107 protein-coding genes, 1 pseudogene and 1 riboswitch (2 of these 109 only partly in view) are annotated in these 114,129 nt (G+C 63.3%); of the genes and pseudogenes, 56 read left to right on the top strand and 52 right to left on the bottom strand.

Annotated elements, in window-relative coordinates:
- From AB8841_RS02825 to AB8841_RS02875, 11 genes are all read left to right on the top strand, one after another.
- Positions 1-141, top strand: the end of a protein-coding gene (locus tag AB8841_RS02825) for an SDR family oxidoreductase (RefSeq protein ID WP_370434348.1). The gene continues 921 nt to the left of window position 1, outside the view; only the last 141 of its 1,062 coding nucleotides appear in the window; its start codon lies beyond the left edge, outside the window; its stop codon occupies positions 139-141.
- A gap of 540 nt (positions 142-681) precedes the next feature.
- Complete coding sequence (locus tag AB8841_RS02830) at positions 682-1,224, top strand: ureidoglycolate lyase (protein ID WP_370434349.1); 543 nt, start codon at positions 682-684, stop codon at positions 1,222-1,224.
- Between the two features lie 524 nt (positions 1,225-1,748).
- On the top strand, positions 1,749-3,377 hold the full coding sequence (locus tag AB8841_RS02835) for an ABC transporter substrate-binding protein (RefSeq protein ID WP_370434350.1): 1,629 nt from the start codon (positions 1,749-1,751) through the stop codon (positions 3,375-3,377).
- A gap of 107 nt (positions 3,378-3,484) precedes the next feature.
- Positions 3,485-4,483 carry an ABC transporter ATP-binding protein gene (locus AB8841_RS02840; protein WP_370434351.1) on the top strand — a complete coding sequence of 333 codons (999 nt, stop codon included), beginning with the start codon at positions 3,485-3,487 and terminating at the stop codon, positions 4,481-4,483.
- Positions 4,480-5,463 carry an ABC transporter ATP-binding protein gene (locus tag AB8841_RS02845; protein ID WP_370434352.1) on the top strand — a complete coding sequence of 328 codons (984 nt, stop codon included), beginning with the start codon at positions 4,480-4,482 and terminating at the stop codon, positions 5,461-5,463. The genes AB8841_RS02840 and AB8841_RS02845 overlap by 4 nt, the downstream gene beginning before the upstream one ends.
- 23 nt (positions 5,464-5,486) lie before the next feature.
- Positions 5,487-6,416, top strand: a complete 930-nt coding sequence (locus AB8841_RS02850) for an ABC transporter permease (RefSeq protein WP_370434353.1) — start codon at positions 5,487-5,489, stop codon at positions 6,414-6,416.
- A gap of 39 nt (positions 6,417-6,455) precedes the next feature.
- Positions 6,456-7,304 (top strand): ABC transporter permease, encoded by an 849-nt coding sequence (locus tag AB8841_RS02855; protein WP_370435514.1) that lies wholly within the window; start codon positions 6,456-6,458, stop codon positions 7,302-7,304.
- Positions 7,305-7,349: 45 nt separating this feature from the next.
- Positions 7,350-8,096, top strand: coding sequence for a glycerophosphodiester phosphodiesterase family protein (locus AB8841_RS02860; protein ID WP_370434354.1), 747 nt, complete (start codon positions 7,350-7,352; stop codon positions 8,094-8,096).
- Between the two features lie 298 nt (positions 8,097-8,394).
- Entirely contained in the window at positions 8,395-9,312 is a 918-nt protein-coding gene (locus AB8841_RS02865; protein ID WP_370434355.1) for a sugar phosphate isomerase/epimerase family protein, read from the top strand.
- A 410-nt stretch (positions 9,313-9,722) separates the two neighbouring features.
- Entirely contained in the window at positions 9,723-11,900 is a 2,178-nt protein-coding gene (locus tag AB8841_RS02870) for a malate synthase G (RefSeq protein ID WP_370434356.1), read from the top strand.
- Between the two features lie 280 nt (positions 11,901-12,180).
- On the top strand, positions 12,181-13,119 hold the full coding sequence (locus AB8841_RS02875; protein WP_370435515.1) for a LysR family transcriptional regulator: 939 nt from the start codon (positions 12,181-12,183) through the stop codon (positions 13,117-13,119).
- A gap of 215 nt (positions 13,120-13,334) precedes the next feature.
- On the opposite strand, the gene guaD is transcribed toward AB8841_RS02875, so the two are convergent.
- Positions 13,335-14,717, bottom strand: coding sequence for a guanine deaminase (gene guaD / locus AB8841_RS02880; RefSeq protein WP_370434357.1), 1,383 nt, complete (start codon positions 14,715-14,717; stop codon positions 13,335-13,337).
- 212 nt (positions 14,718-14,929) lie between these two features.
- Positions 14,930-15,820, bottom strand: a complete 891-nt coding sequence (locus tag AB8841_RS02885) for a LysR family transcriptional regulator ArgP (protein WP_370434358.1) — start codon at positions 15,818-15,820, stop codon at positions 14,930-14,932.
- 92 nt (positions 15,821-15,912) lie between these two features.
- Between AB8841_RS02885 and AB8841_RS02890 the strand changes: the two genes are divergently transcribed.
- Positions 15,913-16,527 carry a LysE/ArgO family amino acid transporter gene (locus AB8841_RS02890; protein WP_370434359.1) on the top strand — a complete coding sequence of 205 codons (615 nt, stop codon included), beginning with the start codon at positions 15,913-15,915 and terminating at the stop codon, positions 16,525-16,527.
- 22 nt (positions 16,528-16,549) lie between these two features.
- Here the strand turns inward: AB8841_RS02890 and AB8841_RS02895 are convergent, their stop codons facing one another.
- The 5 genes from AB8841_RS02895 to AB8841_RS02915 all read right to left on the bottom strand — a co-directional run bounded on the left by AB8841_RS02895 (position 16,550) and on the right by AB8841_RS02915 (position 21,961).
- Positions 16,550-17,545, bottom strand: coding sequence for an ABC transporter ATP-binding protein (locus tag AB8841_RS02895; protein ID WP_370434360.1), 996 nt, complete (start codon positions 17,543-17,545; stop codon positions 16,550-16,552).
- Positions 17,524-18,522, bottom strand: a complete 999-nt coding sequence (locus AB8841_RS02900) for an ABC transporter ATP-binding protein (RefSeq protein WP_370434361.1) — start codon at positions 18,520-18,522, stop codon at positions 17,524-17,526. Before AB8841_RS02900 ends, AB8841_RS02895 begins: the two co-directional genes overlap by 22 nt.
- Positions 18,523-18,524: 2 nt before the next feature.
- A complete protein-coding gene (locus AB8841_RS02905) occupies positions 18,525-19,373 on the bottom strand; it encodes an ABC transporter permease (protein WP_370434362.1) in 849 nt (282 codons plus the stop codon).
- Between the two features lie 2 nt (positions 19,374-19,375).
- On the bottom strand, positions 19,376-20,317 hold the full coding sequence (locus AB8841_RS02910; RefSeq protein ID WP_370434363.1) for an ABC transporter permease: 942 nt from the start codon (positions 20,315-20,317) through the stop codon (positions 19,376-19,378).
- A gap of 78 nt (positions 20,318-20,395) precedes the next feature.
- Positions 20,396-21,961 (bottom strand): ABC transporter substrate-binding protein, encoded by a 1,566-nt coding sequence (locus AB8841_RS02915; RefSeq protein WP_370434364.1) that lies wholly within the window; start codon positions 21,959-21,961, stop codon positions 20,396-20,398.
- A 218-nt stretch (positions 21,962-22,179) separates the two neighbouring features.
- Here AB8841_RS02915 and AB8841_RS02920 point away from each other — a divergent pair, with 218 nt between their 5' ends.
- Complete coding sequence (locus tag AB8841_RS02920) at positions 22,180-22,350, top strand: hypothetical protein (protein ID WP_370434365.1); 171 nt, start codon at positions 22,180-22,182, stop codon at positions 22,348-22,350.
- 69 nt (positions 22,351-22,419) lie between these two features.
- Here the strand turns inward: AB8841_RS02920 and AB8841_RS02925 are convergent, their stop codons facing one another.
- Positions 22,420-23,313 (bottom strand): LysR family transcriptional regulator, encoded by an 894-nt coding sequence (locus AB8841_RS02925; protein ID WP_370434366.1) that lies wholly within the window; start codon positions 23,311-23,313, stop codon positions 22,420-22,422.
- 127 nt (positions 23,314-23,440) lie between these two features.
- Between AB8841_RS02925 and AB8841_RS02930 the strand changes: the two genes are divergently transcribed.
- The 4 genes from AB8841_RS02930 (at position 23,441) to AB8841_RS02945 (ending at position 26,842) form a co-directional block, all read left to right on the top strand.
- On the top strand, positions 23,441-23,839 hold the full coding sequence (locus AB8841_RS02930; RefSeq protein WP_370434367.1) for a cupin domain-containing protein: 399 nt from the start codon (positions 23,441-23,443) through the stop codon (positions 23,837-23,839).
- Between the two features lie 31 nt (positions 23,840-23,870).
- Positions 23,871-24,860: an aldo/keto reductase gene (locus tag AB8841_RS02935; RefSeq protein WP_370434368.1), complete on the top strand. Its 990-nt coding sequence runs from the start codon at positions 23,871-23,873 to the stop codon at positions 24,858-24,860.
- Positions 24,861-24,959: 99 nt separating this feature from the next.
- Positions 24,960-26,021, top strand: a complete 1,062-nt coding sequence (locus tag AB8841_RS02940) for an NAD(P)-dependent alcohol dehydrogenase (protein ID WP_370434369.1) — start codon at positions 24,960-24,962, stop codon at positions 26,019-26,021.
- Positions 26,022-26,104: 83 nt separating this feature from the next.
- A complete protein-coding gene (locus AB8841_RS02945; protein ID WP_370434370.1) occupies positions 26,105-26,842 on the top strand; it encodes an SDR family oxidoreductase in 738 nt (245 codons plus the stop codon).
- A gap of 615 nt (positions 26,843-27,457) precedes the next feature.
- On the opposite strand, the gene AB8841_RS02950 is transcribed toward AB8841_RS02945, so the two are convergent.
- The gene (locus AB8841_RS02950) at positions 27,458-27,646 is read right to left on the bottom strand and encodes a hypothetical protein (RefSeq protein WP_370434371.1); all 189 of its coding nucleotides are present in this window, start codon (positions 27,644-27,646) and stop codon (positions 27,458-27,460) included.
- Between the two features lie 486 nt (positions 27,647-28,132).
- On the opposite strand from AB8841_RS02950, the gene AB8841_RS02955 reads away from it, so the two are divergent.
- The 10 genes from AB8841_RS02955 (at position 28,133) to AB8841_RS03000 (ending at position 37,844) form a co-directional block, all read left to right on the top strand.
- A complete protein-coding gene (locus tag AB8841_RS02955) occupies positions 28,133-28,687 on the top strand; it encodes a heme NO-binding domain-containing protein (RefSeq protein ID WP_370434372.1) in 555 nt (184 codons plus the stop codon).
- Positions 28,684-30,396: a response regulator gene (locus tag AB8841_RS02960; RefSeq protein ID WP_370434373.1), complete on the top strand. Its 1,713-nt coding sequence runs from the start codon at positions 28,684-28,686 to the stop codon at positions 30,394-30,396. Before AB8841_RS02955 ends, AB8841_RS02960 begins: the two co-directional genes overlap by 4 nt.
- Before the next feature lie 150 nt (positions 30,397-30,546).
- A complete protein-coding gene (locus tag AB8841_RS02965) occupies positions 30,547-30,921 on the top strand; it encodes a response regulator (protein ID WP_370434374.1) in 375 nt (124 codons plus the stop codon).
- A gap of 212 nt (positions 30,922-31,133) precedes the next feature.
- Positions 31,134-32,552, top strand: a complete 1,419-nt coding sequence (locus AB8841_RS02970) for an adenylate/guanylate cyclase domain-containing protein (RefSeq protein WP_370434375.1) — start codon at positions 31,134-31,136, stop codon at positions 32,550-32,552.
- Between the two features lie 323 nt (positions 32,553-32,875).
- Positions 32,876-34,171 (top strand): epoxide hydrolase family protein, encoded by a 1,296-nt coding sequence (locus AB8841_RS02975; RefSeq protein WP_370434376.1) that lies wholly within the window; start codon positions 32,876-32,878, stop codon positions 34,169-34,171.
- 291 nt (positions 34,172-34,462) lie between these two features.
- A complete protein-coding gene (locus AB8841_RS02980; protein ID WP_370434377.1) occupies positions 34,463-35,032 on the top strand; it encodes a DUF1269 domain-containing protein in 570 nt (189 codons plus the stop codon).
- A 26-nt stretch (positions 35,033-35,058) separates the two neighbouring features.
- Positions 35,059-35,361: a hypothetical protein gene (locus AB8841_RS02985; protein WP_370434378.1), complete on the top strand. Its 303-nt coding sequence runs from the start codon at positions 35,059-35,061 to the stop codon at positions 35,359-35,361.
- A gap of 26 nt (positions 35,362-35,387) precedes the next feature.
- Positions 35,388-35,606 (top strand): hypothetical protein, encoded by a 219-nt coding sequence (locus tag AB8841_RS02990; protein WP_370434379.1) that lies wholly within the window; start codon positions 35,388-35,390, stop codon positions 35,604-35,606.
- Positions 35,607-35,677: 71 nt separating this feature from the next.
- Positions 35,678-36,307, top strand: coding sequence for an HdeD family acid-resistance protein (locus AB8841_RS02995; RefSeq protein ID WP_370434380.1), 630 nt, complete (start codon positions 35,678-35,680; stop codon positions 36,305-36,307).
- A 73-nt stretch (positions 36,308-36,380) separates the two neighbouring features.
- Positions 36,381-37,844 carry an amidohydrolase family protein gene (locus AB8841_RS03000; RefSeq protein ID WP_370434381.1) on the top strand — a complete coding sequence of 488 codons (1,464 nt, stop codon included), beginning with the start codon at positions 36,381-36,383 and terminating at the stop codon, positions 37,842-37,844.
- 166 nt (positions 37,845-38,010) lie between these two features.
- On the opposite strand, the gene AB8841_RS03005 is transcribed toward AB8841_RS03000, so the two are convergent.
- The 3 genes and pseudogenes from AB8841_RS03005 to AB8841_RS03015 form a co-directional block, all read right to left on the bottom strand.
- Positions 38,011-39,501: an alpha/beta hydrolase gene (locus AB8841_RS03005; protein ID WP_370434382.1), complete on the bottom strand. Its 1,491-nt coding sequence runs from the start codon at positions 39,499-39,501 to the stop codon at positions 38,011-38,013.
- A 186-nt stretch (positions 39,502-39,687) separates the two neighbouring features.
- Complete coding sequence (locus tag AB8841_RS03010) at positions 39,688-40,803, bottom strand: AI-2E family transporter (protein WP_370434383.1); 1,116 nt, start codon at positions 40,801-40,803, stop codon at positions 39,688-39,690.
- A gap of 104 nt (positions 40,804-40,907) precedes the next feature.
- Positions 40,908-40,982, bottom strand: a pseudogene (locus tag AB8841_RS03015) (arginine deiminase); the annotation flags it as partial.
- 850 nt (positions 40,983-41,832) lie between these two features.
- On the opposite strand from AB8841_RS03015, the gene AB8841_RS03020 reads away from it, so the two are divergent.
- On the top strand, positions 41,833-42,759 hold the full coding sequence (locus AB8841_RS03020; RefSeq protein WP_370434384.1) for a DMT family transporter: 927 nt from the start codon (positions 41,833-41,835) through the stop codon (positions 42,757-42,759).
- Between the two features lie 3 nt (positions 42,760-42,762).
- Here AB8841_RS03020 and AB8841_RS03025 read toward each other — a convergent pair whose 3' ends face one another.
- The gene (locus AB8841_RS03025; RefSeq protein ID WP_370434385.1) at positions 42,763-43,653 is read right to left on the bottom strand and encodes a LysR substrate-binding domain-containing protein; all 891 of its coding nucleotides are present in this window, start codon (positions 43,651-43,653) and stop codon (positions 42,763-42,765) included.
- Between the two features lie 270 nt (positions 43,654-43,923).
- On the opposite strand from AB8841_RS03025, the gene AB8841_RS03030 reads away from it, so the two are divergent.
- Positions 43,924-44,226, top strand: a complete 303-nt coding sequence (locus tag AB8841_RS03030) for a DUF1127 domain-containing protein (protein ID WP_370434386.1) — start codon at positions 43,924-43,926, stop codon at positions 44,224-44,226.
- Between the two features lie 5 nt (positions 44,227-44,231).
- Here the strand turns inward: AB8841_RS03030 and AB8841_RS03035 are convergent, their stop codons facing one another.
- The 3 genes from AB8841_RS03035 to AB8841_RS03045 are packed head-to-tail and all read right to left on the bottom strand — an operon-like array spanning position 44,232 to position 48,233.
- Complete coding sequence (locus AB8841_RS03035) at positions 44,232-44,966, bottom strand: DUF937 domain-containing protein (RefSeq protein ID WP_370434387.1); 735 nt, start codon at positions 44,964-44,966, stop codon at positions 44,232-44,234.
- A gap of 37 nt (positions 44,967-45,003) precedes the next feature.
- Positions 45,004-46,383, bottom strand: coding sequence for an MATE family efflux transporter (locus tag AB8841_RS03040; RefSeq protein WP_370434388.1), 1,380 nt, complete (start codon positions 46,381-46,383; stop codon positions 45,004-45,006).
- Complete coding sequence (locus tag AB8841_RS03045) at positions 46,383-48,233, bottom strand: monovalent cation:proton antiporter-2 (CPA2) family protein (protein ID WP_370434389.1); 1,851 nt, start codon at positions 48,231-48,233, stop codon at positions 46,383-46,385. The genes AB8841_RS03040 and AB8841_RS03045 overlap by 1 nt, the downstream gene beginning before the upstream one ends.
- Positions 48,234-48,376: 143 nt before the next feature.
- Between AB8841_RS03045 and ispH the strand changes: the two genes are divergently transcribed.
- Genes ispH through rnhA form a run of 3 tightly spaced genes read left to right on the top strand, consistent with a single transcriptional unit; the run spans position 48,377 to position 50,757 of the window.
- Positions 48,377-49,336, top strand: a complete 960-nt coding sequence (gene ispH, locus AB8841_RS03050; protein WP_370434390.1) for a 4-hydroxy-3-methylbut-2-enyl diphosphate reductase — start codon at positions 48,377-48,379, stop codon at positions 49,334-49,336.
- A gap of 3 nt (positions 49,337-49,339) precedes the next feature.
- Positions 49,340-50,305, top strand: a complete 966-nt coding sequence (locus AB8841_RS03055) for a homoserine kinase (protein ID WP_370434391.1) — start codon at positions 49,340-49,342, stop codon at positions 50,303-50,305.
- Positions 50,302-50,757 carry a ribonuclease HI gene (rnhA, locus tag AB8841_RS03060; RefSeq protein ID WP_370434392.1) on the top strand — a complete coding sequence of 152 codons (456 nt, stop codon included), beginning with the start codon at positions 50,302-50,304 and terminating at the stop codon, positions 50,755-50,757. Before AB8841_RS03055 ends, rnhA begins: the two co-directional genes overlap by 4 nt.
- A gap of 61 nt (positions 50,758-50,818) precedes the next feature.
- Here the strand turns inward: rnhA and AB8841_RS03065 are convergent, their stop codons facing one another.
- Together AB8841_RS03065 and AB8841_RS03070 are read right to left on the bottom strand one after the other, a co-directional pair.
- Positions 50,819-51,301 carry a peroxiredoxin gene (locus tag AB8841_RS03065; protein WP_370434393.1) on the bottom strand — a complete coding sequence of 161 codons (483 nt, stop codon included), beginning with the start codon at positions 51,299-51,301 and terminating at the stop codon, positions 50,819-50,821.
- 112 nt (positions 51,302-51,413) lie between these two features.
- Positions 51,414-52,241, bottom strand: coding sequence for a protein-disulfide reductase DsbD domain-containing protein (locus tag AB8841_RS03070; RefSeq protein ID WP_370434394.1), 828 nt, complete (start codon positions 52,239-52,241; stop codon positions 51,414-51,416).
- A 105-nt stretch (positions 52,242-52,346) separates the two neighbouring features.
- Here AB8841_RS03070 and AB8841_RS03075 point away from each other — a divergent pair, with 105 nt between their 5' ends.
- The gene (locus AB8841_RS03075; protein WP_370434395.1) at positions 52,347-52,958 is read left to right on the top strand and encodes a YqgE/AlgH family protein; all 612 of its coding nucleotides are present in this window, start codon (positions 52,347-52,349) and stop codon (positions 52,956-52,958) included.
- A 5-nt stretch (positions 52,959-52,963) separates the two neighbouring features.
- Here the strand turns inward: AB8841_RS03075 and AB8841_RS03080 are convergent, their stop codons facing one another.
- The 11 genes from AB8841_RS03080 to coxB all read right to left on the bottom strand — a co-directional run bounded on the left by AB8841_RS03080 (position 52,964) and on the right by coxB (position 65,349).
- Positions 52,964-55,741, bottom strand: a complete 2,778-nt coding sequence (locus AB8841_RS03080; protein ID WP_370435516.1) for an EAL domain-containing protein — start codon at positions 55,739-55,741, stop codon at positions 52,964-52,966.
- Between the two features lie 305 nt (positions 55,742-56,046).
- Positions 56,047-57,330 carry a M16 family metallopeptidase gene (locus tag AB8841_RS03085; RefSeq protein ID WP_370434396.1) on the bottom strand — a complete coding sequence of 428 codons (1,284 nt, stop codon included), beginning with the start codon at positions 57,328-57,330 and terminating at the stop codon, positions 56,047-56,049.
- Positions 57,327-58,742, bottom strand: a complete 1,416-nt coding sequence (gene thrC, locus AB8841_RS03090; protein WP_370434397.1) for a threonine synthase — start codon at positions 58,740-58,742, stop codon at positions 57,327-57,329. Before thrC ends, AB8841_RS03085 begins: the two co-directional genes overlap by 4 nt.
- 116 nt (positions 58,743-58,858) lie before the next feature.
- The gene (locus tag AB8841_RS03095; protein ID WP_370434398.1) at positions 58,859-59,605 is read right to left on the bottom strand and encodes an SURF1 family protein; all 747 of its coding nucleotides are present in this window, start codon (positions 59,603-59,605) and stop codon (positions 58,859-58,861) included.
- Positions 59,602-59,976, bottom strand: a complete 375-nt coding sequence (locus AB8841_RS03100) for a DUF983 domain-containing protein (RefSeq protein WP_370435517.1) — start codon at positions 59,974-59,976, stop codon at positions 59,602-59,604. The genes AB8841_RS03095 and AB8841_RS03100 overlap by 4 nt, the downstream gene beginning before the upstream one ends.
- Positions 59,977-60,073: 97 nt before the next feature.
- Positions 60,074-60,919 carry a cytochrome c oxidase subunit 3 gene (locus AB8841_RS03105; RefSeq protein WP_370434399.1) on the bottom strand — a complete coding sequence of 282 codons (846 nt, stop codon included), beginning with the start codon at positions 60,917-60,919 and terminating at the stop codon, positions 60,074-60,076.
- Between the two features lie 68 nt (positions 60,920-60,987).
- The gene (locus AB8841_RS03110; protein WP_370434400.1) at positions 60,988-61,578 is read right to left on the bottom strand and encodes a cytochrome c oxidase assembly protein; all 591 of its coding nucleotides are present in this window, start codon (positions 61,576-61,578) and stop codon (positions 60,988-60,990) included.
- A gap of 7 nt (positions 61,579-61,585) precedes the next feature.
- On the bottom strand, positions 61,586-61,747 hold the full coding sequence (locus AB8841_RS03115) for a hypothetical protein (RefSeq protein ID WP_370434401.1): 162 nt from the start codon (positions 61,745-61,747) through the stop codon (positions 61,586-61,588).
- A gap of 5 nt (positions 61,748-61,752) precedes the next feature.
- Positions 61,753-62,709: a heme o synthase gene (locus AB8841_RS03120; protein ID WP_370434402.1), complete on the bottom strand. Its 957-nt coding sequence runs from the start codon at positions 62,707-62,709 to the stop codon at positions 61,753-61,755.
- Positions 62,710-62,845: 136 nt separating this feature from the next.
- Positions 62,846-64,462, bottom strand: coding sequence for a cytochrome c oxidase subunit I (gene ctaD, locus AB8841_RS03125; RefSeq protein WP_370434403.1), 1,617 nt, complete (start codon positions 64,460-64,462; stop codon positions 62,846-62,848).
- 32 nt (positions 64,463-64,494) lie between these two features.
- A complete protein-coding gene (coxB, locus tag AB8841_RS03130) occupies positions 64,495-65,349 on the bottom strand; it encodes a cytochrome c oxidase subunit II (RefSeq protein WP_370434404.1) in 855 nt (284 codons plus the stop codon).
- Positions 65,350-65,665: 316 nt separating this feature from the next.
- Between coxB and AB8841_RS03135 the strand changes: the two genes are divergently transcribed.
- Positions 65,666-66,178 (top strand): invasion associated locus B family protein, encoded by a 513-nt coding sequence (locus AB8841_RS03135; RefSeq protein ID WP_370434405.1) that lies wholly within the window; start codon positions 65,666-65,668, stop codon positions 66,176-66,178.
- A 37-nt stretch (positions 66,179-66,215) separates the two neighbouring features.
- Positions 66,216-66,776 carry a hypothetical protein gene (locus AB8841_RS03140; RefSeq protein ID WP_370434406.1) on the top strand — a complete coding sequence of 187 codons (561 nt, stop codon included), beginning with the start codon at positions 66,216-66,218 and terminating at the stop codon, positions 66,774-66,776.
- 217 nt (positions 66,777-66,993) lie between these two features.
- Here AB8841_RS03140 and AB8841_RS03145 read toward each other — a convergent pair whose 3' ends face one another.
- The gene (locus tag AB8841_RS03145) at positions 66,994-68,298 is read right to left on the bottom strand and encodes a hemolysin family protein (protein WP_370434407.1); all 1,305 of its coding nucleotides are present in this window, start codon (positions 68,296-68,298) and stop codon (positions 66,994-66,996) included.
- Between the two features lie 168 nt (positions 68,299-68,466).
- Positions 68,467-68,559, top strand: a riboswitch (glycine riboswitch).
- 159 nt (positions 68,560-68,718) lie between these two features.
- Here AB8841_RS03145 and gcvT point away from each other — a divergent pair.
- The 5 genes from gcvT to gcvPB are packed head-to-tail and all read left to right on the top strand — an operon-like array spanning position 68,719 to position 73,678.
- Positions 68,719-69,867, top strand: coding sequence for a glycine cleavage system aminomethyltransferase GcvT (gene gcvT, locus AB8841_RS03150; RefSeq protein WP_370434408.1), 1,149 nt, complete (start codon positions 68,719-68,721; stop codon positions 69,865-69,867).
- Between the two features lie 18 nt (positions 69,868-69,885).
- Positions 69,886-70,260 carry a glycine cleavage system protein GcvH gene (gene gcvH / locus AB8841_RS03155; RefSeq protein ID WP_370434409.1) on the top strand — a complete coding sequence of 125 codons (375 nt, stop codon included), beginning with the start codon at positions 69,886-69,888 and terminating at the stop codon, positions 70,258-70,260.
- 16 nt (positions 70,261-70,276) lie between these two features.
- Positions 70,277-70,753 carry an OsmC family protein gene (locus tag AB8841_RS03160; RefSeq protein WP_370434410.1) on the top strand — a complete coding sequence of 159 codons (477 nt, stop codon included), beginning with the start codon at positions 70,277-70,279 and terminating at the stop codon, positions 70,751-70,753.
- A gap of 16 nt (positions 70,754-70,769) precedes the next feature.
- Positions 70,770-72,110, top strand: a complete 1,341-nt coding sequence (gene gcvPA / locus AB8841_RS03165) for an aminomethyl-transferring glycine dehydrogenase subunit GcvPA (protein ID WP_370434411.1) — start codon at positions 70,770-70,772, stop codon at positions 72,108-72,110.
- On the top strand, positions 72,110-73,678 hold the full coding sequence (gene gcvPB, locus AB8841_RS03170; RefSeq protein WP_370434412.1) for an aminomethyl-transferring glycine dehydrogenase subunit GcvPB: 1,569 nt from the start codon (positions 72,110-72,112) through the stop codon (positions 73,676-73,678). Before gcvPA ends, gcvPB begins: the two co-directional genes overlap by 1 nt.
- Positions 73,679-73,841: 163 nt before the next feature.
- Here the strand turns inward: gcvPB and AB8841_RS03175 are convergent, their stop codons facing one another.
- Positions 73,842-74,492, bottom strand: a complete 651-nt coding sequence (locus tag AB8841_RS03175; RefSeq protein WP_370434413.1) for an HAD family hydrolase — start codon at positions 74,490-74,492, stop codon at positions 73,842-73,844.
- A gap of 311 nt (positions 74,493-74,803) precedes the next feature.
- On the opposite strand from AB8841_RS03175, the gene AB8841_RS03180 reads away from it, so the two are divergent.
- The gene (locus AB8841_RS03180; RefSeq protein ID WP_370434414.1) at positions 74,804-75,457 is read left to right on the top strand and encodes a flavin reductase family protein; all 654 of its coding nucleotides are present in this window, start codon (positions 74,804-74,806) and stop codon (positions 75,455-75,457) included.
- Positions 75,458-75,499: 42 nt separating this feature from the next.
- Here the strand turns inward: AB8841_RS03180 and AB8841_RS03185 are convergent, their stop codons facing one another.
- Complete coding sequence (locus tag AB8841_RS03185; RefSeq protein ID WP_370434415.1) at positions 75,500-76,444, bottom strand: LysR family transcriptional regulator; 945 nt, start codon at positions 76,442-76,444, stop codon at positions 75,500-75,502.
- Positions 76,445-76,640: 196 nt separating this feature from the next.
- Between AB8841_RS03185 and AB8841_RS03190 the strand changes: the two genes are divergently transcribed.
- The 8 genes from AB8841_RS03190 (at position 76,641) to AB8841_RS03225 (ending at position 84,018) form a co-directional block, all read left to right on the top strand.
- Positions 76,641-77,468, top strand: coding sequence for an ABC transporter ATP-binding protein (locus AB8841_RS03190; protein WP_370434416.1), 828 nt, complete (start codon positions 76,641-76,643; stop codon positions 77,466-77,468).
- A 22-nt stretch (positions 77,469-77,490) separates the two neighbouring features.
- Positions 77,491-78,453 (top strand): ABC transporter substrate-binding protein, encoded by a 963-nt coding sequence (locus AB8841_RS03195; RefSeq protein ID WP_370434417.1) that lies wholly within the window; start codon positions 77,491-77,493, stop codon positions 78,451-78,453.
- A complete protein-coding gene (locus tag AB8841_RS03200) occupies positions 78,443-79,195 on the top strand; it encodes an ABC transporter permease (protein ID WP_370434418.1) in 753 nt (250 codons plus the stop codon). Before AB8841_RS03195 ends, AB8841_RS03200 begins: the two co-directional genes overlap by 11 nt.
- Entirely contained in the window at positions 79,177-79,965 is a 789-nt protein-coding gene (locus tag AB8841_RS03205) for an ABC transporter permease (RefSeq protein ID WP_370434419.1), read from the top strand. The genes AB8841_RS03200 and AB8841_RS03205 overlap by 19 nt, the downstream gene beginning before the upstream one ends.
- Positions 79,966-80,080: 115 nt before the next feature.
- On the top strand, positions 80,081-81,313 hold the full coding sequence (locus tag AB8841_RS03210) for a CaiB/BaiF CoA transferase family protein (RefSeq protein ID WP_370434420.1): 1,233 nt from the start codon (positions 80,081-80,083) through the stop codon (positions 81,311-81,313).
- A gap of 32 nt (positions 81,314-81,345) precedes the next feature.
- Positions 81,346-82,167 carry a p-hydroxycinnamoyl CoA hydratase/lyase gene (locus tag AB8841_RS03215; protein ID WP_370435518.1) on the top strand — a complete coding sequence of 274 codons (822 nt, stop codon included), beginning with the start codon at positions 81,346-81,348 and terminating at the stop codon, positions 82,165-82,167.
- A gap of 61 nt (positions 82,168-82,228) precedes the next feature.
- Entirely contained in the window at positions 82,229-83,074 is an 846-nt protein-coding gene (locus tag AB8841_RS03220) for an MBL fold metallo-hydrolase (RefSeq protein ID WP_370434421.1), read from the top strand.
- 143 nt (positions 83,075-83,217) lie between these two features.
- Positions 83,218-84,018 (top strand): TIGR03084 family metal-binding protein, encoded by an 801-nt coding sequence (locus AB8841_RS03225; protein WP_370434422.1) that lies wholly within the window; start codon positions 83,218-83,220, stop codon positions 84,016-84,018.
- A 235-nt stretch (positions 84,019-84,253) separates the two neighbouring features.
- Here the strand turns inward: AB8841_RS03225 and AB8841_RS03230 are convergent, their stop codons facing one another.
- From AB8841_RS03230 to AB8841_RS03265, 8 genes are all read right to left on the bottom strand, one after another.
- Positions 84,254-84,736 carry an ATP F0F1 synthase subunit B gene (locus AB8841_RS03230; RefSeq protein WP_370435519.1) on the bottom strand — a complete coding sequence of 161 codons (483 nt, stop codon included), beginning with the start codon at positions 84,734-84,736 and terminating at the stop codon, positions 84,254-84,256.
- 16 nt (positions 84,737-84,752) lie between these two features.
- Positions 84,753-85,307: a F0F1 ATP synthase subunit B' gene (locus AB8841_RS03235; RefSeq protein WP_370434423.1), complete on the bottom strand. Its 555-nt coding sequence runs from the start codon at positions 85,305-85,307 to the stop codon at positions 84,753-84,755.
- A 218-nt stretch (positions 85,308-85,525) separates the two neighbouring features.
- Positions 85,526-85,750: a F0F1 ATP synthase subunit C gene (locus AB8841_RS03240; protein ID WP_134494401.1), complete on the bottom strand. Its 225-nt coding sequence runs from the start codon at positions 85,748-85,750 to the stop codon at positions 85,526-85,528.
- Positions 85,751-85,813: 63 nt separating this feature from the next.
- Complete coding sequence (locus AB8841_RS03245) at positions 85,814-86,542, bottom strand: F0F1 ATP synthase subunit A (protein WP_370434424.1); 729 nt, start codon at positions 86,540-86,542, stop codon at positions 85,814-85,816.
- 62 nt (positions 86,543-86,604) lie between these two features.
- Positions 86,605-86,976, bottom strand: a complete 372-nt coding sequence (locus tag AB8841_RS03250; protein ID WP_370434425.1) for an AtpZ/AtpI family protein — start codon at positions 86,974-86,976, stop codon at positions 86,605-86,607.
- 206 nt (positions 86,977-87,182) lie between these two features.
- Complete coding sequence (gene smc / locus AB8841_RS03255) at positions 87,183-90,641, bottom strand: chromosome segregation protein SMC (RefSeq protein WP_370434426.1); 3,459 nt, start codon at positions 90,639-90,641, stop codon at positions 87,183-87,185.
- A 45-nt stretch (positions 90,642-90,686) separates the two neighbouring features.
- Positions 90,687-91,325 (bottom strand): DsbA family protein, encoded by a 639-nt coding sequence (locus tag AB8841_RS03260; RefSeq protein WP_370434427.1) that lies wholly within the window; start codon positions 91,323-91,325, stop codon positions 90,687-90,689.
- 72 nt (positions 91,326-91,397) lie between these two features.
- A complete protein-coding gene (locus AB8841_RS03265; RefSeq protein WP_370434428.1) occupies positions 91,398-91,907 on the bottom strand; it encodes a DUF721 domain-containing protein in 510 nt (169 codons plus the stop codon).
- Positions 91,908-91,964: 57 nt separating this feature from the next.
- Here AB8841_RS03265 and mutY point away from each other — a divergent pair, with 57 nt between their 5' ends.
- Positions 91,965-93,068: an A/G-specific adenine glycosylase gene (gene mutY, locus AB8841_RS03270; protein WP_370434429.1), complete on the top strand. Its 1,104-nt coding sequence runs from the start codon at positions 91,965-91,967 to the stop codon at positions 93,066-93,068.
- A 287-nt stretch (positions 93,069-93,355) separates the two neighbouring features.
- Complete coding sequence (locus tag AB8841_RS03275) at positions 93,356-94,174, top strand: SPFH domain-containing protein (protein WP_370435520.1); 819 nt, start codon at positions 93,356-93,358, stop codon at positions 94,172-94,174.
- An 11-nt stretch (positions 94,175-94,185) separates the two neighbouring features.
- Here the strand turns inward: AB8841_RS03275 and AB8841_RS03280 are convergent, their stop codons facing one another.
- From AB8841_RS03280 to AB8841_RS03300, 5 genes are all read right to left on the bottom strand, one after another.
- Positions 94,186-95,154 carry a LysR family transcriptional regulator gene (locus tag AB8841_RS03280; RefSeq protein ID WP_370434430.1) on the bottom strand — a complete coding sequence of 323 codons (969 nt, stop codon included), beginning with the start codon at positions 95,152-95,154 and terminating at the stop codon, positions 94,186-94,188.
- Positions 95,155-95,221: 67 nt separating this feature from the next.
- Positions 95,222-97,033: an ABC transporter permease gene (locus AB8841_RS03285; protein ID WP_370434431.1), complete on the bottom strand. Its 1,812-nt coding sequence runs from the start codon at positions 97,031-97,033 to the stop codon at positions 95,222-95,224.
- A complete protein-coding gene (locus tag AB8841_RS03290; protein ID WP_370435521.1) occupies positions 97,030-98,004 on the bottom strand; it encodes an extracellular solute-binding protein in 975 nt (324 codons plus the stop codon). Before AB8841_RS03290 ends, AB8841_RS03285 begins: the two co-directional genes overlap by 4 nt.
- A 147-nt stretch (positions 98,005-98,151) precedes the next feature.
- Positions 98,152-99,348, bottom strand: a complete 1,197-nt coding sequence (locus AB8841_RS03295) for a site-specific DNA-methyltransferase (protein WP_370434432.1) — start codon at positions 99,346-99,348, stop codon at positions 98,152-98,154.
- A 159-nt stretch (positions 99,349-99,507) separates the two neighbouring features.
- A complete protein-coding gene (locus AB8841_RS03300; protein ID WP_370435522.1) occupies positions 99,508-100,176 on the bottom strand; it encodes a ribonuclease HII in 669 nt (222 codons plus the stop codon).
- A 163-nt stretch (positions 100,177-100,339) separates the two neighbouring features.
- Between AB8841_RS03300 and AB8841_RS03305 the strand changes: the two genes are divergently transcribed.
- Positions 100,340-101,470, top strand: a complete 1,131-nt coding sequence (locus AB8841_RS03305; RefSeq protein ID WP_370434433.1) for a VWA domain-containing protein — start codon at positions 100,340-100,342, stop codon at positions 101,468-101,470.
- Positions 101,471-101,676: 206 nt separating this feature from the next.
- Here AB8841_RS03305 and AB8841_RS03310 read toward each other — a convergent pair whose 3' ends face one another.
- Positions 101,677-102,849: a PA0069 family radical SAM protein gene (locus AB8841_RS03310; RefSeq protein ID WP_370434434.1), complete on the bottom strand. Its 1,173-nt coding sequence runs from the start codon at positions 102,847-102,849 to the stop codon at positions 101,677-101,679.
- Positions 102,850-102,974: 125 nt separating this feature from the next.
- Here AB8841_RS03310 and AB8841_RS03315 point away from each other — a divergent pair, with 125 nt between their 5' ends.
- On the top strand, positions 102,975-103,466 hold the full coding sequence (locus tag AB8841_RS03315; protein WP_370434435.1) for a hypothetical protein: 492 nt from the start codon (positions 102,975-102,977) through the stop codon (positions 103,464-103,466).
- Here the strand turns inward: AB8841_RS03315 and moaB are convergent, their stop codons facing one another.
- From moaB to AB8841_RS03335, 4 genes are all read right to left on the bottom strand, one after another.
- Complete coding sequence (gene moaB, locus AB8841_RS03320) at positions 103,467-104,021, bottom strand: molybdenum cofactor biosynthesis protein B (protein ID WP_370434436.1); 555 nt, start codon at positions 104,019-104,021, stop codon at positions 103,467-103,469.
- 578 nt (positions 104,022-104,599) lie between these two features.
- Positions 104,600-105,466 (bottom strand): neutral zinc metallopeptidase, encoded by an 867-nt coding sequence (locus AB8841_RS03325; RefSeq protein ID WP_370434437.1) that lies wholly within the window; start codon positions 105,464-105,466, stop codon positions 104,600-104,602.
- 89 nt (positions 105,467-105,555) lie between these two features.
- Complete coding sequence (locus AB8841_RS03330) at positions 105,556-106,407, bottom strand: uracil-DNA glycosylase family protein (RefSeq protein ID WP_370434438.1); 852 nt, start codon at positions 106,405-106,407, stop codon at positions 105,556-105,558.
- Between the two features lie 170 nt (positions 106,408-106,577).
- The gene (locus AB8841_RS03335) at positions 106,578-107,144 is read right to left on the bottom strand and encodes a methylated-DNA--[protein]-cysteine S-methyltransferase (protein WP_370434439.1); all 567 of its coding nucleotides are present in this window, start codon (positions 107,142-107,144) and stop codon (positions 106,578-106,580) included.
- 242 nt (positions 107,145-107,386) lie between these two features.
- Here AB8841_RS03335 and AB8841_RS03340 point away from each other — a divergent pair, with 242 nt between their 5' ends.
- The 3 genes from AB8841_RS03340 (at position 107,387) to AB8841_RS03350 (ending at position 112,289) form a co-directional block, all read left to right on the top strand.
- Complete coding sequence (locus AB8841_RS03340; RefSeq protein ID WP_370434440.1) at positions 107,387-109,051, top strand: electron transfer flavoprotein-ubiquinone oxidoreductase; 1,665 nt, start codon at positions 107,387-107,389, stop codon at positions 109,049-109,051.
- A 309-nt stretch (positions 109,052-109,360) separates the two neighbouring features.
- Positions 109,361-111,151 carry a tetratricopeptide repeat protein gene (locus tag AB8841_RS03345; RefSeq protein WP_370434441.1) on the top strand — a complete coding sequence of 597 codons (1,791 nt, stop codon included), beginning with the start codon at positions 109,361-109,363 and terminating at the stop codon, positions 111,149-111,151.
- Between the two features lie 265 nt (positions 111,152-111,416).
- Positions 111,417-112,289: a 4-(cytidine 5'-diphospho)-2-C-methyl-D-erythritol kinase gene (locus AB8841_RS03350; RefSeq protein WP_370434442.1), complete on the top strand. Its 873-nt coding sequence runs from the start codon at positions 111,417-111,419 to the stop codon at positions 112,287-112,289.
- 124 nt (positions 112,290-112,413) lie between these two features.
- Here the strand turns inward: AB8841_RS03350 and AB8841_RS03355 are convergent, their stop codons facing one another.
- Together AB8841_RS03355 and AB8841_RS03360 are read right to left on the bottom strand one after the other, a co-directional pair.
- Entirely contained in the window at positions 112,414-113,223 is an 810-nt protein-coding gene (locus AB8841_RS03355) for a MetQ/NlpA family ABC transporter substrate-binding protein (protein WP_370434443.1), read from the bottom strand.
- A 356-nt stretch (positions 113,224-113,579) separates the two neighbouring features.
- Positions 113,580-114,129, bottom strand: the 3' portion of a protein-coding gene (locus AB8841_RS03360) for a polyprenyl synthetase family protein (RefSeq protein ID WP_370434444.1). The gene runs 470 nt beyond the window's last position; 550 of the gene's 1,020 nt are visible here — the last part of the coding sequence; its start codon lies beyond the right edge, outside the window — the gene reads right to left on this strand; its stop codon occupies positions 113,580-113,582.

A 114,129-nucleotide genomic window follows, 5' to 3' on the forward strand; every position in this document is an offset into this window, starting at 1 on the left:
TCCCGTGCCAAGACGCGCCTGATCGATGCCGATCCGGCCCATCTGCATGCGGGACTCGCACTCGCAGCCGTAGGGCTCACAGCCGCCTTGTTTCTGTTCGGCGCCCGCTCGGTCGGAAGACGTCTGGAGCGCGCAGCCTGATGAGACCGGGGATCACCCTCGACGCGATTTGTCTTTCCCGGAGCGTGTCAACGTCGGTCGCGAACACCGGAACCGGAGTTGCAAAGGCTCACTCAATCCTCCGGTATTCTTGCATCTGAGGGAGGTAAGCGGGCTTATCCGGATCGTCGCATTTTCAGGAGCTGTCTGAATTGTCATCATGCCAGAGCAATTTTTCGGGGAAGTGGATCCAGTTCATCATAGAGAATGCGGCCGAGCCAAAGAAAAGAGCTGGTTTCACATCAGTGGAACCAGCTCTAGCTTTGATTTCAAGCGCCTATCTGACCCACCCCCGGTTCTCGACGCATCGTTCGTCGCGTTCGTGCGAGCGCGTCGCGGTGGGTCGCGGCCAAGGCGATAGAAGACCGTTCGTGGATAAACCCGGTCGCTCTTGACGATCAGAGCAATCCACATCCGTGTGGAACCAACTCTGTTCGTCGCTGCGCCTCATTTGGGGGGCGACTCATTGGACCCATCCTGCTATACCCGTCGCCGAATTCTCTGGATACAGCTGAGGGGGACATGAGCATCATGCCAGGCAATGTCACGGTCAGGTCACAGGTTCTCGATCCGACTGCGGTTGCACCGTATGGCTGGATGCTCGGCAAGCCATATCCAGGTGAAACTGCGGCGGCCGCATACCGGAATCCAATGAGTGCCTTCTGGCAAGAGCATCTGTTCGATCCGGGGTCGGATGGTGAAGTCGAGATCCTTTGGGTCACCTATCGCGACAGCAATCAAGCCGTTGATCGGCTGGAGGCCCATCACCGGACCCAGCAAGCCATCGTACCACTGACTGGGGAAATCGTTCAGATCGTTGCGTTGAGCGACGAGCAAGGCGCTCCCGACCTTTCTACGGTCCGGGCGTTTCACTTGTCCCCTGGGGTCGGAATGTGCATGCGTCCCGGCGTTTGGCATTCGACCCGTATTGTTGGGGCAGAAGCCATGTGCCTGATGTTGACCCGTCGCTCGACAACGCGAGATCTTGTCGACCACCTTGCCAGTGGCGCTCCAGCGAAAGAGACGAGCCTCAGAGACGTCCAACACATCCAACTAATTCGGTAGGCCTGGGAAAGAGGTTGAGAGGAGCTCTCGCAGCCAATGCTATGAACCGGCACATTGGCTGAGGACATAAGCGCATCGTGCGGAAAAGTGGACCCGGTTTTCCGCTCGCAACGATGCGCTTCTCTAGGAGTGGAGCATCGGATTGGATCCCAAAAGTGGATTCCACTTTTGGGTCCGATGCTCTAAGACGAGATGACCAGATTTGGCATTTCTCGGGCCGAGCCTGGACTTCCCCTCTAAACCTGCTTTCGGCACGAGGTGGAGTGAACTCCGTTCATGTTCCTGCATATGCGGCAGAGGCGCGCGACAGGATCCACGAAATCGCAGCGGAATATCATACGCCGACTGTGGATCGCGCCTGTCATCGAACCATCACTAAAATATCATCCAACCTTTGCATACCCTCACTAGGACAAGGTCCGTCGCGCTTGGGCCGCGTTTCGCGCACCATCAGCCGCCATTCGAGCCAGGTCGGAGGCATTCAGCCGGCTCGCGTATGACCGCCTAGTCAAGGGATGAATTGAATGTTGAAGATGAATCGCCGACAGGCGCTTGGACTTCTCGGTGCAACCGGCGGAACCCTGATGCTGCCTCGCTTCGCCATCGGGCAGAGCGCACGCCCTTCGATCACGATCGCGGTGCAGAAGATCACCATCAACGGCACGCTCGATGTATGGTACGAACAGTCCAACGTGGGTGAGCGTGTGTTCTTCCCGAATTTATGGGAGGGGCTGATCCTGCGGAACTGGATGGGCAATCAGGGCCCGGTTCCCGGCCTCGCCACGGAATGGAGGCGCCTCGACGACAAGACCGTCGAGCTCAAGTTGCGTCAGGGTGTGAAGTTCCACAACGGCGACGAGATGACCGCAGACGATGTGGTGTTCTCGTTCTCGCCGGAGCGCATGTTCGCGGACACGCAGCCCGACGGCGGCAAGACGATCTATGAGGACAGCTACAGGCCCAAGACGGATAAGGAGCTTCCTGCTTCCGTTCCTGGGGTCGCCCGGCGCATATGGCCGGCTCTGCGTGGGGTTGAAGCCGTCGATCGGTACACGGTCCGGTTCCACAACGCCTCTCCTGATGTCACCCTCGAAGGACGCCTGTTCGCGTTCGGCAGCCAGATCACCAGCCGACGCGCGTGGAACGACGCCAAGTCCTATACGGAATGGGCACGTAAGCCCATCACCACCGGCCCCTACAAGGTCGTCGAGTATAGGCCGGACGTCTCCCTCGTGCTGGAGGCGCACGACGATTACTGGGGTGGACGTCCGCCACTGCAGCAGATCCGATTCATCGAGGTGCCGGAGGTGTCCTCGCGCGTCAATGGCCTGCTCTCGGGCGAGTATGATTTCGCCTGTGACCTTCCGCCGGACCAGGTCGGCGCCGTGGAGAAGACCAAGGGCTTTGAAGTGCAGGGCTCTCCCATCCTGAACCACCGCATCTCGACCTTCAACAAGTATCACCCGGTCCTTGAGAATCCGCTGGTTCGCCGCGCCATGACCCACGCGATCGACCGCCAGGCGATCGTCCAGGCGTTGTGGGCCGGAAAGACCAACGTGCCGAAAGGCCTTCAGTTCGAGTTCTACGGGGATATGTTCATCAATGGCTGGGACGTGCCGGCCTATGATCCGAAGCTCGCGCAGACCCTGTTGAAAGAGGCCGGCTACAAGGGCGATCCCATCCCCTTCCGCGTACTCAACAACTACTACACCAACCAGGTTCCCAATGCGCAGATCATGGTCGAGACGTGGAAGCAGGTCGGCCTGAACGTCGAGATCCAGATGAAGGAGAACTGGGCCCAGATCCACGACGCCTCCGCGCCCCGTGGCGTGCGGGACTGGTCGGCAGGCGGAGCCTTCAACGACCCCGTCGCAACGATCGTCAACCAGTTCGGGCCGAACGGTGAGGTGCAGCAGAAGAAGGACTGGACCAACGAAGAAGCCAACAGAATGGCCGACATCATTCAGAAATCGACCGATCGCGCGGCCCGGAAGAAGGCTTTCGCCCGGATGCTGGAGATCTGCGAACGTGAGGATCCTGCTTACCAGATCATACACCAGAATGCGGTGTTTACAGGGATGAAATCGTCCCTGAAGTGGAAGGCTGCTCCGGCCTTCGCCATGGATTTCCGCAAGGAGAATTGGTCCTTCTGACAGTCGAGGCCCCGGCGGCGCGCCGCCGGGGCCTGATCTCATGTCGTCATACGGTATGAAACGTGAGCCGAAAGATCCGATGCGGCTCGTCAAACGGGAGACCTGTCATGTCCCTCATCGCGGTACGTGATCTGCGCGTTGCCTTCGATGGCACTCAGGTCCTCCACGGCATCGACCTTGATGTCGCGAAGGGGGAGGCCGTCGGGCTGGTCGGGGAATCAGGATGCGGAAAATCCGTGACATGGCTCGCGGCCCTTGGCTTGCTGCCGGCCAAGGCCCGTGTCACGGGCTCGGTAACGATTGACGGGCAGGAGCTGTGCGGAGCGTCCCGGTCGATCTTGGAAGGGGTTCGGGGAAGGCGCATCGCGATGATCTTCCAGGATCCCTCCTCCGCGTTGAACCCCGTCGTCCGCGTGGGGCGTCAGATCGCCGAGGCACTTCGCATTCATCGCGGACTCGAAGGCGGTGCCGCCCGCAGCGAAGCCATCCGGCTGATGGATATGGTGGGCATTCCCGATGCCCGAGGTCGGTTCGACATCTATCCGCATGAGTTCTCGGGAGGGCAATGCCAGCGCCTGATGATCGCGATGGCGCTTGCCGGAGAGCCGGATCTGCTGATCGCCGACGAGCCGACCACAGCGCTGGACGCCACCATTCAGGCCCAGATTCTCGACCTCCTGAGCACGGTCCGAGCCGAAACCGGCATGGCCATGGTGTTCATTTCCCATGATCTCGGCGCCGTCAGTCAAGTGTGCGAGCGGATCTGCGTCATGTATGCCGGCCGCATCGTCGAGGAGGGGGCCATCGGTGCTCTGTTCGAGCAGCCGCGTCATCCCTATACGCGCGGGCTGTTCGATGCCATTCCGCGCCTCGACGGCGGGCGCGAGAAGCTCGTCCCCATCGCCGGCACCGTGCCGGACCCGAGACGCCTGCCGCAGGGATGCGCCTTTTCTCCCCGTTGTCCCCGGGCAACGGGTCTCTGTCGTGACAGCCAGCCCATCCTGCGGCCTCAGCAGGACGGCCGCCGGCTATCCTGCTTTCACCCGGGAGCAGGAAAGGATCAGCGTCTGCAGGCTTCCGGTCAGCACGAGAGCGTTGCGGCATGACCGCTCTTCTACAGGCGGAGGATCTCGTGCGGGTTTATGAATCCCGCCACGGTCTTTGGACAAAGCCCGCTTCCGTGCGGGCCGTCGACCGCGTGAGCCTAACGGTATCGGCAGGCGAAACGCTGGGGATCGTCGGAGAAAGCGGCTCGGGAAAGTCGACCCTCGGCCGAATGCTCCTGGGCATCGACCCTGCGAGCGAAGGGCAGGTGCTGTTCGACGGAAAACCGATGCCGGCTCCGGGAACACCGGCTTGGCGCAAGCTCAGGGCGCAGATGCAGCTGGTGTTTCAGGATCCTCTCGCCGCCCTCGATCGCCGCCTTCCGATTGCCGAACAAATCGGCGAGCCTCTGGTGATCCACGGTCTCGTCTCCCCAGCCGACGTGAAGGATCGAGCACTCGAACTGATGGCGGCCGTGGGCCTCCGTCGCGATCAGGGAGGGCGCTATCCCCATGAGCTGTCCGGCGGCCAGCGCCAGCGCGTCGTCATTGCCCGCGCCCTCGCCACGGAGCCGAGACTGCTGGTGTGCGACGAGCCCGTATCGGCTCTTGACGTTTCGATCCAGGCTCAGGTGGTGAACCTGCTGCGCGAACTGCAGGAGAGGCATGGCATCGCCATGGTGTTCATCAGCCACGACCTGAAGGTCGTGCGCAACATCGCAGACCGCGTGGCGGTGATGTATCTGGGCCGGATCGTCGAGGAGGCCTCCTCCGATGACATCTTCACCAAGCCCCTGCATCCCTATACGCGAGCCCTGGTGTCCTCGGTGCCGATCCCTGGACGTAAGCTCGAGAGCCGCATCATCCTGCAGGGAGAACCGCCGAATCCCGCCAAGCGGCCGACAGGATGCGCATTCCATCCGCGCTGTTCCATGGCTCAGGCATTGTGCACAAGCTCCGATCCCGCGCTCAAGGCGCCTGAAGGCGGGCGCGTGACGGCCTGTCATTTTCCCGATCCTTCGAAGGTTCCCCTTGTGGCGTAAGCTCCGCCTGAGGAATTTGTCCCATGTCATCGTTCATTCTATCGCGGCTGGCGCGCGCTTCGATCACCGTGCTGCTGGTCATGACCTTCGCCTTCTGCGTACTGCGCCTTTCCGGAGATCCTGCCCAGATACTGCTCGGGCCGGATGCTCCTCAGGAAGCCATCGATGCCTTTCGTGAGCGTTGGGGGCTGAACGATCCCATTTTCGTACAGTACTGGGCCTATCTGAAATCCCTCCTGTCTCTCGATTTCGGCGTGTCAATGCGGGACAGGTCGCCCGCCCTGCAACTGGTCTTGGAGCGTATTCCCACGACGCTGCAGCTGACGATCCCGGCCCTGATCCTGAAGATCGGCATCGGCATTCCGGCCGGTGTCTATGCGGCGCTTCACCGGGAAAGCATTGCCGATCGGGGTGTGATCATGCTGGCCGTTTTCGGCTTCACCCTGCCGTCATTCGTGATCGGGTTGCTTCTCGTGCTGGTCTTCTCGGTGACGCTCGGATGGCTGCCCTCTGGCGGTCAGGGCACCTGGATTCATGGAATCCTGCCGACTTTGACCATGAGCATCGGCGGCATTGGTATTCTGGCGAGGTTCTCCCGCTCCGCCATGATCGAGGTCCTGGGCCAGCCATATATCCGGACCGCTTCCGCGAAGGGCGTCAACTGGCGCGACGTGGTCTGGAAACATGCTCTTCCCAACGCTTCCGTCCCGATCGTCACCATCGTTGGTTTCATGATCGGATCGTTGATTGCAGGCGCGGTCGTCGTCGAGACGATCTTCGCCTGGCCCGGCATCGGCCGTCTGCTCGTCGTGTCGGTCTCCAACCGGGACCTCGCGGTGGTGCAATGCCTGCTTCTCTTGATCGCCGGCACGATGGTGCTGGCCAATCTCACGGTTGATATTCTGTATGGCTGGCTGGACCCGCGTCTGCGGAGCAAGTCAGGAGCACATTAGGGAGATGCGAGCATGACCGATCTCGTCGCGAAGGGAGCAATGGAGGCTCCACGCTCAAGGCTGCTGCAGCGCGCCCGGCGCAGAATGCCCTTCCTCGTCGCGTGCGGCTTTCTTTGGCTCGCTCTGATGATCCTCGTCGCACTCTTGACCGACGTAATCCGTCCTTACGCCATTACGAAGATGGATCTTTCCGCCCGCCTGGCTGCCCCGGCTACGCGAGGGCATTGGTTGGGAACGGATGAGCTGGGACGGGATGTTCTGTCGCGACTGCTGCAATCCATCCGCGTTTCGCTCGTGATCGCGTTCGGAGCCACGCTGCTGTCGGCGGTGTTCGGGACGGTTCTGGGATTCCTGGCTTCCCGGTACCGGGGAATCGTCGAACATGTGGTCCTGACGCTGGCGGACTGTCAAGCTGCGCTGCCATTCATGATCCTGTCCCTGTCCGTTCTGGCCTTCTTCGGATCGTCGATGACGCTTCTGGTCTGCCTGATGGGCTTCTATGGGTGGGAACGTTACGCCCGCATTGCGCGCGGTCTTGCCATTTCCGCGAGTGCCCAGGGCTATGCCTCTGCGGTCATGCAGCTCGGTGCGACGCCCACGCGCGTCTACCTCAGGCACATCCTGCCGAACGTCGCCTCGACGCTGATCGTCTCCATGACCCTGACGTTTCCGGAGATTATCCTGATGGAAAGCGGCCTTTCGTTCCTTGGGCTCGGGGTGCAGCCTCCCGAGACATCGCTGGGCAACATGGTCGGCTTCGGCCGCGAGTATCTCACGCGGGCTCCATGGATCATGCTGGCGCCGGCACTCGTCATCATGGTGACGACGCTCTCGATCTCGCTGGTGGGGGACTGGCTGCGCGACCGGCTCGATCCGACCGTGCGCTGAGCCGACTTTCGCGACAATCCGATCCTGCAGAAGGAAGACCAGATCATGACGACGATTATCGGCCATCGCGGCGCACGCAATATTTGGGCGGAGAATTCTCTGACCGGTTTCCGCAATGTGCTGGAACTTGGTGTGACGGCCGTGGAACTCGATCTTCACCTCAGTGACGCGGGCGAGATTCTGGTGATCCACGATGCTGCTCTGGACCGGACGACCGATCGAAGCGGCCCTGTCGGAAACTTGAGTGCCGATGAGCGCAGGGCGGTGCGGCTTAGAGGCCCTGAGGGTCTGACGGAGGATCGGGTTCCCGTTCTCGAAGAGGTGCTCGACGTCCTGGTTCCCCACCAGGGAGTGCTGCTGCATGTGGAGATCAAGCATGATGGGAATGGGCAGCCATATCCCGGCCTCGTCGAGAAGGCTGTGTCGATGCTGCGCCGCTATGGGCTCACGAATCGTGCCTGGTTGACCTGCTTCGACATGAGCGTTCTGGAAGTCTGCCGCCAGGAAGCTCCCGAGATCAGGCGGCTCGTGTCGGCCAATGCCGATTGGGCCGATAGGGCAGGCGGGATGGAGTCCTTCCTCACGCAGGCGAAGCCGCTGGTCGACATCATCGCCGTCCATCACGAGCTGATGGCAGCCGAATGGAGCCGGATCATTGCCGCCCATCCTAAGGAGAAGCTATGCGTCTGGACCGTCAACGATGAGCAAGGGTTGCGGCATTGGCTCGGCAAAGGTCTCGGTTATCTGACCTCGGATAGCCCCGATCTGGCTCTTCGATTGCAGGGTGTCTAGGCGTCTGGAATAACGAGGTGATAACGGCCACCTCAGTGCAAAGGCCGGTCCGCACCCTGCGCCGCAGTGTTTCAGGGCGGGTAGAGACGGCCTGCGATCCCGCCAGCTGTGGTGGATGCACCGGTTCGCTCGTCATGCCAACGTTGCGCGGGCTTCATGCTGCCGTCATGCACGGCTCTTAGGCCAGTATGGCAATGACCAAAGGCGCAGGCGCCAGGAAAGCACTCAAGCTCGAACCGTTTTGTCGCAGGCGTTTCGAATCATTGCCTCAGCCCACGCTCCAAAGGATTTCATCTCGATGACACAGCATGTACTTGGCACCGGCATCTCGGCGAAGCCCGGCAAGCCGGACCTCAGCGAGTTTGCCCGGAACCTCGATCGCGCTCAGGCTTTCGGTGTCGATACGGTCGAGCTGCCGATCTTCGACCTCGATCTTGTCGTCGGCGGCCGGATCCGCAGGGACCAGCTCGAGGCTCTCAAGGCGATCTGTGCCGGACGCGACGTGATCTATACCGTCCATGGTCCACTGGCCATCAACTTCTTCGATGCACCGTTCCGCAGCCAACGCCATTTCGAGATACTGCAGGCTTCGCTCGAAGTATCCGGGGAACTGGGAGCCGTTCACTACGTCATGCATTCCGGCCTTGTCGGAGTGACCCAGCACGACGGGGTCGAGGAAGCCTATGCCAGGCAGCGCGAATGGTTGGCTCGTGCCGGGGACATCGCGAAGCGCCATGATATCATCCTGTGCGTCGAGAATCTCTTCGGGGGCTATGAGGGCAAGGTCCATACCGCAAGTCCTTCGCGTCTCGCACGTGAACTCGCGGCAGTCGGGCACAGCCATGTCATGGCAACGCTGGATTTCAGCCATGCCTACCTGAACCTCTCCTTTACCGGGGGAGACCTCGTGTCGGAATGCGCGGCGCTCGCGCCTTTCGCCAAGCATCTGCACGTGCATGATTCCTTCGGCCGTCAGGACGACATCTGGATGTTCACGCAGGGCGAGCGGCTGGCCTATGGCCATGGCGACCTTCATCTGCCGGTCGGATGGGGTGACATTCCCTGGGAGGCGCTGATGACATCCTGCATCTTCCCGAGCGGAGTCGTGTTCAATATCGAACTGCAGGATCGGTACTGGCATGTGGGTCAGGAATGCGTCGACGCGACCAGGGCACTGGCCGCGAAGGCCCGGACGGCTCTCGCCGCCGCTGCCTGACTTTTCGAGGCGCATGAAGGCGATCAACTCGAGTTGATCGCCTTCATCGAAGCCCTGGCGCATGGCAAGCATAGGGCACGACGAGCTGCAGGCGGTCGCCGCGAGGTTCGCGGTATGGCGCTCGTGCTTCACTTGGAGACTGAAGAGCTTATCTTTTTTGGGGCCATGCTCAGCGAAGGAAAATCCCGTTTCTTGGGCGTGGCGTCAGGCTCCCGGCCGCCGACCTTCGGGACCGGCGAAGGGGCAGTCTTTCAGATCGATTCTTTCCATTTTGGCAAAAGTCTTGGCCTATTTAGGTCCTTATTGTTGAGAGCGCATCTTGCTATGACAGGAGTGAGCGCCTCTTTCGCCTGCCTACGCTGGCGAGTGGCTGGTTCTGGCATGACTTTCAAACGTCCAAGGGAAGACAGATGAATCGCGTTCAGACGCATGGGCTGTCGGTAGCGGAGGCTCTTCACGATTTTGTGGTGCGGGAGGCGCTTCCCGGCACGGGGATCGCGGCGGATGCGTTCTTTGCCGGCCTGGCCGGGCTGGTGCGCGATTTCGCGCCGCGCAACCGGGCCCTGCTGGCCACCCGCGACAGCCTCCAGGCCGCGATCGACGCCTTCTACCGCGCCCGCGCCGGCCAGCCGCTCGACCCGGCCGCCGCCGAGCGCTTCCTGCGCGAGATCGGCTACATCGTGCCCGCGCCCGAGGCGGTGAGCGTGACGACCGCCCACGTCGATGACGAGATCGCCCGCATCGCCGGTCCGCAGCTCGTGGTGCCGGTCTCCAATGCCCGCTACGCGCTCAATGCCGCCAATGCCCGCTGGGGCAGCCTCTACGATGCCCTCTACGGCACCGATGCGATCCCCGATGACGGCGCCACCGCCCGCTCGGACGGCTACAACACGGCGCGCGGCGCCGCGGTGGTGGCCCGCGCCCGCGCGCTGCTCGACGAGGCCGTGCCGCTGGCCCAGGGCAGCCACGCCGCCGCCGCCGGCTATGCCGTCCGGGCCGGGGCGCTGGTGGTCCGGCTTCAGGACGGGCGCGAGACCGGCCTGGCCGACCCGGCCCAGTGCGTCGGCTACCAGGGCGCGGCGGAGAGCCCCTCTGCGGTGCTGCTCGGCCACCACAACCTGCATCTCGAGCTCCGGATCGACCGCTCGCATCCGATCGGGGCCGCCGATCCGGCCGGCGTGGCCGATCTCGTGCTCGAGGCGGCGGTGTCGACGATCATGGACCTGGAGGACTCGGTCGCGGCGGTGGATGCCGCCGACAAGGTCGCGGTCTACCGCACCTGGCTCGGCCTGATGAAGGGCGATCTCGTCGAGACCTTCGCCAAGGGCGGGCAGACCGTCACGCGCCGGCTCAACCCGGACCGGGTCTACACCGCGCCCGGAGGCGGCGCGGTGCGGCTGCCGGGCCGCAGCCTGATGCTGGTGCGCAATGTCGGCCATCACATGCTCACCGATGCGGTGCTCGACGAAGCCGGGCAGGAGATCCCCGAGACGATCCTCGATGCGGCGGTCACGGCGCTGATCGCGCTGCACGATCTCAAAGGCACCGGGCCGCTGCGCAACAGCCGCACCGGATCGGTCTACATCGTCAAGCCGAAGATGCACGGGCCGGACGAGGTGGCGTTCGCCGACGCGCTGTTTGGCGCGGTCGAGGACCTGCTCGGGCTGTCCCGCGACACGCTCAAGATGGGCATCATGGACGAAGAGCGGCGCACCACGGTCAACCTCCAGGCCTGCCTCGCGGCGGCGGCCCGGCGGGTGTTTTTCATCAACACCGGCTTTCTCGACCGCACCGGCGACGAGATCCACACGGGCATGGAGGCCGGCCCGATGCTGCGCAAGGCCGACATGAAGGCGAGCGTGTGGATCCAGGCATACGAGGACCACAACGTGGATGTGGGGCTGGCCTGCGGGCTGCCGGGCCATGCCCAGATCGGCAAGGGCATGTGGGCGGCGCCCGACCGGATGGCCGCGATGCTGGCCCAGAAGATCGCCCATCCGGAGGCCGGCGCCAGCACCGCCTGGGTGCCGTCGCCGACCGCCGCGACGCTGCATGCGCTGCACTATCATGCGGTCGACGTGGGGGCGCGCCAGGCGGCGCTGCGCCAGCGCGCGCCGGCGCCGCTGGCCGCGCTCCTGACGGTGCCGGTGGCGCAGTCGAACTGGGCGCCGGCGGCAGTGCAGGAGGAGCTCGACAACAACTGCCAGGGCATTCTCGGCTATGTCGTGCGCTGGGTCGACCAGGGGGTAGGCTGCTCGAAGGTGCCGGACATCCACGAGGTCGGGCTGATGGAGGACCGGGCGACGCTGCGGATTTCGAGCCAGCATATCGCGAACTGGCTGCGGCACGGGATCGTGACGCGCGCGCAGGTGGAGGAGAGCCTGCGGCGCATGGCGGCGGTGGTCGACCGGCAGAATGCGGGCGACCCGCTCTACCGGGCGATGGCGCCCGGCTTTGACGGCCCGGCCTTCCAGGCCGCCTGCGATCTGGTGTTCGAGGGCGCCGCCCAGCCCAACGGCTACACCGAGTGGATCCTCCATAAACACCGAAAAACCGCCAAGGCCATCGGTGCGGCTGATGCTGTTTAGCCCAGGACGGGTTGCATAACGGCCCCTGCGTCGAGCCGTGATCCCCATGGGGGCACGGCCCGGCTAGCGCATCGTGCGAAAAAGTGGCATCGGTTTTTCGCGAGAACGATGCGCTGTTCTATCGTGGGAGCATCGAATTGATCCCAAAAGTGGATTCCACTTTTGGGTCCGATGCTCTCGCAGCCCGGTTCGTTGCTGCAGCACTCGATTGTGCTTCAAGCTTTGCAGTGTGCTCTTTAGCCAGTATGGTCCCTGCGAGGGACGTTCGCTGGTGGGCACATTGGATCATCTCCGTGATCTTGAGATCTTCGCGCAAGTCGTTGCAACCGGAGGCATGTCGACCGCGGCGCGGAATCTCGGTCTCTCGCCAGCCGTTGTCTCGAAGCGGATCCGCAGGCTCGAAGAGCGTCTCGGCGCGAGACTTTTGCAAAGGACAACCCGACAGCTCGCTCTGACTGAGATCGGCCAAGGCTTCTATGAGCGGGTCGTCCTAATCCTCGCGAGCATTGAAAATGCAGAGATGTGGGTTGCGCACGGAAGCGCCACGGTCCGGGGCTTGCTGCGGGTTTCCGCTCCGACATCGTTCGGGCGGATGCACATCGCTCCTCATTTGAAAGGGGTTCTCGACCTCTACCCGGCCTTGACCGTCGACCTCGTGCTTTCCGACGATTTCGTCGACATCATTCGTGACGGCTTCGACCTTGCAATCCGCATCGCGGATCTGGAAAACTCAAGTCTTATAGCGCGCCGGCTCGCGCCAAATCACCGCATTCTCTGTGCGTCCCCCGCCTATCTGGCGCGTCATGGGACACCTGAGTGCATCGATGACTTGAGCGGCCATGTGCTGCTTTCCCATATGGCGGCGGAGTGGCAACTCGAAGGGCCTGAAGGGTCGAGGCATGTTCGGGTGGACAGCCGTCTGAAGACCAACTCGAGCGAGGTTGTGAGAGAGGCGGTCATTGCGGGCATCGGGATTGCCTTAAGATCCACCTGGGATGTCGGGCCAGAGGTGAAAAGCGGTTCTCTTGTCCAAATTCTTCCCGAATACACGGGATCAAAGCGCGTCATCATCCAGGCCGTCTATCCGAGCCGACGGCATCTCGAACAAAAGGTTCGCGCGTTCATCGACTATTTCCAAGCCCTGTATGGAGACACGCCCTATTGGGACAAAGGTCTTAACGTACTGTCCTCCAACCAGGGTGGTTTCTCAACCGTGTGAAAGCTGGGGCGGGTCGGAAGGGGCAGACCAGGATCGATGGAGACCGCCTCAGTCCTATGCCGTCGCAGTCATTGAGAGCGTCGAACGCCGAAGTGGGCACCGGCTCTGCAGGAAACGATGCTCAATAACATGGACCTAACGCATCGGATGTGGGTTCGATTTCAGGTCCGATGCTGTCGAGGAGAAGGACGTCTCCTGTTTTCCCATGACTGAGCCTACCCACTCTTACGCGGAGTGAACGGGCTGCGCGCCACGATTTCTCCGTTGACCCAGGTCATCGCAATGTTGCTGCGCGTCGCGTTCAAGACGAGCTTTTGAAAGAGATCCTCGATCGTGTCCAGATCCGGCGACCAACCGACATTTGAGCCAGGAGCGTGGAGGTCGATGACGAGCGCATCAAACTTGCAGCCGAGAGCGAACTTTCCGACAGGCAGTCCCAGAGCCTCGCCGCCTCCGGCCGTCGCCAGCCAGAAGGCTTCGGAAACCGAGATGGCCGAGCCTGTTACGCCGCGCTCCTCCGCGGACAGGCACGGATCGACGCCACTCTGGCGTGCACGGGATGCCAGCAAGGCATGACGGCATCCGTCCAGCATCGATGGGCTATGTCCGGCAGAGATATCGCTTCCCAGTCCGACATGCACGCATTTGTCCAGTGCCGCCCGCAACGGGAACACGGCATTTGCAAAGTAGAAGTTGGAAAGTGGGCAATGTGCGACGGCTGCTCCCGTCTGTTGGATCAGTGTCAAATCGTCATCGGTGACAAAGTTGGAATGAGCCAGGATAGTGTTCTGACGCAACAATCCGAAACGAGCCAGAACTTCCGCGTCGCTCGCTCCAAATCGCTCCCGAACGAAGCCGCTTTCCCAATCGCTTTCCGAACAATGTGTCTGGACCGGGCAATCCAATTCCTCAGCAAGCTTTCCGAGGCCCTCGAGCAGGGCGTCAGTGCAGCTCGGAATGAACCGTGGCGTGATGATAGGGCGGACAAGTGCATCCTCGTCATTGGCAAGCTCCCGGACGCGTTGGACGAAGGCGCGGGTCTCCCTCACCGCCGTAGAGGCATCCGCATCGCGATAGAAGTCCGGACATTGATGGGGATCATCCATCGCGACCCTGCCTACGAAGGCTCTCTGCCCCTTCGCGAGACAGATCTCCGCAAGCGCAAGGGAGGCTTCAAGGTGAATGGTCGCAAAGTACACCGCCGTGGTCGTGCCATTGGCGAGCAGAGCTTCGACGAGAGAAGAGTAGACCTCACGGGCAAATGAGAGATCGGAGAAACGTGCTTCGAGAGGAAACGTATATTTCTGCAGCCATACCTCGAGCGGGGCATCCAAAGCCTTTCCCAGCTGCGGCCACTGCGGGGCGTGGATGTGCAGATCGACAAGGCCCGGCAGGAGAAACTGGCCGTCCTGAAGCTCGATCAGGCTGCATTGGCGCTCGGCCCGGGTCCTGATCTCGGCGGAGCGCGGATGGTCCTTGGGGAGGATCTCGGAAATCGTGCCAGCAGCGTCTATCAGGATCAGGATGTTTTCCAGAATTTCCAGGCGTCCGCGCGTGGGCGTATGAAACGCCGTGCCTGCAATAACCCTGTCCGGCATCCGATCATCCTTCCTCATTGGTCGAGAGAACGTCATACGGTGCCGCCGCAGGCTGGCAAGGGATTCCTTGGGCGCTGTCATGACCGCAGATTACCGGTGTTCCGTCGAGAGCGGGGCTGCCGTATGCCTACGTTGGCGAGATCGCGCGGACAAAATCCTGAAAAATCAAAGCCTTATGGCGGCCTCCGCTCCTGCAGGGAACTGGATGACGTCTATGCTTCGAGTTCGCGACAGAAGTGCCTGGCTTCGCGCATGACCGCGCGGGTCAAAGGGGCCAGCACAGAGCTCACGATCCGGCTCGGCTGCCAGAATAAGGGAACATCCAAAGGTTGATCCGGCCTGAGCGCAACCAGCCTCCCGGTGCGAAGGTGGTCTACCACGAGCGGTTCCGGGTTCATGCCCCAGCCGATTCCGGCCAGGGCCGCGTCCACGAAGGCCTGGGAGGAGGGAAGCCAGTGAAGCGGGGGATGAAGGTCGGTTCCGAACACCTGCCGCAGCCATTCTGCCTGGAGCCGGTCCTTCTGATTGAAGGTCAAACAAGGGGCGCGTGCAGCCGCGAGTTCACTGACTCCATCGGCAAACCACCGGGAGCAATAGCCTGGGCTCGCGGTCGCAATATAGCGCAGGGCTCCGAGGGGATGACAGTCGCAGCCCTGGACGGGCGTGCTGTGGGCCGTCACGGCCGCCGCCACCTCGCCGCGTCGCAGCCATTCCGCACTATGGTCCTGATCATCCAATACGAGATCGAACAGGTATCCCTCTGTCCTTGCCATCGCTGGGATGAACCAGGTCGCGAGACTGTCGGCATTGACGGCAATCCGCAGGGTTACCGGCCGGCTTGCGCCTCCAAGGCCTGGGAGGCTCTCGTGCAGGGAACTCTCAAGCATCGCGACCTGCTCGACATGCTGGCACAGGCGCTGGCCGACCTCGGTCGCCGTGCAGGGCTGACCCCGGACCACGAGCACGACCCCGAGCCGCTCCTCAAGCAGTTTGACCCTCTGCGAGATGGCTGAGGGCGTGACATTGAGGTGGTGCGCGGCCCGCTCGAAGCTCCCGGTCCGGAGGACCGCCGCGAGGGCGGAGAGATGCGCATAATCGAGCATGAATTAGTATCTCTAATGCGGTATGAGTAAATTTAACTATCCTAATTCTGAAGCCTGACTTAGCTGATGTCGACCCATAATCGGAGTTCGGCATGACGATTCCTTTCTTCGCAGGTTTTATGCTGGGTTTGAGCCTGATCCTCGTCATTGGGGCGCAGAACGCTTTCGTTCTGCGTCTGGGCCTAAAGGGCGAGCATGTCCTTCCGGTCGTCCTGACTTGCGCCCTGTCCGATGCCGCGCTGATCCTGGTCGGGGTTGCCGGATTTGCTCATCTGAACGCCATCATGCCCTGGGTCGAGCCAGTCATGCGATATGCAGGCGCGGCTTTTCTCATCGTGTACGGTGTTCGTAGTTTCAGATCTGCGTTCTCCACCACGGCGGGCCTGAAGGTTTCAGGAACAACCTCGATGACCCTTCAAGGCGCTCTGCTCACCTGTTTGGCGCTCACCTGGCTCAACCCACACGTCTACCTTGATACGGTCGTGCTGATCGGAACGATCTCGACGCAGTTCGACGAGGGGCGGGGGCTGTTCGCGCTCGGGGCCATGCTTGCATCCGTCACTTTCTTCTTCTCGCTTGGCTACGGTGCACGCCTGCTACGCCCTTTCTTCGCTCGACCCGGGACGTGGCGGGTTCTCGATGCGGGCATCGGTCTCGTGATGTGGGCCACCGCGGCAAGGGTGCTGCTGCCTTCAGGGCCGGGATAGACACCAAGCGGAACGACAGCCTTTATGCCGCACCGGGCCTTTCATCATTTGCAAGGTCATAATGGCAGGCAAATTCATGGCCGCCTCCTGCCTGACGCAAGTTCGGCCGAACGCGCGCGCACTCCTCGGTCGCCATCGGGCATCTGGTGCGGAACACGCAGCCGGAGGGGGGATCCATCGGAGACGGAATATCGCCTCTGAGCACCCCGCGGATCTTCGGTGCGTCCCGATCGGCCTTCGGCGAAGCGGCGAGCAGCGCGCGCGTATAGGGATGGCGCGGTCGCATAGACACGTCCGCCGCGGACCCGATCTCCATGATGCGCCCGAGATACAGCACCGCGATGCGGTCGCACATCAACTCGACAACATCCAGGTCATGGGAAATGAACAGCATCGCCAGGTCGAAACGCTGCCGCAGGTCCTGCATCAGATTGATCACCTGAGCCTGAACGGACACGTCGAGCGCGGAAACCGGCTCGTCAGCCACGATCAGCTTCGGCTCCACGGCCAAAGCACGGGCAATTCCGATACGTTGGCGTTGCCCTCCCGAGAACTCATGCGGGAAACGCGACATGTGTGCTGCGGGCAGGCCGACGATCTCCAAAAGCTCTCCAATCCGCTCGGTGCGTCGAACGCCGGTGGCAAGGCGGTGGGCATCAATGGCCTCGCCGATGATGTCACGGACGCGCAATCGCGGGTTCAGGCTCGCATAAGGGTCCTGGAAGACCATCTGGGCGTTGCGGCGCAGCGATCTCAGTTGCCGTTCGGGATAGGTGGAGATGTCCTCGCCCCTGAACTTGATTGCGCCCGACGTCGGGTCGATAAGCCTTAGGACCAGGCGGCCGATCGTGCTCTTGCCCGAACCGGACTCGCCGACCAGGCCTAGCACTTCGCCTGGAGCCACATGGAAGCTGACATCCTCGACCGCGCGGACGAGATGAGGGGCTCGCCCGAAATGTTTCGTCAGGCCCTCGACGGCCAGAAGCGGCGACCCACTCACGCGGCGATCTCCCGCCATCTCAGACAGCGCACGCTGCGATCCATCTCGGTTTCCAGCGCGACCGCACCCAGGCGGCACGGGCCAACCGCCCGGTCGCAGCGTGGCGCGAAGGCGCAGCCGTCCTGAACTCTCCCGATCGAACCGGGGATCGACTGCACCAGGCGTCGTCCATCTGCTCCGCGCCGGGCGCGGGCGGGCAGGCAGTTCAACAATGCGCTCGTGTAGGGATGGCGTGGTGTGCGGAAGATCTCCCCGACCGTGCCGGTCTCGACGACCTGGCCGGCATACATGACAGTCACCCGATCTGCGATCTCGGCGACGACACCGAGATTGTGGGTGATGAACAGCACGCCCATGCCGACCTCCCGCTGAAGGCGTTGAATGAGCGCAAGGATCTGAGCCTGAATGGTCACATCGAGGGCCGTGGTCGGCTCATCCGCGATGAGCAGCGAAGGATTGCAGGACATGGCCAGCGCGATCATCACTCTCTGACGCATCCCGCCCGACATCTGATGCGGGTATTCGCGGACACGCCGTCTGGCGTCCGGGATCTCCACAAGATCGAGCATCTCTTCCGCCCGCTTGAGGGCCGCAGCGTGGCCGAGCCCCATATGCAAGCGAATGGGTTCGGCGATCTGTTCACCGATAGTCAGGACCGGGTTGAGGCTCGTCATCGGCTCTTGGAAGACCATCGCGATCTCCGCGCCGCGCAGCTTGCGCAACTCGGGCAGCGGCAGGGCCGAAAGGTCGGCAATTGTTCCGGACCGTTGGCGGAACAGAATCCTTCCCCCGGAAACGCGCCCGGTGAAACGCGGCAGCAAACCCATGATGGCGAGGCTCGTCACGGATTTTCCTGAGCCCGATTCGCCCACGAGAGCGACGGTTTCTCCCGGAGCGACGGAAAGCGTCACCCCGCGCACGGGTGTGACGTCTCCGTCCTCGGTGCGAAAGCTGACCTCAAGATCCTGAATCGATAGGAGTGAAGGCATATGCATGCTCACAGCGCCTTCCGGAGTTTGGGGTCGAGCATGTCTCGCAGTCCATCGCCGACGATCTGAAGCGAGAGGGCAGCCGACACGATGGCGATGCCTGGAAAGAGTACGACCCAGAAGGCCTGGTCCGCATATTGCTGCCCGGAAGCGATCATGGTCCCCCAGGTCGGCAGTTCCGGGGGCACGCCCGCGCCCAGGAAGGAGAGGGCGGCCTCGGCCAAGACGGCATAGGCGTAGATGAAGGTCGCCTGCACCAGAACCGGCGAGGCGACATTCAGGAAGATATGAACGGACAGAATCCGCCGTGTCGAGACACCCAATGCGCGAGCGGCCTCGACGAACGGCAATTCGCGGATCACCAGGGTCGAGGCACGCACGACACGGATGACCCGCGGCGTGTAGACGATGGACAGTGCGAGTACGACATTGAAAGCAGACGCTCCAAGGACGGCGACCAGAAAAATCGCCAGCAGAATATCGGGAAGCGCCATTGACGCGTCGACAGCCCGCATGATGGCACCATCGAGAGACCGGAAGTATCCGGCAAGGAGGCCGAACAGCGTACCGAACGTCATCGAGACGAGTACCACGGCGAACCCGATACCAAGCGAAGCGCGGGCGCCATAGATGATCCGCGACAGAATATCCCGTCCGAACTCGTCGGTACCCAGCCAGTTCAGCTCGCTTGGCGGCTTGAGACGGCGAATGACCTTGATGGCCGTCGGTTCGTAGGGAGCGACCCAAGGAGCAAGGAGCGCCATCAGCATGATGACGCACAGCACGATGAAGGCGAAGAAAACGAGTCTCCGCCGGAACATGAGACGGAGAAACAGGAGGAAGGGGGATCGTGCCATGATCAATACCGCACGCGAGGATCGACAAAGGTGTAAATGATGTCGATCAGCAGGTTGATCAGCACGTAGATCCCGGCCACGACGATGAGCGCACCCTGGATGACAGGGTAGTCCCGGCGCAGCACGGCCGAAACCACGAGATTTCCAATGCCCGGAAGCCCGAATACGGTTTCGGTGACGATCGCGCCGCCAACCAGCAGGGCGGCCGTGAGACCGACAACGGTGATGATCGGAACGAGGGCATTGCGGAAGGCGTGATGCAGAATCACGCGTGCTTCGGATAGCCCCTTCGAACGTGCGGTACGGACATAATCGTCATTGAGCACGTCGAGCATGCTGGCTCGTGTGAAGCGGACGATCAGAGCGGAATTGGCGATTCCGAGAACGGTCGCGGGCAGTGCCAGATGAAGGATGCGTTCCATGAATGCGGCGCCCGGCTCGCCGTATCCGGCGACAGGAAACCAACCGAGCCGGACAGCGAAGAGCTGAATGAAGATCAGACCGAGCCAGAAACTCGGGATATTCGCTGCCAGCATGGCGAGACCGCTGACGGTCTGATCCACAAGACGACCACGCCACACGGCGGAGACGATGCCGGCCGGAATGCCGACCAGCGCGGCAATGAGAACAGCCAAGAGCGCCAGGAAAAAGGTGGGTTCTGCCCGTTCCGCGATCGCCTGGATCACAGGACGCTGCAGGAAGATCGACTGGCCGAGATTTCCCGTCGAGATCTCCTTGAGCCACAGCGCGAATTGAACGAGGATCGGCTTGTCGAGCCCGTAGACCTCCCGTAGCCGAGCGATATCCTCAGGAGTTGCCTGGTCCCCCAACATGAGAGCTGCCGGATCCCCCGGCGCCAACCGGGTGAGAAAGAAGACCATCGTGGCGACCAAAAACATCACGATGATGAGGCTGCCGAGACGCCGGATGAGCTTGAGCCACATTGCTTCCTGCTCCGAGACAAGGAGGCGGAGGCGACAATCTCGCCTCCACTGTTGTTCTTTTAAGCAAAGGTCGTCTGCTTACTTGGCGAGCTCGACGTTCCAGAATGCTGGCCATGGCATCGGCGTGTAGCCCTTCATCTTCGCCGATACGCCGCTCAGCGCCGCGAAGTTGCCGACGCGGATATACGGAACTTCGTCATAGACGACCTGCTGGACCTTGCCCCAGAGAGCACCGCGCTTTGCCGGGTCCGGCTCGCTGTTGAAGGCTGCAAGGGCGGCCTCCTTGGCGGGCGTCTGCCACCATCCCGGCGCGCCGTCGCCGAGCTGCGGCGGCGACAGCATGGGTTCCGGCAGGAATGCGGAGTGGGTAATATAAACGTCCCAGAGTGCAGGGTCGCCGCGTCGCTGGATCAGGGTCGCCCAATCGACCACGTCAAGCGAGACGTTGAAGCCGGCCGCCTTCAACTCCTCGGCCAGCACCAGCGCAATGCGATTATGGAAGTCGTACTGCTTGGAGTTGAGGATCCGAATGGGAGTGCCGTCGTATTTGGCTTCCGCCAACAGCTTCTTGGCGCTCTCGGCATCGCCTTTGTTGTATTTGTCGGTGCCGCCTGTGGAGTAGAAGGGAGATCCTTTCGGGAAGTGCTCTCCGGCAACCTGATAGAATTTCGGATCACCGAAGCCCGCGAGCAGAAGCTCCTCCGCATTCAATGCCATCTGGAACGCCTGACGGATCTTCGGATCCGCCATCGGTCCCTGCTTGGTGTTCACCGGAACATAGGGGAAGCCATACGGCATGGTCACCACGGCTGTCACACCTGAGGCCGAGGATACCCTTTTGTTGCTCTCGACGGGGAGCTGATCGGCGAACTGATACTGGCCTGCGACGACGCCCTCGACACGCGTGTTGGCGTTCGGGACGGGAATGAAGCGCAATTCATCGATCTTCGCTTCGCGTTTGCCCGCATAGCCGCTCGCGGGCTCGGTCCGAGGCGTATAGCCGTCGTGTTTCACCATGACGACATACTGATCAGGCTTGCGCTCACGGAACTTGTAGGGGCCGGTGCCGATGAACTCGATGAGAGGGTTGGCAATGGACTCCTTCGCCATGATGGCGGCGAAACCGGACGGGAGTGCGAGATGGGCCAGCAGCGCCGGCTGGACCTCCGAGAGAGCGATCTCGACCGTCAGCGGTCCTTTCGCGGAAATCGAGGCAATGCTCTTGGCAAGCCCCTTGCCGCGCGGAGTCATCTCGACCCACCGCTTGAGGGAGGCGACGACGTCCTCGGCATCAAGGGCGCGTCCGTTGTGGAGCTTCACGTCCTTGCGGATCTCGATGGTGTAGGTTTTCCCGTCGGCCGATATCTTTGGCATCTCGGCAGCCAGCATCGGCTGGACTGCCCATTGAGCATCGAAGGTAAACAGCGGCTCGTAGACATGTTGCATGATAAGGCCGACGAGATCGGCCGTGGATGCCATCGGATCCAGAGATTGTGGCTCGCCGACCATGGCCAGATTGGCACTGGTCGCCGCCTGTGCCCAAACCGGGTTCGGCGCGAACAAGGCGGCTGCAGCCATTCCGGTTGCAACAAGACCAAGTCCGCGCCTCGTGAGCGCGCCTGTGCGATCCTGACGATCTTTCATGCAGTCCTCCATCGATCCGCCCACCACGTTCCCTTATATCTCGATAGGCGATGATGAAAATTTATTGAGTTGCTTCGCAGACTGTCAATTCCCTCGGTCAAAAAGTCGTCGAAACTAGCCATAATACTGAGGGGGCAGCGAAGCTGCTTGTAACAAGATTAGCATATTTATGGAATTTACTTTCATAGATGGGGATCGGGTCAAAGGGGATCTTTGAGATGAGCTTTGATCTCGTCCTGCCATATCGGCGCGTGATCGACCCATCCCACGCGGTCAGCCTCGATACGACGACGCTTCTGCCGCTCTTGTCCACCACGCCATCCTTTCCGGGCGACGTCTGGTTCTTGGCCTGTTCTGATACGAGCTTGGTTATTGCGAAGGCGATTTGATGATGATCCGCAAGGATCCGGGAAATCACAGCCTCACTTCGCTCATCCGTCGACTGTCGCCATGCGTTGTCAGTCTCGATAGCGCAGCGCATCCACCAGCAATGCGAAAGCCGGCGCGTGCTGCCGGCGGCTCGGGTAATAGAGATGGTAACCCGAAAACGGCGGACACCAGTCGCTGAGAACGTGAACAAGCCGACCGTTGTCGAGATGTGCCTGAACGTGGTCCTCCATCAAGTAGGCCAATCCGAGCCCGGACAGCGCCGCTTTGAGGGCCATGGTCGTCGTGTTGAACACGAGCCGCCCCTCGACCCGCACCTTAAGCTCTCGCCCATCCTGCTCGAACTCCCAAGCGTAGAGCCCCCCAGCGGTCCGCATGCGCAGGTTGATGCAGGCATGATCGACGAGGTCTTGCGGCTTTGTCGGTCGGGGGTGTCCCGCGAAGTAGGATGGCGCCCCGACGACAGCCATCCGCAGCTCCGGCCCAATCCGCACCGCGATCATGTCCTGCGCGAGATGCTCGCCAAGCCGCACGCCGGCATCGTACCGCTCGGCGACGATGTCGGTGAGGCCATTGTCGATATCCAGTTCCACCTTGATGTCGGGGTATTCCGGCAGCAGCCGATCCAGGACAGGCCAGAGAATCGTCTCGGCCGCATGCTCGCCCGTGTTGATGCGAATGGTACCGGCAGGTTTCTGGCGGAGTTCGCTGAGCGCCGCCAGCTCGGAATCGATCGTTCCGAAGGCGGGGGCGAGGGTTCGCAGGAGGCGCTCGCCCGCCTCGGTCGGTACGACGCTCCGGGTCGTGCGGGACAGGAGACGGATTCCGAGCCTCTCCTCAAGGCGTCGCATCGCGTAGCTGAGCGCTGACTGGGAGGTGCCGAGCTTGGCCGCGGCTTTCGTGAAGCTGCGCTCCTCGGCCACCGCGAGAAACGTCATCAGGTCAGCCAGTTCGTCGCGCTGCATTCATGAATCTCCGATATAAGATCATGCTGATTTCTTGATCTAATCGCCGAAACCCTTGAGCGCTAGATCTGCGCCTGTCCGTCTTGGCCCCGTCCAGATGGAAACCTGAAAGCGCAGGAGACAAACGATGGAGATCAAGCGAAGCGGTTCGCAACCCTCCGGAAAAGGCCCGTCGGAATGGTTCACCGCAACGGTGCGGATCGATCCCTTATTCAGTCCGCCCGCCCCGGCTCGGGTTGCAGGCGCCCTCGTGACGTTCGAGCCCGGGGCGCGCACGGCCTGGCACACTCATCCCTTGGGCCAGACCCTGATCGTCACGTCCGGCTTGGGCTGGGTGCAGCGCGAAGGCGGCCCCATCGAAGAGATCCGGCCCGGCGATGTCGTTTGGTTCGAGCCCGGCGAGAAGCATTGGCATGGTGCCACGCCCACTACGGCCATGAGCCACATCGCCATTCAGGAAAAGCTCGACGGCTCGCCTGTCGACTGGATGGAGCACGTCACCCAGGAGCAGTACCTCGGCGGCTGATCGACCGACGTCCCATCGAAGGAGAATGCACATGCACAAGCGGAAACTCGGCAAGAGCGATTTGGAGGTGTCGGCCATCGGGCTCGGTTGCATGGGCCTAAGCTATGGCTATGGCCCCGCCACGGATACGCAGGAAGCGATCGCTCTGATCCGAACGGCTTTCGAACGGGGTGTCACCTTCTTCGACACTGCCGAGGCCTATGGTCCTTACAGGAACGAAGAGCTTCTGGGAGAGGCTCTGGCTCCTATCCGCGACCAGGTGGTGATCGCCACCAAGTTCGGCTTCGAGTTCAATGAGGAAGGCGACCAGAGCGGCATGAACAGCCGCCCCGCACACATCCGTGAGGTCGCCGAGGCCGCGCTCAAGCGACTGAGGACCGACCGCATCGATCTCTTCTATCAGCACCGTGTCGATCCGGACGTGCCGATCGAGGATGTGGCGGGAACCGTGAAGGACCTGATCCGAGAAGGCAAGGTCAAGCATTTCGGCCTCTCGGAAGCAGGAGGGCAGACGATCCGCCGCGCCCATGCGGTGCAGCCGGTTTCAGCGCTCCAGAGCGAGTATTCCCTGTGGTGGCGCGAGCCCGAGCAGGAGATCCTACCGACCCTGGAGGAGCTCGGCATCGGGTTCGTTCCCTTCAGCCCGCTGGGCAAGGGCTTTCTGACGGGCGCGATCAACGAGAGCACGAGCTTCGGTCCCAAGGACTTCCGCAATGTGGTTCCGCGCTTTTCCTCTGAGGCACGAAAGGCGAACCAGGCTCTTGTCGACCTGCTCAGGCAGATCGCGGCCCGCAAGCAGCTAACCTCCGCTCAGGTCGCTCTCGCCTGGCTGCTGGCGCAGAAGCCTTGGATCGTGCCGATCCCCGGGACCACGAAGCTGCATCGCCTGGAGGAGAACATCGGAGCGGCGGATGTCACACTGACGCCGGATGATCTGCGTGACATCGAGAATGCGCTCTCTCACATCACAGTCCAAGGCGATCGATATCCCGCACACCTCCAGGCGAGGATCAACCGCTGACGCAAACCCGCGTCCGCAGACAACCATCCGACATCCTGGTCGATGCCGGACGGCTCGAGTGACGTTCAACAGACCAACGAAGCCAATCGAAAGTACACAATGGCAAGCTTCCGCTACAAAACCTTTGGCTACGCGGCTCCGTCTGCCGGAGCCCGTCTTCAACCCTTCTCCTTCGAGCGCCGTGCCATGCGCCCGAACGACGTCGCGATGGAAATCCTCTACTCCGGCGTCTGCCACTCGGACCTGCACTGGGCTCGTAACGATTGGGGCTGGTCCAACTATCCGGTCGTGCCCGGCCATGAGATCGTCGGCCGCGTGATCGAGGTCGGCTCCGAGGTTACCCGCTTCAGGGCCGGCGATCATGTGGCGGTCGGCTGCATGGTCGATAGCTGCCAGCATTGCGACCAGTGCCGCAGAGGCGAGGAGCAGCTCTGCCGCGAAGGCAATACCGGCACTTATGGCGGCTTCGACCGCATTACGCAGGAGATGACCCATGGAGGCTATTCCAAGCACATCGTGGTGCGCCAGGAGTTCGTCCTGCGCGTGCCCGACGGGCTCGACCTCTCTCGGGCGGCCCCACTGCTGTGCGCGGGCATCACGACCTACTCGCCCCTGCGCACATGGAATGCGGGCCCGGGCAGCCGCGTCGGTGTAATCGGCCTCGGGGGGCTCGGCCACATGGCCGTGAAGCTCGCAGCGGGTCTCGGGGCTCATGTGACGGTCATGAGCCGCACGCCCGACAAGCGGGCCGATGCGCTGGCGCTCGGGGCCGACCGCTTGCTCGTCTCCACCGATCCGGACGCGATGGCGCAGGCGGCCAGCAGTTTCGATCTCATCATCGACACCGTTCCCAACAAGCACGATCTTAATCCGTATCTACCGCTGCTGGATATCGACGGCACGTTGGTGATCGTCGGCCAGATCGGCCCGCTCGACGAAATGTCAACCGTACCGCTCCTGCTGGGGCGGCGGCGGGTTGCCGGTTCTCCGATCGGTGGCATCCGTGAAACCCAGGAAATGCTCGACTTCTGCGCCCGTAAGAACATCCTGCCCGAGACCGAGACGATCCGGATGGACGAGATCAACGAGGCCTATGAGCGCATGGAGCGGTCCGACGTGCGTTATCGTTTCGTGATCGATATGGCCTCGCTCACGACCTGATCGTCATAACCCCGATGCGCTGCCAAATCCTCAAGAAGCAGCGGCGCACCGGCTTCCTGAATTGCAACCGCAAGGAGAGCCACATGGCCCAAGGGATCAAGGACAAGGTCGTCGTCATTACAGGCGCCAGCAGCGGTTTGGGCGAAGCCGCTGCGCGCCGTCTGGCGCAGGACGGAGCCAAACTGGTGCTCGGGGCACGGCGCCTGGATCGACTCCAGATCCTCGCCGAGGAGCTTTCGCTGGGCCAAGACGCCGCCGTGCGGACCGACGTCACGCAGGTTGATCAGATCAAGCGGCTGGTGGACCATGCTGTCGAATGCCATGGCCGCATCGATGTGCTTCTCAACAATGCCGGCCTGATGCCGCACTCGCCGCTCGAACGCGGCAAGGTGGAGGATTGGGACCGCATGATCGATGTGAACATCAAAGGCGTCCTCTACGGCATCGGCGCGGCACTGCCGTACATGAAGGAGCAGAGAAGCGGCCACATCATCAACGTGTCGTCGGTGGCGGGCCACAAGGTGCGGGCGGGCGGCGCGGTCTACTCCGCGACCAAGCACGCGGTGCGCATTATCTCCGAGGGTCTGCGACAGGAGGTGAAGCCCTACAACATCCGCACCACCATCATATCGCCCGGCATGGTGGCAACGGAACTCCCGGACAGTATCACCGAGTCCGACATCGCTGAGGCCATGCGCAAGGCCTATGAGCGCGCGATCCCGGCGGAATCTTTCGCCAGCATGGTGGCTTTCGCCATGAGCCAGCCGGACGATGTCGACGTGAACGAGATCCTCTTTAGGCCGACCAGCCAGGAGTACTGAGCCAAGGGCGGAACGGCAGCCCCCAACGCTCTCCCGATCATGAGCGAGAGCGTTGGGGGCCGAGCTTGGGCGCGGGAGGCCGCAGGCCGCAGGCTTACAACTCGATCGAGCGCATCGAACGCGGGACGTGGGAACTGGTTTTGCGTGACAAGATGCTCGACCCCATAGACTGACAGAATCGGATGTGGGCTCGTTGACACGTTCGATGCTGTAAGCTCGGCAAACAGGTCGAAGAAGTAACCATGGGTTGCCTGAGACCCGGTAACATCGAGACAGTGGCACTTCGAAATGTCGTTCACGACCGCAACTGGCCGATTGACGAGGTGGCTCCGCCTATCGTGCCGGGCTGTGGCGCAATGGAATGATGCCGGAAGGTTATGCACACAACCTTGAAGCCCTGATACGAGCGAGCGCTGATTACAGGCGACTTCGAGCCAGCGCGTTACGTTAATTCATGGTTTACGAAAGAATGAAACAGGCTGATCGACAGCAACAATCAGGAGCTTCATGAGTTGGAGGCCTGAAGGTGCTTCCTCCCAAAACCTTCCAACTGGCCCCATCAGTCGAACAATTCTGGTGGGGCTTCTTCGTATGCAGAGCTTTGACAAGTCCTCCTCATCCAAGGCTTGGATCTGTAATATCGCTAAAGTGAACCATTAGAATCGGTCGGTCCGCCTCGTCCACGATCTCAACCAGGAAGGCATTCTGCTGCTCAGCGGTCAAGGTCTTCCAGTAAGGCACAGCCTCGGTAAAGGCTCTGATGATCCGCGCAGCAACGCCTCGCGCTCGATCAACATCAGCCAAGTTGAAACTTCTTGGGTATCTGACGCGCTTCTGCTGGTTTGAGACGAAGAACCTAAATTGGGGCATGGCAAGAATATTAGCACAGATACTCCCACATTAAGCGGCTCTTAGGTGTTAGTTCACATTGCTGAAGCGATCAGTTCAGACGCTTGGAAGAACCGCCGCCCTGCAGGATCAACTCGTTGTGGAGGGACAATGCGGCTCCCGACAGCCCCAGGGCCTTGTCGGATCACCAAAGCAGGCGTGCCATGGCACCCTTCCTGATGAGCCAAACCCAATCGGGAGGACGAAATCTACAGCGCCAAGAGTTCGTGTGGGTTCCCTTACTTTAGACACAGGACTCGTCGAATATCGCTGTACGCTGGCTCGCCAGTGGTCGGTCGCAACGGATATCTTCAGTGTCAATCGGGCCGTTGGGCAAGGCGGGCTCTGATCATCAAAGGACGTCGGCTCAAGAATTGCGACGGAACCGTAGGTTCTCAGAACATGAAGGGAATCGTCTTCACCGAGTTCCTTGAAATGGTTGAGAGAAAGTTCTCGCCGGAACTCGCTGACGCCATAATCGAAGAGGCTGAACTTCCTTCGGGAGGGGCCTATACGAGCGTCGGAACTTACGATCACAGGGAAATGGTCAAGCTCGTGTCGTGTCTTAGCAACGAGACGGGCATCAGCACCGCCGATCTCTTGCGGTCATTCGGCATATACATGTTTGAGCGATTCTATGTCTTGTTTCCCGAGTACTTCGACGGAATCGACACTTCTTTTCGCTTTTTGGAGCAGATCGAAAATTACATTCATGTCGAAGTGCGCAAGCTATACCCTGAAGCGGAGTTGCCGACTTTCGAGTGTGATACATCCCAGCCGGGATCTCTGCGTCTTACCTACAGATCCACTCGCCCGTTCGCCAGCCTGGCCGAGGGCTTGATCTGCGGTTGTGTGGCTCACTTCGGAGAGGATGCTGACATTGAAGTCGAGGACCTCTCGAATGGAGCCGGGACTAAGGCCTGCTTTCTTGTCTCCCGACGAGGTAGCTCGCCGTGAGTACACTTGAGCAGCTTGAGCGGCGTCTGGAGCGGGAGAGGCAAGCGCGAAAGGCGGCTGAGGCGATCGCCGAGGAAAAGACGCGGGAGATCTACGACGCGAACATCCGCCTGCAGCAGCTCAACAATCATCTGGAGGAACTTGTGCGGCAGCGAACTGCCGAGGTTGCCGCGGCCCGCGATGAAGCCATCCAGGCAAGTCAGGCAAAATCGAATTTTCTCGCGAGCATGAGCCACGAGCTCAGAACACCCCTGAACGCAATTATCGGTTATAGCGAGATTCTCCTTGAGGAGACGGACGATTTGACGAGGCCCGAGCTCAGGCCGGACCTCGAAAAGATCCGCGGTGCCGGCAAGCACTTACTCGGGCTGATCAACGACATTCTCGACCTGTCGAAGATCGAGGCTGGAAAAATGGATCTCTTCCTCGAGAGTATCGACATTTCCGCCCTCGTTGCTGACGTGAGTGCGACCGTTCAGCCGCTGATGGCGAAGAACAGCAACACGTTTGACGTGCATTGCGGTCTCGACCTCGGAGTCGCGCATTCCGACCAGACAAAGATGCGGCAGATCCTGCTGAATCTCCTCAGCAATGCGGCGAAGTTCACAAAGGGCGGTCGGATCATACTCTCGGCCAGGCAGTCAACCAGAGAGGATCGTGACTGTCTGGAGTTCGAGGTTTCAGACACCGGCATCGGAATGACGATCGAACAGATGGCGAAACTGTACTCGCCCTTCAGTCAGGCCGACGTGTCGACGACACGAAACTATGGTGGAACTGGACTCGGACTGGCGATCACTAAACATTTCTGTCTCATGCTCGGTGGCGATGTCGCGGTCCGGAGCGAACTCGGCAAGGGTTCAAGTTTCATCGTCACTCTCCCGGCCGTCTGTCGTACCGACGAGACGACGTCTCCCGAGCGGGCAGAGGGCACGTCCGGCACCGTGTTAGTGATCGACGACGAGCGCGCCACACACGATCTCCTGGAGCGGGAGCTCGGCGCGCGTGGCTACAGGGTGGTGCATGCTGCAGGTGGGCGCGAGGGGTTGCGGCTTGCACGCGAGGTGAGGCCGGATGCCATTACGCTTGACGTCATCATGCCTGAGTTTGATGGTTGGGCCGTATTGCGGGAGCTCAAGGCGGACCCGGATCTGAAAGGCATTCCGGTGGTCCTTGTGACGATCCTGGGCGACCGGGAGATGGGCTATGCCCTTGGTGCCGCGGATTACTTGACGAAGCCGATCGATCCCGAGGCTCTGCTCGGTGTTCTGGGATGTTTCCGCGGGCGCCGAGGCGATCTTTCCGTTCTGGTCGTCGATGACGATCCAATGACACGTGAGATGCTGCGGCGGATCCTGTCGAAGCGAGGCTGGTCGGTGACCGAAGCCGCTGATGGCTCCGATGCCCTTTCCGCTCTAGGTCGGGGGGCACCGGCGGTGGTCCTTTTGGATCTGATGATGCCTGGAATGGACGGATTCGAAGTGCTTGACACAATGCGCCGGGAGGCCTCTTGGCGTGATATTCCCGTCGTCGTGGTCACGGCCAAGGACCTGTCCATCGAGGAGGTCTCATGGTTGAACCAGCATGCCGAAAAGATTTTCCAGAAGGGGGCCTATAAGCGATCCGAACTTGTGGGCGTTATTCACGACATGATTGCGAGAGGCACGGGAATAAGCGTCTCACGCCGGTCTGCGAGCGATGCTCGCTAGTGCATCGGACGGGAAAAGTGGATTTGCACTTATGGGTTCGATTCGATGCTCCCTTCTGAGATGAGCGCATCGTTCCTGCGAAAAACCGGGACCACTTTTTCGCACGATGCGCTAGCTATTTGGTCTTTTTCCTGAGCGCCGGAGACGATCATGCCCACGATCCTGCTGGTCGAAGATAACGAGTTGAACCGTGATATGCTCTCGCGCAGGCTCGTGCGTAAGGGATACGACGTTCTCATTGCCGAGGATGGTGCCAAAGGGTTGAGCGCTGCGGCCGAAGGCAAGCCGGATCTCATTCTGATGGATATGAGCCTGCCGGTTGTCGATGGTTGGGAAGCGACACGAAGGCTCAAGGCGGAGCCAAGGACGCGATCCATCCCGGTGATCGCCCTGACGGCGCACGCCATGTCGAGTGATCGGGAAAAAGCCGTGTCGGTAGGCTGTGACGACTACGACACCAAGCCGGTTGAACTGGAACGCCTGCTCGCGAAGATCGAACGCCTTCTCCAGGCTGGCTCCTCATGATCAGAAGTTTACGATCATCGACGAATGACGCTCTCGATCACCCCACTCATGGAAGTCAGGTACGCGCGCGTCTCACCCATGTCCGGCAGGAACTTCTGGCTCCAGTGAGTGCAATTGCAGGCTATTCCGATATGCTTTGTGATGAGGCAGCCCGGCTAGGCCTATCGGGGCTCATGCCAGACATAGGACGGATCCGGGAGTCTGCCGAGGTCTTGCTCGGGCTTGTCGAGAGGCTTCTCGGCGCCGATGTCCCGGCGCCTCGCGGCGAGGGGGAGAGCCTGTCTGGGTTCCAGGAGCGGTTGCTCCATGACCTCCGCAATCCACTCAGCGCCATCAAGGGCTATAGCGAGATGCTGCTCGAAGATCTCAGTGATCTCAGGGCTGTGTCGCTTCGCCAGGACCTCGAACAGCTTCAGACCGAGACGATCCGGCTCCTTTCCAGTCTGGAATGGATCGTCAACCTCACCTGCTATCAAGCCGAACCTGCTGCGACCGAGGCGGAGCAGACGCAGCTCCAAAGTACCGACTTTCTGCTCGGAACGCGAACGCCCGGGCTTACTCGGGAGCGTCCGCGGGAAACAGGGAAGATCCTGGTCGTCGACGACAATGCCAGCAATCGTGGTCTTCTCCTGCGGCGGTTGGAGCGTGAAGGGCATCAGGCGATCGAGGCCATCTCAGGGGAGCAGGCTTTGCAAATCCTCAGGGTTGAAGAAGTCGATTTGATGCTGCTCGATCTGATAATGCCCGACATGAATGGCCTTCAGGTGCTCGAGCGATTGAAGACGCATGAGCGCTTCCGGGATATCCCGGTCATCATGATCTCGGGGCATCAGGAGACCGCCAGCGTCATCCGCTGCATTGAGGCAGGCGCTGAGGATTATCTGCCCAAGCCTTTCGATCAGGTTCTTCTCCGCGCCCGCATCAATGCCTGCTTGGAGCGGAAGCACTGGCGCGATCGTGAGCTTGGCTACCTTGCACAGCTTAAGACCGAAAAGGAGAGATCGGATGCTCTCCTCCGCAATACCCTGCCTGGGCAAATAGTGGACCGTCTCAATGGTGGAGAGGTGGTGATCGCCGACCGGTTCGAGAGCGCCACCATCCTGTTCTGCGATCTGGTGGGATTCACCAAGGTGGCCGCGCGTGTAGCGCCAGGTCGACTCGTCGAAAATCTCAACCGGATCTTCTCAGCCTTCGATACCCTTGCGGAGAGTCTGGGCATCGAGAAGATCAAGACAATCGGCGACGCCTATATGGCTGCTGCAGGTCTTCCCGAGGCCAGGCCGGACCATGCCGAGGTCATGGGTGAGCTGGCCCTTCAGATGCTTGGGGCACTCGAGCAGATCAATCGGGATACCAAGGTCCGCTTTCGCGCGAGGATCGGAATGCACTCAGGTCCGGTCGTCGCCGGCGTGATCGGCAGGAACAAGTTCATCTATGACGTCTGGGGCGACACGGTCAACGTCGCAAGCCGCCTTGAAGCCTGCAGCCTGCCGGGACACATTCAGGTCTCGGAGGAGCTGCGCGGCGCACTCGAGAACTATTATGAGTTCGAGCCGCGCGGCGTCATCAGTGTCCGGGGTAAGGGGAGAATGACAACGTCATTCCTAACAGCCAGGAGACGTAAGGCATAAATCGGCGAAAGATATTGCAATGGCCGCGGCCTCGAGATGCACAAAGCCTCGAGGCCCTCTCTGCGCATCGGACAGAGGTTCTATTTCACGCCCAATGCTCAGGGATGCGCAACCGTATGCTCGAAGCCTGAGCGGATCCTCCTCCCGACAACGAGGAGGACAGATCCAATGCCGCTTTCCGGTCATGGCAAGAAGGCGTATCATGATCCCATACATCAAGGTCCTGCGTTGGATTGGCTCTCCCGACGAGCCGCATTCAACCGACCTTTCGTCGACGTCGTTTTTGCGTTGCGTGGTTTGCTTGGCCACCAGGGAGAATGACGATGTCCGACCTCATCGCCACAGCTGCTGCGCTTGTCGCCATGTCGGTAACGGTGCTCGCCGTCAGTCTGGTCCCTGTGCCTCTGGCGGCGCAACCCGCTCAAGCGGGCACGGCGACTGAGGATATCGGGGTCCGCCCCTTCCATGTCGATATCCCCGACTCGGCGCTCGCAGACCTTCGGCGCCGTATTGCCGCAACCAAGTGGCCGAAGCAGGAAACGGTCCCGGATCCCTCGCAAGGCGTGCAACTCGCAACCATGCAGGCTCTCGCGCGCTATTGGTCGACGGATTACGACTGGCGCAAGGTCGAGGCGAGATTGAACGCCTTGCCGCAGTTCATGACGAGCATCGACGGACTGGACATTCATTTCATCCACGTTCGTTCGCCCCATCCGGACGCATTGCCGGTGATCATCACCCACGGATGGCCCGGATCGATCATCGAGCAGTTGAAGATCATCGAGCCGCTGACCGACCCCACGGCCCATGGCGGGACTGCATCGGATGCCTTCGACGTAGTGATCCCGTCGCTGCCCGGACACGGGTTCTCAGGGCAACCTACCGCTCCCGGCTGGGACCCGCAGCACATCGCCCGCGCCTGGGCCGTGCTGATGAAGCGCCTCGGCTACACACGGTTCGTGGCGCAAGGCGGCGACTGGGGCGATGCGGTCTCGGAGCAGATGGCGTTGCAGGCGCCTCCGGAACTGCTTGCCATTCACACCAACATGCCGGCCACCGTGCCCGACGAGATCGCCAAGGCGCTCCAGGACGGCGGCCCTCCACCGTCGGACCTCTCCGCTGACGAGAAGCATGCCTACGATCAGCTCGACTATTTCTACAAGCATGGCCTGGCTTACGCTCAAGAGATGAGCAACCGCCCGCAGACGCTGTACGGGATCGAGGATTCGCCCATCGGCCTCGCCGCCTGGATGCTCGACCACGACATCCGCAGTTACGAACTCATCGCGCGGGTCTTTGACGGCCAACCCGAGGGTCTGACGCGCGACGACATCCTCGACAACATCACGCTCTACTGGCTGACGAACACGGCGGTCTCGTCGGCGCGCCTGTATTGGGAGAACAAGCTGGCCTTCTTCGCTCCAAAGCACATCACCATTCCGGTGGCCGTAAGCGTCTTTCCGGACGAGATCTATGCCGCTCCGCGGAGCTGGGCCGAGAAAGCGTTTCCCGGGCTGATCCACTATAACCGCCTCGACAAAGGCGGGCACTTTGCCGCCTGGGAGCAGCCGGAACTCCTGACCCAGGAACTCCGAGCCGCATTCAAGTCATTGCGCTGACAGAATGGGAGCCGCGTGTCCGCGATGCGGTGCGCTGTCGGATTTTCGCCATCATGCGGCGGTTAAGTGATCTCGGAAAGCCTCGGGCGGCCGTGCCGCGCCAGCGCCCCGCGCCTGACGGGCGGGGCGTGCGAACAGGATCCTGCAGGGGCGAGCGCGGCTTCAGGGTTGTTCCCGGTGAGATCGGGCGTTGTGTGGCGTCGGGGTTTGCTCAACTGTCCCGCAATCCGCGGCCGACATCCACGTTGCACACCGGACAGGGGCCGCACCGCTTCCAGAGGAGTCCGGTCGATGGCTGAACTGGTGGTCGTCGGGTTCGACAGCCCGACCGATGCGGACCGCGTCCTGACCGAGCTGACGCGCCTGCAGAAGGAATACCTGATCGATCTCGAGGATGCGGTGGTCGCGATCCGCAGCCCGGATGGCACGGTGCGCATCAAGCAGAGCGTCAACCTGGTGAGCCTGGGCGCGGCCTCGGGCGGCCTGCGCGGCGCCCTGTGGGGCAGCCTGATCGGTCTGTTGTTTCTCAATCCGCTCGCCGGCTTTGCCATCGGCGGGGCGGTCGGGGTCGGCTCGGGCGCGCTGAGCGGGAGCCTGATCGATTACGGCATCAACGACGACTTCATCAAGGGGATCGGCGCGACGCTCAAGCCCGAGACCTCGGCGCTGTTTCTGCTGATCCGCAAGTCGCAGCCCGAGAAGGTGCTCGCCGAGCTGGCGGGGTTCAAGGGCCATGTGATCCGCTCGTCGCTGTCGCCCGAGCAGGAAGCCAAGCTCCAGGCGGCGCTGGCTCGGGCGCACCCGCCGAGCCCGAGCGAGGGTGTCGAGTCTGCGGGCGGGATGGCGGCGTCACCGGCGTAAGGGGCCAAGCGGCACAGGAGAGCGCGATGCTGTCACGACGGTTGTTTCTGACGTGGATCCTGGGCACGGCGGCGGCCACGACGGTCGGGGTTGCGACCGAGGCCGCGGCCCAGCCTAGCCGCGAACCGGGCCGGCCGAGCCGGCCCGGCCCCGGTCGTCCTGGTCCCAGTCGTCCTGGCCGGCGGCCGCCGCCGCCGCGGCGGCGCCCTGAGCGCCGGCCGCGGCCGCGTTCGGGCTTTGTCTGGGTGCCGGGACGCTGGGTCTGGAGCGCCCGGCGCGGGCGCTGGGTCTGGCGGGACGGCTATTGGCGCCGGCGGCGGCGCTGGTAGCGGCCTGCGCGCAGGAGGAGGCGCCGATGCGGTTGGGCGTGAACGTCTCGGCCCCGCTGATGTATGGCCTGAGCTGGATCCTGCTCGGGGCCGCGATCCTGATGGTCGTGCTCGCCGGCGCGACCGCGCTTGGCCTGGACTGGCTGCCGGTCGCGCCGGTCACGGACCTGATCGCCGCGGCGCTCTGTGGGCTGCTGGCCATGGCGTGCCGCTCGCTCGGCCGCCGGTTCGAGCAGCCGATCTAGGGGCGCGGGACAGGGGGGATGTCGCGTCGGCCCGCCTGCCCAGGGGCTGACCTGAGCTGCCGGAGGGCGCAATGGGTCGTGATGATGCCGTGCCGGATCCCGCGGCGCCCCGCCTGAGGCAGCCCCCGTATTGGCTTCGCGGGGTGTTGAGCGTTGTCATGATCCTGGGCGGGATGATGATCTTGGCCGACGTCGCGGTCGCCTCATCTATCAGCCCGCCCCTCATCGGGGCAGCCGCCATCGTCGTGGGCACCTTCGAGATCGTCCATGCAGCGTGGACGCGCGGCTGGGGCGGCCTTGCATGGCAGATGCTGCTCGGGCTGCTTTACATCGTCCTGGGCCTCGTGCTCGTCGGCGCGACAGGCTCGGGTGTCATGGTGCTTTCCCAGGTCTTTGTTCGCTCGGCCCGGCAGGGCGAGCTGCTGCTTGCCTACAGCCTCGGGTTGCTGCTGCTGCTGTCGGGGATCGTGCGTGTCCTTTGGGGAGGGAGCCTTTGGCAGGAGAACGGCTGGGTCATGCTGCTGTCGGGTGCATTCGGCGTTGCGGCAGGGCTCATCGTTCTGGCCGAATTCCCGAAGACGGGCTTCTGGGTGTTCGGGCTCCTGCTCGGGATTGACTTCATCCTGCACGGTGCGGCGTGGCTGGGCTCCGCGTCACTCTGGGGTGGCAGGCCGCCACATGCCAGAGATGTCAGGCATTGAGGTCGATGTCTCGAGATCGGACCACGATCCGGCTCAACATCGGGAATTGTTCTCAATAGGCGGGAGGATGTCCATGTTTTCGTGTGTGTCGGCCGATGAAGTCGAGCGTTCCGAAGCGTGGGCCTGCTCCTGTTGTCAGCCGCAGCTTCAGGCCGCCGCTCGGCGGATCGGCAGGGACCTGTCCCGACGCGGTTTCATCGCAGGGGCGAGTGCCTCGCTCGTCTCGCTTGGCCTCGTCCGTCCGGTCGGCGCACAATCGTCATCCTCCCGACCGACGCCGCCGCTCGCGTTCGGAAACTTCCTGCTGTTCGACGGCACGTCCAGCGTGGTGCGGGGAGGGCTTCGCCTCCTTGTCGAGCGCAATCGCATCAAGCAGATCGTCAGCGGTGACCCGGCGCCGCCGGAGGGCACACAGATGATCGATTGTGGCGGTCGGGTTCTGATGCCGGGCCTGATCGATGCCCACTGGCATACGATGTTCGCGGCACTTCCGATCCCCGTCCTGATTTCGGCTGACGTGGGATACATTTTTCTTGCCGCGAGCGCTGAGGCGGAACGGACGCTGATGCGTGGCTTCACCACCATCCGGGACCTGGGCGGCCCTTCCTTTGCATTGAAGCAGGCGATTGATGAGGGCCTCGTCACAGGACCTCGCATTTATCCTTCGGGAGCCATGATCACGACCACCGGTGGGCATGGCGACATGCGACCTCTATCCGATCTGCCGAGGATTCCGGGCGGTCCGCTGAGTCATATGGAGCAAACCGGCAGTGCCAATATCGCCGACAATGCGGACGAGGTCCGCCTGCGGGTGCGTGAACAGCTCCTCCAGGGCGCTTCGCAGATCAAGCTCGTCGGTGGCGGAGGCGTCGCATCGCCGCGTACCACGCTGGACATGATCACGTTCAGCGAGGAGGAGCTCCGCGCGGGTGTCCAGGCGGCAGCCGACCGGAATACCTACGTGGCGGTGCATGCCTATTCACCCACCGCGATCCGGCGGGCCATCGCTGCAGGCGCTCAATGCATCGAGCACGGGCATCTGATGGACGAGGCAACTGCCAGTCTCATGGCGGACAAGGGCACATGGCTCAGCACGCAACCGTTCATCGACGATGACGACATGCCTCCGCTGACGGGCCAGAGCCGCATCAATCTGCTTCAGGTCATCGCCGGAACGGACGATGTTTACAGGCTCGCGAAGGACCGCAAGATCAAGACCGCCTTCGGAACGGACTTGCTGTTCTCGAACGCGCTTACGGGGCGGCAGGGACTCCTGCTGACCCATTTGACCCGCTGGTACGACAATGCCGAGATATTGACGATGGCAACCTCCGGCAACGCTGAGCTTCTGGCGATGTCGGGTTCGCGAAACCCCTACCCGGGAAAGCTGGGAGTCATCGAAGAGGGAGCCCTCGCCGACCTGTTGGTGATCGATGGCAATCCCATTGACGACATTGAGCTTGTCGCCGACCCGGACAAGAACCTCATGGTTATCATGAAGGACGGCAGGCTGTATAAGAACACCTTGCCTGGCTAGAGCATCGGACCCAAAAGTGGACGCTACTTTTGGGATCGATTCGATGCTCCCTCCTTGGATGAGTCCGTCGTTCCTGCAAAAAGCCGGGGGCACTTTTTCGCACGATGCTGCTGTTCCTCCACCGGTCCAAGTCAGCAGGGTCAGCGGCATGAGCCGTCCCAAGCTATCAGGGGATATTGTGCGGCATTTGGTCGATGCTCTCGGCGATCCTGCGTGCCACGTAGGGGTAGAACGGGTTGGACGAGATCCGAACCAGTGCGTCAAGAGGAACGACAAGGACGCCGCGCTCGCCGCGCGGTGTCAGGGCGCCGAGATTGATGCCGAACTCCTCCTTATTGTCCGGCTGCGAACCATAGAGCGGGTCGGTTACGGGAAAGGGCAGGGCGACATGGGAGAGCGAGAATGCAAAGGGGGGGAATGTCAGGCCGAGTGGCGTCATCGTCTCAGCCGTTGCGCCGCTTTCGGTGAGCCGTTCGACGGCCTCGAGCGACGATGGATCTGAGTTCGTGACGAGCGTCGTCCTGAACGCGCGCGGAGCAGAAGGCAAGAGCCGGTCGACGATCGTCTCCATGGAGCGGTCGATCAGCGGGCCGAGGCTGATGGCCCGGTTAAGATCGAACAGGGTCAGTTCACTGCCATTAGCTGGAAGCCTCGAGTAAAGGCTTGTGATGATCGCCCGGGTGCTGACGGTGAAGTCGACGACCGACTGGAACGTATGAATCGGCGGGAGGGCCGCAATGCTGCCATCGGCGACTGCGCGATTGATCTGATCCTGAAGAGCTTGCGTGACCTGAAAGGCCTGCCGCGCTCCGTTGACGGGGAAAGAGTTGTACTTGAAGGGGTTGAACTCGGGCAGCACATCGAGCCAGGCCGCCCTGGCGAAGGCCGGGAAGAAGGCAGGCAATCCGGCAATGCCGGCATAGCGAGCGAAGATCGTGAGGCCGACCATCGGTGAGAGAAGGATCAGACGCTTCGGTCGCGGAAGATCGTCTTTTCCGATGGCGTCTAAGGCGTACTTCACCGCGAGTGCCCCACCGTTCGAGAAGCCGACGATGTGAAGCGGCCTGCCTGGGCCTGCGCGTCGGACAGCCTCTCGCACGGCCAGCCGGGTCGCTGCCATCCAGTCCTCCCACTCAACGGTCGTCAAGGCGGCCGGAACGGTGCCGTGGCCCGGCAAGCGGATGCCAACGGCGACGAAACCATGGTCGCGATAGAGGGCGGCGAGGTGACGGAGGCTGTAGGGGGCATCGGTCAGGCCGTGCAGAAACACGGCGGCGCCAGTCGGCTCGCCCTTGGGTTCCATGACGTAGGAGCGATTCCAGTCGGTCTGAAAGCCTTGAGGGTCCACCGGGCTGCCTGCAACATAGCGGCTCAGCGGCATCGCGGCGCCTTCGCCGGGTTTGCGGAAGACTTCGCGCCTGACCTCGGCAAGGATTCGGTCCTCGGCCTGGAGATAGCCCTGCCAGTCGGTGGCGTCGATGGCATCCGCATCGAGCTCGTCCGGAACGAAGGTGTGCCATGGCTCCAGCGGAGGGGCGCGGAGAGCGTCCCACGCACGGAAGGCGAGACCGGCGACGATCAGGCAAAGCAAGACGCCCGCCAATACGGTCGCGCCGATCGCGATTCTTCTCAGTCCTGTATAGACGATCGATCTCAAGAGCCGTTCTCCCGCACAAAAACATCCGTCAGTTCGATCATTGCGGCGCGTCAGGCGAACCATTCGGGACGGCAAGACGCTCCACGGGGCGCATCGTTTGAGCGAAAACCGGGGCCACTTTTCGCTAGCGCGGCCCGCTGGGTCCGCACGATGCTCTAGCGGTCGGATCGGTCCTTGCGACCGAAATCATGTCCTCCTGCCGGATCCCGACACATGGCCGGAACGATCATGGCCGGGAAAGCCGTCTCCGGTTCCAGCCCCCATATCGATGGCCTTTTCTCGTTCGTCCGGCGGCCCGAGAAGAATTGCGAGCCAGCGCGTGTCCGGGTGCCGGGCACAGAAGGTGAGGGCAGCCACCGTGATCGGCACGCCGATGAAGGTGCCGGGCAGCCCCCACAGGAACGTCCATAGGAAAATCGAAAACAGAACCATAAACGGCGACATTGCCAAGGCCGAGCCGGAAAGGCGCGGTTCGATGTAGCTGCCGACCACGAACTGGATCGCGTTCAGGCACACGAAGACAGTGACCGCCGATTGCCAGGTGTCGAACTCCAGCATCGCGAGCAGAGTCGGGAAGACGGTGGCGACAAGCGGGCCGATGAACGGGATGTAGTTCAGTGCGAAGGCGATGATGCCCCACTCCCGGGCGAGCGGCAGCCCGAAGAGAATTGCGAAGATCCAGACGAGCATTCCTGTCAGCAAGCTCATGAGCGTGCGAACCGCCATGTATCGTCTGATCTTGGCGGCCGTTTCCTCACTACCTTCCCACAGAAGGCGAATCGTAGCTCCGTCCGGTAATGCCTTGATTTTCCTGGCTGTTCCTTCGACCTCGAGGAGGCCCAGGATCACGTAGAGCAGGACGACCACCCAGAAGCTCAGTGTCGTGTTCACGTGGCTGGTGAACTTTTGGATCAATCCCAAGAGCCAGCCGACATTGAAGTGATCAGCCCACAGGCTTGCGACCGCAATGCCCTGATCCTCGAGCCATGCCGTCGTCCTGTCGTACAGGGCCTGGAAACGCCCGATATTCGCCAAGCCCCAGCGGCCGACGTGGCCGAACCCCCACGCGATCAGCGAGGCGAATGCGATGAACGCCGTGACGAGTAACAGAATGGTCGCCATGAGGGCAACAAGTCGCGGCAGCAGGACCTGGAGCCGTCTCTGCAAGGGCCAAAGAAGTGCAATGAGAAACAAAGCGAAGGCTACCGGCGTGACAACGGCGCTTGCAACCTTCAGTGCCGCGAGCAGGAGGACAAGGGTTCCCGTCAGGATCCACGGATTCAGGCGTCCCTGTTTCGCCATTGACCTCTCTCCAGGCCTTGACGGCGCTTCATTTGTCTCCGTTGGTCTGTCCATCTGCGGATCGCAGCGTTGCCGCCCCCATGTCGGCGTCGCTCCTCAAGCCCAACGGGATCACGGATGATCGGACAGGTCATGCAATGCCCGCCGCCTCGCCCGGCCCCTGAGATGGTGACGACCTCGGTCGGACCTGACGGCAATGAACTCCAAGACGTGATGGCTGAGTTTTCAGCTATCAGGCCAGAGGATATTGCCGGTGGATGTCAGGTTCATCCGGTCTAACCCTGAGAGTCATCAGGAATCGTTCTTTGTCGTGAGATCTCTTCAACACTGTCGCCGACGCTGGAACGCAACGCTTTACTGTTGGACCAGGAGCCAATGCCTTGGGGGCGGATCAACAGCAACCATACTCCGTTTTCGGCAAAGCCCCAACTCGCACCTCTTGCCGGTACAGCTTGAATATCCGCTCTCTCTGGGCCGTCGATCCGCAGGCATGACTTCTCCAACTGGTTTTTCAACCGGGTTGCGCATCAGCGCGAGACCATCGGCGCGACGAGCCAGGAGTTTGACCTCTGCCGTTCGCTCTGACTATCGGGGAAAACCCCGAGGTCGGCGGAGAAAGTTCGGAACCAAGCTGCAAGGCGCACATCCCGACACTCCAGCTCTTGCCGGTCGGGAGACTATGGCAGCGGTCGATCCGGATCTCGCTCGAACCCTCGCCTGTGAATTCCAGGCCATCCTGCTCGGGACCTCCGGAGACGTGGCCAGATCAAATGGTCAGAAGGACGACAATCCCGGTCACATATGACTTGCGGGGACTTCAATGTCTGAGGCGACGCGAGTCGTTTTGTTGCGCAGATTGCATTCCCAAACGGCATTTTCGGACCGTTTATGAAGCAGCCTCCGACAATATAGCCAGGGTGTTTCTTGAGCGTCCCATCAGCATTCCAGGAAAAATCAATGACATTTCATCATTTGTATTGATGATCCGCTCAGCGTAATCGGGTTATCACACGATTCTTTGGAAGACCCATGACCCAGGCCACCGCCACGATGTCTGCGCCCGATGCCAAGCGCTTCGACGGAACCACCTTCGGGCTCTACGCCGCCACCGTCTTCCTGTGGGGCGTGAGCTGGATCGGAATCCACGCGCAGCTCGGCGTGGTGGCGCCGGAGATGTCGGTGCTGTGGCGCTTCCTGCTTGCGACCATCCTCATGTGGGCCTGGGTGCTCGCCACCGGCCACCGGGTTCGGTTCGGGCTCGCCGATCACCTGCGTTTCGCGGCGGTCGGATGCTGTCTGTTCTCGTTCAATTTCATCTCGTTCTATTACGGTGGCTTGAGCGTGCCGTCCGGGCTGCTCTCGGTGGTGTTCTCACTCGCCTCCGTGTTCAATCTCGTCCTGAGCTTCGTCATCTTCCGGCAGAAGGTTGAGCCGCGGGTGGCGCTCGGAGGCGTGATCGGCGTCATGGGCATCGGGCTCCTGTTCTGGCCGGAAATAGCGGGTGCGGGCTTCAATGCGGACGCGCTCAGGGGCCTCGGCCTCTGCGTAATGGGCACGCTGTTCTTCTGCTCGGGCAACATGATCTCGACCGTGGTGCAGCGCCGGGGCGTGCCGCTGCTCTCCGCCACCGCCTGGGGCATGACCTATGGCTGCGGCGTGCTGCTCGCGCTGAACGTTCTTCGCGGCAACGCCTTCATCATCGAGCCGACGGCCACCTATATCGGCTCGCTGCTCTATCTCTCGATCGGCGCTTCGGTTCTGGCCTTCATGGCTTATCTCACGCTGCTGCGTCGCCTCGGGGCCGCGCGCGCAGGCTATTCGACCGTGCTGTTTCCCATCATCGCGCTTGCCGTATCCACGCTGCTCGAAGGCTACCAGTGGACGGCGCTCGCCGGGATCGGCGTGGTGTTCGCGCTCATCGGCAACGTGCTGGTGCTGCGCAGGCCTGCTCGTTGAGGCTCACTCCGCGGCGATCGGATAGACCGGGCGCGTGGAGCCCAGATTGTCGAGCGACTGCTTGATCTGGAGGCCTAAAGCATCTGCGAGCGGGTTCTCCTCGCCACGCGCCCGGATGAGACCGATCTTGCACGAGGGCAAGGCAGGGAACCCGTCGGAAGGCCCCAGGATGCGCATGCCGGGGCGTACTGCGCTTTCCGGGAGGACCGAGACCGCGAGGCCCGACAGGACCGCGGCGCCCACGGCTGTGGAATTCCAGCTCACATAGGCGATGCGGAAAGCGCGGTCTGCACTCTCCAGAGCCTCCGTAGCGTAGTGACGCCAGTCGCAGTTCGGGCGGCCGAGGGCCAGCGGGATCGGCGTCTCCTCATGCACGCCATGGCGGCCCGAAGTGACCCATAAAAGCTGTTCGATGCGCACGATCTCGGATGGGCCGCGCCGGTCCACATGGGTGATGATCGCGAGGTCGAGGTCGCCGTGCTGCACCCGCCCGATCAGGTTGTGGGTGGGTTCGCACATCACCGTCACCTCCGCTTTCGGGTTGGAGCGCGAGAACCGCGCCAGGATTTCCGGCAGGTAGCGGTCGGCATAGTCGTCGGGAAGGCCTAAACGCACGCGGCCCGTGAGCTCGTGCTCATTGAAGGAAGCCATGCATTCAGCGTTCAGGCGCACGATCCGGCGGGCGTAGTCGAGGAGCCGCTCGCCCTCGTCCGTGAGCTTGGAAAGGCGTCCGTCGCGCTCGAAGATCGGGCGCCCCACTCGGTCTTCCAATCGCTTCATCTGCATGGAGACGGCGCTCTGCGTTTTGTGGACGATCTCCGCTGCGCGGGTGAACGATCCCGTATCCGCGATCGCCACGAAGGTGCGGAGCTGGTCGATATCAAGCAGGTGCATGGCCACGATCCCATTATCAACGATTCTTATGATACAAATCTCAAACAATCGTTTCAAGTGATGAAACAAGTCATGCTATATATTCCGACAGGGCGAAAAGATTCGTATTTAGAAACAAAGGCTTAGAGGAAGCTCCGTTCTCAGTGACGTTCCATAATATCTCCCCGGAGCGCGACTGGAACGACTTTGGTACTCCCTGGAACGATTCGGAACGTTCCAGAGCATCCCGAGAGCCCCTGTGAGATCATTCACGAGCGAAAGGAGACTGACATGTCCCGGTCTGCGGCGCCTATCCTGATCTCTCCTGTATCCCTGATGCTGGGCAGGCTTCTGCGTGCGCTCGTCTCATTCGCCAGGGCCGTCGGGGATCGCCGCGAGGTCAAGCATCTCGCCGAGTTCGACGAGCGCATGCTCAAGGATATCGGCCTTACGCGCGGCGACGTTGAAAGCGCTCTGATGGAGCCCATTCATCACCGCCCGTCATCGATGCTCGTGCGATGCGTGGAGACGTCAGCCCGGCACATGGATCTGCCGCCACCGCACGCCAGTCATGGCCGGTGGACCCGTGCGTGAGGAGGCTAGGACTTCCTCGGGCGCGTTCCCCAGGCATCCTCCAGAATCCCTTGAAGGGATGTGAGATACTGTATCTGCATCTCGCGTCCCTTTTCCATCATCTCGCCCCATGAAGCGGACGGCGAGGGCTCCGGAGGCTTCTCGGTGTCGGGGCTCGGGAGGAAGCCGGCCATCATCTCCTGGAATGGATTGGCGGCAGGCTTCTGCTCCGCCGCCGGGACCTTCAACCATCCGGACCAGAGTTCCGCCCAGGCATTGACCGCATCCTGCTTGGACGTCTCGGCCGTATTCGGCGAAGCAAAGCTTTGGACGACCTTCGACTGCGCTGCCATCCACTGCGTCAATCCCCCTGCGAGGAGGCCGGCATAGATCGGCAGGATCTGCTGCATGACGTCGACACCGATGCCGGCAAAATTCGCTGCCTGATGGGCGACCAGGCGGCTGGTTTCGTCGGAGCCGAAGAGCTGATCCAGCAGGCGTCTGCCCTCCTGCTGCGCCTGCGGGGAATAGGGTTGTCCGGCGGGCTGCCAGAAATTCTGATAGCCGCCACTCATCAGGGATTGCAGGAGGCGACCCGGATCGCCGTTGGTCATGGTGTGCTGAAGCCCCATGGCGAAGGCCGGCAGAACGGCGGCCATGGTCCGCTGCTGCTGGTCGGCCGAGAGCTGGAACTGCCGTGCCAAGGTGTCAAAAGCCGCTTGGGTCTGCGCTTGGCGCATCAGATCGAACCAGTTGAACATGGCAGGCTCCTCGAAGGCTTGAACGCCCGGTTGCCCTTTATGGGATGGGGACAGCTTGCCTCTCCAAACGCCGGATTGTCCAGAACGCAGTGATGATCGCGGCGATCCCGAAAACGATCGATCCGGCGCCGATGCCGATCAGGGCGCCCTTGGGCCCGCCGATCTGCGCCCCGAAATAGGCGAATGGGATCATTCCCAGCGTCGCCCGCCCCCAATTGAAGAAGGTGGAGAGCAGGGGATAGCCGAGGTTGTTGAACGACGCATTGGACACGAAGACCAGGCTCACGAAGAACCAGATGAAACCGCTCAGCTGGCAGAAGAAGCGCACCAGTTCCGCCGTCAGCGGCGGGGCGTTGAAAGCCAGGACGATCGCTTCCTGCAGCAGGAACAGCAGAAACCACACGCTCAGGACGTAGACGATCATGAAGGTGAGAGAATCCTTCAGGGTCGCCCTCATGCGGTCATACCGGCCCGCGCCCCAGTTCTGCCCCAGAACCGGACCGATGGCTCCTGCCAGCGCAAAGACGCCCGCGAAGGAGACCGGCGTCACGCGGTCGATAATGGCCGAGGCCGCAATCGCCTGATCGCCGAACCGCGCCATGACGCCGGTGAAGAATGCGTTGGCGGCTGGTGCGGCGAGGTTGGTGAGAACAGCCGGAACGGCGATGGCGAAGAAGGGCCTCGCGTCGAGGATCACGGATTGCAGGCTGGGCTTTGCCAGAAGCCGATGGGTGCGGGTGACATAGCGATACCCGACATAAAGATAGACCACGCGCGCGAGGCTGATGGTCAGGGCTGCGCCGTTGGATTTCAGATCCAGGACGAAGATCGTGACGGGATCGAGAAACACCGTGATGATGGCCACGGAGAGTGTCGCATACATGCTGCGCTTGGCGTCGCCTGCGGCGCGCAGGAGGGTGGAGAACGCCATGCCGGCAGCCATCATCGCATTCGTCGGCAAGGCGATCCAAAGGAAGCCGTGTGCGACCTGATAGGCTTGGCCGCTCGCTCCCATGGCTTTGAGAATCTGTGGCAGAAAGGGCATGACGATCAGGCTGACGGCCGCGCCGATCGCCACCATGAGGATGCTGCCCGAGGTCGCGAGCCGCCGCGCATCCTCGTGCCGGCGCGCCCCGAGCGCGCGCGACACGAGAGCGCCGATCGGGATCATCAAACCGACATTGATCGAGACCGTGAAGAACATCACGACCGTCGCGAGACCGACGCCCGCCGTCATGCTCGGGTCGTGGAGCCACGAGATGTAAAGCAGCGACACGAGGTCGACGATGAAGATCGCGATCAGTCCGGCCGCGCCCGTCCCGGTCATCACGAGCACGTGGCGCATGGTCGAGCCCTGCACGAAGACAGGCGCATCGGCGCGCGCCTCCGAGGCCCGCTCGGCAGGGTTGGCGTCCATCAGAGTGCTCCTTCGCCGAGAATATCTCGTGTTTCCGGACTCAAGGCCTTGGCCTTCCCGGTGGGAGATGTGAGGGGTTCCGGCGCGATCTTGGCTCCGACCACGAGCTCGGCTCCGAAACTCGCGCCGATTTCCTTCTGGAGGAAGAGTCGGGCGATGTCGCGCTTGCGCACGTCGTGAGCCGCGCCGAGGGCGGTTTCCGCTTCGATTCCAAGCTCCTCGAGGGCCGAGCGGCCAAAGACGATAGCGGATTCGAACGTTTCACGAAGCTGATAATCGATCCCGATCTTCAAGAGCTTCACCGCATGAATCCGATCATAGGCGCGCACGAAGCTGCGGGCGTTCGGGAAGTTCTCGTGAATGATCTCGGCGATCTTCTCGATGGTGTCCGGCTCATCCGTGCATACGCAGATCATTTCCGCCTTTTCGGCGCCGGCCGCCCGGAGCACGTCGAGGCGCGTCCCGTCCCCGTAATAGATCTTGAGGCCGAAACGGGCGGCATCGCGCACGCGTTCCACGTTGTTGTCGATGACGGTCGCGTTGATGTCCTGTGCGAGCAGCACCTGATTGACGATCTGCCCGAAGCGCCCGAAGCCGATCACGAGGACGCGGCTCGACAGTTCGCCCTCCTGCCCGAGCAGATCCTCTATGCCCGGGCCCATGGATCGCTCGGGACGGGCGAGAAGGACTTTCTCGACAAGGGTCGAGAAGATGGGGCCGAGAAGCATCGTGATGGCCGCCAGTGCCGTCACAGACTGCGCCTCGGCCTGAGCCATCAATCCGGCGCCCGTGGCGACGGGCAGGAGTACGAAGGCGAATTCGCCTGCCGTGCACAGGAGCGTACCGGATCGGAGGCCTTCGCGCCATGTGGCGCCGAACAGCCGCGAGAGAATAGTGGTCAGGATGGTCTTTCCGACGATCACCGCCGGGGCCGCGAGGGTCAGCAGCACCCATTGCTGGCGGACGAGGGCCAGATCGATCGACATGCCCACGCTCATGAAGAACAGGCCCAGCAGCATGCCGCGAAAGGGCTCGATATCGGCCTCCAGCTGGTGCCGGAAATTCGATTCGGCGAGCAGCAGGCCGGCCAGGAACGCGCCCATCGCCATGGAGAGGCCCGCCTCCTGCATGAGCAGGGCGGCGCCCAGGACCACCAGCAGCGCCGATGCGGTCATGACCTCGCGGGAGCCGGTGCGCGCCAGGATGCGGAAGAAAGGATTCAGCCCGTAGCGGCCGACCAGGATGACGGCCCCGATGGCGGCGATGGCCTCGCCGGCGGCCGAAAGCCGGTCCAGCATCGAATTGTCCTCGACCGCCGTGCCCGAGGCCAGCAGGGGCAGAATGGCGAGCACGGGCACCACCGAGAGATCCTGAAACAGCAGGATTGCGAAGGAGCGCTGTCCGTAAGGTGTTTGAAGGTCCTTGCGCTCTCCCAGCATCTGCAGGGCGATCGCGGTGGCCGAGAGTGCCAGCGCAACGCCGATGACGAAGGCTGCCCTGAACCCGAAGCCGATGGTGAGCGAGGCTCCGCCGAGGCAGAGCCCCGTGACGGCCATTTGGGCGAAGCCCAGCCCGAAGATGTCCCGCTTCATGGACCAGAGATGGGACAGCTTCAGTTCCAGCCCGATGATGAACAGCAGGAGCACCACGCCGAGTTCCGCCACGGTCGCGATCGTTCCCGGGTCCTCGACGAGACTGAGGCCCGAAGGGCCGATGGCAATTCCCGCTGCCAGATAGCCGAGCACGGCGCTCAGGCCGATGAAGCGGAACATGGGGACGGCAATCACGGCCGCCCCGCAGAAGGTTAGGATCGGCGGGAGAAAGCTGACATGGGAGGCTGGGCTGGCCATCGGGCAATCGGATCCGGTGAGCAATCACCCCTTTCTAGGGAGTCTTGCCCCGAAGGGCGAGCCCTTCTTACGAATGGTCAAGCCGCGAATTACCGCCACTCCCGCTTGACAGGGAGGGCCTCGTCTCGCCACATCGCGGGATCATGACTAAGCCGCCCCTCCACATCCTTCTCTGTGCCCCGCGCGGCTTCTGCGCCGGGGTGGTCCGCGCCATCGACGCCGTCGAGACGGCGCTTTCGATCCACGGGGCGCCCGTCTATGTGCGCCACGAGATCGTGCACAACAAATACGTGGTGGAGAACCTGAGGCAGAAGGGGGCGGTCTTCGTGCGGGAGCTCGACGAGATTCCGGACACCGAGGCTCCTGTGATCTTTTCGGCGCACGGCGTGCCGAAATCAGTGCCGGAGGCCGCTCAGGCGCGCAATTTCTTTGCCATCGACGCCACATGCCCCCTGGTGACCAAGGTGCATCGGGAGGCGCAGCTCCACCACAAGCGGGGCCGTCACATCATCCTGATCGGTCATGAGGGGCATCCGGAGGTGGTCGGCACCATGGGGCAGCTGCCGGAGGGGGCGACGACCCTGGTGGAGACTGTTGACGATATCGCCCGGCTGCAGCCGGACGACCCGGAAAACCTGGCCTTCGTGACCCAGACGACCCTGTCCGTCGACGACACCCGGGACATGGTGGATGCCCTGAAAGGGCGCTTCCCCCTTATTATAGGACCGCACAAGGAAGATATCTGCTACGCCACCACCAACCGGCAGGGTGCGGTCAAGCGGGTGGCGCCTCAGGTCGACGCCATGATCGTGGTGGGTTCCCCCAATTCATCGAACTCGCAACGCCTGCGCGAGGTGGCCGAGCGGGAAGGGTGCTCCCTGGTGCGCCTCATCCTGCGGGCGGAGGATATCGACTGGTCGCTGTTCGGAAACGTTCGCAGTCTCGGCATCACGGCGGGCGCGTCCGCGCCGGAAATCCTCGTGGAAGAAATCATCGATGCCTTTGCCGAACGCTATGAAGTGTCGGTAGAGAGCGTCTCGACGGCGGACGAGAGCGTGTTCTTTCCTTTGCCGCGCGAGTTGCGTGAGCAGGCGGCGGAGTAAGCAGTGGCAGTCTATACGGAAGTCAGCGACGAGGAGCTCGCAAGCTTTCTCGAAACCTACGATATCGGCACGGTGCTGTCCTACAAAGGCATCGCGGAGGGGGTGGAGAACACCAATTACTTCCTCCACACGACGGAAGGCTCCTACATCCTGACCCTCTACGAGAAGCGGGTGCGGGAGGGCGACCTGCCGTTCTTCCTCGGGTTGATGCAACATCTGGCGAACAAGGGCTTGACCTGCCCTCTGCCGGTCGACAATCGCCAGGGGCAGCCGCTCGGGCGGCTCTCGGGGCGGCCCGCGGTCATTATCACGTTTCTCGACGGCATTGCCGTCCGCAGGCCTACCGCCAGACATTGCGGGGCCCTGGGTGGCGCGCTGGCCAAGCTCCACCTGGCCGGCCGGGATTTCGCCATGGGCCGCCCCAACGCCCTGTCGCTCGACAGCTGGGGGCCGCTCTTTGCCCAGGCAGAGGCGCAGGCCGATACGGTTTCGGGTGGTCTTGCCGACCGGACGAGGCGAGAGCTCGCCTATCTGCGCGAGGCTTGGCCGACGGATCTGCCCACCGGCATCATCCATGCCGATCTGTTCACCGACAACGTGTTCTTCATCGGCGCCGAGGTGTCGGGGCTGATCGATTTCTACTTCGCCTGTACCGATGCCTTCGCCTATGACGTCGCCATCTGCCTGAACGCCTGGTGCTTCGAGCCGGACGGGTCGTTCAATCTCACGAAGGGACAGGCGATGCTGACGGGCTATCAGGCCGTCCGCCGGCTCTCCACCGAGGAAATCGAGGCCCTGCCGGTCCTCTGTCGCGGCTCGGCCATGCGCTTCATGCTCACCCGCCTCGTGGACTGGCTCAACGTGCCGCCCGGCGCGCTCGTGAAGCCGAAGGACCCGCTGGAATACGACCGCAAGCTCCACTTCCACCGCCATGTGCGGCACGCGCGCGAATATGGGCTCGAGGCATGAGCAATCCTGAGCGCGTCCTGATCTATACCGACGGTGCCTGCTCGGGAAATCCCGGGCCGGGCGGCTGGGCAGCAATCTTGTTCTTCAAGGGCAGCGAGAAGGAGATTTCCGGCGGGGAGGCTCATACCACCAACAACCGCATGGAAATCCGCGCCGCCATCGAGGGGCTCAACGCCCTCAAGCGTCCCTGCGCCGTCGATCTCTTCACGGATTCTCAGTATGTGCGCCAGGGCATCACGCAATGGATGCACAACTGGAAGCGCCGGGGCTGGCGCACCGCCGACAACAAGCCCGTGAAGAACGAGGATCTCTGGCGGGAACTCGACGAGGCCGCGTCCCGGCACGACGTGGCCTGGCACTGGGTGAAGGGGCATGCGGACGATCCCACCAACATCCGCGTCGACGAACTGGCGGTCGCCGCCATGCAGCCCTTCAAGAAGAGGCGCGCCTAGACAAAAGCCCCTGCCAGCATCGCGCGGGCAAGGGCCTGAATGTCCGAGGGCCGAAAAGGGATCAGAGATCCTTTAGAATGTTTTCCGCACCCGATACTTGCGCCTTGGACGGCGTATCTTCCACGTTGATGGCCTTCACGACGCCGTCGTCCACCACCATGGAATAACGCTGCGAGCGGATGCCGAGGCCGAAGCCCGTGCCGTCCATGGTCAGCTTGATCGCCTTGGCGAAATCGCCATTGCCGTCGGACAGGAATTCGATGCCGTCGGCGCTTGCGGATTTGGCCCAGGCATCCATGACGAAGACGTCGTTGACGGCGGTCACGAGGATCGCGTCGACGCCTTTCGCCTTGATTTCCTGGGCGCGCTGCACATAGCCGGGCAGATGATTGCGGTGGCAGGTGGGGGTAAAGGCGCCCGGAACCGCCACGAGCACTACTTTGCGCCCCTTAAAGAGATCGTCCGTGGTCTTGGCGACCGGTCCGTCCGGGGTCATGACGCGGAAGGTGACCTGGGGAAGGCGTTCTCCGACCTGGATGGCCATGCACTTTGCTCCAAAGCTGTAGCTGTCGTTTACGATTGCTTCAGTAGAGCATCGGACGTGAAAAGTGGACTCCACTTTTCGCTAGCCTGGCCCACCGGGTCCGCACGATGCGCTAGCGCGACAGCCTGTCGCCGTCGAGGCTCACATGCGTTTCGACGGCCTTGTCCCCGGCAACGAGCGTGAGGACGAGGGGAACGGGCCCCGATGCGTCCTTCGGCCTGTCCTCGACCGTCAGGGTGAAGCGGTTGCGCTCGTCGTCGGGCGTGACCGAGACATACCAGTTCTCCGGAGCTTCGGCGAACAGAACCGGCCTCGCACCGTCCGGGGCGCGGACCGAGACGGTCAAGGCGGCGTCCGCGCCGCTCTTCGGCTGCACGGACAGAACGGCCGGATCGCCCGGATCGCCGAGATCCCGCTTGCGGGGAACCCTCCCCATGGCCTCATCGATGGCGGCGCGGTCGGGGCCTGACGCCGTGAGGGGCCGAGCCAGGTCCGCATGGGCCGGAATGCAGATATCCTTGCAGATGCCGTAATCCACCGTGAGCACAAGCTTGACCGGCTTGTCCGCAGCCTTGGGCTTAACGACGACCGGCAGGGTTATCTCCCGGCTGTAGACATAGGCGACGCCCGCCGCATCCTCGTGGCGCTCCGGGGCCGGCCACTGGACCTCGATATCGGCGACATTCTCCGATGCCGACCAGTCGAAGCTCGGCGGCAGGCCGGACTCGCCGGGATTGCGCCAATAGGTCTTGAAACCGGGATCGAGGGTGATCGCGATCCCCGCAAGCCAAGTCTCGCCCAGCTTTCCCCCGGACAGGAGCTGGACCTGGGAGTGGAAACCCTGGGCGGAGGTCGACGCGGGGAGGGGTTGCCCAAAGGCCGAGATCGAGGACAGAGCCACAAAAAAAGCAGATGTGACGATGCGGAATGTCTTTGTCATGGAACTGACGCCTCCCTGAGGCGCTTCCTTTATGCGGTTTCTACTTGGGTCTGCCATCCACGATCCCGTGATCAGCTTGGCGGCCCAGCAAGGCAGATTCGAGACATGAGCTTTCAGCAGGATCCCTACGGCACCGGCAGCCCCTACCTCGACGGGCAGATGCTGGTTGCGATGCCCGGCATGATGGACGAGCGGTTCGCCCGAGCGGTGATCTATGTCTGCGCTCATTCGCCGGAAGGGGCGATGGGGATCATTCTCAACCGGCCTGCCGGAAACCTGAACATGCCGGATCTTCTGGTCCAGCTCGAAATCGTGCCGGAGCCGGAGCGCATTCATCTGCCCGAGCCCGTGGGCCGCATTCAGGTTCTCATGGGGGGACCTGTGGAGACGAGCCGCGGATTCGTGCTGCATTCGCCGGATTTCCATCTCCCCCAGTCGACGCTGCCGATCGACGACGGGGTGTGCCTGACGGCGACCATCGACATTCTTCGCGCCATCGCCCAGGGCCGGGGCCCGCAGCAGGCGGTGCTCGCGCTCGGCTATGCCGGCTGGGGCGCGGGGCAGCTCGAGCACGAGCTCCAGGCCAACGGCTGGCTGATCTGCCCGGCCGATGCGGAGCTGATCTTCAGCACGCCCGCCGAGATCCGCTACGAGATGGCCCTGCGCCGGATCGGGATCGAGCCGGCGATGCTGTCGATGGATGCCGGCCACGCCTGAGGATTCTACGCGGCTTCCGTGCTCGTCGCGCCGACGAGCTGGCGCGCCTGCATCACCGACATCGGCTCGCCGAAGACGGGGCCCTGCGCGTATTCGCAGCCGAGCTGGTAGAGTTCGATGGCCTCCGATTCGCTTTCCGCGCCTTCCGCGACGATTTCCATGCCGAGCTCATGCGCCATCTTGACTATGGAGCGCAGAATGACGGAGTTGCCCGAGGCCATCTGGCGGACGAACGACTCGTCGACCTTGATCGTGTCGAACGGGAACCGGAGCAGGTAGGAGAGGGCGGAGTAGCCCGTGCCGAAATCGTCCAGCGAAAGGCCCGCGCCGAGGTCCCGGAGGCGGCCCAGCATCTGGGCCGAATATTCCGGGTTTTCCATCACGAGGCTTTCGGTCATCTCGAGCTTGAGCGAGCCGGGAAGAACCCGCGTGCGGGCGATGACCGTCTTCACTTCCTGCAGGAGGTCGTGCCGCAGGAGATGGTGGCTCGACATGTTCACGCTGGCGAAGATCGGAGGCTCCACCTCCAGGGCGCCCTGCCAGACGGCGAGTTCCCGCGCGGTCTGCTCCAGCAGGAACACGCTGAGCTTGATGATGAGACCCGTCTCCTCGGCGATGGAGATGAAGTCGCTCGGGGAGACGGGGCCAAGGCGCGGATGGTCCCAGCGCAGCATGGATTCGAAGCCCGCGATGGTCCGGTCCTCGAGTCTCACGATCGGCTTGAACAGCACCTTCATCTCGTTGCGCTCGAGCGCATGGCGCAGATCGCTCTCCATCGTGAAATGGTCGCTGCGGTCTGACCGCATCGTGGGGCGGAACACCTCGATCCGGTCGCCGCCGTGGCGCCGGGCATGGGCCATGGCGATCTCGGCGTTGCGCAGGACTTCCTCGCGACGGGCCGCGATCTGCGGATCGTGCAGGGCGATGCCGATGGAGGCGGTGAGAAAGATCTCGCGGTCGGCATAGGTGACCGGGGTCGTCACGATGCGCCGGACCATGTCGGCGAAGGCGATGATGCGATCGGGCTCGCGCTCGGAGAGCAGGATGATCGCGAATTCGTCGCCCGAGATGCGCGCCAGCGTGTCCTGCGGCTTGAGCAGCCGGCCGAGGCGGCGGGAGAGCGTGAGGAGGATCGAGTCGCCGGCCGCGTAGCCGGATTGATCGTTCGTGTCCTTGAACTTGTCGATGTCCACCACGAGTACGGTCGGGCGCAGGGAATCGTCCTGGCTTGCGAAGGTGAGGGCGGCTTCCAGGCGATCGTAGAAGAGCTGACGGTTCGGCAGGCTCGTGAGGCTGTCGTGCACGGCATCGTGCAGCAGACGTTCCTCGGCGGTCTTGCTGCCCGTGACGTCGGCCAATGTGCCGACGATGCGGATCACCTCGCCGTCGGACCCGATCACCGGACGGGCCTTCAGGCGGTACCAATGATGCGCGTTCGATGAGGAGCGGAGGCGGAAATCCTGCACCAGGCGGCCGCGCCGGTGCTCGATGACCGTATCGAGCGCGAGCCGGTAGCGATCCCGGTCGAAGGGATGAATCAGATCGAGCCAGGCCGAGGCGGGGCCTTCGAGAGCACCCCGCTTCAGCCCGAGCTGATGCTCGATGTCGGGGCTGACGAAAATGTTGTCGGAGACCACGTCCCAATCGAACACGATGTCGCCGGCACCCGCGAGGGCGAGGGCGCGGCGCTCCGTGTCGTTGACGAAGCCGCGCGCGAAGCCGCCTCCGGCGAAAGCATGCTGCATGACGGTAAAGCCGATCAGCATGACGATCAGCACGAGACCGCCGATCAGCGCGGGCGGTACGAGGTCGGAGGCGAGCTGACCGAGAATGGTGAAGCTCGCCGCCACCGTCCAGGCGATCAGCAGAAGCCAGGTCGGCACGAGCATGATGGCCCGATCATAGCCGTGCGTCGCCAGATGGATCACGAGAATGAAGCCGATGCCGGCGACGGCGGCGATCGACATGCGCGCCACGCCCGACGCGACCGAGGCGTCGACGACGGCAAGGAGCAGGAGCGCCCCGAGAAAGGCCAGCCAGAAGGCCGTCACATGGCTGTAGCGGACATGCCAGCGGTTCAGGTTCAGATAGGCGAAGAGGAAGACGAGTAGGGTCGCCGCCAGGACCGCTTCCGCTCCGGCGCGATAGATCTGCTCCGTAGCCTCCGAGATCGGGAACACGCGCTGGAAGAAGCCGAAATCGATGCTGGCATAGGCGAGCACCGCCCAGGCCAGAGCCGCTGCGGCCGGGAAGATCAGGGCGCCCTTCACGACGAAGATGATGGTGAGGAACAGGGCGAGCAGGCCCGCGATGCCGATGATGATGCCCTTGTAGAGCGTCAGGCCGTTCACGCGCTCCTTATAGGCGGCTTGATCCCAGAGATGGAGCTGGGGCAGGTTGTTGGTGCGCAGCTCGGCCACGAAGGTGACCGTCGTGCCCGGATCGAGCGTGATGAGGAAGACGTCCGCGTCGGGGCTGTCGTCGCGCTCCGGGCGGATGCCCTGGCTGGCCGTGACGGCGGCGATGCGGGACGAGCCGAGATCCGGCCAGAGAACGCCCGAGCCGGTCAGCCTGAAATGCGGCGCCACGAGGAGGCGGTCCACCTGCTCATCGGTGTCGTTGGTCAGCGCGAAAACGATCCAGTCCGGACGGGTGCCGGCCTCGCGAGCCTTCACGGCGATACGGCGCACGATTCCGTCTCGTCCCGGGGCCGTGGAGATGCGGATCTCGTCGCCGTCCGACCTGTAGCGCTCGATGGCCGGGGTAAGATCGATGGCTTTCATCTTGGGGTCGACCCGGACGGATTCCACCGCCCAGCCGGTCGATGGCCAAGTGAGCCCCAGAAACGCCGCCAGTAGAAAGGCTATGGCGAAAGATACGATCCGCAATGCTTCGGTTCTTTCGTCCGGTCCAAAGGTGAAAGGCGAATTGGTACCGGTCAGGGAGCTTGAGGGCAAGTCGAAGCCTCAAGAGGCCACGACTTGTCCGCATGACTCATTTGTTATCGTTAACCACGCGCATGGAGGCAGTTTGCGGCGGGATTGAGGAGAAAAAGATGTGACGTAACGGAAGAAAGGGCAGAAAATAATCAGCCCTGCAGACCCGCCGTGATTGCCGTAAGGGAAGGCAGGCCCTTGATCGGGCCGATGGCCGCGACGGTCGGTTTTCCCTGTAGGAGGAGGCGTCCCGCCTCTCGGACGTGACCCTCGTCGAGACCGTCCACTTTCCGCACGATCTCGTCGCTTCCCACGATCCGGCCCCACGAGAGGAGCTGGCGTGCCATCCGCTCGATCCGCCCTCCGGGCGTTTCGAGGGCCGTCAAAAGTGCCACCTTCATCTGCGCCTTGGCGCGCGTCATCTCGATGTCGCTGATGTCCTGCGTGGCCTGGCGCATACAGTCGAGGGTCACCTCGGTGAGTTCGCCCACGTCGGATGCGGACGTTCCGGCGCCGATGCCGAAAAGACCGCAATCGGAGAAGGGCCAGTGGAAGGAGTCGATGGAATAGGCGAGGCCCCGGGTCTCGCGGACCTCGTGCCAGAGGCGCGAGGTCAGGCCGCCTCCGAGGATATGGGCGAAGAGATGGGTGGCGTAATAGCCCGGATCCTTGAAGGAGAGCCCGGGCAGACCGAGGACGATATTGGCCTGCTCGAGCTTGCGGGGGATGCGCCGTTCGCCGCCCGTATAATGCCCGGCCTCGGGGGCGCGAATCTCGGTGGCCGGCATCGCTCCGAAGAGTCGCTCGGCCGCGTCAACGATTTGGGCATGATCGACATTGCCGGCCGCCGCGAGCACCATCTTGGCCGGGATGTACTCGCGCGCGAGAAACGCCCGGATGGTGGCGGCGTCGAAGCTTTTGATCGTCTCGGGGGTGCCGAGAATGGGGCGCCCCACGGGCTGGCCGGCGAAGGCCGTCTCCATGAAGGCGTCGTAGATCAGATCGTCCGGCGTATCCTCGACGGCGGCGTGTTCCTGCAGGATCACGCCCTTCTCGCGGGCGAGCTCGCCGTCGTCGAAGACCGAGTTGATGAGGATGTCGCCGAGCACGTCGAGGGCGACATCGGCATTCTCGCCGAGAACGCGCGCCGTATAGCTGGTGTATTCGACGCTGGTGGCGGCGTTGATGTCGCCTCCCACGTTCTCGATGTCCTCGGCGATCTGGCGCGCTGAGCGGCGCGAGGTGCCCTTGAAGGCCATGTGCTCGATGAGATGCGACAGGCCGTGCTCATGGGCCTGCTCGTGGCGCGATCCGGTGCCGACCCACACGCCGAGGGTGGCGGTGGCGATTTCCGGCATGTGCTCGGTCGCGACCGTCAGGCCGTTGGACAGTCTCGTGATGTCGACCCGCTTCTCGCGGACGAAATGCTGGTTCATGCAGCCGCGCCTCTGATGGCCCGGGCGCGCTCGCGGATGAAGCGCTCCACCGAGGCCTGATCGTTCGGGAGAACGGTGAAGCTCTCCCGACGCTCCATCAGATCAGCCATGTGCGGCGGAAGTGCGGGACGAATGCCGGTTGCGCGCTCGACCGCGTCGGGGAACTTGGCCGGATGAGCGGTCGACAGAGCCACGACGGGTACGTCGGGCCGGTCCTCGAGGAGGGCGCGGGCCGCGCGGGTGCCGACGGCGCTGTGCGGATCGAGCACATAGCCGGTCGCGCGGTAGGTTCGAGCCATCTCGTCGGCGACATTCGCCTCGTCGACGGCCCGGGCCGAGAATTCCTCGCGGATGCGGGCAAGCGGGGCCGCCTCGATCAGGAAGGAGCGGGACTGGCCAAGGTTGGCCATCAGGCGGCGGATCGCCTCGGCGTCGCGGCCATAGGCTTCGAACAGCAGGCGCTCGAAATTCGAGGAGATCTGGATGTCCATCGACGGCGAGGTCGTGGGCTCGACGCCCGTGATCTCGTAAGCGCCGGAGTGGAGCGTGCGGGCCAGGATGTCGTTGGCGTTCGTGCCGATCATCAGGCGTTCGACGGGCAGGCCCATCCGCTTGGCGACCCAGCCCGCGAGGATATCGCCGAAATTGCCCGTGGGCACCGAGAAGGAGACGGGCCGGTGCGGCCCGCCGAGCGCCACGGCCGCGGTGAAGTAATAGACCGCCTGCGCGGCCACGCGGGCCCAGTTGATGGAGTTCACGCCCGAGAGCTGGAGCTCGTCGCGGAACCGGGCATTGTTGAACATGCCCTTCACCATGGTCTGGCAATCGTCGAAGGTGCCTTCCACCGCCAGGGCATGAACGTTGGGCGAGGCCACCGTCGTCATCTGGCGGCGCTGCACGTCCGAGACCCGGCCATGGGGGTAGAGGATGAAGATATCGACCTGATCGAGGCCCTTGAAGGCTTCGACCGCGGCGCTGCCCGTATCGCCCGAGGTCGCGCCCACGATGGTGGCGCGCGCGCCGCGCGCCTTGAGAACGTGATCCATGAGGCGGCCGAGGAGCTGCATCGCCACGTCCTTGAAGGCGAGCGTGGGGCCGTGAAAAAGTTCGAGCAGGAAGAGGTTGTCGTCGAGCTGGGTCAGGGGGCAGACGGCGTCATGACGGAAGGACCCGTAGGCCTCGTCGATCATGCGGCCGAGCGCGGCCGCCGGGATGTCGCCGTCCACCAGAGGGCCGAGAACGGCCTTGGCGACCTCTGCGTAGGGTTTTCCGGCAAAGGTCTTGATCGTGTCCGCGGTCAGGCTCGGCCATGCTTCCGGCATGTAGAGGCCGCCGTCCCTGGCGAGGCCGGTCAGAAGCGCGTCGGAAAAGCCAAGCGCGGGAGCCTCCCCGCGGGTCGAGACGTGGAGCACGGTCAATCTCCTGAAAATGCGGCGGGACAATAGGTTGCCGGGGAGGATGCGGCAAGCCGGTTCTCGTATTTCGTCCGGGGAAAGGGCGGAGGTCCGGCAGGCGGATCCGCCGGGATTCATCCCCTAATGCGCTTCCACGTGAAGGCGCTGAAGACGCCGACGAGGGTGAGCGCGAGGCCGTACCACGTCAGCGCATATTGCAGGTGGTTGTTGGGCAGAGTGAGTTGGGTCTGCCCGCCGCGCGGCCAGTCGCCGGGATTGGGCGTGGCGTCCGCGTCGATGAGGAAGGGGGCGACGCGCTCAAGGCCCCGGGCCTGCGCAATGGCCTGCGGGTCTCGGGTGAACCACGTATTCTTCGCGGGATCGTCCTTGGGCGTGAAGAAATTGCGCGCCTCGGGCGCGCGCACGAGGCCGGTGACCGTCACCTCGCCCTCGGGCCGGCCCTGCGGACGCGTGGCGGGATCCTTCAGCTCCATCGGCACGATGCCGCGGTTGACCATCACGACGGCGCCCGTGGGAAGCTTGAGCGGCGTGACGATGTAATAGCCCTGGAGGGGCGCGCCCTGCCGTGTTCCGGGAGCCAGGCCATAGACCGGGGTCTCCAGGTCGTTCAGGAAAGTTCCGGTCACGCGGACCTTGCGGAACTCGTCCTGGTCCGCCCGCCAGCCGGCCCAGTCCGATTCGGGCAGGATGGAGCCGGGCTCGCCATAGGCGCGGGCCTCGATCTGCTGGAGCAGCCCGTCTTTCCAGGCCTTGCGCTGGAGCTGCCAGGTGCCGAGCCCGATGAGGATCGCGAGGGCGATCAGCGTGGCGATCCCCGGCAGAATCAGCGACCGGGCGTTGTTCGGACGTGTCGCGGTCACTTCTGGAATCGCCCTTCCTCCGCTTTGTGGTGGTACTGGAGCGCCACCAGAACGCCCTTCGACGGGCGCACGAGAGCGAGGCTCAAGGCGATGCTGAGCGCCGACCACATGACGAGATGGAGCCAGATCGGCGGCGAGAAGGCGAATTCGACCCACAGGGCGAGGCCGACGACCACGATGCCGACGATGGACATCACGAAGAAGGCCGGGCCGTCCCCCGAATCGGCGAAGGCGAAATCGAGGCCGCAGACCTCGCATCGCGGGCGCATTTTGAGGAAGCCCTGAAACAGGTGGCCCTTGCCGCACCGGGGGCACAGGCCCTTGAGGCCGGTGACGACGGGCGGGGGAACGGTCTGGTCCTGAGCCACGATAATTCTCCGTGAAATGCCTCCCTCACATGGGAAGGAAAGGCCGAAAAGCGAAGGGCGGCTCGAAAGCCGCCCTGCCAAGGTTGTCTCGTGAAAGGCGTTAGTGGCCGCCGTAGCCCCAGACATAGATCGAGGCGAAGAGGAAGAGCCACACCACGTCCACGAAGTGCCAGTACCAGGCCGCGAATTCGAAGCCGAGATGCTGCTGGGGCGTGAAGTCGCCGCGATAGGTGCGCAGCAGGCAGACGGCCAGGAAGATCGTGCCGATGATCACGTGGAAGCCGTGGAAGCCTGTCGCCATGAAGAAGGTGGCGCCGTAGATGTTGCCGCTGAAGCCGAAGGCCGCATGGCTGTACTCGTAGGCCTGGACGCAGCTGAACACGAAGCCCAGGATCACGGTGAGCCACAGGCCCGCCTTGAGGCCCTGGCGGTCGTTGTGCAGGAGCGCGTGATGCGCCCAGGTGACCGTGGTGCCGGAAGTCAGCAGGATCAGCGTGTTGAGCAGCGGCAGGTGCCAGGGATCGAAGGTCTCGATGCCCTTCGGGGGCCACACGCCGCCCAGAGCCTCGACGCGCGAGTAGAGCTGCGGGTCGCCGGCATAGAGCGCGGCATCGAAATAGGCCCAGAACCAGGCTGCGAAGAACATCACCTCGGAGGCGATGAACATGATCATGCCGTAGCGGTGATGCAGCTGAACCACGCGGGTGTGCGAGCCGGTATTGGCTTCGCGCACGACGTCGGTCCACCAGCTGAGCATGGTGTAGAGCACGCCGATGATGCCCGCGCCGAAGATATAGGGGCCCAGGTGCATGCCGCCGAACGCGATGCCCTTCCACCAGGTCACAAACCCGGAAGCCATCAGGAAGGCGCTGATCGAGCCGATGAGCGGCCATGGGCTCGGTTCAAGAATATGAAAGTCGTGGTTCTTGGCGTGGGCCTCGGCCATTTTTTGTCGTCTCCGTGCCTCGAATGTGAACTCGCTTTAAGACGTTTCAGTCCAGCTTGTCACGTCCCTTATTGAGCGATGGGTTTGGTTGATGAGGTCGCCTCCGCCACCGGCTTGCCCGCTTTGGACGGGAAGTAGGTGTAGGACAGCGTGATGGAAGTGAGATCCTTCACGTCGGTATCCTGCGCCAGGCGCGGATCGACGTAGAACACGACCGCCGATTCCAGGGTTTCCCCCGGTTGCAGGGTCTGCTCGGTGAAGCAGAAGCATTCCAGCTTCGAGAAGTAGCTGCCCGCAAGGTCTGGCTGCACGTTGTAGGTGGCGATGCCGGTAGCGGGTTTGTTGCCGGTATTGGTGACCTTGTAATAGACCGTCGTGGTCTCGCCGAGCTTCACTTGGACTTCGGGCTTCTCGGGCGCGAAGCTCCAGCTCAGCGCGGGAGAAACATTGGAGTCGAAGCGCACAGAAATCGTGCGGTCCACCACTTGTGATGCATTGTTGGTGCGCACCACGGGCGTGCCGTCGAAGCCGGTGACCTTGCAGAAGAGATCGTAGAGGGGCACCGAGGCATAGGCGAGCCCGACCATGCCAACGGCGACGCCGAAGCAGGCGAAGGCCGTGCGGTGCATTTTGCGTTGGGTGTTGGGAGCTTCAGCCATTCTCATCTCACAGCGGACGGTTCAGGACCTGCGGGCCCAGCTTCGCGATGGTGATTGCGAAAAGCAGGATGCAGAGAATTCCGAGCGTCAGCCCCAGGGCGATCGATCGGCGCCTGCGGCGCTTCTGTTCCTCGGGCGTGAGGCGATAGGAGGAGTTAGGATCCGACATTCTCTTCACCCCAGAACCGGACGGAAGAAGCCGAAGCCATGCTCCGCGAGGAGCGTGGCGAACAGCAGGAAGAGATACAGGATCGAAAAGCCGAAGAGCTGCTGGGCGACGCGCATGGCCGGCTCGCCCTTACGCAGGCGGTAGACCTGGATCGCGAGCGCCAGCATGCCCAGACCGCCGACGAGCGAGACGATCGCATAGGCGAGGCCGCCGAAGCCCGCGAAGACCGGAGCCATTCCGAGCGGGGCGAGGAGCACCGTATAGGCGAGAATCTGGAACCGTGTCGCAGCAGGACCGGAGACGTTAGGCATCATGGGAACGCCGGCACGTTCGTAGTCGCCCGACTTCACCAGGGCCAGGGCCCAGAAATGGGGCGGCGTCCACATGAAGATGATGGCAAACAGAATGACGCTGTCCCACGCCACGTGTCCGGTCACGGCCGCCTGCGCGACGATCGGGGGAAGGGCACCCGCCGCGCCGCCGATCACGATGTTCTGCTGCGTCGAGCGTTTCAGCCACATGGAATAGACGACGACGTAGAAGAAGATCGTGAAGGCCAGAAGGCCGGCCGCGAGCCAGTTGCTGGCGAGTCCCAGGATTAGCACCGAGCCCGCCGTCAGGGTCATGCCGAAGGCGAGAGCCTCGCCGGGCTGGATCTTGCCGGCGGGGATCGGACGCTTGCGCGTGCGCGTCATGACCGCGTCGATATCCGCGTCCCACCACATGTTCAGGCAACCCGACGCGCCGCCGCCGACGGCGATCATCAGGAGCGAGACGAAAGCCAGCACGGGATTCACGTCCGGATGACTCACGACCATTCCGACGAGCGCCGTGAAGACGACGAGGAACATCACGCGAGGCTTCAGGAGAGCGAAGAAGTCGGACACGTCTCCTTGGGAGAGGCCCGCTTGGTCGAGGCTCTCGGTTTGGGAATCGGTCAAACTGTTCGACAGGGTGTTCATATCCAATAATCTTCCGAAACGCCGAAGGGTGAGGCGAGAGCGCCTCTCGATGTCAGCTCCTCGCCGGAAGGCTTGGGATGTGGATCCAAGCCCTCGGGGGAAGAGCGGGCGGCAAAAGCCGCCCGGCTCGATGGATCTAGTGGCCCGTATCGACGATGCGGGGCAGGGTCTCGAACTGGTGGTAGGGCGGCGGAGAGGACAGGGTCCATTCCAGCGTCGTCGCACCTTCGCCCCACGGGTTGCCGGCGGCCTTCTCCTTGCGGACGAAAGCGTAGATCACGCCGCCGATGAAGACGAACAGACCGGCGAAGAAGATATAGGAGCCGATCGAGGAGACCAGGTTCCAGCCCGCGAACGCATCCGGATAATCCGCGTAGCGGCGCGGCATGCCGGACAGGCCGAGGAAGTGCATCGGGAAGAACAGCACGTTGGCGCCGATGAACGCGATCCAGAAGTGCAGCTTGCCGATCCAGTCGGGCATCACGTAGCCGGTGATCTTCGGGAACCAGTAGTAGATGCCCGCGAAGATCACGAACACGGCGCCGAGCGAGAGCACGTAGTGGAAGTGCGCCACCACGTAGTAGGTGTCGTGCATGTAGCGATCGATGGGCGCGTTCGCCAGCACGACGCCGGTGACGCCGCCGACCGTGAACAGGAACACGAAGCCCACGGCCCACTGCATGGCCGCCGTGAAGCGGATCGAGCCGCCCCACATCGTGGCGATCCACGAGAAGATCTTCACGCCGGTGGGAACCGCGATCACCATCGTGGCGAACACGAAATAGGCCTGGGTCTGCAGCGAGAGGCCGACCGTGTACATGTGGTGCGCCCACACGACGAAGCCGACGACGCCGATTGCCACCATGGCGTAGGCCATGCCGAGATAGCCGAAGATCGGCTTCTTCGAGAAGGTGGAGATGATGTGCGACACGATGCCGAAGGCCGGCAGGATCATGATGTACACTTCGGGGTGGCCGAAGAACCAGAACAGGTGCTGGTAGAGCACCGGATCGCCGCCGCCGGCCGGGTCGAAGAAGGTCGTGCCGAAGTTGCGGTCGGTCAGCAGCATCGTGATCGCGCCCGCGAGAACCGGCAGCGACAGGAGCAGCAGGAACGCGGTGACCAGCATGGCCCAGGCGAAGAGCGGCATCTTGTGCAGCGTCATGCCCGGTGCGCGCATGTTGAGGATCGTGGTGATGAAGTTGATCGCACCGAGGATCGAGGCCGCGCCGGCGAGGTGCAGGGCCAGGATGCCGAAGTCGAGAGCCGGGCCGGGATGGCCCATGGTCGAAAGCGGCGGATAGACCGTCCAGCCGCCGCCGAAGCCGAGCGAGCCCGGAGCGCCTTCGACGAAGAGCGAGCACAGCATCAGGCAGAAGGCCGAGACGGTGAGCCAGAAGGAGATGTTGTTCATCCGCGGGAAGGCCATGTCGGGCGCCCCGATCATGAGCGGGATGAACCAGTTGCCGAAGCCGCCGATCAGGGTGGGCATCACCATGAAGAACACCATGATGAGGCCGTGGCCGGTCACGAAGACGTTGAAGGCCTGCGGATTGGAGAAGAACTGCAGACCGGGCTCCTGGAGTTCCAGGCGCATGGCGATCGACAGAAGGCCGCCGACGATGCCCGCCGTGAAGCCGAAGATGAGGTAGAGGGTGCCGATGTCCTTGTGGTTCGTCGAATAGAACCAGCGCCGCCAGAACGTCGGGTGATCGTGGTGATCCGCGTGAGCGGCATCAACTGCATGTGCCATGATGCGACCTCTATGGTCCTTGATTTTCTAAATTACTGGGCGTCGGCGAGTTGGAACGGAGCCGAACCTTCGGCGGAAGCATAACGCTGCTTCGCCTCAGCCAGCCAAGCGGCATATTGCTGCTCGCTCACGACGCGGATTTCGATCGGCATATAGGGATGGCCGTTGCCGCAGAGTTCCGAGCACTGACCGTAATAGACGCCTTCCTTCTCGGCCTTGAACCAGGTTTCGTTCAGGCGTCCGGGAATGGCGTCGACCTTGATGTAGAACGACGGCATGGCGAAGGAGTGGATCACGTCCGCCGAAGTCACCTGGACGCGCACGACCTTGCCGACCGGCACCACCATGGCGTTGTCGGCGCCCAGAAGGCGCGGCTGGTCGGGCTTCAGAGCGGCCGCGTCGGTGACCATGTTCGAATCGAACTTGAAGCCGCCCTGATCGGCCGGGTACTCGTAGCCCCAGTACCAGGAATAGCCCGTCGCCTTGATCACGATGTCCGCCTGCGGCGGAACCAGCTGCTGGCGGAGGAGGCGGAAGGACGGGATCGCGACCGCGACGAGGATCAGCACCGGAACGATTGTCCAGGCCACCTCGAGAAGAGTGTGGTGAGTGGTCCGCGAGGGAACCGGGTTCTTCCGCTCGTTGAAACGGGCGATGACCACCAGGAGCAGCGCCGCAACGAAGAGGCAGATCAGGGCGATCAGCCAAAGCAGGTAGGTGTGGAAGTTGGACACGCTCTGTCCCAACTCGGTCACCATCTCCTGCATGCCGGTTTCCCAGGGAGAGGGGCGGCCTGCGGCAGCCCATGCCTCACTTATGCCCAACACAAGTGCGACCGCTGCCGTGGAGAGGGCGGTCACCGATCGACGTCCAGTCTCGATCCGCATCGGCGTTCCAAAGCTCCTAAAGATATGGTGGCCGGGAGGCCACGAAAGCATAAAGGATACGACGCGGGCGTGCGAATAGCGGCGCCCGGCTTGCGCCATCACCTTTGATCCACGCCAAAGACCACAGTACGCGCCGAAGCGCAACGGTTCCGAGGCCGCAATTTGTGCGTCATAACCGCCAAAAGCGATTGTGGTCCCCACATATCTCCCTCTCGCTTGACATTATAGCCTCTGCCATGGTCCCAACGGGCCGAGGATTTGGATCGGAGCGGCCGTGCCGCTGCCCTTGATAGAGGGTTCAAGCAAGGAGAAACCGATGGGCGTTTCACGATGGGTCCGCTATGGGGTGACGGCATTCCTTGGCCTGTCAGCCTTGGCCGCTGCGAGTGGCGCCGGCGCCCAAGGGATGGTGAAGAACACCTTTGGCGACTGGCAGATGCGCTGCGAGACCCCCGCGGGGGCAACCGCAGAGCAATGCGCTCTCGTTCAGAACGTGGTGGCGGAGGACCGGCCGAACGTCACCCTCGTCATTATTGTGTTGAAAACCGCCGACGGCAAAAGCCGCCTTCTCCGCGTGGTCGCGCCGCTTGGTATTCTTCTGCCGTCCGGGCTGGGCCTGAAGATCGACCAGACGGATATCGGCCGGGCGGGGTTCGTGCGCTGCCTGGCCACGGGTTGCGTTGCCGAGGTTGTCATGGAAGATAATCTCATCAATCAGATGAAGACCGGGCAGTCCGCCACCTTCATCGTGTTCCAGACGCCCGAGGAGGGCATCGGAATTCCCGTGTCGCTGAACGGATTCGCGACCGGCTTCGATGCGCTTCCGTAAAGAGACAAGACGGCAGGAAGAGAGCCGGGGGAGTTCGATGATAAAGGGTTTGGGTGCAAGGGCCGGTGTGGCATTGGCCGTTCTGGGCGTTTCGACTCTGGCCGGATGCACGTCTTCCGGCGAGGGCGGCGGCATGGGCATCGGCGAAATGCTGCTGACGGGGGGCGCGTCGCTCGCGCCGGTGCAGGCCAAGGCTCTGGACGATGTGTACTGCCCGCCGGTGACGGTCTTCGAGGGGGGCTCAACGCTCCGGTCCGGAGATCCGTCGTCCCCGCGCAGCCAGATCGCGATCGCCGATCTCGCCCGCGAATGCGTGGGGCAACCGGACGGCTCGACCCTGGTGAAGGTCGGCGTCGAAGCCCGTGTCCTCCTGGGCTCCGGCGGATCGGCGGGGCGCTACAATGTCCCGGTCCAGTTCGTGGTGAAGGACGGCTCGACCATCATCGCGAACAGAAGCCGCAGCGGCTTGGCGACCATTCCGGCCGGTAGCACCCAGGCGAGCGTGACCGTCGTCGAGGACAACATCGTCGTGCCCGCGGCGCTCACCAACACCTTCGAGATCGAAGTCGGGCTCGGTGCCCGAGGGCGGCGCGGCTAAGCCGGCTCACTCGAGGGCGGCACGATCAGAGGCAGTCGGGCTGGTTCCGCTCAAGCGGAGCCGGCCCTTTTCTTTGCATTGCCGGACCTTTCAACGAATATCAGAGTCCTGCCGCCAAAAATGCGGCGCAGCCGAAGAAAAGAGCTGATCTTCCATAAACGGAATCGTCTCTAAGCATCTGATCTGAAAAGTGAAATCCACTTTCGGGTCCGATGCGCTAGAAGCGGGTGACGGAACCCGCCCTCTGGTTCAAGGGCATCGCGAGAACCTTGTCGATCCGGCGCTCGTCCAGGTCCACCACCTCGAAACGCCAGCCGAGCGCGTCCACCTGCTCGCCCGTGCCGGGCAGGCGCTGCAATTCGCTGATCACCAGCCCGCCGACCGTGTGATAGCTGCGGGCCTCGGGCAGGGGCACGCCCAGGACGTCCGCCATTTCGTCGACGGGCATGGATCCCGCGAGCAACCAGGAGCCGTCCTCGCGGCGCACGGCATCGGGCTCGGGCGTTTCGCCGTCGGACCGGAAGGCGCCGACGATCGCCTCCAGGGCATCCGCCGGCGTGACGACGCCCTCGAAATGCCCGTATTCGTCATGGACGAGGGCCATAGGCACCTCCGAATCGCGCAGAACCGCAAGCGCATCGAGAGCATACAGGGTGTCGGGTATGACGGGGGCGCTTTGGATCTGGGAGCGGATGTCCAGGGTCTGATCCGTAAGCATGGCGGCCAGGAGTGCCCGTGACTGGACGACGCCGATGATGTTGTCGGGGGAGCCTTCGCTGACGGGCAGGCGGGAGTGGGGGGTCTCCAGCAGGAAGCTGCGGATCGCCTCCGGATCATCGGCGACGTCGATCCAGTCCACGTCCGTGCGCGGGGTCATGAGGCCGCGCACCGTCCGGTCGCCGAGGCGCAGGACACCGGAGATCATGCGCCGCTCCTCCTCTTCGATTACGCCGGCGCTCTCGGCCTCCCCGACGAGCATCTTGATCTCCTCTTCGGTCACGGTCGCTTCCTCGCCCGAGGACGTGCCCAGGAGGCTGAAGATGAAGCGCGTCGAAGCATTCAGAAGCCATACCGCGGGGGCGGCGACCTTCGAAAGCACCAGCATCAGCGGGGCCATCGTGCAGGCGATGCCCTCGGGGTGACGAAGCGCAAGCTGCTTGGGCACCAGTTCGCCGACGACGATCGACAGGTAGGTGATGAGGCCGATCACGACGCCGAAGCCGAGGGGCTCGGCAAACCCGTCCGGCACGCCCTCGGCACGGAGGATCTGGGTGAGGCGATCGCCCAGGGCCGCGCCCGAGAAGGCGCCGGCCAGAATCCCCACGAGAGTGATGCCGATCTGGACCGTGGACAGGAACCGCCCCGAATCCTCCATGAGGGCAAGGGCCGTGCTGGCCCCGGAGCGCCCCTGTTCGGCCATGGCCTTGAGGCGAGGCCTGCGGGCCGAAACGATAGCGAGTTCTGAAAGCGCGAAGACGCCGTTCAGAGCGACGAGAGCAAGAGCGATGACCAGTTCGAGCAACGGTGCCAGGAGCTGCCGACCGGATCAGGCCGCGCTTTCCCCTTCTGTGGATGATGACCCTAACATGAGGGTTCCGGTGCGATCCGTCAATTAAGGCGGGGAGAGATCCGATGCGGCACCCTGATTTGTTGACAGGATCCGATTTCCTCTTCAGAGCTAAAGGCGCCGATGATCCCCGCGGAAGAGACCGGGCTTTCCAAGCCCGGCGCCGAAGGCGCAACCGCCCCGGAAACGCTCAGGCCAAAGGACCGCGCGGGAGCTGGCACTCTGGAAAGCGGCGATGCATGCAAACGCGTCGCCCACCGACGGGCGTAACCTGCCGCTTAGAGCGGTTTGGGAAATCTCTCAGGTCTCGGGACAGAGGGGGCGCAAAGCAGCGGGCCGCAAGGCTCGATGAAACGCGCACCTTTGAGGAATCCGATGGCCGAGCCAGCGCACAGCGACCAGCCGCTTCTGCAAACCCCGCTTCATGCCGCCCACGTGGCGCTTGGCGCTCGCATGGTGCCCTTTGCCGGCTACGACATGCCGGTGCAGTATCCCACCGGCATTCTGACCGAGCACACCTGGACCCGCGAGCATGCGGGCCTGTTCGACGTGTCCCATATGGGCCAGGCTTTCCTCGTGGCCGAAGACAAGAGCCACGAAACCGTCGCCAAGGCGCTCGAAGCCCTGGTTCCCGCCGACGTTCTGAGCCTCAAGCCCAATCAGCAGCGCTATTCCCAGCTCACGGCGGAGGATGGCGGCATTCTCGACGACCTCATGGTCACCCGCGTCGGCGCGCCGGGACACGAGGGCTGGCTCTATGTCGTGGTGAACGCCTCCATGAAGGCGGCGGATTACACCCATATCCAGGCGCGGCTGCCCAAGGGCGTCACGCTCGCCCCCAAGGATGATCTCGCGCTCATGGCCCTCCAGGGCCCATCCGCCGAGAGCGTGCTGGCCAAGCTCGCGCCGGCTGTTGCCGAGTTGCCCTTCATGATGTCCGCCGACGTGCAGATCGACGGAATCGCGTGCCATGTGTCCCGTTCGGGCTACACGGGCGAGGACGGCTTCGAGATTTCATGCCGCGCGGAGGACGCGGCGAGGCTTTGGGACCGGCTCCTGTCCGACCCGGAGGTGAAGCCCATCGGCCTCGGCGCGCGTGATTCGCTGCGTCTCGAGGCGGGGCTGTGCCTCTACGGGCACGATATCGATGCCGCGACTTCGCCCATCGAGGCCGGCCTGATCTGGTCGATCCAGAAGCGCCGCCGCGAGGAAGGCGGCTTCCCTGGCGCCTCGCGCATTCAGCGTGAGATCAAGGATGGCTCCGCCCGCGTGCGGGTCGGCATCAGGCCCGAGGGCCGGGCTCCGGCCCGCGAAGGCGCCATCATCACCACGCCTGACGGGCGCGAGGTCGGCATCGTGACCTCCGGCGGATTCGGTCCGACCGTCAACGCTCCGGTCGCCATGGGCTACGTGTCGAGGGACGTGTCCGCCCTCGGCACGGATCTCCATCTCGTCGTCCGCGGCAAGCCGCTTCCCGCCAAGGTCGCAGCCATGCCGTTCGCACCGCATCATTACAAGCGCTAACACCCAGAGGAATCGATCATGACCACGCGTTACACCAAGGATCACGAATATGTCCGCGTCGAAGGTGACGCCGGGATCGTCGGCATCTCCGACTACGCCCAGAGCCAGCTTGGCGATGTCGTCTTCGTGGAGCTGCCGAGCGTCGGCAAGACGCTCGCGAAGGGCGACGAGGCCGCCGTTGTCGAAAGCGTGAAGGCCGCGAGCGAGGTTTATGCTCCGGTTTCCGGCGAGGTCGTCGAGGTCAACAGCGAACTCGAAGCCTCGCCCGGCACCGTGAACGAGGATCCGGCCGGCCGCGGCTGGTTCATGAAGATCCGTCTCACGAACCAGAGCGAGCTCGACGGCCTCCTGACCGAAGAGCAGTACCAGGAATTCGTGAAGTCGATATCCTAAAAGACGGGAGATCCCGATGTCGCACGTCTACACGGCCCATGTGCGCTGGATGCGCGGAGAGGACGAGGCCTTCTCCGACAATCGCTACAGCCGCGCGCATCGGTGGTCGTTCGACGGAGGCATCGAAGTCATCGCATCGGCATCGCCCCTGGTGGTGCCGCTGCCTCTCTCCCGCGAAGACGCGGTCGATCCCGAGGAGGCATTCGTGGCGGCGGTGTCGAGCTGCCACATGCTGACCTTTCTCGGGATCGCCGCCAAGAAGCGCTTCGTCGTCGACGCGTACGAGGACAAGGCGCAGGGCCTCATGACGCCGAACGAGAAGGGCAAGCTCTTCATTTCCAGGATCATCCTTGATCCCGTCATCGCGTTTTCGGGCGAAAGGCTCCCGACGCCCGAACAGATCGCCGACATGCATCACCTCGCCCACAAGGAATGCTTCATCGCCAACTCCGTGCTCACGGATGTCGTGGTGGCGGGCGTCCCCTCGCACTGAACCAAGGTTTTAACCGATGCGTTATCTGCCTCTCTCCGACACCGACCGCAGCGAGATGCTCGCGCGCGCCGGCGTCAAAACGGTGGACGACTTGTTCGCCGACGTGCCGAAAAATCTGCTTCTGAAGGAACCGCTCGATCTGCCTCGCCACAAGGGCGAGTTGGAGGTGGAGCGTATCCTTTCCCGCATGTCCGCCAGGAACGTCCCTGCCTCGTCCGTGCCGTTCTTCGTGGGCGCGGGCGCTTATAAGCACCATGTTCCGGCGACCGTCGACCATCTGATCCAGCGGTCCGAGTTTCTGACGAGCTATACGCCGTATCAGCCGGAGATCGCTCAGGGCACGCTGCAATATCTCTTCGAATTTCAGACGCAGGTTGCCGCTCTCACCGGCATGGATGTGGCGAACGCCTCCATGTATGACGGATCCACCGGCACGGGCGAAGCGGTGCTCATGGCGCACCGCGTCACGAAGCGCCGCAAGGCCGTGCTGTCCGGCGGCCTGCACCCGCATTATGCCGAGGTGGTGCGCACTCTTTCCGACATGGCGAGCGACAATGTCGTTACCATGAAGCCGGATGTTGCGGGCGCCGAGGACATCCTCTCGCAGATCGACGACAGCGTTTCCTGTGTCGTCGTTCAGTCGCCGGACGTGTTCGGCAACCTGCGCGACCTGAAGCCGATCGCCGAGAAGGCGCACAAGCATGGTGCGCTGCTGATCGCGGTCTTCACGGAAGCCGTGTCGCTCGGCCTCGTGGCCTCCCCCGGCAGCCAGGGCGCCGATATCGTGGTGGGCGAAGGCCAGTCCATCGGCAATGCGCTGAATTTCGGCGGTCCCTATGTGGGCCTTTTCGCCACGCAGTCGAAATACATCCGCCAGATGCCGGGCCGTCTCTGTGGCGAGACGGTGGACGCGGACGGCAACCGCGGCTTCGTGCTCACCCTTTCCACGCGCGAGCAGCATATCCGTCGCGACAAGGCGACTTCGAATATCTGCACCAATTCAGGCCTTTGCGCCTTGGCCTTCACCATTCACATGACCTTGCTCGGCGAGACCGGATTGAAGCGCCTCGCCCGCGTCAATCATGCCAACGCCGTCAAGCTTGCCGATCAGCTCGGCAGCGTGGAGGGCGCCGAGGTTCTCAACAGGACCTTCTTCAACGAGTTCACCGTGAAACTCGCCAAACCCGCCGCCGAAGTGGTCGAGCTCCTGGTCGCGAAGGGCGTGGTCGCGGGCGTGCCCGTGTCCCGCCTGCTGCCGAATGCGGGTCTCGACGACCTGCTGCTCGTGGCCTCCACCGAAGTGAATACCGATGATGATCGCGCGGCCTTCGTCGCCGCCTTGAAGGAGGTTCTGTGATGTTGAACCGCCAGGGACGTCCCACCACAGCCGGTCAGGCCGGCACGACCGAGCATCCGACCTTCACGGGCAACAAAGCGCTGGCGCAGGTCGAGCCGCTGCTCTTCGAGATCGGTCGCTATGACACCACCGGCGTCGACATCGACGAGCCGGAGGATTTCGAGCCGCGCCTCGGCGGCCTGGAACGCAAGGAAGCGATTGGTCTTCCAGGCCTCTCCGAGCCGGAGACCATGCGGCATTACGTGCGTCTGTCGCAGATGAACTACGGGATCGATACGGGTCTGTTCCCGCTCGGCTCCTGCACCATGAAGCACAATGCGCGCCTCAACGAGCGCATGGCGCGCCTCCCGGGTTTCTCCGACGTGCATCCCCTACAGCCGGTTTCCACCGTGCAGGGCGCGCTGGAGCTCATGAACGAGCTCGCCCGCTATCTCGTTACGCTCACCAACATGACCGCCGTGGCGCTCTCGCCGAAGGCCGGAGCGCATGGCGAATTGTGCGGCATGATGGCGATCAAGGCCGCCATCGAGGCGCGTGGCGAGGGCAAGACCCGCAACGTGGTCCTGGTACCCGATTCGGCCCACGGCACGAACCCGGCGACCGCCGCGCTGATCGGCTTCGTCGTGAAGCCCGTTCCCGCCCGTGAGGACGGTTTCGTGCATGTGGACGACGTGAAGGAGCGTCTCGGGCCGGACGTGGCCGCGATCATGCTCACGAATCCTAACACTTGCGGTCTCTTCGAGCCGCAGGTCGCCGAGATCGCGAAGGCGATTCACGAGGCGGGCGCCTATTTCTATTGCGACGGCGCGAACTTCAACGCCATCGTCGGCAAGGCGCGTCCGGGCGATCTCGGCGTCGACGCCATGCACATCAACCTCCACAAGACCTTCTCGACGCCTCACGGCGGCGGCGGCCCGGGTTCCGGCCCGGTGGTGCTCTCCGAGCGTGTCGCGCCTTATGCGCCCGTGCCGTTCGTGCGGATGGGGAAGGACGGCTTCGAGTTGGTGGAGCAGGCCTCCGATGCGGCCGAGAAGCCTTTCGGCCGCATGACGGCCTTCCACGGCCAGATGGGCATGTATGTGCGCGCATTGTCCTACATGCTCTCGCATGGCGCGGACGGCATGAAGCAGGCGTCGGAAGATGCGGTGCTCAACGCCAACTATATCCGCGCGGGCCTGTCGGACCTCATGTCGCTGCCCTTCGGCGACAAGCCGTGCATGCACGAGGTGCTGTTCGACGACGCATGGCTCAAGGACACGGGCGTGACGACGCTCGACGTGGCGAAAGCCATGATCGACGAGGGCTATCATCCGATGACCATGTACTTCCCGCTGGTCGTGCATGGCGCAATGCTGATCGAGCCGACGGAATCAGAATCGAAGGCGTCGCTGGATCTTTTCATCGCGACGCTGCGCGATCTCGCGATGGCGGCAAAGAACGGTGAGACGGAGCGCTTCACCGGCGCGCCCTACCACGCCCCGCGCCGCCGTCTCGACGAAACCCGGGCCGCCCGCAACCCGGTTCTCAAGTGGACGCCGCCCGCGCCGGTGGCCGAAGCGGCCGAGTGAAGATCCCGACCAAGCGCAAATGCCCGGCCATGAGCCGGGCATTTTCATGAGGCGAGCGGTGGCCGCCGTGCTCATCCTCTGCCATATCGTGGCTCTGGCTTCTCGCCCTCGCGGGGATGAGAGGGGCGTTGATTGAACCATGCCGGTTCTGCGTTGCGCTTTTTTACGCGTAGGCCTGCACCGTGATCGCCAGATCCGCCATTTTCGAAATCGTGACAGGCGCACCCGTTTGCCGAAGCTGCTCGGCATGGCCGGGGCTGCAATGTCCTCCACCGGTGAAGCCGATGACACGCATCCCGGCAGCGATCGCCGCCTGAACGCCTGCCGGAGAATCCTCGATCACGAGGCATTCTTCGGGGAGGGCTCCCATCTTTTGGGCCGCAAAAAGGAACAGGTCCGGTGCCGGCTTTCCGCGGGCGACCTGCGTGGCGCTGAAGACGTTGCCGAAGAGGTCCGCCAGTCCGGTCACACGCAGCGACAGGGCAATGCGTTCCGGCACGGAGGATGAGGCGACGCAGCGCGGATGGGGCAGGGACCGGATGGCCTCGCCCACGCCTGCAATCGGCTTCAGGTCCGTCTCGAAGCGCGCGAAGAGGGCGCTATTGACCCGCTCGGCAAAATCATCCGGCAGCGTGCAGCCGTGATCCGCTTCGATGCGGCCGATCATGTCCCTCATGCTCTTGCCCACGAATTGCCTCGTGATCTCGTCCGCCGTGTAGGGCAGACCGAGAGCCGTCAGAACCTCGGCATCGACCTGACAGGCGAGGGGCTCGGAATCAACCAGGACGCCGTCGCAGTCGAAGATCAGCAGCATGTTGGAACTCGCATGAAGTCGGCACAGGGAAGCGTAGCTCTATCATCGTCGGCACCTGGGAGAAAGGACCGGGAATCTTGGAGCATCGGACCCGATTCCGGAGCCGGTGCCGGGTTACAGCCGAGCCCGCCGATGGCGCGGCACCTGACCCGGCTCATAGGTAAAATCTATAGCATCGGAAGGAATTTCGTGTTGGTCCTCATCCGGGTCTGCGTCCCATAGTGGGGAAAATCCGCCTCCGCTCCGTGTGTGAGGTCAGTTCCAAACGGTTGGATGAACGCATGCCTCAAGGGGGAGTTTCAGTGGAGTCCGTGTCTCTGAATAAGACCTCTGGTAACGAAGATCATTACTTCTATGAGCCCGCCTTGGGCCATGGGTTGCCCCACGATCCGTTCAAAGCGATTGTCTGCCCTCGTCCGATCGGCTGGATCTCCACGTGCGATTCCAAGGGGCGGGCCAATATCGCGCCCTACAGCTTCTTCAACGCGGTCTGCGATGCGCCTCCGGCCGTCGCCTTCGCCAGTGACGGATGGAAGGACAGCGCCCGGAACATCGCGGAGACGGGCGAATTCGCGTTCAACTTCGTCACGCACGAGCATGCACAGCTCATGAACCGGTCCTCCGTCCGGTTCGAGAAGGGCACCGACGAGTTCTCCGAAGTGGAGATAGAGCGCAAGGCCTGCCGGAAGATCTCGGTCCCACGGGTGGCGAACAGCCCGGCGGTGCTCGAATGCAAGCTGATGAACATCGTCGAACTGCACGATATCGAGGGACGGAAGACCGAATATAAGCTCGTGATCGGCCAGGTCGTCGGCGTGCACATCGACCGCGCGTTCCTGCGGAACGGATTATTCGATTTCGCGGCCGCGCGGCCTATCATGCGCGCGGGATACCGGGGCGAATACGTTCAGGTCGCTCCGGATGCGCTCTTCACCATGCTGCGCCCGCCCGGATCCTATCTCTGAAGTCCCGGCATTCCGGCTGTTCCTGCATGAAGCGACAGCCGGTCAGGCAGGCCGCTTGGAGATGAGGCTCGGGTGGCTGTCGAGGATCATCTGATGGACGACGTCCCGAATTGTCTCCTCGGCGGCCGACAGGGTACGGTCGGTGTTCCAGACCAGATTGAGCTCCCGGGTGACGGCAGGCGAGACGATCCGTCTGGCGCTCAGCCGGCCTTGGCTGACCCTGTCACGGACACTGTCCAACGGGAGCACCGCAACGCCGATCTCTCTTTCCGCCAGCTGCTTGACCACGGACACCGCCTGGATCTCATGGCTGATGGAGAGCGGAATGCTGTTCCCCTGGGCGAGCTTGCTCATCTGCGCCTTCAGTCCATGCGGGGCGCCTGAACCGTTGCCGAGCAGGATGAGGCGGTACTGAGCCAGTTCCGAGAAGTCGATGGGGTCGGTCGTCTTGCCGATCACCTTCGGGCTGCCTACAGCATACAAATTCTCTTCGAACAGACGCGTTGCGGTAATGTTCTCGGCCTTTGCAAGATCATAGCCGCTGATCACGGCGAAACTGATTCCTTCGTTCGCCTTCGAGATGCGGGCGAGGAGGGACGAGCTCAGATCCTCGATCACATTGATCGAAATGCCCGGATAGTCGCGCGAGCAGCGCTCGATGGCGGAAGCCGAGATCGCTTCGCTGAGACCGGGCGTCAGCCCCAGCGTCACCTGCCCTCTCAGGCCCTCCTCATAGTCCCGCACCGCATTCCGCGCTTCGGCGACATATTCCAGAATAGTCCTAGCTTTATTGAAGAAAATCCGCCCCGTCTCGGTCGGCTCGACGCCACGGGAATGCCGCACGAGGAGATTAGCCTTCAGTTCTGCTTCTAGGTTTTTGATCTGCTCGCCGATCGCGGGTTGGGATATACGCAGAACCTCCGCCGCCTTCGTGAAGCTGCGCAGTTCGATCACCTTTACAAAGTAGGAGAGCTGACGGAGCTCCATTGCCGGGTTCCTATCTCACCTGACCGCGCCTTCGTAATCTCGCGCCTATCTATATCACGGTTGCTTCGCCGAATGCCAACTGGCCCCTCGTCTCGCCAGTGCCCATGGTCCGACACCTTTGGCTCGCATAGGTATTTCCGATTGGATTCCTTCTCCCACGATTTCTATGCTGATCGAAATAACAGGGTGAGGAACGATGACCGAAACTGCCACCGCACTGATTCAGAGACGGACAGGTTCTTCGGCTCTGGTTCTCGATCATGTCTCCAAGGCATATGCCACCGAAGACGGTGGGGTTCTGGCGGTTGCGGATATCTCCATCAAGGTTCCGGAAGGGGAGTTCCTGTCCATCATCGGCCCGAGCGGCTGTGGCAAGTCGACCCTGTTCCGGATCCTGGGAGGCTTGGTCGACGACTGGAGCGGCATGGTGCTGGTGAACGGCAAGCCCGTCGCGACAGCCGATCGGGCCATCGGCATGGTCTTCCAGGAGGATTCGACGTTTCCCTGGCGCACGGTGCTTGAGAATGTGGAGTTCCCGCTGGAGGTCGCGGGCGTCGGCAAGGCTGAGCGACGGGAGCGCGCCCGCTATTTCCTGGAACTCGTCGGCCTTCATGGTTTCGAGAACCGCTACCCGGCGCAGCTCTCCGGCGGCATGCGCCAGCGCACGGCGATTGCCCGCACGCTGGCCTACGAGCCGCGCATTCTTCTGATGGACGAGCCGTTCGCCGCGCTGGACGAACAGACCCGGCTGCTCCTGGGCGACAAGGTTCTGCAACTGCACAGCAAGCTCAATCAGACGACGGTGCTGATCACGCACAACATCACCGAGGCCGTGCAGCTGTCGGACAGGGTCGCGATCATGACCTACCGGCCGGGGCGGATCAAACGGATGCTCGATATCAATCTGCCGCGGCCGCGCAGCTCCGAAATCGTGTCGAGCGAACAATTCGGGCGCTACGTGGCGTCGATCTGGGGCGACTTAAGGGAAGAAGCCAGCAAGGGACTGGCCGCATCGGAACGGTAAAAACCGTAAGGGAGGACTTGTCATGACCATCAAGGCACTACGCTCAACACTCTGCATTCTCGCATTGCTCGCATTGCCGATTTCGCAGGCCTCGGCCGCGGATAAACTGAAACTGGCCATCAGCCAGAAGGGGCAATGGGACACCGCGATGGCCGAGTTCGGCATGCGCGAAGGATTCTTTCGCGATGAAGGCATCGAGCTGGAGCTGTTCTATACGAACGGCACCGCCGAAACACAGCAGGCCGTGATCTCAGGCAGCGTCGACGTCGGCATCGGGGTCGGATTCCTCGGGCTCCTGGCCGCCTATACAAAAGGCGCTCCCGTGCGCGTGATCGCGAGCGAATGGACGGGCGCCAGCGACTTCTTCTGGTATGTGAAAAGCGACAGCCCGGTGAAGAGCCTTGCCGATGCGGACGGAAAGACCATCGGATTCTCGACACTCGGCTCTTCGAGCAACCTCGTGGTTCTTGCTCTTCTCGACCAATCCAAGGTCAAGGCCAAGCCGACTCCGACCGGTGGCACGGCCGCGACGATGACTCAGGTTCTCTCGGGACAGATCGATATCGGCTGGTCCCAGGCTCCGATCGGGCTGCAGGAAGTCAAGGAAGGCAAGCTGCGCATCGTGGCAAAAGGCTCCGACGCCAAGGCGATGGCGGACCAGACGACCCGCGTCTCCATCTCGACTGCCGACGTGCTCGCGGCCAAGCGCCCCGCACTCGAACGCTTCATGCGGGCCTATAACAAGACCCTCGATTGGGCCTATGGCGGCACGAAGTCGGTGGAGTATTTCGCCGCGGAACTCAAGATACCGTTCGAACTCGCCCTCGCGGCGCGCGACCAGAACTACCCCAAGGATGCCTTGAGGTTGGATGTCGTCCGCGGTCTCGAGCCAACGATGCAGCAGGCCGTCGAACTCAAGCGTCTCTCCGAGCCGCTGACCCAGCAGCAAACCAACGAACTGATTCAGATCATCCATGCGAAATGACCCGGTTCCGTTCCAATCCTTTGCACCCATCGTGATCGTCGGACTATGCGTCCTGATCCTCGAAGGGGTGATGCGCCTCTCGCTCGTGTCGCCTCTCATCGTCGCCGCGCCGTCGCAGGTCGTGGGGAGTTTCCCGCTTCTGTGGGACGAGCATATCGGCCTGAGATTTCTTCAGACCTTCGCCGAGACCCTGCTGGCGACGACTCTCGCTATGACCATCGGTGGACCTATCGGATGGCTGCTTGCGAGGAACGCCAAGCTCGATCTGGCTTTCCGCGGCTGGGTGGCAGTCGCATCCTCGGCGCCGCTCATCCTCATGTATCCGCTCTTTCTCGTCGCGTTCGGGCGGAACATGGGGACCGTCGTGGCGATTGGGGCCGTGTCGGCTCTGGCCCCGATCATCCTGAAAACCAGGGACGGCCTCACCGAGGTCAAGACGGTGCTGATCGAGGTCGGGCGCAGCTACGGATTGTCGGAGCAGAAGCTGTTTCGCATGATCATGCTTCCTGCCGCTGCTCCATCGATCATCAACGGCCTGCGATTGGCCATCATCTTCGCACTCGCGAATGTCGTGGCGGTCGAGTTCATCATCAACTACGGCGGAATCGGATACCTCGTCGGGGAGATGGCCGATCGTTACGAGATCCCGGGAATGTATGGAGCCATTCTCGCGGTCATCACGGTCAGCACTCTGTTCTACTATGTCACGGAGAGGATCGAGCGATGCCTACGTCCCTTCTGAGGATCAGCGCTCCTTCGACAACGACGGCGATGGACGTCCTGTGGCTGCGCACGAGCTTCGCGCTCATCGTGATCGGAGCCTGGGAGCTTGCGGCGGTATCGGGACTGATGCTTCGACAGGTTCTTCCCGGCATCAGCGAGATCGTGTGGACGGTTGGCCTCCTCGTGTTCAGCAAGGCCTTCTACCCGCATCTGGTGACCACGCTCGTGGAGGTCGTGGCATCCATCGCACTCGCCTTGATCGCCGCCGCAGCCGTCACGACCCTGTGCGGTGCGGTTCGCTTTCTGCGCGAAGGACTCTCACCAATTCTCTACTATCTCGCGCCGACGCCGAAGATCATCTTCTTTCCGATCGCGCTGACCGTCTTCGGCGTCGATACCGGCTCAAAGATCGCTATCGGGGCATTGTCGGCCTTCTTCCCGATCGCGATCAGCATCCTGGCCGGCCTCGTACGGATCGAGCCGGTCTATCTCGATGTGGGCCGCAGTTTCAAGCTCACCCCATGGCAGATGATCGCGAAGATCTATGTTCCGTGTCTCTGGATTTCCGCGCTGACCGGACTGCGTCTGGGTACGGGGCTGGCCATCATCGGCGTTCTGCTCGCCGAAACCAAGCTCGCGTCCCACGGCCTCGGGCATCTCGCGATCCAATACTACAACGCGTTCAAGATCACCGAGCTCTACGCCGTTCTGGTGATCACCTTCGTGCTTGCAGGCTTCATCAACTGGCTCATCTCGCTGGCGGAAAGAGGAATGCCCCGCGCGCGATGACCGGCATTCCTGCGCCGGACCGACGGAAAGCGACATTCTCTCGAGCTGTCGCCGCCGCCATTCCGCGCATGGTCGCGCAGGTCGTTCGGTTTCACTTCGGAGAATTGTGACATCCATGTCTGCTATGCCGCTTTCGGGAATTCGGGTTCTTGATCTTACCTCTGTCGTCGTCGGCCCTGCCTGCACGGTTCGGCTGGCGAACTACGGGGCGGATGTCGTCAAGGTGGAATCCTTCGAAGGCGACCAGATGCGCGTCTTGGGAGGACCATCGCCGACGGGCGAGCATTCGGGATCCTATCTGCATTTCAACGGTGGCAAGAGATCGATCTGCTTGAACCTGAAGCAACCGGCCGCCCGCAAGATCGTGTCGCGCCTTCTGGACGTCGCCGACGTGTTCGTCTCCAATATGCGTCCGGATGCGCTCGCTCGTCTGGGTCTCGATGCCGACCGCTTGAGGGACGAGCATCCGCGCCTCGTCCACTGCACCATCACGGGCTTCGGCCCGGGAGGTCCGTATCGCGGCCGCGCCGCTTACGACAGCGCCCTCCAGGGTGCGTCCGGAATCGCCGGCTTGTTCAATCGGCGGGATGGCCACCCCAAATATGTGCCTCTCCTGATCTGCGATCACGTGGTCGGTGAGATCGCGGCTGGCGCAATTCTGTCGGCACTCTTCGACCGGGAGCGCACGGGCCGCGGAACGAAGCTCGAAATTCCCATGTATGAGACCATGGCGGCCTTCGTACTGCAGCAGCATCTTGGCCCGAAGACCTTCGAGCCGGCGCTCGGCGCGGTCGGCGACAGCCGCGTGCTCAATCCGGACAACCGGCCGCTCCAGACCGCCGACGGATGGATCAGCCTGACGGCGAACACGGATGCGCAGACCCGGGCCTTCCTCGAGGCCATCGGGCGCGAAGACGCCATAGACGATCCACGTTTCAGGACGACCGCCGACCGGTATCGCCACGTCGGTGAGTGGTTCGCCTTGCGCAACGACGCCCTGAAGGCGCGGAAGACGGCGGAATGGCTGGAGCTCTTCGCCGCATACGACGTGCCGGCGATGCCGTGCCACACCCTGGAGACGCTGCTCGATGACCCGCATCTCACGGCGGTCGGGATCCTCGGCGACATGGTCCATCCGACCGAAGGGCGCATTCGCGGCATCCGGCCGACGATCCTTAACGACGATGCCGTCGCGCCTGTCGGCAGGGCGGCCGGGCCCATCGGCTGGGACACGCGATCCGTTCTTTCGGAACTCGGCTTTTCGGCGGGCGACATCCAGGAATTTCGTAAGGCCGGTGTCGCGAGGGTATATGAGCCCGCCGGCGGCGCGGCGGGAATGGTTTCGTGACATACGAACTCAACAGCTGGAAGGCGACGCGCATGTCCTGGAAGAATGTGCTGGTGGATTTCGAGGACGGGGTCGCCTGGGTGACGCTGAACCGCCCGGAGAAGCGCAATGCGATGAATCCGGAGCTCAACCGGGAGATGGTCGAGATCCTTGACGCACTGGAGACGGACGATCGCTGCCGGGTGCTGGTTCTGACGGGGGCAGGGGATTCGTTCTCCTCGGGCATGGATCTGAAGGAATATTTCAGGGAGACGGACGGCAAGCCTGCGGCCGTTCGGGACCGCATCTTCCGGGCGGCGGCCGACTGGCAGTGGCGTCGGTTGAGATCCTATCCCAAGCCGACGATCGCCATGGTGAACGGGTGGTGCTTCGGCGGCGGCTTTACGCCGCTCATCGCCTGCGATCTCGCTCTCGCCGCGGAGGAGGCCCATTTCGGTCTGTCCGAGATCAACTGGGGCATCATCCCGGCCGGTAACGTCACGAAGGCCATCGCGACGGTCGTCGGCAACCGTGCGGCACTTTATTACATCATGACCGGCAAGGTGTTCGACGGCAGGCGTGCTGCGACGCTGGGACTAGTCAACGAGGCCTATCCTATGGGCAACCTGCGCGCGCAAACACTGTCTCTGGCGAGGGTGCTGATGGACAAGAATCCCGTCGTGCTGCGGCACGCCAAGACCGCCTTTAAGAACATCGACGTCATGGATTGGGAGATCGCCGACGATTATCTGCGCGCCAAGCAGGACCAAACCCGTTTCCAGGACACGGAACGTGGCCGGGAGCGCGGCATGCAACAGTTCCTCGACGAGAAATCCTACCGTCCCGGTCTTGAGAGCTATCGTCGGGGCGAATAGCGCCGGCGTTCCGTCCACCGGACGATCAGAAGGGCGCGTGGGACCCTTGATGCGAGACGACATGCACCATTCTTCATCCGCCGAAAGGCAGGTCGGTGACCTGACCGTCTGGGCCGTCAGCGATGGACATCTCGCGGCGGACCTTTCCGTCCTGTCCAATCTGGAACCGGAGGAGGCCGGGCGGCTGACGGGCGTTGGCCGTTTCGACCAGGTGCTTCTGCCGGTGAACACCTTCCTGATTCGACTCGGGTCGCATTTCGCCCTGGTCGACGCGGGCGCCGGTCGCGCGGCAGGTCCGGCACTCGGCAAGGTCATCGAGAACCTGGAGCGGCTCGGTGTGCGTCCAAGCGAGATCCGCACTCTGTTGATGACGCATCTCCACCCGGATCATTCGAACGGCCTCGTGGATCAGGACGGCCATGCCGTCTATCCGGAGGCGGAACTCCTGCTTCATGCGCGGGAGGCGGAATTCTGGCTCGACGGCGCCATCAATCGTTCCGTCAGCGAAAGAACCCAGAGAAACATGGCGGCAGCCAGGCGCGCGACGGCCCCTTACGGAGGGCGTATCCGCCGTATCGAGGACGCGGAGCAGGTGCTGCCCGGCGTGACGGCGGTCGCGCTTCCCGGCCATACGCCCGGGCATACCGGATGGCTTCTGCAGTCGGGCGGCGAGCGCTTGTTCCTGTGGGGCGACATCGTGCATTTCGCAAACGTTCAAACGGCTCGTCCGGAGGTCTCGCTCGTCTTCGACGTCGATCAGGCCGCCGCTCGTGCCATGCGCACCGAAACCTTCGAAAGAGTTGTCCGGGAAGGTTTGACCGTCGCAGGAGCCCATCTGCCGTTTCCCGGCTTCGGAACCGTTGTGCGGGAGGCGGATGGATATCGCTACCGGCCTGACGGCGCGTGACGAATGCGACGTATGCGGACCGACTGGAGCATCGGACTGAAAAGTGGGTCCACATTTGGGATCGCATCCGATGCTCCCTTCTTGGAAAGAGCGCAGCGTTCGAGCGGCCCTCCGGGTCCGCACGATGCGCCAGGGAGTGGAGAATGCTGGAGCAGATCGTCGATTTCCGAGATGAGGCATCCGCGCTCGCCGGATTGTTGGCGCGGTTGAACGAGGGGGATTGGGAGCGGGTGACCCAGTTCAAGGAGTGGACGATCAACGACGTGATCCTCCATCTCTATGCGAGCGACTGGATGGCGGCTGCCTCAGCCCGATCGGCCCACGCGTACGAGGAGATCCGCGGCGACGTGCGCCGCAGGCGCGAAAGCGGCCTCTCCATGATCGAGGAAACGCGGCTGCGATTTCCGGACTTGAGGGGCGCGGGCTTGTTCGAGCGCTGGAAGGAGCAGGTCGAGGATCTGTGCCGCCTCCTCGCCGCGAAGGATCCGACGGAGCGGCTCACCTGGTCGGGGCCCGGGATGGCGGTGCGCATGTTCGTCACGGCGCGGCAGATGGAGACCTGGGCCCATGGCCAGGAGATCTACGACGCCATGGGAATCGAGCGCGTTGCCCACGATCGCATCAGGAATATTGCGGTCATCGGCGTGAAAACCTTCGGCTGGAGCTTCTCCAACCGGGGCCTTCCGGTACCGGAACAGCCGCCACGGGTCGAACTCACCGCCCCGTCGGGAGCACTGTGGGTCTGGAACGAGGATGCATCGGCCGATGTTGTTTGCGGGACAGCCGTGGAGTTCTGCCAGGTGGTCACGCAGGTTCGCAATGTCCGCGATACGAATCTCTCGGTTCAGGGAGAGGCGGCGGCCCAATGGATGCGGATCGCTCAATGCTTCGCGGGCCCGCCAGCCGATCCGCCGGCGCCGGGATCGCGCTACACGGCCACTTAGAGCATCGAACGCAAAAGTGGAAACCGGTTTTGCGTGCAAAGATGCTCAAACCAAAAGGCTCCAGCATCGAACGCAAAAGTGGGAACCGGTCTTGCGTGCAAAGATGCTCAAGAACACAGGCTTGCAGCAACCGATGTGGGCCCGATTCCACGTCCGATACTATAGGGCGCAGGCCGAATGCAAAAGGCCGCCCGGAGGCGGCCTTGAAAGCGTCGGCGCGGGTGCGCGGGAAGCTTTACTGCAGCTTCGTGCGTACGTCGCTGAGACCCTGGCTCACCAGCGAGGCAGCCGTGTTGCCGGTGATCTCCTCGCGCAGTACGCGCTCGGATGCCTTGATCGCGGCATCGACAGCGGCGGCGCGAACCTCGGCGGAGGCCTGAGCCTCGGCCTGCGCGATCTTCGCTTCGGCGGTGGCCGTACGGCGCTTCACGAAGTCGGCCATCTTCTCCTGGGCCTCGTGGGCCAGGCGCTCGGCCTCGTCCTTGGCGGCGGAGACGATGTCCGCGGCTTCGCGCTCGGCGGCGGCGCGCTTGGACTCGAATTCCCTGAGGAGCTTCTCGGCATCCTCGCGCAGGCGCTTGGCCTCGGCGAGTTCATCGGCGATGCGCTTGCCGCGGGAATCGAGCTGATTCAGCACTTTCCCGGGAACGCCGTAATAGAACAGGATGCCCCAGAAGATGACAAAGGCAACGGCGACCCAGAATTCAGCACTCTGCAACATGGTGTGTCTCCGATCACGCGTTGATCTGGTCGAGGGCGGTTTCGACAGCCTGCGGGGCCGGAGCCTTGCCGGTCAGGCGCTCGATGATGGCGCTCGCCGTATCGCGCGCGATCCCGCGCACATGGCCCATGGCTTCCGCCTTGCGGCCGGCGATGGTGGCCTCGGATTCGGCAAGGCGCTTGTTGAGGTCGGCTTCGAGAGCCTTGCGCTTGGCGTCGCTTTCCGCGGCGAGCTTGGCGCGGGTTTCCTGCGCGAGAGTCTGGGCGCGGCCCTTGGCCTCGGCGAGAGCCTTCTCGTAGGCAGCACCGGCTTCCTCGGCGCGGGTCTTCATCGCGGCGGCGTTGTCGAGGTCGCGGGCGATGATGGAGCGCCGGTTCTCGATGATGCCGGACAGGCGCGGCAGGACCAGCTTGGACATCAGAGTGTAGAGCACCGCAAAGGTGATCAAGAGCCAGAGGAGCTGACCGGCATAGGTGTGCGTCTCGAAGGGCGGGAAGCCGACATCCTCATGAGCGCCACCGTGCGCTTGGGTTTCGGCGTGGGTCGTCTGAGCCTGAGCCTGGGCCATGGAGCAGATCCTAAAAGGATGAGTTATCCTGGAGCATAGTACCTTCCGGCCGGGCCGGACTACACGCTCATCTTTGTTTTCGCATCGTGTCCGCGAAGGACCGGGGCCCGTCTGCGCGCACGATGCTTGAAAATAACGAATGACGGCGGAATGCCGCCGTCACTCGAGTCGAGGCGAGGCACTGGCCGCGCCCCGACCTCCCGATCACCGTCTTGGACTTAGGTGAAAAGCAGAACGAGAGCGACGACGAGGCAGAAGATGCCGAGACCTTCCGCGAGCGCCGCACCGATGAAGGCGCGGGCGAACTGGCTGTCAGCAGCCGACGGGTTGCGCAGCGCGCCCGACAGGAAGTTGCCGAAGATGTTGCCAACGCCCATGGCGGCGAGGCCCATGCCAATGCAGGCAAGGCCCGCGCCGAGGAACTTGAAAGCAACCGGATCCATTGTGAACTCCTTGAGTAGTCTTTGACCGGGAGGGGGAAGGGAAGAAGCTAACGCAGCGCAGACCTAGTGGCCCGGGTGCAGCGCGTCGTTAAGGTAGATGCAGGTCAACACAGTGAAGACGTAGGCCTGCAGAGCGGCGACGAGGAACTCGAGCGCCATGAGAGCAACCGCCATGAGAAGCGGCAGCGGAGCGAGGATCGTCAGAGCTCCACCGGCGCCCAGGAGCGCGGCGACGAAGCCGCCGAAAACCTTCAGTGCGATGTGCCCCGCGAGCATGTTCGCGAAAAGACGCAGGGACAGCGAAACCGGTCGCGACAGGAACGAGATGACCTCGATGACCACGATGAAGGGCAGGAGCCAGACCGGCACGCCCGACGGGACGAAGAGGCCGAAGAAATGGGTGCCGTGTTTGACGAGGCCGTACACGACGACGGTGCCGATGACGAGCATCGCGAGCGCGAAGGTCACGATGATGTGGCTCGTCACGGTGAAGAAGCCCGGGATCATGCCGAGCATGTTCGCCGTGAAGACGAACATGAAGAGGGAGAAGACGAGAGGGAAGAACTTCATGCCTTCCTTGCCCGTCGCGTCCGTGAGGGTTCCGGCCACGAAATCGTGCAGGACCTCGGCGACCGACTGGCCGCGGCCCGGAACGAGGGCGCGCTTGCGGGTCGCCACCATGAAGCCGCCCACGATCAGGGCTGCTGCGCCGATCATGAACAGCGACGAATTGGTGAAGCTGATCGCCGGGATGATGGGCTTGATCTGGAATTGTTCGATCGGGCTCGCCATGATCAGCTCTTAAATCTCGCTGTTGTTCAATGCCGTTAGGCTGTTGAAAGTCGGGCTTCGGATTACCGTTTCTCGTCATACTTTGCCGGCTTGACCAGTCCGGCTGCCCTCAAGAGGTTGAGCATGCCGGCACAGAAGCCGAGTATGAGACAAACGATCAGGCCCCAAGGTGAAGTCCCGGCGAAGTGATCGACGAGCCAACCGATGACCCCGCCAGCGACGACCCCTGCGACGAATTCGGCCGAAAGCCGGAAGGCTTGGCCCAATGCACGGGAATCAGAAGTCTGACGGTTGCGAGGTTCAGGCTCTGCCCGATGAGCGGATGCTTGAGAGATCCGTGCATCGAGAGATTTCAGCCTCGCGGACAGGTCGGCGTCATCGGCACTGCCCGGTTTCCGCTCATCTCCACCATTCCGCTTGTGAGGGTCCGCCATTGCGATCTCCTTAAAAGCGTTGCGGGAAAATGCTTGGAAGCCCAGCCCCGAAAGCCGGGCGCAACATATGGGCGGGGGGCAACCCTGTCAAGGACCCTCTCAAAACATCTAAGTTATTGAAAAAGTTAATAAAAGAACGATTTTGCGCGAGCTTGGCCCGAAAGCCCACACGTTTTTGAGGCCGAACGAAGGCAAGGCTGAAAGCCTTAAGCCACCTCAAGAATGCGTTCCGCGCTCTGCAGGTCGACCGACACCAGCTGCGACACGCCCCGCTCGGCCATCGTGACGCCGAAGAGGCGGTCCATGCGGGCCATGGTGATCGGGTTGTGGGTGATGACCACGAACCGCGTCTCGGTCTGCTTCGACATCTCCTCCAGGAGGTCGCAGTAGCGCTCCACATTCGCGTCGTCGAGCGGTGCGTCGACCTCGTCCAGCACGCAGATTGGTGAGGGATTCGTGAGGAACACCGCGAAGATGAGGGCTGTGGCCGTCAGTGCCTGCTCGCCGCCGGACAGAAGGGTCATGCTCTGGGGCTTCTTGCCCGGGGGCCGGGCCAGAATCTCGAGGCCAGCCTCCAGAGGATCGTCCGAATCGACGAGGGTCAGTTCCGCTGTGCCACCGCCGAAGAGGGTGCCGAAGAGGCGCTTGAAATGGCCGTTTACCACGTCGAAGGCCGCAAGCAGGCGCTCTCGACCCTCGCGGTTGAGGCTTCCGATGGCCTGGCGCAGGCGCTTGATCGCCTCGACGAGATCGTCCCGCTCCGTGGCGATGCTCGTGTACTTGGCCTCGAGCTCCGTCAGCTCCTCGTCGGCACGCAGGTTCACGGCGCCGAGGCGCTCACGGTCGGCCTTGAGAGAATGGAGCTTCGATTCGATTGCCGCGTGTGAGGGCAGTTCGGTCGCTTCCCTCAGGCCCGCCATCTCGATCAGGCCGGCCGGGGTGGTTTCGAGATTTTCCGCGATGTTGCGTGTGATCTCGGAAAGTCGCTGGACGGCGGCCTCGTGGCGCGCCTGGGAGCCGGCGCGAGCCTCTCGGGCGGCCGCGAGGGCCTCCAGAGCCGCACGGGCGGCGCGGTCCGTCTCGGCGAGACCGGTTTCCGCATCGGCGAGACGGTCGGCGGCTTCCTTGCGCCTGGCTTCCGCGGTCTCGACCTCGGCCATGAGGGCGCGGCGGCGCTGAAGATAGGTATCGGGAGCCTCCAGCAGGCGCTGGTGCTCGTCCTGGGCGCGTTCGAGGCGCTCGCCCAGGTCCTCGTGAGCCTTGGCAGCGCGGGCGGCACGCTCGGTCCAGAGGCGGATGTCGGCGGCAATCGAATCACGGCGGCGGCGGCGAAGCTCGGCTTCGTGCGTCAGGGATTGAAGCGCGGCACGCGCTTCCGACGCGGCGGCGCGGCGCTCGGCCACGCGGGTGCGCTCTTCGAGCAGCCTGCTTTCCAGGTCGGGTGCGGGCGCCAGATCCTGCAGGGCGCCTTCCGCATCCTCCACACGTTCCAGGGCTTCGGCCTCGCTTTCCGAGAGGCGGGCAAGGCCTTCCTGCAGCGCCGAGCGGCGCTGGCCGAGTTCGGCCTCCCGGCGCTCGGCAGCGGAAAGCCGGGTGCGGGCGGCGTCGAGGGCTTGGCGCGCCTGGCGTGCGGCCTCGATGGCCTGCATCTCACGAGAGGCGGCCTGCCGCACGGCGTCCAGGGCGGCCTCCGCTTCATGGCGCAGGTGCTCGGCATGCTCGCGAGCTTCCGCGGCTTCGCGCTCCAGGTCGCCGAGGCGATTCTTCTCCGCCAGACGGCGGGCCGCAGGCGAGGGTGCTTCCGCCGTCGTGGTGAACCCGTCCCAGCGCCACAGGTCGCCTTCCTGGGAGACGAGGCGCTGGCCAGGCTTCAACAGGCCGCGCAGGCGCAGGCCGTCGGCCTTGCTCACGACGCCGATCTGCCTGAGGCGGCGCTGCAGTTCCACGGGAGCCCTGGACAGATCGGCGAGCGAACGGACGCCTTCCGGCAGGGCCGAATCGCCCTCGCCCGCGCCGGTCATCTCCCAGTGGTGCGGGGCAGAGGGGTTGGTCGAAGCTTCGAGATCGTCCCCGAGCGCGGCGCCAAGCGCCGTCTCATAGCCCTTCTCGACCGTGATCTGGTCCAGCGCCGGAGGCCAGAGGTCCCCGGTCGCGGAGGTGACGAGCTTGGCGAGCGTCAGCGCCTCCGTTTCGAGGCGCTGGGCCTTGCGTTCCGCCTCGTTGAGGGGCTGGCGCAGCCGGTGCTCCGCCTCGCGCACCGCCGCGAGAGCCTCGCGGGCTTCCGTGACGGCCTCTTCCGAGCTTTGCGCCGTCTCCTCGGCGATCGCCATGTCCTCGCGCAGGTCGTCGATGGGAGGTCCGTCCTCTGCCGAGGTGGACAGGGTTTCGATTTCGCGCTCCAGGCGCTCCTTCTCGGACCGGAAACGGGTCGCGCGCTCCATCTCCTCGCGCACGGCGCGTTCGAGGGCGGCGCGGCGGGCATTCAGGTCCGAGGTCTGGGCTTGAAGGGCGCTCAAGCTCGTCTCGGCCTCGGCCAGGGCGGCTTCCGCCGTCTGGAGGCGTTCCTCGCTCTCGGCGCGGGCATCCTCGGCCCCGTCGGTGGTCTGGGCGATCTCGGCGGTTTCGGCCTGGAGACGCTCGATGGCGGTCTGCGCATCGGCCCGTTGGGCAGCCTCGCGGGCGATGTCCCGGCTCAGGTCGCCGATATGGCGCTCCAGCTCGATCACGCGTTCCTTGGAGCGGCGTTCCTCCGATTCGAGTTCGTTGCGGGCATGCGTGAGCCGCTGCAGGGCCGCGGCCGCCTCGGCCTCAGTCTGCCGCAGGGCGGGGATGCCATGGGCTGCGACGGCCTGGGCGGTCGCCGTCCGGGTCTGCTCTTCAGTAAGGTCGGCGACGGCCTTGAGATCCTCGGCCACCTGGCGTTCGGCAGTGGCCGCCTGGTCCCGCGCTTCGGCATAGCTGATGGCGTACATCAGGGCTTCGAGGCGGCGGATCTCGGACGAGAGATTTTTGTACCGGGAGGCCTGGCGACCCTGGCGTTTGAGGCTCTCGATCTGGCTTTCGAGTTCGCGGATCACGTCCTCGACGCGCACCAGATTGTCCTCGGCGGCCTTGAGGCGCAGCTCCGCCTCGTGGCGGCGGGCATGGAGGCCCGCGATGCCCGCGGCATCTTCCAGGATGCGGCGGCGCGCCTGGGGCTTGGCCGAGATGATTTCGCTGATCTGGCCCTGACGGACGAGGGCGGGGGAGCGCGCGCCGGTGGCGGCGTCGGCGAACAGGATCTGCACGTCGCGGGCGCGCACTTCCTTGCCGTTCACGCGATAGGTGGAGCCTTCCTCGCGTTCGATCTTGCGGGATATTTCAAGGAGGTCGGTGTCGTTGAAGGCCGCGGGCGCCGTGCGTTCGGCATTGTCGATGGTGAGCATCACCTCGGCCCAGTTGCGGGCAGGGCGATTGCCGGAGCCGGAGAAGATGACGTCGTCCATCCCCGTGGCGCGCATGTTCTTGTGGGAGTTCTCTCCCATCACCCAGCGCAGGGCTTCCACGAGATTGGATTTGCCGCAGCCGTTCGGCCCGACCACGCCGGACAGGCCCGGCTCGATCAGGAAGTCGGTCGGCTCGACGAAGGTCTTGAATCCTGCGATGCGAAGGCGCGTCAGCTTCATGGACACACCTTCGCGCCCGGCCCGTTAAGGGCCGGTTGACGGGGCTTACTCGCCCAGCAGAGGTTTGATGACCTTTTCAATCTCATCGATCGTCAGGCTTCCCGGATGACGCTGGCCATTAATGAAGAAAGTCGGGGTGGCGTCCACACTGAACTGCTCCATAGCCCGGTTCTTCACCGCGTTGACTGCGTCATAAAGTTTCTGGTCCTTGAGGCAAGCATCAAATTTTTCCTGTGAAAAACCTGCCTGCTTCATGAGCTGGCGCAGCGAATCGAGGGGCTTGTCCACAAAGGCCCAGTTCTTCTGCTGCTCGAAGAGCATGTCGGTGATCGGGTAGTATTTGTCGTTGCCGTCGCAGCGGGCGAGCATGAAACCGGCGGTCGCGAGCGGATCCAGGGGAAATTCACGCAGGATGAAGCGGATCTTGCCCGTATCGATGTAGCGCTTCTTCAGCTCCGGCCAGGTCGTGGCGTGGAAATGGGCGCAGTGGGAGCAGGTCAGAGAGGCGTACTCGACGATCGTGACCTTGGCGTTCTCCGGCCCGAGGGCGACATCGCCGAGGGGGCCGGCGACCGCGAGATCCTGAACGGCGACGTTCTGCGCCAAAGCCGGGAGGCTGGTCGCGAGGTAAGCGGTGACGGCTGCGGTCCCGAGAAGCTGAAGCGTCTGACGCCGGGTGATCATGGGAAGAGAACTCCTGAAGAGATGCTGCTTTGCGGTAAAATGAGACGATGGCGAAGGCAAGCGCCGCCCATCTCACGCTTTCGTGCGTGAACCGGAGCTGACGATGGCCTGACCCAAGCGGTCGAGGGCCTCCTTGAGGCGATCCTCCTCGATGCCGCCGACGGCGGAGGCGACCTTCGCCCTGTCGGCCGGGCTGATGGGCGGGGCCGGGGGCTTCTTCGGTGCGAGCCGCCGCACGGGGCCTTGTTTCAACACGATCTTTCCGATGCAGCGCCAGCCGTAATAGGTGTTCACCCGGTCGATGACCATGGGGGCCATGTGCTGGAGCTCGAGCGCGAAGGCGCTCTCCACGCGCACCACCAGGGTTGCGGGCTCCGGGCGCGCCTCCGGATCCGCATGGGGCGCCTTTCGCTTCCACTCGATCTTGAGGGGCTGGGTGAAGGCTGCGAGCCGCTCGCCCACGATATCGGCCCAGGCCATGATGATGTCGGAAGTCGCAAAGCCTTGCGCCGCAAGGCTCGGGGAAAGACAGACGTCGAGGAACTCGGCGAGGGGGCGGGCCAGGGGGCTCGGTCGTCTCATGTTGAATGTCCAAAAGCCGCGTTGGAATATTCCGTTTAGACCGTTATTCCACATCACATGTTAACGCCCGCTTCGAGCGCGACCAAGCCCGACCCGCAGGACCTGCTTGCCTGGTATGACCGTCACCGGCGCGAGCTGCCTTGGCGCGCCCGGGCGGGCGAGGCCGCAAACCCTTACCGCGTCTGGCTTTCCGAGATCATGCTGCAGCAGACCACGGTGGCCGCGGTCAAGCCGTTCTATCTCAATTTTCTCGATCGCTTCCCCACCGTCGAGGCTCTCGCCGAGGCGCCCACGGATTCGGTCATGCAGGCCTGGGCCGGCCTCGGCTATTATTCCCGCGCCCGCAACCTCCATGCCTGCGCCAAGGCGGTCGTGGAAAAGCACGGTGGCGCATTTCCCTCGACCGAGGCCGAGCTCTTGAAGCTTCCGGGGATCGGGGCCTATACGGCGGCCGCGGTGGCGGCGATCGCCTTCGACCGGAAGGCCGCGGCGGTGGACGGCAATGTGGAGCGGGTCTTGTCCCGCCTCTTCATGGTCGAGGAGCCGCTGCCCAAGGCGAAGCCTCTCATCCGTTCGCTGACGGAAGACCTCGTGCCCGCAGACAGGTCCGGGGATTTCGCGCAAGCCGTGATGGATCTCGGCGCCACCATCTGCACGCCCAGGCGCCCCGCCTGCGCGCTCTGCCCCTGGATGAAGCCATGCCAGGCCCGAGCCACGGGCCTCCAGGAGACATTTCCGAAGAAGCAGAAGAAGGAAGCGGGGCAGTTGCGCAAGGGCGCGGCCTTCGTGGTGCTGCGCGCCGACGACACGATCCTCTTGCGCACCCGGCCGCCGACCGGTCTGCTCGGCGGCATGGCGGAGCCGCCGACGAGCGAATGGGAGCCGAATTACGAAGCCTCCCGCGCGGTTCTCGATGCCCCGATCGATGCGCGCTGGCAGCGCCTGCCGGGCACGGTGCGCCACGTCTTCACGCATTTTCCGCTGGAGCTGACGGTGCTCTTCGCGAAAGTCCCCAAAGGCACCCCCGCGCCGGACGACATGCGCTGGACCCCGCGCCTGGAACTTCACGAGGAGGCGTTGCCCGGCGCCATGAAGAAGGTGCTCGTGCATGCCTTGGGCGATCTGCCGGGGGCGAAGGCCAGGGCTTCGGTGAAGAAGTAGCCAAGGCTTACTCATCCGAACTCGATTGATAGCCCATTGAAACGATACATGGTTATGATAATGAGGATTGGGGTTCGAACCCCCATGTTCGAGTCTCTCTTTCTCAACGCGACGCTCGCACGGGCGCGGCCAGTTTATAGAGGAGCGGACTTACCGGATCGGAACCGCGCAGGGCCTCCTGCATCGGCCAAGCGGCAAACAAGGGTTGGGCTTTGCGAGCTTCGGGCTCCCGCTCTCTCGTTGTGGTGTAGGAGGCCAATCGCAGTCGATAGGGGGAGTACATCGTGATGCACGAAAACTGGAGCCTCGATGGGATCCTGATCATCCTGATCGGCCTTGGGTTTCTCGCCTTTGTGCTGTCCGGGCTGAGGCGCACTTCTAAGGGCCTCACGGCGGGACAGCGTCGTACCGGCATCTTTTTCACTGTGTACGAATGGGAACACGCTCTTCTTTATGTTGATGGTCGATTCTTGCGGCTCCTGCCGCCCGGTCGTTACTTCAATCTCGGCTTGCGACAGCGCGACATCTATACGCTGCGCCGGCATGATCGGTTTCTCACGACGGCTCTCCTGGATGTCACGACCTTGGACAAGCTCGTCTTTCGTCTCGCGGCGATAGTAACCTACGAGATTGTCGATCCTCGACAGGCCGTCGAAGTGAATGATTTTGAGGCTCATGTCCGGCTCGCGGTGACGGCTGCCCTCGCCAAACTCGCCGCAGAGCACACCCTCGAGGCGTTCATGACGGAACGCGGGGCTTTGGATGAAAGGCTGCTCGCTGCGCTCTCGGCTCCGGTTGCCGGCTGCACGATCAAGACCGGCACAATCACGACAGTTACTTTGCCGCCTGAAATCCGACGCCTAATCACGGAGGTAGAGAGGGCAAAGCTCGAAGGCTTGGCTACCCTGGAGCGTGCCCGGGGAGAGCATGCCGCCTTGCGCTCATTGGCGAATGCGGCCCGCATGCTGAAAGGCAATCCCGAGCTGATGAATCTGCGCGTGTTGCAGTCCTTGTCTGCCGTGCATGGGAGGCGATCGCCAACACTGGTCCTGGGACAGGGAGCGCTGCTCCCCATCGGCAACGATGCAGAGACAACGGACGAGTAGGAAGCCGGAAGTCACACCCCCACCAGTGCCCTCTGATTGCGCCTGAACAAGGTCGCCAGTGCATTCGCCACGCGTGTCACGTTCGGGCGATTGCGGCTGCGGCGATGCATGACCAGGAAGACGTCCTCGATCAACTCGCCCTCGGGCTTCACCACCTGAACGAGATCGGAATCGGAATCGCCGAGCCAGCAAGGAAGGAAGGCCGCCCCTAAGCCCGCCTTCGCGGCCTGATAGCGGATCGGCATGTCGCCGATGCGGGCCGCGATGGTGCGCCCTTGCGCGAACTCGGCGACGTAGGCCGCCTGCCGGGACAGGGTCGGGTCCTCCGGCGGGGCGATGACAGTGGCCGGATCCTCGGTGGTGGCGTAGATCGCGAAGGCGATCTGCCCGATCTTTCGCGCCACGAGATCGTCCGTTCCCTCGGGCAGGACACGCATGCGAAGTGCGATGTCGGCCTCGCCCGAGGCGAGGTCGAGTCTGCGGCGGGTCGGGATATAGGCGATTTCCACGGGTTCCGCGGCTTTGTGCAGCTCGGCCGAATGCAGCGACAGGAACAGGGCGACGGAGGAGGTCGCAGTCACGCGCACGGGCGCGTCCGGGTCGGGCCGATAGGCGGCGGCCGTGCGCGACACCGCGCCCGCCGCCTCGCCCATGGGAACGGCCGCGTCGAGGATCGCCTGGCCGGCTTCCGTCAGCTCGAGATTGTTCGGGCCGCGCTGGAAAAGGTCGAGCCCGAGAGCCTCTTCCAGCGCCCTCACGCGTCGGGCGATCGTCGGCTGGCTCTGCCCCAGCGCCCTGGCTGCGCCGTTCATCGATCCATGAGCCACCACGGCCAGGAAGATCCTGAGATCGTCCCAGGACGGTTCGTTGAGGGCGAGATGAAAGGGGTCGTGAGACGCATGAGCCATGACAGGATGGTAAAGCGTTCGCCGCTTGCGGGCATAGGGGAATGTTCCACGGTTGAGGACGATCCGCACCATGCTCCGTCCCCGTGCCGCTCGCAGCCCCGCATCGATGGGGGAGCGCTCAACGTTCCTGGCGCGGTCGTCAGACGGTCAGTGCCGGCCTGGCTCCGGCTGGCCTCGGAGCTTCCGCGTTAGGATCCGCCCGGACCGGCTCTCCGGCGGCGAACGCCGTGCCTTCCGTCGGGCAGTGCCAGGGCAGGGTGCCGGCCGGCAGATACCGGCCGAGGGCGTGGAGCGCCAGCATCGCGAGCGTCACGACCGCAACGATTACCACGGCTACGGCCGATGACTGGCTCGCGAGGCCCGCTTCTTCGAGGCTGTAGAGCACGACCCCGATGGTCTCGGTGCCCGCCGACCAGAGCAGCGCCGAGACGGTGAGTTCGCTGAAAGCGAGCAGGAACGCCATTAGGCCGCCTGCCACGGCGGCCGGAAGGAGCGAGGGAAGGACGACGTCGATCAGCCGTCGGGTCAGTCCCGCACCGTCGAGGGCGGCGGCCTCCTCCTGCGCCACGTCGATCTGCGCCATCCCCGCGAGAACCGGCTTGAGCACGACCGCAAGGAAGCGGGCGAGATAGGCGAACAGGATGATCGACGGGGTGGCGTAGAGCGAAAGGCCGATCAGCGGCAGCGGCTTCAGGAACAGGAGAATGCAGGCGATCGCCAGGACGATTCCGGGCAGGACATAGGAGGTTTCGAGAACAGCCGTCATCGGGATCCGCGCAGGCCCCGCCAGGCGCACCAGCGTATAGGCCATCGGGATCGCGAGGACGGCCAGCAACCCCGCTGCGCTGCCCGCATAGGCCAGGGAATTGGCGAAGGCCCGCATGGTCGCGTCCTGCCGCGTCAACACTTCTGCGAAGTTGTCGAGGGTGATCGTGCCGAGATTCAGCGGCATGCCGTAGGACGGTACGAGCGCCGCCGTCACCAGGGACAGCATGGGCAGGATCAGAACGAGTGCGATGACCGAAGCGACGAAGACCTCGGCTGTGGCGCGGGCCCGACCGAGGTGCCAGAACGGTTGCAGCGGGGCATCTTCTTCCAGAAGGACCTCTCCGCGGTGCGTCAGGATCTGGCTGACCGCCACGCAGAGGATGGCAATGGCCGCGACGAGAAGGCCGAGAGCCGCCACATCGCCGAGCATGCCGGTGCCGAAACTCGACAGGCGGCGATAGATGAGAACGGGCAGGGTGAGATAATTCACCGGCGTTCCCAGAAGGGCGGGAATGCCGAAATTGCCGATGCCCGCCACGAAGGCGAGGAGGCCCGCACCGAGGAGGTGGGGCCGCAACAGCGGCAGCGCGTGATCGATAACGATGCTCAGCGGTCGGGCGCCGTCCACGCGCGCGGCTTCGACGACCGCGAGCGGGATGCGCTTGAGACCCGCGCTCATCACCACATAGACGAGCGGCGCATGGTGCAGTCCGAGCACCAGGATGATGCCGCCGCGTCCGAGCATCGGATTGGCGCTGCCGGCTTCGGGCGCGAGGCTCAAGGTATTCAAAATCGGCGAGGCTGGGCCTGCGAGATGGAGGAAGGCCAGGGCGATCACCTGGGGCGAGATCATCACCGACAGAACGAAAAGGAACGAGGCGGGGCGGCGACCGCGCATGTCGGTGATGCCCAGCGCCAGCGCCATCGCGGTGCCGAGCGGAACGGCCAGCAGAGTGGAGAAGAAGGCGGTTTCCAGCGTCGCCTGCGCGGCCTTCAGGGCGGACCGGCCGGAGAGGGCCGCGAGCGCCTTTGCGGGATCCGGGTTTCCCCCGGGGGCGAGGGCCGTCAGGAGAAGCCGCAAGGCCGGCAGGATCTCGAAAGCGAAGACCACCAGAGCAACGAAAGCGAGGAGGCCGAAACCTCCCCGCTCCAGGAACGGCTTGTTGGTCGTGCGGTGTCTCACTGTCCGAAGATGTCGGCGAAGGCCGCCTTGTTCTCGGTTTCGTCGGCGAGCGCCTTCGCGGCGTCGAATCCCATGACCTTGATCTGTTCGCGCGGGGGATAGCCGGCCGGCAGCGCCACGGTGGGATGTGCGGCGATGTAGCCCTGCTTCAGGGCCAATTCCTGCCCCTCCTTCGAGATGAGGAAATCCACGAAGGCGCGGGCGGCTTCGGGGTTCTTCGCGGTCTTGAGGATGGCGACCGGTTCGGTCACGGCCGAGACGCCCTCCTTGGGGAACACGAACTCGATCGGAGCGCCCTTCGCCTTCTCGCGAATCGGCATGTAATCGACGATGACGCCATAGAGCCTCTGCCCGCCCGCGACCTGCTTGAGCACGTCGCCGTTACCGCCGCCGGCCACGGCCCCGTTGGCCTTGAGGTCCTCGTAGTATTTCCACCCGCCCGCGAGATGGCCCGTCAGGGTCGCGGCATGGATCAGGGCGGCACCCGAGGACAGCGGGCTCGGCATGACGAGCTGCCCCTTCACCTCCGGGCGGGTGAGATCGAGCCAGGAGGAGGGCTTGAAGCTCGCCTTCGTGTTATAGGCGATTCCCGTGGTGATCAGCTTGGTGGCGAACCAGAATTTCTGGGGATCGTGCGTGCCTGCGGGATAGGCCGAGACATCGGCCTTCTCGTGCGCGAGGAGGCGGCCGTCCTTCTTGAGGCCTTCCATGGTCACGCTGTCGGCGATCAGCAGCACGTCGGCCTGGGGCTGTCCCGCTTCGAACTCGGCGCTCAGCTTGGCGAGGATCTTCGGGGTGCCATCGCGGACGAACGTGACGTTGACCCCTGGGTATTTCGTCTTGAAGGCGTCGACGGTCTGCTGCGCGTCCGTGTTGGGCTGGCTCGTGTAGAGCACCAGATTGCCGGAGATCCCTTCCGCCTGCGCGAAGGCGGGCACGAGGGCGGCGAGCAAGGGAAGCAGACGCTTGATGAGCACGGGCAGTTCCTCTTTCGGTTAAGGCTGTGTCCCCGCGCTAACGGCCTTGGATGACGCCCCTGTGACGAAAGATTAGGGCAGGACGCGAAAAGGGCCAGCGATAGCCGGCCCCATCACGGGTTTTCAATATCGGAGCCGTCTTCAGGCGGCAAGCTCCGCCCGAACCTTGGAGCGGAACGCGTCGATGGAGACGAGCTTGCCGTCGCGCTCCACATGCCAGAAGGTCCAGCCGTTGCAGGAGGGGAAGCCCTGCGTGAGCGCACCGATCTTGTGGATCGAGCCGACGATGGGACCGAGCGCCAGCGTGCCGTCGGCGCGCACCACCGCCTTGTGGCGGCGGCGTTCGTCCACGAGCGTCTCGCCAGCCTTCACGTAGCCGCCCTCGACAAGAGCCAGGAACGGCACGCGCACTTCCGCCCGCTTTTCCGGGGGTGCGGCAACGGAGACGTCGTCGAGGGGAACGACGGCGTCGATGCGCCTGCGCGCGGCCTGCGCGTAGGTGGGATCGCGCTCCAGGCCGATGAAGTTGCGCCCGAGCAGCTTGGCCACGGCGCCCGTCGTGCCGGAGCCGAAGAAGGGATCGAGCACCACGTCGCCCGGATTGGACGAGGAGAGCAGCACGCGAGCGAGCAGGGATCCGGGCTTCTGAGTCGGATGCACCTTGCGCCCGTGCTCGTCCTTCAGACGCTCGTCGCCGGTGCAGATCGGGATGAACCAGTCCGAGCGCATCTGCACGTCCTCGTTACCCGCCTTCAGCGCGTCGTAATGGAAGGTGTAGCCCTTCGAATCCGCGCTCTTCGAGGCCCAGATCATGGTCTCGTGCGCATTGGTGAAGCGGCGGCCCTTGAAGTTCGGCATCGGGTTGGCCTTGCGCCACACGATGTCGTTGAGGATCCAGAAATCGAGATCCTGCAGGGCTGCGCCCACGCGGAAAATGTTGTGATAGGAGCCGATCACCCACAAGGTCGCGTTCTTCTTCATGACGCGCCGCACGGCAGACAGCCATGCGCGGGTGAAGGCATCGTATTCGGCGAAGCTCGCGAACTTGTCCCAGTCGTCGTCGACCGCATCGACGAGGCTCTGGTCCGGGCGCGTGAGCGCCTGTTCGAGCTGGAGATTGTAGGGCGGGTCCGCGAAGACCACGTCCACGCTCTCGGGAGGGAGCTTCTCGAGATTGGCGATGCAATCGCCGAGAAGAATCTCGTTGAGAGGAAGAGGTTTCGGCAAAACGGAGAGGGAGGCTTTACGCCCCGTCCGAGGAGCCGGCGCAGACCGCCCGGTACGCGAGACACTGATCCGGGAGGCGGCGCCGGCAGCCCCGGTACGCAAGGTACCCATGGGTGATCACCGGTTACGCAACTGACACTCAGGATCATCGTCCGTTAGGGTAAAGATCAGGTTTCCAGACTGAAAAATATGCGTCTTATTTTGGGTCGGCAAAACTTGCCGACTTATTGAAAAGATTGAGCTTTTCAGGTTAACGCGCGTTAGGTTTGGTTACAGGTCCAGTAACCCTTGGCGTAAAGGCGAGAAACTCAGGCGATGAAAGGGGCAAGGACCGTCGCTGGCGAGCACCTGAAGATGCGTTTTCGTGCTGTAGCCCGCATTGCTCGCGAATCCGTAAGCCGGATAAGCCGCGCCCAAGCGCGCCATCATGCGGTCGCGCACCACTTTCGCCACGATGGAAGCGGCCGCGATCGAGGCGATGCGCGAATCGCCCTTGACGACGGCTTCCGTCGCGCAGGGCAGGTGCGGCGGATCGTTGCCGTCGACGAAGGCCATGTCAGGCGTGCAGGGAAGGGCCGCCATGGCGCGGCACATGGCGAGCAAAGACGCCTGCCGGATATTGATGGTGTCGATCTCCGCATGGGACACCGACGCTATACCGACCTTCGCGGTCGCCAGGATGTGCGCAAACAGCCCCTCGCGCCGTTGCGCGGAGAGGGCCTTCGAATCCGCCAGGCCTTGCGGCACGTTGTCGAGATCGAGCACGACCGCCGCCGAGACCACCGGCCCGGCCAGGGGGCCGCGCCCGACCTCGTCGAGACCCGCGATGCAGGAATAGCCGGCCGCTTTGGCCAAAAGCTCGCGCTCGAGGCCGAGGCCGGATGTCTTGGCGAGGCCTGCTGTCTTGGAAGGGCGAATCGGTGCGGTCATGGGCGTCATGGAGGCAATTGCAGGAGCGAGCGTCTTGTAGGGCATTCGAAGCTCGCCTCCTCAGTGACGAGTGGCCACAGGTCCCGTCAAGGGGCAGTTAATGCAATGATATTTCATATTTTTGTCGCATTTATAGCCGAGCTTGCCTCTCGTCACTTCGACGGGAGTCTTCATGGCCCACTCACTTCGCCCGATTGTCGCTGCAGCCTGCCTTGTCGCGGGCGGCCTTGCCGTCATCCCTCTCTCAGCCGAGGAAATTCAGGGCGGGCCTCAGGAGCCGAGGCGGGTCGAGGTCGTGTTCGTTCTCGATACGACAGGATCGATGGGCCCGCTGATCAAGGGCGCCAAGCGCAAGATCTGGTCGATCGCGACCTCCATCGTGGACGAGAACCCGAATGCCGAGGTGCATATGGGCCTCATCGCCTACCGGGACCGCGGGGACGATTATGTCACGAAGGTCCACCCGCTGACCCGCGACATCCAGAAGCTCTATGGCGAACTCCTTGCCTTCCAGGCCGATGGGGGAGGCGACTGGGCGGAATCCGTCAACGAGGCTCTCGACGCAGCCGTCACGAAGATCGACTGGACGCAGGGGGGCCGCACCGACCGCATCGCCTTCCTGGTCGGCGATGCGCCGCCGCACATGGATTACAGGCAGGACCGGAAATATCCGGAGGTGATGAAAACGGCGCGCGAGCGCGGCATCCTCTTCAACGCGGTGCAGGCCGGTGGCGCAAGGGATACGCAGCGTGTCTGGCGCAGCATCGCGCAGCTGGGAGGCGGGCGCTACATGCCGATCCCGCAGGATGGCGGCAAGATGGTCGTGACCGAAACGCCGTACGATCGCGAGATCCTCAATCTGCAGATCGAGATCAACAAGACTGTGCTGCCCTATGGTTCCGCTCGCCAGAAAGCCGAGATCTGGGACAAGACGCTGGCGGGTGCCAACGAGCCGCCTTCGGTGGCGAGCGACATGGCGACCTACATGCGCAAGTCCGGCAAGGGTGCAAAGGCCGTGACGGGCGACGGCGATCTCGTGGGGGATCTGGCTTCCGGAACCGTTGAGCTCGATAATATCAAGGAGGCCGAGCTTCCCGAGGAACTGCGCAGCCTCGATCGTTCCGAGCAGAAGAAGATCGTCGAAGCCAATGCGATGAAGCGTCAGGAGCTCTCATTCAGGATGGACGGGCTCGTCAAACAGCGCGACGCCTACATGGCCGAAGCGCAGGCCAAGGCCGGTCCGAAAGCCGACAGTTTCGACGAGGTCGTGAAGGAGACCTTGCGCAGCCAGCTCCGGCGATAGCGCATCGGACGGAGCCCCAGGTCCGCGTCCTCCTGCTGTCATCGCCGTGCAGGCAGGGATCCATATCCATCGATGTTTCGAGGCGGGAGGGTTCGACTACAACTATAGCATCGGATGTGACATCGACCCCACATCCGATGCTGTAGTCTATGGTTTTCTAAGCATCTTTTCACGCACAACCGGTTCCCACTTTTGCGTCCGATGCTCTAGAACAGGCTCAGCTGGCCTGCCTCCTTCGCCGGTGCTTTGAACAGGTCCTTGCGCAGGGACAGGTTGCGCTTGTTCAGCCCCAACCGCTCCGCGGCGGTCTCGAAGCGGCGGCCGATCATCCAGGCATAGGGGCCCACGCCCGACTGGCGCGTGCTCCAGTCCGAATCGTAGTCCTTGCCGCCGCGGGCCTCCTGCAGCAGCGAGAACACGTGCTTGAGCTTGTCCGGATAGTGCTCCACCAGCCAGTCGCGCATCAGGTCCTTCAGGTCGTGCGGCAGGCGCAGCAGCACATAGCCCGCCTCCTGAGCGCCGGCGATCTGCGAAGCCTTCAGAATCGCCTCGATCTCATGGTCGTTGACGGCCGGAATGATCGGGGCCACCAGCACGCTCACCGGAATGCCGGCCTCCGAGAGCCTGCGTACGGTCTCTAGCCGCTTCGCGGGCGAGGCCGCCCGGGGTTCCATCCTGCGGGCGAGCTTCGGGTCGAGGGTCGTGATCGAGATTGCGACCTTGGCGAGCTGCCTGTCGGCCATCCGGCTCAAGATGTCGATGTCGCGCGTGACGAGCGCCGATTTCGTCACGATGCCGACCGGGTGGCCCGCCTGGTCGAGCACCTCCAGGATCGACCGCGTGATGCGGAACTTGCGCTCCACCGGCTGATATGGGTCCGTATTGGCGCCGAGCGCGATGGTCGTGGGCTGATAGTTGGCGGCGCGCAGCTCCTTTTCCAACAATTCGGCGGCGTTGGGCTTGGCGAAGATCTTGGTTTCGAAGTCGAGTCCCGAGGACAGGCCCTGATAGGCATGGGTCGGACGCGCGAAGCAGTAGGAGCAGCCGTGTTCGCAACCGCGATAGGGATTGATCGATTTCTCGAAGAGGATGTCGGGCGAATCGTTCTTCGTGATGATCGTGCGCGGCTTCTCGATGATCACTTCCGTCGGCAAGGAAGGAAGGTCCTCCTCGATGTCCCAGCCGTCGTCGAAGCTCTCTCGCCGAGCGGGCTCGTAACGCCCGCTCGGGTTCGACGCCGCGCCCCGTCCGCGCCTGCGCTCCATCTCGACCCGGTAGGCCGGGTCGTCCATGCGCCGCCGCGCCGCTTCCGCCGCCTCGGCGGGCGAGCGTTTCACAGGCCTTGCTGGAGCCGGCGAGTCGTGCAGGCGGATGGACATGGTAGCCTCGGGCGAATCGATGGAAAGAACGAAACTAGAACAGAACAAACGAGGAACAAAATCAAGATCCCTCATGGATGATCTTGTCGGCGACGTTTCCACCCGAAGGAGCTATAAGGAGAGACATGATCACCGTTCTCGTCCGCGTCGCGCATGGGCCCGAGGCTCTGGCCGCCACTTTGAGCGCTCTCGTGCCCGCGGTCGCGGCAGGGCTCGTGGGCGACGCGGTCATTCTGGCCGCCCGGCACGACGAGACCGTCGCTGCGGTCGCCGATGCCATGGGGGCCGGTCTGGTCGTGACGGAGAACCGTTGCTGGGGCGAAGGCGCGGGAATCGCCCGGCGCGACTGGCTGCTTTGCCTCGAGGACGGGGATATTCCGCAGGAAGGCTGGATCCGGGTTCTCGACCGGTTCGTGACGCTCTCGACGCCCGAGCGGGGGCTCGCCCGGTTCCACCGTCGGAGCACTGGCCCCGCGGGCTTCATGCGCCGTGTTTTCGCACGCTCGTCGATTATGGCCGGCGATCTGGTTCATCGCCGCGTGCTGCTCAATGAGGTCAAGGCCCGTACACCGGTGCGCCTCTCGGCCCGGATCGAGCGCGATCCTGTCTTCGGCTGATCAGCCTTTAAGCGTCCCGCGCTTCAGATGCTCGTCGAGGCGCGGCATGATTTCCACGAAATTGCATGGGCGATAGCGGTAATCGAGCTGCGTGAGGAGAATGCCGTCCCACGCATCCTTGCAGGCTCCCGGCGAGCCCGGAAGCACGAAGATGAAGGTCGCGTTCGCCACGCCCGCCGTCGCGCGCGACTGGATCGTGGAGGTTCCGATCTTGTCGTAGGAGATCCGGTGGAAGACGGCGGAAAAACCGTCCATGCGCTTCTCGAACAGGGGCTCGACGGCTTCCGGCGTGACGTCCCGGCCCGTGAAGCCCGTGCCCCCCGTGGTGATGATCACGTCGATGGCCGGATCCGCGATCCAGCCCTTCACCTTCGCGCGGATGGCTTCCACATCGTCCTGCACGATGGCCCGGTCTCCGAGTCGGTGACCGGCCCCCGTGAGGCGCTCCGCGAGCGTCGACCCCGACTTGTCCTCATCGAGGGAGCGTGTGTCCGACACGGTGAGCACCGCGATGGACAAGGGAACGAAGGTGAGCGTTTCGTCGATGCCGGGCATGATTGGCTTTGACTCTGTAGAACTGGGTGAAGATCAACCTTGCAATTTAGTTGCAAGGTAAGTTTTCCTGGGGTTAGCAATAAGCCACGAGGGTATTGAAGACACTGGCCATCATAATTGGATTTTTTACCGCTGCCATCGCAAGCATCGACATATTCTTCAAATACTCTAATCCCTTGCCATCATTGGCCGCGGGTTTGTCGAATAATCTCAAGGAGGCAGAGAACGAGTTCAGCCATCGCGTACAAGAGCAATTTCCCTTAGGCTCCTGTGAAGCAGCATTGAGAGCCGCACTTATGCAGGAAGGATGGGGCGAAGTACTGACTCTTGATCGTCAGTACTACGTAAAGTTTACGAGGTCTGCTTCTCCAGTCATTAGAGCATCGGACGTGAAATCGAACTCACGTCTGATGCTATAAGTCTATGTTTTGAGCATCTTTTCACGCAAAACCGGTTCCCACTTTTGCGTCCGATGCTCTAGGGAGAGCGCGACCATTGTATGGCGCGCTGATGAGCATGGTCGCCTGACGGAGATCGCCGCCAGTTATGGGCTAATTGCTCCGTAAGGAAATGCAGCCTTAAAGCTTCGCAGCTCTGAACGTATCGCAGGCCTGGATCGAGCCGCTCTTCAAGCCGGTCGTGAGCCAGGTCGTACGCTGCTGCGACGAGCCGTGGGTGAAGGAATCCGGCACGACCCGACCCTGACTCTGCTGCTGCAGCTTGTCGTCGCCGATGGCCGAGGCGGCTCGAATCGCTTTCTCGATGTCCCCTTGTTCGAGGGATTGCCAGCGCTGGTTGGAATGGTGAGCCCAGACGCCCGCCAGGCAATCGGCCATCAGTTCGACGCGCACCGAGAGCTGGTTCGCCTCGGACTGGCCGACCTCGCGCTGGCGCTCCTGGACGCGGGGCAGGATGCCGAGCAGGTTCTCCACGTGGTGCCCGACCTCGTGCGCGAGCACATAGGCATAGGCGAAGTCGCCTCCTGCTTGGAAGCGCTGCTGCATCTCCTGGAAGAAGGACAGGTCGATGTAAACGGTCTGGTCGAGCGGGCAGTAGAACGGGCCCATGGCCGATTGCGCGCCGCCGCAGCCTGAGCGCGTTGCCCCTGTGAACAACACCATCTTCGGATTTGTGTATTGTTTATTGGCCTGCTGGGGCAGAACCACCTTCCACACGTCTTCCGTGTTGCCGAGGATCGCGGCGGCGAAGCGCCCCGCATCGTCCTGCGGCGTGCCCTGGCGGCCCGGCTGGCTCTGCTGATAGCCCGATCCGCCGCCGTTGAGCATCTCGGCGCCGCCGATCAGAATGCGCGGATCGATGCCGAGGGCCCAGCCGATCAGGCCCAGAACCACGATGGTGCCGATGCCGAGACCGCCTGCGCCACCCATGCCCATGCCGCGACGGTCTTCCACATTGGACGAGGTTCGAAAGTCTTCCCAGCGCATGTTTCACCTACAAGCAGCGGCGCCACTTGCCGCACGAACTTAAGGCGTGAGCATATAGCTCGGTTCCGGCCGGAGCCGAAGGAGGCTCCTCATTCCCGTCCGTCGAGAGCCCGCCTCACGGCCATGAAATCCCGCCAGCCGAGGCGCTTCTGCAGGGGCTGGCGCAGGAGATAGGCCGGGTGCAGCGTCGGCAGGGCGCGGATCTCGCGGCCGTCCTCCGTCTTGTAGGTGAACCAGCGCCCGCGGGTGCGAAGGATGCCGTCCTTGAGGCCGAGAAGATTTTGTGCCGCCGGGCCGCCGAGGCAGAGCAGGAATTCAGGCGAGGCCAGCTCGATCTGACGGGCGATGAACGGCTTGCAGATCGCGACCTCCTGGGGGGTCGGAGTGCGATTGCCCGGCGGCCGCCAGGGCACGATATTGGCCACGTAGACCTGGCTGCGGTCGAGACCGATGGTGGCGAGCATCCGGTCGAGCAACTGGCCGGAGCGGCCCATGAAAGGCTTGCCGATCCGGTCCTCGTCAGCTCCCGGGGCTTCGCCCACCAGCATCACGCGGCCCTTGGGGTTGCCGTCGGCGAAGGCCAGATTCTTGGCGGAGAATTTCAGGGTACAGCCGTCGAACCCTGCCAGGATCGCCTCGAGTTCTTCCAGGGACTGCGCGTGGCGGGCCTGCTCGCGGGCGAGGCTCGCCACCTCGTCGGGCGCGCCGGCGGCCGCCTTGGGCAGGGTTCGGGGCAGGGCCTGGGGCAGGGGAGACGAGGCGGAAGGAGGGGCAGCGGCAGCGGCGCGCTGAGGGGCCTGACCTCTGGATTGGGCGGGCTCGGGCTTCGGCTCCGCGAAGCGATTGTGCGGGGTCTCGTCGAGGGCAAGATCTACCCCCGCCTCGACATGGAAGTCGAGGAGCGCCTTCAAAGCATCGCGGTCGGACGGGAGATCCTGCATGGGGTGTATGTAAGCATCCTCGGCCGGATGAACAACTCAGGTCCGCAACTAGCGCATCGTGCGAAAAAGTGGCCCCGGTTTTTTCGCAAGAACGATGCGCTCATCTCAGAAGGGAGCATCGGATGGAATCCCAAAGCCGGTTCCCGCTTTTGGGCCCGATGCTCTGGCGCTCAGGATAGCAGGTCGAGAAGCGTCGGGCCATCGTCGCGCCTGGCGCCTTCGATGGCAAGCAGCCGGCGCTTCGTCATGCCACCGCCATTGGCCGAAAAGCCGCCGAGCTTGCCGCCCGCCGCGACGACCCGGTGACAGGGCACGATGATGGCGAAAGGGTTTTTCCCGAGTGCCTGGCCGATCAGCCGGGCATTGTCGATTCCGAGCCGCGACGCAATCTCGCCGTAGGTCAGGACCCGGCCGGGCGGGATAGTCCGGGCGACGTCGTAGACACGCCGGTGAAGATCCGGCACGCCTTCCAGGTCCAGAGGCACGGCGGACAGATCACGGGCCTCGCCCTGCAGCAGGGCGATCACGTCGGCGATGATCGCCTGAATGGCGGGCGGAGGAGGAGCTTCGGAGCTTCCCGGAAAACGCTTCGCCAAGCGGCTGCGCGTCCTGGACGCATCGTCCTCCGGCAGCTGCACGCCGACGACGCCGCGGCCGTTCCAGGCGAGGCCGCAGAAGCCGATGGATGTGTCGAAAAGCGCATAGAACGCCTTGCGGTCGGAAGGATCATCCTGCATGCGCCCATTGTAAGAGACCCGGAGGAGAGGGACAACCGAAGGATTCGCTCGGCCGGGATCTCCGCATCGGTGGTCATGATCGGATTTCGGCATAACCTTATACTGAAAGGGAACTTTCAGCGCAGGGCCGATGAAGTTAGGAACAGTCCCTAACAAAGACAGGACTTGAGAAGGCGGGCGGACGGTTCATATGTAAACCGCCGGAAGCGCTCGGCTTTGAAGTCGCGTACAGGAGAACACTCATGTCCGATCTGCCCGCCCGTGAAGCGATGGAGTTCGACGTCGTCATTGTCGGCGCCGGTCCTGCGGGATTGGCGGCCGCGATCCGGCTCAAGCAGCAGGCGGTGGAACAGGGCCAGGACATCTCCGTAGTCGTGGTGGAGAAGGGATCCGAGGTCGGCGCGCACATTCTCTCCGGCGCGGTGATCGACCCGATCGGCCTCGACGCCCTGCTGCCGGACTGGCGCAATGATCCCGACCGCCCGCTCCACACGCAGGTGACGGCCGACGAGTTCATGTATCTCGGCCACGCGGGCGGCGTGCGGCTGCCCAACCTGTTCATGCCCAAGCTCATGAACAACCACGGCAACTTCGTCGGCTCCCTCGGCAACGTCGCGCGCTATCTCGGCCGCAAGGCGGAAGAGCTCGGGGTCGAGATCTATCCGGGCTTTCCGGCGTCCGAGGTGCTGATCGAGGACGGCAAGGTGGTGGGCGTCGCCACGGGCGACATGGGGATCGGCCGCGGCGGCGAGCCCAACGCCAATTTCACCCGCGGCATGGAACTGCGCGCCAAGTACACGATCTTCGGCGAGGGCGCGCGCGGCTCGCTCACCAAGCAGATGGTCGAGCGCTTCGGCCTGAACCACGGCCGTGACCACCAGAAATACGGCCTCGGCATCAAAGAGCTCTGGCACGTGAGGCCGGAGAAGTTCCAGGCCGGGCTGGTGCGCCATTCGATGGGCTGGCCCTTGCCGAACAACGCGGGCGGCGGCTCCTGGCTCTACCATTTCGACGACCATCTCGTGTCGGTCGGCTTCGTGGTGCACCTCAACTACAAGAACCCGACGCTCTCGCCCTTCGACGAGTTCCAGCGCTTCAAGACCCATCCGATGGTGCGCGACGTGTTCGAGGGCGGAAAGCGCATCGGCTACGGCGCGCGGGCCATCATGGAGGGTGGCTGGCAGTCGGTGCCGCGGCTGTCCTTCCCGGGCGGCTGCCTCGTGGGCGACAGTGCCGGCTTCGTGAACGTGCCGCGCATCAAGGGCAGCCACAACGCCGTGCTCTCGGGCATGCAATGCGCCGACCATGTCTTCGCGGCCCTGCAGGCGGGCCGGGCCCACGACGAGGTTTCGTCCTACGAAGAGGGCTGGCGCTCCTCGCCCATCGGGGCGGACCTGAAGCGGGTGCGCAACGTCAAGCCGCTGTGGTCGCGCTACGGTACGGCGGCCGGCGTGGCGTTGGGCGGTCTCGACATGTGGATGACGGAGCTGTTCGGCTGGTCGCCGTTCGGCACGATGAAGCATGGCAAGCCGGACCACGAGTGCCTGCTGCCGGTCAGCCAGGTGACGCCGATCCGCTACGAGCGGCCGGACGGGGTGCTGACCTTCGACAAGCTCTCGTCGGTATTCTTATCCAACACCAACCATGAGGAGGACCAGCCGGTCCACCTGAAGGTGAAGGACATGGGCCTGCAGAAGGCCTCCGAGCACGACGTCTATGGCGGCCCCTCGCAGCGCTACTGTCCGGCCGGGGTCTATGAATGGGTGGAAGGCGAGGGCGGGGTGCGGTTCCAGATCAACGCGCAGAACTGCGTCCACTGCAAGACCTGCGACATCAAGGATCCGAACCAGAACATCGTCTGGACCACTCCGGAAGGCGGCGGCGGGCCCAACTACGTGAACATGTGAGCTGGCCGCCTCCTGCCTCCATGATCCTCTCGCGTCCGGGCCGGGCTCGACCCGGCCGTTCCCGTCCTCACGGACCGCAACGGGCCAGGGACATGGATCCCCGGCCGAGGGTCGGGGATAACGAGGTTCTGATCGACCGTTCAGGGTCTGGGCAGCGAACCCGATCGGCTCCTCACGAGGCTTTTACGCTCCCAGCGGCAATCTCCCCCCTTGCCGCCGCTAAGGGGAAACGCCATTCTCCGGCCTGATTTGGCGCACATCTCCTACCTTCCTTGCCCTGAGATGTCGCGATGATTGGAGCCGCGCTTCGTGCCCACGTTCAAATTGCCTTTGGCCCGCAAGGGTTTACCTGCACTCGTTTTGGTGGCGGCCGGCCTTCTGGCTTCGCCCGCCTTGGCGGTCAACACAGATCCAAACGAGGCTCTGACACCTGCCCAGAGCCTGGAGGGCAACTTTCTCTCGGCCTATGTGGCCGGTACCGCCCGCGACACGCAAGCCGCCTCCCTGTATTTCCGCGAGGCCATCCAGGCCGATCCCGGCAATCAGGAACTGCTTGAGCGTGGTTTCGTGGCGTTCCTCGGCAACGGTTCCATGCAGGAGGCCTATCGGGTCGCCGAGCGTCTCTCCAAGCGCGATTCGTCCAACAATCTCGCGCAGTTCGCCCTCGCGGTCCGCTCGATGAAGGCGCAGAAATACGCCGATGCCCGCACTCGTCTCAGCAAGGGAATGCGCGGCCGCCAGGCGGACCTCACCGCAACGCTCCTGACGGCCTGGGCCTATGCCGGGGCGAAGGACGGCAAACAGGCGCTGGCGACGGTCGACAAGCTCAAGAGCGAGCGCGCTTTCAACCAGTTCCGCGAATACCACGCGGCTCTGATCGCCGACGTGGTCGGCAACACGAAGGAGGCCGAGAAGCGCTTCAAGGCCGCCTATGAGGGCGAGAAGAACACCTTGCAGGTGGTCGACGCTTATGGCCGTTTTCTGGCCAAGCAGGGCAAGAAGGACGAGGCGATCGCCGTCTACAAGGCCTTCGATGAACTCGCTCCGCGCCATCCCATCGTCAGGTCCGCGCTGGCGGCCCTGCAGGAGGGCAAGCCGCTCACGCCCCTCGTGACGAACGCGCAGGACGGCGCGGCCGAGCTGCTCTACGGCCTTGGCGTGGTGGGCAACACGCAGGGTGACGAGCTGACCGCCATCATCTATCTCCAGCTCGGCCTGGACCTGAAGCCGGATCATCCCCTCGCGCTGATCACCCTCGGGGACGTCTATGAGCGCCTCAAGCAATACGAGCAGGCGAACGCGATCTTCGAACGGGTTCCGAAGGACGCGCCGATCCGCACGAGCGCCGACATCGCCATCGGGCAGAACTATGAGCAGATGGGACGCGGCGAAGAGTCCATGGCCTATCTCGACAAGCTCATGAAGGAGCGCCCGGACGACGTCGAAGTGGTGATGGCGCTCGGCAACGTGCAGCGTTCGCGCAAGAAGTTCGCGGAGGCGGCCGAGACCTACGGCCGGGCCATCGAGCTCGTCGGAACGCCGCAGCGCGGCCACTGGATCCTGTTCTTCTATCGCGGCACGTCCTATGAGCGGGCGAAGCAGTGGGACAAGGCCGAAGCCGACCTCAAGAAATCGCTGGAGCTGGTGCCCGACAGCCTGCCGGCCGGTAAGGCCCAGGTGATGAACTATCTCGCCTATTCCTGGGTCGACCGGAACGAGAACATCGACGATGCCTTCAAGATGCTCACGAAGGCCGTGGAACTCGCCCCCCGCGACGGCATGATCATCGATTCTCTCGGCTGGGCCTATTACCGACTCGGACGCTACGAGGATGCGGTGCGGGAGCTGGAAAAGGCCGTCGACCTCAAGGCGGGAGACCCGACGATCAACGATCACCTGGGCGATGCCTATTGGAAGGTCGGCCGCAAGATCGAAGCGAAGTTCCAATGGGATCACGCCAAGGCGTCGAATCCCGAGCCGGAGGATCTCGTGAAGATCCTCAAGAAGATCGACAACGGTCTGGAGGAGGATCCGAATCCCGCCGCCGCCGACAGCACGCCCGCTCCGGCTCCGGTGCCTATGCCGCAGAGCGGCGGTTAATCCGGATTATCTCTCCGTTCCTCGTCATGGCCGGGCTTGTCCCGGCCATCCACATTTTTGTGCCTGGCGCATCGTGCAGGCCCAGCGAGCCGCGCGAGCGAAAAGTGGACCCGTTTTCACGAACGTGGCCCTTCGGGTCCGCTCAACCGATGCGCTTATCTAAGAAGGGAGCATCGGAACAAGAGGTAGGTGCTCGGCACGGGGCCTGGCATGACGGCATAGGATCCTGCTTCCCATCAGACTTTCCCTCGGGCATGGAATGAGCATGTCCGTGTCCCTTGCCGACCACGCGCCCGCCAAGATCAACCTGACGCTTCATGTCCTGGGGCGGCGGGCGGACGGCTATCACGAACTCGAAAGTCTCGTGGCCTTCGCGGGGGTGGGGGACGATCTTCGGCTCGTGCCGGGCCCCCATCTCTCGCTGCGGGTTGGCGGTCCGACGGCCGCATCGGCGGGCACCGCCGCGGACAATCTCGTTCTGAAGGCCGCGCGCCTCCTGGCCGAACGGATGCCAGGTCTCGAGACCGGCGCTTTCCACCTGATCAAACGCCTGCCCGTCGCCGCGGGAATCGGCGGTGGTTCATCCGACGCGGCGGCGGCCCTCAGATTGCTGGCGCAGCTCAACGATCTCCCCCTGTCGCATCCGGCGCTGCGCGAGGCGGCGCGGCTTACCGGCGCGGATGTGCCGGTCTGCCTCGATCCTCGGGCCCGGATGATGCGCGGGGTCGGAGAGGAACTCGGACCGCCTCTGGCGCTGCCGCCGCTTTTCGCCGTTTTGGTGAATCCGCGTGTGCCCGTCGAAACGCCTGCCGTGTTCAGGGCACTCGGATTGCAGACGGGGCAATCCTTGGACGGCGCGGCGCATCCTGTTCCGGAAGCGGGTTCGATTCGGTCCTGGATGGGAAGCCTGGAGGCTGCGCGCAACGATCTCGAACCGCCTGCTCGAACGATTCAGCCGGTGATCGGGGAGGCGCTCGACCTCGTCGCCCGGACCAGGAACTGCCGTCTCGCGCGCATGTCGGGCTCGGGCGCGACCGTGTTCGGTCTCTATGACGATTCTCGGGGCGCGACGGATGCCGCTCGCTTCGTTCTTGGCCACAGGCCGGAGTGGTGGGTAGAGGCCACGAGCCTCGGTTGAGCCTTGACCCGATGCTGGCCGCTCAGTCGCCATCCCGGTCCTTCTCGGGACAGGGGCCTGAGACCTGAATGGCCGGCGCAGGGCCGGCCATGACGTCGATGAAGGCTCGAACCTCTCGAGAATCTTACCAAGCCGGGATGATGGCGCCCTTGAAGCGCTCTTCCAGGAACTTGGCGACTTCCGGAGACTGGTAGGATTCCACGAAGGTCCTGATCTCCGGACGGTTCTCGTCACCCTGACGGGCCGCGATGAAGTTCGCGTAGGGATTGCCCTCGCGCTTCTCGACCGCGATCGTGTCCTTGCGGATGTCGAGACCGGCATTGAGCGCATGGTCGGTGTTGATGACCGCCGCATCGAGATCGGGCAGGGCGCGAGGCAGCTGCGCGGCATCGAGCTCGGAGAACTGGATGTTCTTCGGGTTCTCGGCGATATCGAGCAGGCTCGGCGACAGGCCCTTGCCGTCCTTGAGCTTGATCAGGCCTTCCTGAGCCAGGAGGTTCAGCGCACGACCGCCGTTGCTCGGATCGTTCGGAATGCCGATCTTCGCTCCCTTCGGCAGGTCGGCGACGGACTTCACCTTGGACGAGTAGAGGCCGATCGGCTGCACGAACGTGAAGCCCACGGGCACGATCTTGTAGCCGCGCGCTGCGATCTGCGCATCGAGATAGGGCTTGTGCTGGAAGGCGTTGGCATCGAGATCCTTGCGTTCCAACGCTTCGTTCACGAGGGCGTAATCGGAGAAGGGAACGAGCTCGACATTGAGCCCCTTTCCGGCAGCGACCTTCTTGACGACCTGCGCCACCTCTTCCTCGGCGCCGGACATGACGCCGACCTTGATGCTTTTCTGCTGGGCGGCGGCGGGGAGTGCCACGGCCAGAGCTGCTCCGAGCGCGAAGGTCGCGGACAGGAGCGTGCGGCGGTTGAAAACGGACATAAGACTACCTTTCGGGCAAGATCTGTCCGGACTTCAACACGAGGCCGGACATGTGGTTCGGGGAAGGCGAGGAACGGTCAGGACGCGAGACGACAACACCGCTCGGTGCGGGAATGCCGATGGATCGGTCTCGCTATCGACATGAACGGTGAGTGCGTCATGGCCAGTCGTCCCTCGTGAACCACGAGGCGGAAGCCGCTCGTGGCGCTTTAGCCTTTGATCACGCGGGGCAAGCTGCTCGTCTCAAATCACCGCGGGCCCGAAGGGGACAGGCCGCCTCGGGACAGGGATATTTGTATATCGGCTGATTTTTATGTCAATCGGATTGTTCTGTAAAAAGAACAATCCTGCCATGCTCAATGCGCTCGGGCGATGCAGAAATCGACCGTGTCGAGCAGAGCCTGCTTCATGGGGCTCGACGGGAAGAGGGCGAGTGCATCCCGCGCCATCGAGCCGTAATGGCGGGCGCGCTCGATGGTGTCCTCCAGGGCCCTGTGCCGGCGCATGATCGCGACGGCCTGCTCGAGGTCGCCGTCCTGGATTTCTCCCTGCTCGAGCACGCGCTTCCAGAAGGTGCGCTCCTCCGCCGAGCCGCGGCGGAAGGACAGAACGACCGGAAGCGTAATCTTTCCTTCGCGGAAATCGTCGCCCAGGTTCTTGCCCAGCATCGCAGCCTTGCCGCCATAATCGAGGGCGTCGTCCACGAGCTGGAAGGCAATGCCGAGATTCATGCCATAGGAGCGGCAGGCGGCCTGCTCCGCCTTCGACCGGCTGGCGATCACGGGACCGACCTCGCAGGCGGCGGCGAAGAGTTCCGCCGTCTTGCCCCGGATCACCGCGAGATATTCGTCTTCGGTGGTTTCGGTGTTCTTGGCGGCGGCAAGCTGCATCACCTCGCCTTCCGCG

Origin of the sequence: Microvirga sp. TS319 (genome assembly GCF_041276405.1) — a bacterium.
In the GTDB taxonomy this organism is placed as follows: Bacteria; Pseudomonadota; Alphaproteobacteria; order Rhizobiales; family Beijerinckiaceae; genus Microvirga.

Bases quoted from the DNA above. Each gene is read 5' to 3' on its own strand.
- AB8841_RS02830 (WP_370434349.1), top strand. From the start codon at position 682: ATGAGCATCATGCCAGGCAATGTCACGGTCAGGTCACAGGTTCTCGAT.
- AB8841_RS02835 (WP_370434350.1), top strand. From the start codon at position 1,749: ATGTTGAAGATGAATCGCCGACAGGCGCTTGGACTTCTCGGTGCAACC.
- AB8841_RS02840 (WP_370434351.1), top strand. From the start codon at position 3,485: ATGTCCCTCATCGCGGTACGTGATCTGCGCGTTGCCTTCGATGGCACT.
- AB8841_RS02845 (WP_370434352.1), top strand. From the start codon at position 4,480: ATGACCGCTCTTCTACAGGCGGAGGATCTCGTGCGGGTTTATGAATCC.
- AB8841_RS02850 (WP_370434353.1), top strand. From the start codon at position 5,487: ATGTCATCGTTCATTCTATCGCGGCTGGCGCGCGCTTCGATCACCGTG.
- AB8841_RS02855 (WP_370435514.1), top strand. From the start codon at position 6,456: ATGGAGGCTCCACGCTCAAGGCTGCTGCAGCGCGCCCGGCGCAGAATG.
- AB8841_RS02860 (WP_370434354.1), top strand. From the start codon at position 7,350: ATGACGACGATTATCGGCCATCGCGGCGCACGCAATATTTGGGCGGAG.
- AB8841_RS02865 (WP_370434355.1), top strand. From the start codon at position 8,395: ATGACACAGCATGTACTTGGCACCGGCATCTCGGCGAAGCCCGGCAAG.
- AB8841_RS02870 (WP_370434356.1), top strand. From the start codon at position 9,723: ATGAATCGCGTTCAGACGCATGGGCTGTCGGTAGCGGAGGCTCTTCAC.
- guaD (WP_370434357.1), bottom strand. From the start codon at position 14,717: ATGCCGGACAGGGTTATTGCAGGCACGGCGTTTCATACGCCCACGCGC.
- AB8841_RS02885 (WP_370434358.1), bottom strand. From the start codon at position 15,820: ATGCTCGATTATGCGCATCTCTCCGCCCTCGCGGCGGTCCTCCGGACC.
- AB8841_RS02890 (WP_370434359.1), top strand. From the start codon at position 15,913: ATGACGATTCCTTTCTTCGCAGGTTTTATGCTGGGTTTGAGCCTGATC.
- AB8841_RS02895 (WP_370434360.1), bottom strand. From the start codon at position 17,545: ATGGCGGGAGATCGCCGCGTGAGTGGGTCGCCGCTTCTGGCCGTCGAG.
- AB8841_RS02900 (WP_370434361.1), bottom strand. From the start codon at position 18,522: ATGCATATGCCTTCACTCCTATCGATTCAGGATCTTGAGGTCAGCTTT.
- AB8841_RS02905 (WP_370434362.1), bottom strand. From the start codon at position 19,373: ATGGCACGATCCCCCTTCCTCCTGTTTCTCCGTCTCATGTTCCGGCGG.
- AB8841_RS02910 (WP_370434363.1), bottom strand. From the start codon at position 20,317: ATGTGGCTCAAGCTCATCCGGCGTCTCGGCAGCCTCATCATCGTGATG.
- AB8841_RS02915 (WP_370434364.1), bottom strand. From the start codon at position 21,961: ATGAAAGATCGTCAGGATCGCACAGGCGCGCTCACGAGGCGCGGACTT.
- AB8841_RS02920 (WP_370434365.1), top strand. From the start codon at position 22,180: ATGAGCTTTGATCTCGTCCTGCCATATCGGCGCGTGATCGACCCATCC.
- AB8841_RS02925 (WP_370434366.1), bottom strand. From the start codon at position 23,313: ATGCAGCGCGACGAACTGGCTGACCTGATGACGTTTCTCGCGGTGGCC.
- AB8841_RS02930 (WP_370434367.1), top strand. From the start codon at position 23,441: ATGGAGATCAAGCGAAGCGGTTCGCAACCCTCCGGAAAAGGCCCGTCG.
- AB8841_RS02935 (WP_370434368.1), top strand. From the start codon at position 23,871: ATGCACAAGCGGAAACTCGGCAAGAGCGATTTGGAGGTGTCGGCCATC.
- AB8841_RS02940 (WP_370434369.1), top strand. From the start codon at position 24,960: ATGGCAAGCTTCCGCTACAAAACCTTTGGCTACGCGGCTCCGTCTGCC.
- AB8841_RS02945 (WP_370434370.1), top strand. From the start codon at position 26,105: ATGGCCCAAGGGATCAAGGACAAGGTCGTCGTCATTACAGGCGCCAGC.
- AB8841_RS02955 (WP_370434372.1), top strand. From the start codon at position 28,133: ATGAAGGGAATCGTCTTCACCGAGTTCCTTGAAATGGTTGAGAGAAAG.
- AB8841_RS02965 (WP_370434374.1), top strand. From the start codon at position 30,547: ATGCCCACGATCCTGCTGGTCGAAGATAACGAGTTGAACCGTGATATG.
- AB8841_RS02975 (WP_370434376.1), top strand. From the start codon at position 32,876: ATGTCCGACCTCATCGCCACAGCTGCTGCGCTTGTCGCCATGTCGGTA.
- AB8841_RS02980 (WP_370434377.1), top strand. From the start codon at position 34,463: ATGGCTGAACTGGTGGTCGTCGGGTTCGACAGCCCGACCGATGCGGAC.
- AB8841_RS02985 (WP_370434378.1), top strand. From the start codon at position 35,059: ATGCTGTCACGACGGTTGTTTCTGACGTGGATCCTGGGCACGGCGGCG.
- AB8841_RS02990 (WP_370434379.1), top strand. From the start codon at position 35,388: ATGCGGTTGGGCGTGAACGTCTCGGCCCCGCTGATGTATGGCCTGAGC.
- AB8841_RS02995 (WP_370434380.1), top strand. From the start codon at position 35,678: ATGGGTCGTGATGATGCCGTGCCGGATCCCGCGGCGCCCCGCCTGAGG.
- AB8841_RS03000 (WP_370434381.1), top strand. From the start codon at position 36,381: ATGTTTTCGTGTGTGTCGGCCGATGAAGTCGAGCGTTCCGAAGCGTGG.
- AB8841_RS03010 (WP_370434383.1), bottom strand. From the start codon at position 40,803: ATGGCGAAACAGGGACGCCTGAATCCGTGGATCCTGACGGGAACCCTT.
- AB8841_RS03020 (WP_370434384.1), top strand. From the start codon at position 41,833: ATGACCCAGGCCACCGCCACGATGTCTGCGCCCGATGCCAAGCGCTTC.
- AB8841_RS03025 (WP_370434385.1), bottom strand. From the start codon at position 43,653: ATGCACCTGCTTGATATCGACCAGCTCCGCACCTTCGTGGCGATCGCG.
- AB8841_RS03030 (WP_370434386.1), top strand. From the start codon at position 43,924: ATGTCCCGGTCTGCGGCGCCTATCCTGATCTCTCCTGTATCCCTGATG.
- AB8841_RS03035 (WP_370434387.1), bottom strand. From the start codon at position 44,966: ATGTTCAACTGGTTCGATCTGATGCGCCAAGCGCAGACCCAAGCGGCT.
- AB8841_RS03040 (WP_370434388.1), bottom strand. From the start codon at position 46,383: ATGGACGCCAACCCTGCCGAGCGGGCCTCGGAGGCGCGCGCCGATGCG.
- AB8841_RS03045 (WP_370434389.1), bottom strand. From the start codon at position 48,233: ATGGCCAGCCCAGCCTCCCATGTCAGCTTTCTCCCGCCGATCCTAACC.
- ispH (WP_370434390.1), top strand. From the start codon at position 48,377: ATGACTAAGCCGCCCCTCCACATCCTTCTCTGTGCCCCGCGCGGCTTC.
- rnhA (WP_370434392.1), top strand. From the start codon at position 50,302: ATGAGCAATCCTGAGCGCGTCCTGATCTATACCGACGGTGCCTGCTCG.
- AB8841_RS03065 (WP_370434393.1), bottom strand. From the start codon at position 51,301: ATGGCCATCCAGGTCGGAGAACGCCTTCCCCAGGTCACCTTCCGCGTC.
- AB8841_RS03070 (WP_370434394.1), bottom strand. From the start codon at position 52,241: ATGACAAAGACATTCCGCATCGTCACATCTGCTTTTTTTGTGGCTCTG.
- AB8841_RS03075 (WP_370434395.1), top strand. From the start codon at position 52,347: ATGAGCTTTCAGCAGGATCCCTACGGCACCGGCAGCCCCTACCTCGAC.
- AB8841_RS03080 (WP_370435516.1), bottom strand. From the start codon at position 55,741: ATGAAAGCCATCGATCTTACCCCGGCCATCGAGCGCTACAGGTCGGAC.
- AB8841_RS03085 (WP_370434396.1), bottom strand. From the start codon at position 57,330: ATGAACCAGCATTTCGTCCGCGAGAAGCGGGTCGACATCACGAGACTG.
- AB8841_RS03105 (WP_370434399.1), bottom strand. From the start codon at position 60,919: ATGGCCGAGGCCCACGCCAAGAACCACGACTTTCATATTCTTGAACCG.
- AB8841_RS03110 (WP_370434400.1), bottom strand. From the start codon at position 61,578: ATGGCTGAAGCTCCCAACACCCAACGCAAAATGCACCGCACGGCCTTC.
- AB8841_RS03115 (WP_370434401.1), bottom strand. From the start codon at position 61,747: ATGTCGGATCCTAACTCCTCCTATCGCCTCACGCCCGAGGAACAGAAG.
- AB8841_RS03120 (WP_370434402.1), bottom strand. From the start codon at position 62,709: ATGAACACCCTGTCGAACAGTTTGACCGATTCCCAAACCGAGAGCCTC.
- ctaD (WP_370434403.1), bottom strand. From the start codon at position 64,462: ATGGCACATGCAGTTGATGCCGCTCACGCGGATCACCACGATCACCCG.
- coxB (WP_370434404.1), bottom strand. From the start codon at position 65,349: ATGCGGATCGAGACTGGACGTCGATCGGTGACCGCCCTCTCCACGGCA.
- AB8841_RS03135 (WP_370434405.1), top strand. From the start codon at position 65,666: ATGGGCGTTTCACGATGGGTCCGCTATGGGGTGACGGCATTCCTTGGC.
- AB8841_RS03140 (WP_370434406.1), top strand. From the start codon at position 66,216: ATGATAAAGGGTTTGGGTGCAAGGGCCGGTGTGGCATTGGCCGTTCTG.
- gcvT (WP_370434408.1), top strand. From the start codon at position 68,719: ATGGCCGAGCCAGCGCACAGCGACCAGCCGCTTCTGCAAACCCCGCTT.
- gcvH (WP_370434409.1), top strand. From the start codon at position 69,886: ATGACCACGCGTTACACCAAGGATCACGAATATGTCCGCGTCGAAGGT.
- AB8841_RS03160 (WP_370434410.1), top strand. From the start codon at position 70,277: ATGTCGCACGTCTACACGGCCCATGTGCGCTGGATGCGCGGAGAGGAC.
- gcvPA (WP_370434411.1), top strand. From the start codon at position 70,770: ATGCGTTATCTGCCTCTCTCCGACACCGACCGCAGCGAGATGCTCGCG.
- gcvPB (WP_370434412.1), top strand. From the start codon at position 72,110: ATGTTGAACCGCCAGGGACGTCCCACCACAGCCGGTCAGGCCGGCACG.
- AB8841_RS03175 (WP_370434413.1), bottom strand. From the start codon at position 74,492: ATGCTGCTGATCTTCGACTGCGACGGCGTCCTGGTTGATTCCGAGCCC.
- AB8841_RS03185 (WP_370434415.1), bottom strand. From the start codon at position 76,444: ATGGAGCTCCGTCAGCTCTCCTACTTTGTAAAGGTGATCGAACTGCGC.
- AB8841_RS03190 (WP_370434416.1), top strand. From the start codon at position 76,641: ATGACCGAAACTGCCACCGCACTGATTCAGAGACGGACAGGTTCTTCG.
- AB8841_RS03195 (WP_370434417.1), top strand. From the start codon at position 77,491: ATGACCATCAAGGCACTACGCTCAACACTCTGCATTCTCGCATTGCTC.
- AB8841_RS03200 (WP_370434418.1), top strand. From the start codon at position 78,443: ATGCGAAATGACCCGGTTCCGTTCCAATCCTTTGCACCCATCGTGATC.
- AB8841_RS03205 (WP_370434419.1), top strand. From the start codon at position 79,177: ATGCCTACGTCCCTTCTGAGGATCAGCGCTCCTTCGACAACGACGGCG.
- AB8841_RS03210 (WP_370434420.1), top strand. From the start codon at position 80,081: ATGTCTGCTATGCCGCTTTCGGGAATTCGGGTTCTTGATCTTACCTCT.
- AB8841_RS03215 (WP_370435518.1), top strand. From the start codon at position 81,346: ATGTCCTGGAAGAATGTGCTGGTGGATTTCGAGGACGGGGTCGCCTGG.
- AB8841_RS03220 (WP_370434421.1), top strand. From the start codon at position 82,229: ATGCACCATTCTTCATCCGCCGAAAGGCAGGTCGGTGACCTGACCGTC.
- AB8841_RS03225 (WP_370434422.1), top strand. From the start codon at position 83,218: ATGCTGGAGCAGATCGTCGATTTCCGAGATGAGGCATCCGCGCTCGCC.
- AB8841_RS03235 (WP_370434423.1), bottom strand. From the start codon at position 85,307: ATGGCCCAGGCTCAGGCTCAGACGACCCACGCCGAAACCCAAGCGCAC.
- AB8841_RS03240 (WP_134494401.1), bottom strand. From the start codon at position 85,750: ATGGATCCGGTTGCTTTCAAGTTCCTCGGCGCGGGCCTTGCCTGCATT.
- AB8841_RS03245 (WP_370434424.1), bottom strand. From the start codon at position 86,542: ATGGCGAGCCCGATCGAACAATTCCAGATCAAGCCCATCATCCCGGCG.
- AB8841_RS03250 (WP_370434425.1), bottom strand. From the start codon at position 86,976: ATGGCGGACCCTCACAAGCGGAATGGTGGAGATGAGCGGAAACCGGGC.
- smc (WP_370434426.1), bottom strand. From the start codon at position 90,641: ATGAAGCTGACGCGCCTTCGCATCGCAGGATTCAAGACCTTCGTCGAG.
- AB8841_RS03260 (WP_370434427.1), bottom strand. From the start codon at position 91,325: ATGATCACCCGGCGTCAGACGCTTCAGCTTCTCGGGACCGCAGCCGTC.
- AB8841_RS03265 (WP_370434428.1), bottom strand. From the start codon at position 91,907: ATGAGACGACCGAGCCCCCTGGCCCGCCCCCTCGCCGAGTTCCTCGAC.
- mutY (WP_370434429.1), top strand. From the start codon at position 91,965: ATGTTAACGCCCGCTTCGAGCGCGACCAAGCCCGACCCGCAGGACCTG.
- AB8841_RS03275 (WP_370435520.1), top strand. From the start codon at position 93,356: ATGCACGAAAACTGGAGCCTCGATGGGATCCTGATCATCCTGATCGGC.
- AB8841_RS03280 (WP_370434430.1), bottom strand. From the start codon at position 95,154: ATGGTGCGGATCGTCCTCAACCGTGGAACATTCCCCTATGCCCGCAAG.
- AB8841_RS03295 (WP_370434432.1), bottom strand. From the start codon at position 99,348: ATGGGTACCTTGCGTACCGGGGCTGCCGGCGCCGCCTCCCGGATCAGT.
- AB8841_RS03300 (WP_370435522.1), bottom strand. From the start codon at position 100,176: ATGACGCCCATGACCGCACCGATTCGCCCTTCCAAGACAGCAGGCCTC.
- AB8841_RS03305 (WP_370434433.1), top strand. From the start codon at position 100,340: ATGGCCCACTCACTTCGCCCGATTGTCGCTGCAGCCTGCCTTGTCGCG.
- AB8841_RS03310 (WP_370434434.1), bottom strand. From the start codon at position 102,849: ATGTCCATCCGCCTGCACGACTCGCCGGCTCCAGCAAGGCCTGTGAAA.
- AB8841_RS03315 (WP_370434435.1), top strand. From the start codon at position 102,975: ATGATCACCGTTCTCGTCCGCGTCGCGCATGGGCCCGAGGCTCTGGCC.
- moaB (WP_370434436.1), bottom strand. From the start codon at position 104,021: ATGCCCGGCATCGACGAAACGCTCACCTTCGTTCCCTTGTCCATCGCG.
- AB8841_RS03325 (WP_370434437.1), bottom strand. From the start codon at position 105,466: ATGCGCTGGGAAGACTTTCGAACCTCGTCCAATGTGGAAGACCGTCGC.
- AB8841_RS03330 (WP_370434438.1), bottom strand. From the start codon at position 106,407: ATGCAGGATCTCCCGTCCGACCGCGATGCTTTGAAGGCGCTCCTCGAC.
- AB8841_RS03335 (WP_370434439.1), bottom strand. From the start codon at position 107,144: ATGCAGGATGATCCTTCCGACCGCAAGGCGTTCTATGCGCTTTTCGAC.
- AB8841_RS03340 (WP_370434440.1), top strand. From the start codon at position 107,387: ATGTCCGATCTGCCCGCCCGTGAAGCGATGGAGTTCGACGTCGTCATT.
- AB8841_RS03350 (WP_370434442.1), top strand. From the start codon at position 111,417: ATGTCCGTGTCCCTTGCCGACCACGCGCCCGCCAAGATCAACCTGACG.
- AB8841_RS03355 (WP_370434443.1), bottom strand. From the start codon at position 113,223: ATGTCCGTTTTCAACCGCCGCACGCTCCTGTCCGCGACCTTCGCGCTC.